Origin of the sequence: Streptomyces sp. NPDC020780 (genome assembly GCF_044334475.1) — a bacterium.
In the GTDB taxonomy this organism is placed as follows: domain Bacteria; phylum Actinomycetota; class Actinomycetes; order Streptomycetales; family Streptomycetaceae; genus Streptomyces.
In genome coordinates, this window is the sequence record NZ_JBIRTB010000015.1 from 113,801 (window position 1) to 197,551 (window position 83,751).

General features: G+C 71.2%; 79 protein-coding genes and 1 riboswitch (1 of these 80 running past the window's edge). Of the genes, 43 read left to right on the plus strand and 36 right to left on the minus strand.

Going from position 1 to position 83,751, the window contains the following annotated elements; translation table 11 throughout:
- The 6 genes from ACH4VO_RS26235 to ACH4VO_RS26260 form a co-directional block, all read right to left on the minus strand.
- Positions 1-496 carry the beginning of a VOC family protein gene (locus ACH4VO_RS26235; protein WP_360993979.1) on the minus strand. 512 nt of this gene lie to the left of the window's left edge, so only the first 496 of its 1,008 coding nucleotides appear in the window; its start codon is at positions 494-496; the stop codon falls past the left edge of the window.
- 250 nt (positions 497-746) lie between these two features.
- Complete coding sequence (gene thpD, locus ACH4VO_RS26240; RefSeq protein ID WP_360993981.1) at positions 747-1,640, minus strand: ectoine hydroxylase; 894 nt, start codon at positions 1,638-1,640, stop codon at positions 747-749.
- A gap of 3 nt (positions 1,641-1,643) precedes the next feature.
- Positions 1,644-2,042, minus strand: a complete 399-nt coding sequence (locus tag ACH4VO_RS26245) for an ectoine synthase (protein ID WP_069172225.1) — start codon at positions 2,040-2,042, stop codon at positions 1,644-1,646.
- A 60-nt stretch (positions 2,043-2,102) separates the two neighbouring features.
- Positions 2,103-3,365: a diaminobutyrate--2-oxoglutarate transaminase gene (gene ectB / locus ACH4VO_RS26250; RefSeq protein ID WP_360993984.1), complete on the minus strand. Its 1,263-nt coding sequence runs from the start codon at positions 3,363-3,365 to the stop codon at positions 2,103-2,105.
- Positions 3,366-3,522: 157 nt separating this feature from the next.
- The gene (ectA, locus tag ACH4VO_RS26255; RefSeq protein WP_398441489.1) at positions 3,523-3,987 is read right to left on the minus strand and encodes a diaminobutyrate acetyltransferase; all 465 of its coding nucleotides are present in this window, start codon (positions 3,985-3,987) and stop codon (positions 3,523-3,525) included.
- 426 nt (positions 3,988-4,413) lie between these two features.
- Entirely contained in the window at positions 4,414-5,520 is a 1,107-nt protein-coding gene (locus ACH4VO_RS26260) for an aminotransferase class V-fold PLP-dependent enzyme (RefSeq protein WP_360993990.1), read from the minus strand.
- A gap of 213 nt (positions 5,521-5,733) precedes the next feature.
- Between ACH4VO_RS26260 and ACH4VO_RS26265 the strand changes: the two genes are divergently transcribed.
- Together ACH4VO_RS26265 and ACH4VO_RS26270 are read left to right on the plus strand one after the other, a co-directional pair.
- On the plus strand, positions 5,734-6,834 hold the full coding sequence (locus ACH4VO_RS26265) for an amidohydrolase family protein (protein WP_360993992.1): 1,101 nt from the start codon (positions 5,734-5,736) through the stop codon (positions 6,832-6,834).
- A 316-nt stretch (positions 6,835-7,150) separates the two neighbouring features.
- A complete protein-coding gene (locus tag ACH4VO_RS26270) occupies positions 7,151-8,284 on the plus strand; it encodes an SCO1860 family LAETG-anchored protein (RefSeq protein WP_360993995.1) in 1,134 nt (377 codons plus the stop codon).
- Positions 8,285-8,394: 110 nt separating this feature from the next.
- On the opposite strand, the gene cobC is transcribed toward ACH4VO_RS26270, so the two are convergent.
- Complete coding sequence (gene cobC, locus ACH4VO_RS26275; protein WP_360993998.1) at positions 8,395-9,906, minus strand: Rv2231c family pyridoxal phosphate-dependent protein CobC; 1,512 nt, start codon at positions 9,904-9,906, stop codon at positions 8,395-8,397.
- A 98-nt stretch (positions 9,907-10,004) separates the two neighbouring features.
- Here cobC and ACH4VO_RS26280 point away from each other — a divergent pair, with 98 nt between their 5' ends.
- Entirely contained in the window at positions 10,005-10,727 is a 723-nt protein-coding gene (locus ACH4VO_RS26280) for a ZIP family metal transporter (RefSeq protein WP_360994001.1), read from the plus strand.
- A 2-nt stretch (positions 10,728-10,729) separates the two neighbouring features.
- On the opposite strand, the gene ACH4VO_RS26285 is transcribed toward ACH4VO_RS26280, so the two are convergent.
- From ACH4VO_RS26285 to ACH4VO_RS26315, 7 genes are all read right to left on the minus strand, one after another.
- Positions 10,730-12,076, minus strand: coding sequence for a cobyrinate a,c-diamide synthase (locus tag ACH4VO_RS26285; protein WP_360994004.1), 1,347 nt, complete (start codon positions 12,074-12,076; stop codon positions 10,730-10,732).
- Positions 12,070-12,684 (minus strand): cob(I)yrinic acid a,c-diamide adenosyltransferase, encoded by a 615-nt coding sequence (gene cobO / locus ACH4VO_RS26290; RefSeq protein ID WP_360994007.1) that lies wholly within the window; start codon positions 12,682-12,684, stop codon positions 12,070-12,072. The genes ACH4VO_RS26285 and cobO overlap by 7 nt, the downstream gene beginning before the upstream one ends.
- Positions 12,684-14,723, minus strand: coding sequence for a putative cobaltochelatase (locus tag ACH4VO_RS26295; protein ID WP_360994010.1), 2,040 nt, complete (start codon positions 14,721-14,723; stop codon positions 12,684-12,686). The genes cobO and ACH4VO_RS26295 overlap by 1 nt, the downstream gene beginning before the upstream one ends.
- Positions 14,720-16,603 carry a cobyric acid synthase gene (locus tag ACH4VO_RS26300; RefSeq protein ID WP_360994013.1) on the minus strand — a complete coding sequence of 628 codons (1,884 nt, stop codon included), beginning with the start codon at positions 16,601-16,603 and terminating at the stop codon, positions 14,720-14,722. Before ACH4VO_RS26300 ends, ACH4VO_RS26295 begins: the two co-directional genes overlap by 4 nt.
- Positions 16,600-17,547 (minus strand): cobalamin biosynthesis protein, encoded by a 948-nt coding sequence (locus tag ACH4VO_RS26305; RefSeq protein WP_360994016.1) that lies wholly within the window; start codon positions 17,545-17,547, stop codon positions 16,600-16,602. The genes ACH4VO_RS26300 and ACH4VO_RS26305 overlap by 4 nt, the downstream gene beginning before the upstream one ends.
- A 134-nt stretch (positions 17,548-17,681) precedes the next feature.
- Positions 17,682-17,812, minus strand: a riboswitch (cobalamin riboswitch).
- A gap of 151 nt (positions 17,813-17,963) precedes the next feature.
- Positions 17,964-18,188 carry a hypothetical protein gene (locus ACH4VO_RS26310; RefSeq protein WP_360994019.1) on the minus strand — a complete coding sequence of 75 codons (225 nt, stop codon included), beginning with the start codon at positions 18,186-18,188 and terminating at the stop codon, positions 17,964-17,966.
- 12 nt (positions 18,189-18,200) lie between these two features.
- Positions 18,201-19,460 carry an inorganic phosphate transporter gene (locus ACH4VO_RS26315; protein ID WP_360994022.1) on the minus strand — a complete coding sequence of 420 codons (1,260 nt, stop codon included), beginning with the start codon at positions 19,458-19,460 and terminating at the stop codon, positions 18,201-18,203.
- A gap of 777 nt (positions 19,461-20,237) precedes the next feature.
- Between ACH4VO_RS26315 and ACH4VO_RS26320 the strand changes: the two genes are divergently transcribed.
- From ACH4VO_RS26320 to ACH4VO_RS26330, 3 genes are all read left to right on the plus strand, one after another.
- Positions 20,238-20,897: a class II aldolase/adducin family protein gene (locus ACH4VO_RS26320; RefSeq protein ID WP_360994024.1), complete on the plus strand. Its 660-nt coding sequence runs from the start codon at positions 20,238-20,240 to the stop codon at positions 20,895-20,897.
- Between the two features lie 69 nt (positions 20,898-20,966).
- The gene (locus ACH4VO_RS26325; RefSeq protein ID WP_360994027.1) at positions 20,967-22,094 is read left to right on the plus strand and encodes a hypothetical protein; all 1,128 of its coding nucleotides are present in this window, start codon (positions 20,967-20,969) and stop codon (positions 22,092-22,094) included.
- A 185-nt stretch (positions 22,095-22,279) separates the two neighbouring features.
- On the plus strand, positions 22,280-23,581 hold the full coding sequence (locus tag ACH4VO_RS26330; protein WP_360994177.1) for a hypothetical protein: 1,302 nt from the start codon (positions 22,280-22,282) through the stop codon (positions 23,579-23,581).
- Between the two features lie 92 nt (positions 23,582-23,673).
- On the opposite strand, the gene ACH4VO_RS26335 is transcribed toward ACH4VO_RS26330, so the two are convergent.
- Positions 23,674-24,084: a VOC family protein gene (locus tag ACH4VO_RS26335; RefSeq protein WP_360994030.1), complete on the minus strand. Its 411-nt coding sequence runs from the start codon at positions 24,082-24,084 to the stop codon at positions 23,674-23,676.
- A 266-nt stretch (positions 24,085-24,350) separates the two neighbouring features.
- Between ACH4VO_RS26335 and ACH4VO_RS26340 the strand changes: the two genes are divergently transcribed.
- The 3 genes from ACH4VO_RS26340 to ACH4VO_RS26350 all read left to right on the plus strand — a co-directional run bounded on the left by ACH4VO_RS26340 (position 24,351) and on the right by ACH4VO_RS26350 (position 27,449).
- On the plus strand, positions 24,351-25,949 hold the full coding sequence (locus tag ACH4VO_RS26340) for an ABC-F family ATP-binding cassette domain-containing protein (RefSeq protein ID WP_069172240.1): 1,599 nt from the start codon (positions 24,351-24,353) through the stop codon (positions 25,947-25,949).
- Positions 25,950-26,289: 340 nt separating this feature from the next.
- Positions 26,290-26,511, plus strand: coding sequence for a helix-turn-helix domain-containing protein (locus ACH4VO_RS26345; RefSeq protein WP_006123601.1), 222 nt, complete (start codon positions 26,290-26,292; stop codon positions 26,509-26,511).
- 146 nt (positions 26,512-26,657) lie between these two features.
- On the plus strand, positions 26,658-27,449 hold the full coding sequence (locus tag ACH4VO_RS26350; protein WP_360994033.1) for an enoyl-CoA hydratase/isomerase family protein: 792 nt from the start codon (positions 26,658-26,660) through the stop codon (positions 27,447-27,449).
- Positions 27,450-27,504: 55 nt separating this feature from the next.
- On the opposite strand, the gene ACH4VO_RS26355 is transcribed toward ACH4VO_RS26350, so the two are convergent.
- Positions 27,505-28,209 (minus strand): hypothetical protein, encoded by a 705-nt coding sequence (locus ACH4VO_RS26355; protein ID WP_360994036.1) that lies wholly within the window; start codon positions 28,207-28,209, stop codon positions 27,505-27,507.
- Positions 28,210-28,305: 96 nt separating this feature from the next.
- Here ACH4VO_RS26355 and ACH4VO_RS26360 point away from each other — a divergent pair, with 96 nt between their 5' ends.
- Genes ACH4VO_RS26360 through amaP form a run of 5 tightly spaced genes read left to right on the plus strand, consistent with a single transcriptional unit; the run spans position 28,306 to position 30,643 of the window.
- Complete coding sequence (locus ACH4VO_RS26360; RefSeq protein WP_360994039.1) at positions 28,306-28,800, plus strand: Asp23/Gls24 family envelope stress response protein; 495 nt, start codon at positions 28,306-28,308, stop codon at positions 28,798-28,800.
- Between the two features lie 31 nt (positions 28,801-28,831).
- Positions 28,832-29,023 carry a hypothetical protein gene (locus tag ACH4VO_RS26365; protein ID WP_307127690.1) on the plus strand — a complete coding sequence of 64 codons (192 nt, stop codon included), beginning with the start codon at positions 28,832-28,834 and terminating at the stop codon, positions 29,021-29,023.
- The gene (locus ACH4VO_RS26370; RefSeq protein ID WP_360994041.1) at positions 29,020-29,373 is read left to right on the plus strand and encodes an iron-sulfur cluster assembly protein; all 354 of its coding nucleotides are present in this window, start codon (positions 29,020-29,022) and stop codon (positions 29,371-29,373) included. Before ACH4VO_RS26365 ends, ACH4VO_RS26370 begins: the two co-directional genes overlap by 4 nt.
- Positions 29,370-30,059, plus strand: a complete 690-nt coding sequence (locus tag ACH4VO_RS26375) for a DUF6286 domain-containing protein (protein ID WP_360994044.1) — start codon at positions 29,370-29,372, stop codon at positions 30,057-30,059. The genes ACH4VO_RS26370 and ACH4VO_RS26375 overlap by 4 nt, the downstream gene beginning before the upstream one ends.
- Before the next feature lie 5 nt (positions 30,060-30,064).
- On the plus strand, positions 30,065-30,643 hold the full coding sequence (gene amaP / locus ACH4VO_RS26380) for an alkaline shock response membrane anchor protein AmaP (protein WP_360994047.1): 579 nt from the start codon (positions 30,065-30,067) through the stop codon (positions 30,641-30,643).
- Positions 30,644-30,655: 12 nt separating this feature from the next.
- Here amaP and ACH4VO_RS26385 read toward each other — a convergent pair whose 3' ends face one another.
- The 5 genes from ACH4VO_RS26385 to ACH4VO_RS26405 form a co-directional block, all read right to left on the minus strand.
- Entirely contained in the window at positions 30,656-31,411 is a 756-nt protein-coding gene (locus ACH4VO_RS26385; RefSeq protein WP_360994049.1) for an SDR family oxidoreductase, read from the minus strand.
- A gap of 4 nt (positions 31,412-31,415) precedes the next feature.
- Positions 31,416-33,209 (minus strand): glycoside hydrolase family 15 protein, encoded by a 1,794-nt coding sequence (locus ACH4VO_RS26390; protein ID WP_360994052.1) that lies wholly within the window; start codon positions 33,207-33,209, stop codon positions 31,416-31,418.
- Positions 33,210-33,278: 69 nt separating this feature from the next.
- Positions 33,279-34,073 (minus strand): SURF1 family protein, encoded by a 795-nt coding sequence (locus ACH4VO_RS26395; RefSeq protein ID WP_360994055.1) that lies wholly within the window; start codon positions 34,071-34,073, stop codon positions 33,279-33,281.
- A 59-nt stretch (positions 34,074-34,132) separates the two neighbouring features.
- Positions 34,133-34,366 (minus strand): hypothetical protein, encoded by a 234-nt coding sequence (locus ACH4VO_RS26400; RefSeq protein ID WP_078492597.1) that lies wholly within the window; start codon positions 34,364-34,366, stop codon positions 34,133-34,135.
- A 63-nt stretch (positions 34,367-34,429) separates the two neighbouring features.
- Entirely contained in the window at positions 34,430-35,437 is a 1,008-nt protein-coding gene (locus ACH4VO_RS26405; protein WP_360994058.1) for a DEDDh family exonuclease, read from the minus strand.
- A 153-nt stretch (positions 35,438-35,590) separates the two neighbouring features.
- On the opposite strand from ACH4VO_RS26405, the gene ACH4VO_RS26410 reads away from it, so the two are divergent.
- The 3 genes from ACH4VO_RS26410 (at position 35,591) to ACH4VO_RS26420 (ending at position 38,108) form a co-directional block, all read left to right on the plus strand.
- Positions 35,591-36,310: a VIT family protein gene (locus ACH4VO_RS26410; RefSeq protein ID WP_360994061.1), complete on the plus strand. Its 720-nt coding sequence runs from the start codon at positions 35,591-35,593 to the stop codon at positions 36,308-36,310.
- Between the two features lie 224 nt (positions 36,311-36,534).
- Positions 36,535-37,428 carry a sterol desaturase family protein gene (locus ACH4VO_RS26415; protein ID WP_360994064.1) on the plus strand — a complete coding sequence of 298 codons (894 nt, stop codon included), beginning with the start codon at positions 36,535-36,537 and terminating at the stop codon, positions 37,426-37,428.
- Positions 37,425-38,108 (plus strand): lysoplasmalogenase, encoded by a 684-nt coding sequence (locus tag ACH4VO_RS26420; protein WP_360994067.1) that lies wholly within the window; start codon positions 37,425-37,427, stop codon positions 38,106-38,108. The genes ACH4VO_RS26415 and ACH4VO_RS26420 overlap by 4 nt, the downstream gene beginning before the upstream one ends.
- 101 nt (positions 38,109-38,209) lie before the next feature.
- Here the strand turns inward: ACH4VO_RS26420 and ACH4VO_RS26425 are convergent, their stop codons facing one another.
- On the minus strand, positions 38,210-39,742 hold the full coding sequence (locus ACH4VO_RS26425; protein ID WP_360994069.1) for a S8 family serine peptidase: 1,533 nt from the start codon (positions 39,740-39,742) through the stop codon (positions 38,210-38,212).
- A 306-nt stretch (positions 39,743-40,048) separates the two neighbouring features.
- On the opposite strand from ACH4VO_RS26425, the gene ACH4VO_RS26430 reads away from it, so the two are divergent.
- The 3 genes from ACH4VO_RS26430 to moaA all read left to right on the plus strand — a co-directional run bounded on the left by ACH4VO_RS26430 (position 40,049) and on the right by moaA (position 43,198).
- On the plus strand, positions 40,049-40,414 hold the full coding sequence (locus ACH4VO_RS26430) for a DUF485 domain-containing protein (protein ID WP_360994071.1): 366 nt from the start codon (positions 40,049-40,051) through the stop codon (positions 40,412-40,414).
- On the plus strand, positions 40,411-42,048 hold the full coding sequence (locus ACH4VO_RS26435) for a cation acetate symporter (protein WP_360994073.1): 1,638 nt from the start codon (positions 40,411-40,413) through the stop codon (positions 42,046-42,048). The genes ACH4VO_RS26430 and ACH4VO_RS26435 overlap by 4 nt, the downstream gene beginning before the upstream one ends.
- A gap of 160 nt (positions 42,049-42,208) precedes the next feature.
- Complete coding sequence (gene moaA, locus ACH4VO_RS26440) at positions 42,209-43,198, plus strand: GTP 3',8-cyclase MoaA (protein WP_360994076.1); 990 nt, start codon at positions 42,209-42,211, stop codon at positions 43,196-43,198.
- On the opposite strand, the gene ACH4VO_RS26445 is transcribed toward moaA, so the two are convergent.
- Both ACH4VO_RS26445 and ACH4VO_RS26450 read right to left on the minus strand, forming a co-directional pair.
- On the minus strand, positions 43,181-43,429 hold the full coding sequence (locus ACH4VO_RS26445; protein WP_360994079.1) for a hypothetical protein: 249 nt from the start codon (positions 43,427-43,429) through the stop codon (positions 43,181-43,183). The two genes, moaA and ACH4VO_RS26445, sit on opposite strands and share 18 nt — an antisense overlap.
- Before the next feature lie 222 nt (positions 43,430-43,651).
- Positions 43,652-44,029, minus strand: a complete 378-nt coding sequence (locus ACH4VO_RS26450; RefSeq protein WP_360994082.1) for a DUF3099 domain-containing protein — start codon at positions 44,027-44,029, stop codon at positions 43,652-43,654.
- A 207-nt stretch (positions 44,030-44,236) separates the two neighbouring features.
- On the opposite strand from ACH4VO_RS26450, the gene ACH4VO_RS26455 reads away from it, so the two are divergent.
- Positions 44,237-44,521, plus strand: coding sequence for a GlsB/YeaQ/YmgE family stress response membrane protein (locus ACH4VO_RS26455; protein WP_360994084.1), 285 nt, complete (start codon positions 44,237-44,239; stop codon positions 44,519-44,521).
- Between the two features lie 116 nt (positions 44,522-44,637).
- Here ACH4VO_RS26455 and tyrS read toward each other — a convergent pair whose 3' ends face one another.
- From tyrS to ACH4VO_RS26470, 3 genes are all read right to left on the minus strand, one after another.
- Positions 44,638-45,906: a tyrosine--tRNA ligase gene (tyrS, locus tag ACH4VO_RS26460; RefSeq protein WP_360994087.1), complete on the minus strand. Its 1,269-nt coding sequence runs from the start codon at positions 45,904-45,906 to the stop codon at positions 44,638-44,640.
- A 65-nt stretch (positions 45,907-45,971) separates the two neighbouring features.
- A complete protein-coding gene (locus ACH4VO_RS26465; RefSeq protein WP_360994090.1) occupies positions 45,972-47,366 on the minus strand; it encodes a metallopeptidase TldD-related protein in 1,395 nt (464 codons plus the stop codon).
- An 82-nt stretch (positions 47,367-47,448) separates the two neighbouring features.
- The gene (locus ACH4VO_RS26470; RefSeq protein ID WP_360994092.1) at positions 47,449-48,972 is read right to left on the minus strand and encodes a TldD/PmbA family protein; all 1,524 of its coding nucleotides are present in this window, start codon (positions 48,970-48,972) and stop codon (positions 47,449-47,451) included.
- A 220-nt stretch (positions 48,973-49,192) separates the two neighbouring features.
- Between ACH4VO_RS26470 and ACH4VO_RS26475 the strand changes: the two genes are divergently transcribed.
- The 3 genes from ACH4VO_RS26475 to ACH4VO_RS26485 are packed head-to-tail and all read left to right on the plus strand — an operon-like array spanning position 49,193 to position 56,060.
- Positions 49,193-52,885 (plus strand): DEAD/DEAH box helicase family protein, encoded by a 3,693-nt coding sequence (locus tag ACH4VO_RS26475; protein WP_360994095.1) that lies wholly within the window; start codon positions 49,193-49,195, stop codon positions 52,883-52,885.
- The gene (locus tag ACH4VO_RS26480) at positions 52,882-54,438 is read left to right on the plus strand and encodes a restriction endonuclease subunit S (RefSeq protein WP_360994098.1); all 1,557 of its coding nucleotides are present in this window, start codon (positions 52,882-52,884) and stop codon (positions 54,436-54,438) included. The genes ACH4VO_RS26475 and ACH4VO_RS26480 overlap by 4 nt, the downstream gene beginning before the upstream one ends.
- Positions 54,439-54,446: 8 nt before the next feature.
- Positions 54,447-56,060: a class I SAM-dependent DNA methyltransferase gene (locus tag ACH4VO_RS26485; protein WP_360994100.1), complete on the plus strand. Its 1,614-nt coding sequence runs from the start codon at positions 54,447-54,449 to the stop codon at positions 56,058-56,060.
- Positions 56,061-56,126: 66 nt separating this feature from the next.
- On the opposite strand, the gene ACH4VO_RS26490 is transcribed toward ACH4VO_RS26485, so the two are convergent.
- Both ACH4VO_RS26490 and ACH4VO_RS26495 read right to left on the minus strand, forming a co-directional pair.
- Positions 56,127-56,348, minus strand: a complete 222-nt coding sequence (locus tag ACH4VO_RS26490; RefSeq protein WP_360994103.1) for a DUF397 domain-containing protein — start codon at positions 56,346-56,348, stop codon at positions 56,127-56,129.
- Positions 56,345-57,211 (minus strand): helix-turn-helix transcriptional regulator, encoded by an 867-nt coding sequence (locus tag ACH4VO_RS26495; RefSeq protein WP_360994106.1) that lies wholly within the window; start codon positions 57,209-57,211, stop codon positions 56,345-56,347. The genes ACH4VO_RS26490 and ACH4VO_RS26495 overlap by 4 nt, the downstream gene beginning before the upstream one ends.
- A 151-nt stretch (positions 57,212-57,362) precedes the next feature.
- Here ACH4VO_RS26495 and ACH4VO_RS26500 point away from each other — a divergent pair, with 151 nt between their 5' ends.
- The 6 genes from ACH4VO_RS26500 (at position 57,363) to ACH4VO_RS26525 (ending at position 64,162) form a co-directional block, all read left to right on the plus strand.
- The gene (locus ACH4VO_RS26500) at positions 57,363-57,830 is read left to right on the plus strand and encodes an ATP-binding protein (protein WP_360994109.1); all 468 of its coding nucleotides are present in this window, start codon (positions 57,363-57,365) and stop codon (positions 57,828-57,830) included.
- 220 nt (positions 57,831-58,050) lie between these two features.
- Entirely contained in the window at positions 58,051-59,556 is a 1,506-nt protein-coding gene (locus ACH4VO_RS26505) for an N-6 DNA methylase (protein ID WP_360994112.1), read from the plus strand.
- A 56-nt stretch (positions 59,557-59,612) separates the two neighbouring features.
- A complete protein-coding gene (locus tag ACH4VO_RS26510; RefSeq protein ID WP_360994115.1) occupies positions 59,613-61,772 on the plus strand; it encodes an AIPR family protein in 2,160 nt (719 codons plus the stop codon).
- A 273-nt stretch (positions 61,773-62,045) separates the two neighbouring features.
- Entirely contained in the window at positions 62,046-62,765 is a 720-nt protein-coding gene (fabG, locus tag ACH4VO_RS26515; protein WP_360994118.1) for a 3-oxoacyl-[acyl-carrier-protein] reductase, read from the plus strand.
- 5 nt (positions 62,766-62,770) lie between these two features.
- The gene (gene fabI, locus ACH4VO_RS26520; protein WP_360994121.1) at positions 62,771-63,538 is read left to right on the plus strand and encodes an enoyl-ACP reductase FabI; all 768 of its coding nucleotides are present in this window, start codon (positions 62,771-62,773) and stop codon (positions 63,536-63,538) included.
- Between the two features lie 222 nt (positions 63,539-63,760).
- The gene (locus ACH4VO_RS26525) at positions 63,761-64,162 is read left to right on the plus strand and encodes a hypothetical protein (RefSeq protein ID WP_360994124.1); all 402 of its coding nucleotides are present in this window, start codon (positions 63,761-63,763) and stop codon (positions 64,160-64,162) included.
- Between the two features lie 55 nt (positions 64,163-64,217).
- Here the strand turns inward: ACH4VO_RS26525 and ACH4VO_RS26530 are convergent, their stop codons facing one another.
- Positions 64,218-64,892: a FadR/GntR family transcriptional regulator gene (locus ACH4VO_RS26530; RefSeq protein ID WP_360994127.1), complete on the minus strand. Its 675-nt coding sequence runs from the start codon at positions 64,890-64,892 to the stop codon at positions 64,218-64,220.
- 101 nt (positions 64,893-64,993) lie between these two features.
- On the opposite strand from ACH4VO_RS26530, the gene ACH4VO_RS26535 reads away from it, so the two are divergent.
- The 4 genes from ACH4VO_RS26535 (at position 64,994) to ACH4VO_RS26550 (ending at position 67,486) form a co-directional block, all read left to right on the plus strand.
- Positions 64,994-66,256 (plus strand): MFS transporter, encoded by a 1,263-nt coding sequence (locus ACH4VO_RS26535; protein ID WP_360994130.1) that lies wholly within the window; start codon positions 64,994-64,996, stop codon positions 66,254-66,256.
- Positions 66,257-66,273: 17 nt separating this feature from the next.
- Positions 66,274-66,390 (plus strand): SGM_5486 family transporter-associated protein, encoded by a 117-nt coding sequence (locus ACH4VO_RS26540; RefSeq protein ID WP_307127715.1) that lies wholly within the window; start codon positions 66,274-66,276, stop codon positions 66,388-66,390.
- A gap of 177 nt (positions 66,391-66,567) precedes the next feature.
- Positions 66,568-66,774 (plus strand): hypothetical protein, encoded by a 207-nt coding sequence (locus ACH4VO_RS26545; protein WP_360994133.1) that lies wholly within the window; start codon positions 66,568-66,570, stop codon positions 66,772-66,774.
- A gap of 193 nt (positions 66,775-66,967) precedes the next feature.
- Positions 66,968-67,486, plus strand: a complete 519-nt coding sequence (locus ACH4VO_RS26550; protein WP_360994136.1) for a histidine phosphatase family protein — start codon at positions 66,968-66,970, stop codon at positions 67,484-67,486.
- A 143-nt stretch (positions 67,487-67,629) separates the two neighbouring features.
- Here ACH4VO_RS26550 and serB read toward each other — a convergent pair whose 3' ends face one another.
- Entirely contained in the window at positions 67,630-68,886 is a 1,257-nt protein-coding gene (serB, locus tag ACH4VO_RS26555) for a phosphoserine phosphatase SerB (RefSeq protein WP_360994138.1), read from the minus strand.
- Between the two features lie 282 nt (positions 68,887-69,168).
- Between serB and ACH4VO_RS26560 the strand changes: the two genes are divergently transcribed.
- On the plus strand, positions 69,169-71,790 hold the full coding sequence (locus ACH4VO_RS26560) for an FHA domain-containing protein (RefSeq protein ID WP_360994141.1): 2,622 nt from the start codon (positions 69,169-69,171) through the stop codon (positions 71,788-71,790).
- A 123-nt stretch (positions 71,791-71,913) separates the two neighbouring features.
- Here the strand turns inward: ACH4VO_RS26560 and ACH4VO_RS26565 are convergent, their stop codons facing one another.
- Positions 71,914-72,660: a transglycosylase SLT domain-containing protein gene (locus tag ACH4VO_RS26565; RefSeq protein ID WP_360994143.1), complete on the minus strand. Its 747-nt coding sequence runs from the start codon at positions 72,658-72,660 to the stop codon at positions 71,914-71,916.
- 701 nt (positions 72,661-73,361) lie between these two features.
- Between ACH4VO_RS26565 and ACH4VO_RS26570 the strand changes: the two genes are divergently transcribed.
- Both ACH4VO_RS26570 and ACH4VO_RS26575 read left to right on the plus strand, forming a co-directional pair.
- The gene (locus ACH4VO_RS26570) at positions 73,362-74,507 is read left to right on the plus strand and encodes a GAF domain-containing sensor histidine kinase (protein WP_360994146.1); all 1,146 of its coding nucleotides are present in this window, start codon (positions 73,362-73,364) and stop codon (positions 74,505-74,507) included.
- Positions 74,500-75,144, plus strand: coding sequence for a response regulator transcription factor (locus ACH4VO_RS26575; RefSeq protein WP_360994148.1), 645 nt, complete (start codon positions 74,500-74,502; stop codon positions 75,142-75,144). The genes ACH4VO_RS26570 and ACH4VO_RS26575 overlap by 8 nt, the downstream gene beginning before the upstream one ends.
- Positions 75,145-75,317: 173 nt before the next feature.
- Here the strand turns inward: ACH4VO_RS26575 and ACH4VO_RS26580 are convergent, their stop codons facing one another.
- A complete protein-coding gene (locus tag ACH4VO_RS26580; RefSeq protein WP_360994150.1) occupies positions 75,318-76,097 on the minus strand; it encodes a hypothetical protein in 780 nt (259 codons plus the stop codon).
- 285 nt (positions 76,098-76,382) lie between these two features.
- Here ACH4VO_RS26580 and ACH4VO_RS26585 point away from each other — a divergent pair, with 285 nt between their 5' ends.
- From ACH4VO_RS26585 to ACH4VO_RS26600, 4 genes are all read left to right on the plus strand, one after another.
- Positions 76,383-77,180 (plus strand): ABC transporter ATP-binding protein, encoded by a 798-nt coding sequence (locus ACH4VO_RS26585; protein ID WP_360994152.1) that lies wholly within the window; start codon positions 76,383-76,385, stop codon positions 77,178-77,180.
- 69 nt (positions 77,181-77,249) lie between these two features.
- Positions 77,250-77,678 carry an NfeD family protein gene (locus tag ACH4VO_RS26590; RefSeq protein ID WP_360994155.1) on the plus strand — a complete coding sequence of 143 codons (429 nt, stop codon included), beginning with the start codon at positions 77,250-77,252 and terminating at the stop codon, positions 77,676-77,678.
- A gap of 172 nt (positions 77,679-77,850) precedes the next feature.
- Positions 77,851-78,780, plus strand: a complete 930-nt coding sequence (locus ACH4VO_RS26595) for an SPFH domain-containing protein (RefSeq protein WP_069172278.1) — start codon at positions 77,851-77,853, stop codon at positions 78,778-78,780.
- 78 nt (positions 78,781-78,858) lie between these two features.
- The gene (locus tag ACH4VO_RS26600; RefSeq protein WP_360994157.1) at positions 78,859-79,632 is read left to right on the plus strand and encodes a sulfite exporter TauE/SafE family protein; all 774 of its coding nucleotides are present in this window, start codon (positions 78,859-78,861) and stop codon (positions 79,630-79,632) included.
- Positions 79,633-79,862: 230 nt separating this feature from the next.
- Here ACH4VO_RS26600 and ACH4VO_RS26605 read toward each other — a convergent pair whose 3' ends face one another.
- From ACH4VO_RS26605 to ACH4VO_RS26615, 3 genes are all read right to left on the minus strand, one after another.
- Positions 79,863-80,369: an HNH endonuclease gene (locus ACH4VO_RS26605; protein ID WP_069172280.1), complete on the minus strand. Its 507-nt coding sequence runs from the start codon at positions 80,367-80,369 to the stop codon at positions 79,863-79,865.
- Positions 80,370-80,510: 141 nt separating this feature from the next.
- A complete protein-coding gene (locus ACH4VO_RS26610) occupies positions 80,511-81,044 on the minus strand; it encodes a YbhB/YbcL family Raf kinase inhibitor-like protein (RefSeq protein ID WP_360994161.1) in 534 nt (177 codons plus the stop codon).
- A gap of 144 nt (positions 81,045-81,188) precedes the next feature.
- Complete coding sequence (locus tag ACH4VO_RS26615; protein WP_360994179.1) at positions 81,189-81,971, minus strand: sporulation protein; 783 nt, start codon at positions 81,969-81,971, stop codon at positions 81,189-81,191.
- Positions 81,972-82,059: 88 nt separating this feature from the next.
- Here ACH4VO_RS26615 and ACH4VO_RS26620 point away from each other — a divergent pair, with 88 nt between their 5' ends.
- Positions 82,060-82,335, plus strand: a complete 276-nt coding sequence (locus tag ACH4VO_RS26620; RefSeq protein WP_360994164.1) for a DNA-3-methyladenine glycosylase — start codon at positions 82,060-82,062, stop codon at positions 82,333-82,335.
- Positions 82,332-82,943 (plus strand): DNA-3-methyladenine glycosylase, encoded by a 612-nt coding sequence (locus ACH4VO_RS26625; protein WP_360994167.1) that lies wholly within the window; start codon positions 82,332-82,334, stop codon positions 82,941-82,943. The genes ACH4VO_RS26620 and ACH4VO_RS26625 overlap by 4 nt, the downstream gene beginning before the upstream one ends.
- Positions 82,944-83,751 lie beyond the last annotated feature (808 nt).

Genomic DNA, 83,751 nt, shown 5'->3' on the forward strand with positions numbered 1-83,751 from the left:
TCCACTCGAGCGAACCGGCGGGCGTGTGCCACCGGTCCGCGGGGAACGCCGCGAGCGCGTCGGCCGCGAGGCGGACAGCGAAGTCCACGTCGTCCGCGGTCACCGGCAGCCGGGTGCCGGACAGCGCCGCGCGTTCCGCCGCACCGCACTCCACGCAGAACTCGTTGCCCTCGGGGTCGGCCATCGTCGCCCAGCCCCGCCCGTCCGGCTTGCGGTGGTCGGCGACCAGGGTGGCACCGAGGCCGAGCAGCCGCTCGACCTCCTCGTCACGGGTGCGGTCCTCCGGCAGCAGGTCGAGGTGGATCCGGTTCTTGGCCCTCTTCGATTCGGGCACCGAGATGAAGAGCAGCGCCGCACGGGGCGTCTCGACGAGTGCCTCGGGGTCGCCGGGCCGGTCGTCGTCGGACACGGCGGAACCGAGCACCCCGGCCCAGAAGCCGGCCAGTCCGTAGGCGTCGGCGCAGTCGACGGTGATGTGCTGTACGAGAGACGTCATGGCCTCACTGTCCCTGCCGGTCCGGGGCCGGGTCCAGCGAGTTCGGACGGCGCGCGGGCCGTCGAGGCGTCCCCCGCGCGGTGGGGCGGCGGAGGACCGGGCCCTTCTTCCCCGCCCGGCGGATCCGGCCGGACTCGTGGGGCGACGTGCCGTCCGGCGGGCCCCGCGCACCCGGTGCGGGCACGCGGCCCCCGCACGGATGGGGCGGGACGCCCTCGCGTCCCGCCCCATCCGCACCACCGTGCGCGCCCTACCTCACCGGGGTGAAGTCCCGCGCCCCGATGAACTCCGGGCGGCGGATCGGAGCCGCGAAGGGCTCCTGGGCCGTGTTCTCCACGCTGTTGAACACGATGAAGACGTTGCTGCGCGGATACGGGGTGATGTTGTCGCCCGAACCGTGCATGCAGTTGCAGTCGAACCAGGTCGCCGAACCGGCCTTGCCGGTGAAGAGCTTGATGCCGTGGCGGTCTGCCATCTTCGTCAGCGCCTCGTCGGACGGGGTGCCGGCGTCCTGCATCTGCAGGGACTTCTTGTAGTTGTCCTTCGGCGTCTCACCCGCGCAGCCGAGGAACGTCCTGTGCGAGCCGGGCATGATCATCAGCCCGCCGTTGGTGTCGTAGTTCTCGGTCAGCGCGATCGAGACGGACACGGTCCGCATGTTCGGCAGACCGTCCTCGGCGTGCCAGGTCTCGAAGTCCGAGTGCCAGTAGAAGCCCGAGGCGCCGAAGCCCGGCTTGACGTTGATCCGGGACTGGTGGACGTACACGTCCGAACCGAGGATCTGGCGGGCCCGGCCGACGACGCGCTCGTCGCTGACCAGCCGGGCGAAGACCTCGCTGAGCTTGTGGACCTCGAACACGGACCGTACGCTCTGCGACTTCGGCTCGATGATCGAACGCTCGTCTGCCCGGACCACGGGATCGGCGATCAGCCGGTCGAGCTCGGCGTGGTAGACGGCCACCTCGTCCGGCGTGATGATCTGGTCGACGGTGAGGAAGCCGTTCTCCTCGAAGCCCTGGAGATCCTTGGCGGACACCGGCCCGGGCGCGCCCGGCGCGGACCAGATGACCGGGTCCTGGCGGGGAGTGGTCATCTCGGCGGCGCCGCGCGAGGGGTACAGGTCGACGCGTACTTCGGTGGCCATGGTTCAGCCCTCCTCTGTCAGCAGTGGGTAGACACCGTTCTCGTCGTGGTCCTCCCGTCCGGTGACGGGGGGGTTGAAGACGCAGACGCAGCGGAAGTCGGTCTTGGGGCGCAGCGTGTGGTGCTCGTGCCCGTCCAGCAGGTACATCGTCCCCGGCGAGATCCAGTGCGTCTCGCCGGTGTCGTCGTTGGTGAGCTCGGCCTCGCCCTCGGTGCACAGCACGGCCTCGATGTGGTTCGCGTACCACATCGACGTCTCCGTGCCCGCGTAGAGCACGGTCTCGTGGAGCGAGAAGCCCACCTTCTCCTTGGCGAGCACGATGCGCTTGCTCTCCCAGGTGCCGGAGGCCGACTTCACATGCCGGTCGGTGTTCTCGATGTCACTGAACGATCGGACGATCACGGTGGGATGGTGCCTTTCTCTTCCGTACTGCTCGGATGCTGCCTGCCGCGGGGTACCCGGTCAGGCGGTCTCGCGGACGGAGCGGGCCACGGTGCGCAGCCCCTCGTCCAGCTCCTCGGGGGTGATGGTCAGCGGCGGGAGCAGCTTGACGACCTCGCTCTGCGGGCCGGAGGTCTCCAGCAGCAGGCCCAGCTGGAAGGCGCGGGCGCAGACGGCCGAGGCGCGCGCCGGGTCGGCGAACTCCAGGCCCCAGACCAGGCCGCGCCCGCGGAACTGCGCGGTCGGCTCCTCGGCGCAGATGGCCAGCAGGGTCTGCTCGACCTGCTCGCCCCGGGCCAGGGTCTGCTTCTCCATCTGGCCGTCCGCCCAGTAGGCGTCGAGTGCGGCGGCGGCGGTGACGAAGGCCGGGTTGTTGCCGCGGAAGGTGCCGTTGTGCTCGCCCGGCTCCCAGATGTCGAGCTCGCCCTTGAAGAGGCAGAGCGACATCGGCAGGCCGTATCCGCTGATGGACTTCGACAGCGTCACGATGTCCGGGACGATGCCCGCCTCCTCGAAGGAGAAGAAGCCGCCGGTGCGGCCGCAGCCCATCTGGATGTCGTCGACGATCAGCAGCATGTCCTGGCGGTGGCACAGCTCCTGGAGCGCGCGCAGCCACTCGGCACGGGCGACGTTGATGCCGCCCTCGCCCTGGACCGTCTCCACGATCACCGCGGCCGGCTTGTTGAGGCCGGAGCCCTGGTCCTCCAGGAGACGCTCGAACCAGAGGAAGTCGGGGACCTTGCCGTCGAAGTAGTTGTCGAACGGCATCGGGGTGCCGTGCACCAGCGGGATGCCGGCACCGGCCCGCTTGAAGGCGTTGCCGGTCACGGCGAGCGAGCCGAGCGACATGCCGTGGAAGGCGTTGGTGAACGAGACGACGGACTCGCGGCCCTTGACCTTGCGGGCGAGCTTCAGCGCCGACTCGACGGCGTTGGTGCCGGTCGGGCCGGGGAACATCACCTTGTACGGCAGGTCACGGGGGCGCAGGATCACGTTCTCGAAGGTCTCGAGGAACGCGCGTTTGGCCGTGGTCGCCATGTCCAGGCCGTGGGTGATGCCGTCGCGTTCGATGTAGTCGATCAGCGCGCGTTTCAGCACCGGGTTGTTGTGGCCGTAGTTGAGTGAGCCGGCGCCGGCGAAGAAGTCGAGGTACGAGTGGCCGTCCTCGTCCGTGAGCCGGGCGCCTTGCGCGCGGTCGAAGACGGCGGGCCAGCCGCGGCAGTAGCTCCGTACTTCCGATTCCAGGGTCTCGAACACGCTCAGGGCGGGCGGGGTGATGGTCACGGCGAATCTCCTGGTCGAGGCGGGTGGGGCGGGCGGCGGTGCGCGAGGCTTCCGTGGCGGGGAAGCGGGGTCTCGGGCGGGCGGTCCCGCGGGTCGGGCGGGCCGCCGGTCTGCGGACGGGCGGTGCGCGGAGGTGCCGAGGCACCCCCTGGACCGTTCAGGAGGGGAACGGGCCGATGCGGTACAGCACCTCCGGCAGGTGCGTGTCCTCGGGGAACAGGTCTCCCGCGAAGAGCACCTCGCGCTCCAGGGCGACGTCGTGGCGCTGCGCGTAGGAGGTGAAGAGCCGCTCGGACGCCGTGTTGTCCGGGGTGATGGTCGTCTCGACCGAGGCCAGTCCCTGGTCGGCGGCGACGCGGGCGGTCAGCGCGTCCAGCAGGGTGGCGGCCAGGCCCTTGCCGCGGTGGCCGCGGTCGACGGCCACCTGCCAGACGACGAGTGTCTGCGGGCGGTCCGGGCGTACGTAGCCGGTGACGAAGGCGACCGGCTCGCCGTGCTCGTCGCGGGCCACCACGGAGGTCGCCGCGAAGTCACGGCACCACAGCAGGTAGCTGTACGAGGAGTTGAGGTCCAGGACCTCGGAGTCGCGGGCGATGCGCCAGATGGCGGCTCCGTCCTCCACCCGAGGCGTGTCGATTCTGAGGAATTCGTTTCGGGCACTTGCAAGGTCTGCTGGTGCGGCGGTCATGTGAATTGAATTTACCGAGCAAATTTCAAAATTGCATCGCCGCGAGGGGTTGGGTGGGAGGCCTCGATGTGCTATCACGCGGGCGCGTGCTCGCGCACAGCTCTCGCCGGAACGTCCGGTTTTGGGTGGGATTCATCCGGCAAAATGACCTCCCTGTGGAGTCGGTCACAGGGTTGTAACTCTCTCTCGGTGCCCGCCTGAATCCCGTGGAGTACCCCCCTGGGAGGCGCTGAGAGCCGGGGTGTTTACACAGGGGGGATGGGGGCAAAAGAATGCGGGGAACTACTCTCGGTGGAGTGGTTCCCCGCATTCTTTTGAATTATCCGTTCATCGGTGACCCATTCGGGTGAACCGTGAATTTCAGAGGCCGGGCCAGGTTTCGGCGACGGCCTTTCGGGAAGACTCGCGGTCGGTCGTGCGGCCGGCGGCCGTCAGCGCCGCCCCGAGCGCGTCGAGCGACGCCCGCACCGCGCCGGGCGTGGCGTCGGGGCCGTAGTGGTTGACGCGGACCATCTCCCGCGCCAGCGCTCCGCCGCCGGCGACCAGGGGCAGGCCGGGGTCGGCCGCGAGCGCCGCGGCGACCAGCGAGGCCGCGTCGGTGTCCGCGGGCACGCGCAGCGTCGTGGCGACGGGCGCCGCGTCCCGGGCGTCGTGGACGTACGGCTCCAGGCCGCCGCCGAGCGCCAGGGCTCCCGCCCTGGTCGCCGCCGCGGCCGCCGCGTGACGAGCCATGACCGCGTCCGGGCCGTCGGCCTCGATCCGCTCCAGACAGGCCTCCAGTGCCAGCATCTCCAGCTGGGCGGGGGCGTGCGGCAGCGCCCTGCGGCCGGCGTCGATCCAGCGGGCCTTCCAGTCCAGCAGCGAGAGGTACGACTGGCGCGGAGCCCGGGGGTTGGCCGCCATCCGCGCCCAGGCCCGCTCGCTGACCGACACCGCCGACACCCCGGCGGGCCCGCCCATGGCCTTCTGGGCGCCGATGACGCACAGATCGACCCCCCACGCGTCCGGCAGCAGCGGCTCGGCGCCCACGGACGCCACGGCGTCGAGCATGAACAGCGCACCGTGCTCCCGGACCACCTCGCCGATCTCCGCGACCGGATTGGTGTTGCCGGTGGCGGCCTCCGCGTGCACCAGCGACACGAAGCCGATCTCCGGGTGGTCCGCCAGGGCCTGGCCGACCTGCTCGGCGGTGACCGCCGTGTGGAAGGGCACCGTCAGGTCGACGACCTCCGCCCCGCAGTCCCGCAGCCAGTCGCCGAACGTCCGGCCGTACGGGCCGGTGACGACGTTCAGCGCGGTGGAACCGGGCCCGGCGCCGCCCCGGATGCACCCCTCCAGGGGCAACAGGGCCTCGCCCTGCATGATGACGACGTCCTGCTCGGTGGCGAGGAGGCCGGCGACCCGCCGCTCGATCTCCGCGAATCGGGCGGCGGTGAGCGGGGGGAGGTCGAGGAGGGGGTGGGTCACGGTGGTGCTCTCTTCGGGTCGGTCCGTGGCGGGCTGTCGCGTCGAGGGTAGTGGCCTCCCCGGCGGCGGGACGTCGCAGCCCGCTCCCCAGGGCTGGACAGCCGTCACGGCCGCCCCTCCGGGGAGCCGGGTGGGAGCCGGGTGGGAGCCGGGTGGGCCGGTGCGCCGCCGCCCCCCGGAGAGCCCGGCGGAGCGGCTCGTAGAGTGCTGTCCATGAGTGATCACGAGGTGGCGAGGGTGCTGCGGATCGAGGGGCGGGTGCTCGTCGGCCCGGACGACGTCAGGGACGGGCTCTGGGCCGTCGACGGCCGGATCACCTACGACCGGCCGCCGGGCGCGGACGACGCCCCGACGCTCACCGGCTGGGCGCTGCCCGGCCTCGTCGACGCCCACTGCCACGTCGGACTCGACCGTCACGGCCCCGTCGACGCGGCGACCGCCGAGAAGCAGGCCCTCGGTGACCGCGAGGCCGGAACCCTGCTCATCCGGGACGCCGGATCCCCCTCCGACACCCGGTGGATCGACGACCGGGAGGATCTGCCGAAGATCATCAGAGCGGGCCGTCACATCGCCAGGACCCGCCGCTACATCCGCAACTACGCCCACGAGATCGAGCCCGGTGATCTGGTCGCGTACGTCGCCCAGGAGGCACGGCGGGGTGACGGCTGGGTCAAGCTGGTGGGCGACTGGATCGACCGGGACGCCGGGGACCTGACCGCCTGCTGGCCCCGCGCCGAGGTCGAGGCGGCCATCGCCGAGGCTCACCGGCTGGGCGCCCGGGTCACCGCGCACTGCTTCGCCGAGGCCGCACTGCGGGATCTGGTGGAGGCCGGGATCGACTGCATCGAGCACGCGACGGGGCTGACCGAGGACACCGTTCCGCTCTTCGCGGAGCGGGGCGTCGCGATCGTCCCGACCCTGGTCAACATCGCCACCTTCCCCGGCCTCGCGGCCGGCGGCGAGGCCAGGTACCCGCGCTGGTCCGCCCACATGCGGCGGCTCCATGCCCGCCGGTACGACACCGTGCGGGCGGCGTACGACGCGGGCATCCCCGTCTTCGTCGGTACGGACGCCGGTGGCTCGCTGGCCCACGGCCTGGTGGCGGCTGAGGTCGCGGAACTGGCGAAGGCCGGTATCCCGCCCCTGGAGGCGCTCTCCGCGACCACCTGGGGGGCGCGGAAGTGGCTCGGCCGGCCGGTGCTGGAGGAGGGAGCTCCGGCGGACCTGGTGGTGTACGACGAGGACCCGCGGGCGGACGTACGGGTACTGGCGGCGCCCCGCAGGGTGGTCCTCAACGGCCGGGTGGTCGGCTGACCGGGCCGTTCAGGACGGCGCCGGGTTGACCGGCAGTGACGCGCGCCTGCTTCAGTCGTTGAACACTTCTGCGGCCGGTCCGGTGTCCGGGCATCCGCGCCGCCCGCGTGCGGTGAAACGGGTGACGGCGAGGAACTCCTGTGCTGGAAAATTCGAATACACGCGCGGAAAACCCCCTTTAGGGTGAACTCACGTCAGGTGTCCGCCCGTTCACCCTCTGTGCGTAAAGATTCACGGAGTCGAGGCCGCCGGTGCCCGCGATGTCCCCCTTGGACGGCGCCGGTGGCTCCATGTCTCTTGTGGGGGTTCCACCATCTTGAACAGCAACACCTTCCGTCCGGTCGCCCTGGCGTCCGTCGTGGCGTCCGTCGCCCTGCTGGTCGCCGTTCCCGCGCAGGCAGCCACCGCGACGGCTCCGGCCACCCCGGCCCACGGCCACGGAAAGGCGACCGCGGTCGTGCTCCGCACCGCGCTCGACGTCTCGCTCAGGAACAGGTCGGTCCAGGTTCCGCTCACGGCCGCGCTCAACGAGGTGAAGGCTCCGGCGAGCGCGCAGGAGACGGCGCTCAGCGTGGAACTCGACGATGTCGGGAAGGGCCGGCCGGTCCAGGTGCTGAAGGCCGACGTCGCCACGGCGAACGCCACCGTGGACGCGCACCGGGCCGAGGGCTACGCCAACCTCGCGAAGGCCCGTGTGCACGTGCCCGGCCTTCCCCTGCTCTCCCTGATCGAGGTCGAGAAGGTCACCTCGAAGGCGGTGTGCGAGGCCGGCGGGAAGCCGGTCGCGGAGTCGAACGTGCTGGGTCACGTCGCGGTGCTCGGCAAGCGGGTCAGGCTGACGTCGGGCGGCACGACGCGCGTCGAGGTGCCGGGTGTCGGCGAGGTCACTCTCGACCTGTCGAAGACCCGCACCACCACGCGCACGGCCGCCGCGACGGCGCTGCGGCTGCGGGTGTCGGTGAACCCGCTCAGCCTGAACGTCGCCGAGGTCGAGGGAGAGGTCACGCTGGCGGAAGCGATGTGCGAGACGCCGAAGGGCACGGGCGGGCCGGGCAACGGGGGTACGTCCGGCGGCGGTTCGCACAGCGGCGGTTCCGGCAACGGGGGTTCCTCCGGCGCCGGCGGTTCGGGCGACGGGGGCTCGTCCACCACCGGTTCCTCCACCGCCGGCTCGGCAGGCAGCGGCGGCACCTCGGGAAGCGGCGGATCCGGCGACACGCAGGGCACGGGCGGCACGGGCGGCTCCGGCGGCGCTCCCGCAGGCAAGGGCGACGACATCAGCGACGTGAAGCCCCAGACGGGTTCCGAGCAGACCCGGGCGTCCGGGACCGGTGACCTCGCCGAGACCGGTTCCAGCTCGTCGACCCCGTACATCGCGGGCGGTGCGGCCCTCCTGCTGGCGGCCGGTGGCGCGGCCACGGTTCTCGCCCGCAGGCGCGGCCGGAGCTGATCCGCCCGAGGGGAAAGGCCTGAGGGGAAGCCCTGAGGGGCAGGCCCGAGGGGGAGGGGCCGGTGGGGAGCGGGGCTCGCAGGGATGAGCACGGCTCCCCGCCGGGGCCGTCAGCCCGCCGCTCTCCGGGGCAGCCCCTGCAGCGCCAGGTCGAGGGCCTGCAGGAACCTGTTGGTCGTCACCCGGTCGCGTACGGCCAGCCGCAGCCACTCGCGCCCCAGCCCGGGGAACGTGTCCCCGCGCCGCGCCGCGAACCCCCGCGACCGCAGCCGTTCCCGTACCTCGTCCGCCCGGTCCAGCCTGATCAGGACGAACGGACCCGCGGCCGGCTCCACCACCCGTACTTCGCCGAACTCCGCGAGCCCGGCCAGCAGATGCGCACGGTCCACCGCGACCCGGTCCGCCGCGTCGGCTGCCTCGACCAGCGCGCGCGGCTCCATGCACGCCTCGGCCGCGGCCAGTGCCGGTGTGGACACCGGCCACAGGGGCTGCGCCTCCTGCAGCAGGGCCACCGTCTCCGGTTCGGCCAGGACGTAGCCGATCCGCAGACCCGCGAGCCCCCACGTCTTGGTCAGGCTCCGCACCACGACGAGCCCCGGGACGTCCTGCCGGCCGCACAGGGTTTCCCGTTCACCCGGCACGGCGTCCATGAACGCCTCGTCGACCACCAGGGTCCGCCCGGGACGCGCCAGTTGCTCCAGCACCTCGGCAGGATGAAGCACGGACGTCGGATTGGTCGGGTTGCCGACCACCACCAGATCCGCGTCCCCGGGAACCGCCGCCGGATCCAGCCGGAAGCCGTCCTCCGGGCGCAGCAGCACCCGCCCCACCTCGTGCCCGGCCGCACGCAACGCCGCCTCCGGCTCGGTGAACTGCGGGTGCACGACGACCGGCCGCCGCGTCTCCAGCGCCCGCGCCATCAGCACGAAGGCCTCGGCCGCCCCCGCGGTGAGCAGCACCCGCTCCTCGGGCAGTCCGTGCCGTGCGGCGACCGCCGCCCGCGCGGGCCGCCCGTCCGGGTAGGCGGCCAGCGAGCCCAGCGATCCGGCTATCCGCTCCCGCAGCCAGTCCGGAGGCGTTCCGGTTCGTACGTTCACGGCGAGGTCGGTGAGATCCAGGCCGCGTACTTCCGCGTCGCCGTGGTGCCGCAGATCGGGCCCGGCGCTCTCGGTGTGCTTCGTGGGGGGCAGCATGGCAGCCATGGTGAACGGCCCGGCGCCGTACGTCGACGGCGGGGTGCCGGTACGCGGATACCGGCGGGCCACCGCGCAGGTCGCCGACGCCGACTTCCTTTTGCGGACCAGGAGTTCGTCCGCCCCGGCCAGCGCGGCGGCCTCCGCGACCGACGGCGTCCCCACGGCGGCGCGCGCCGCCCGCGAAGGGCTGGGGACGCGTACGGCTGCCAGCGCCGAGGCCGTGTACGGGTGCACCGGCACCCCGAGCAGGGCCGCCGCCCCGACGATCCCCGGCTCCTCCGCCTTGGTGTCCAGCGTGGCCACCTCCGCCACCTCGTCCGTCCGCAGCCCGGCCGAGCCCAGCGCCTCGCGGACCAGCCCGGACACCTCCTCGGCCGCCACCCCCCGGCGGGCACCGACACCGACGACGAGGACGGCACGGGTCATGGGCGGAGTCCTTCCGGAAAAACGTGAGAACGGCCGGGGAGCGCGGGTGAGGGTGGCCTGGGATGCGCGTGCCTGGGTCAATCGGCTAGCAAGAGCCCATGGCGGTATTCGTCGCGCTCGGCGCGTTCCTGATGACCCTGGTGGGGGGCTGGGCCGCGCAGCGTGTCAGCGACCGCCGCCATCTCGTGCTCGGCCTCGCGGGCGGGCTGATGCTCGGCGTCGTCGGCCTCGATCTGCTGCCCGAGGCGATGAAGGCCGCGGGTGGCGAGGTGTTCGGGGTGCCCGCGGCCCTGCTGCTCTTCGTGGGCGGCTTCCTGGCGGCCCACCTCGTGGAGCGTTCGCTGGCCGTGCGCCAGGCGGCACACGGGGCGAGCGAGGAACGGGTGCCGCAGGTGGGGCTGACGGCGGCGGCCGCGATGGTGGGACACAGCCTGATGGACGGCGTCGCGCTCGGCGCCGCCTTCCAGGTAGGCGGCGGCATGGGAGCCGCCGTCGCACTCGCCGTCATCACCCACGACTTCGCCGACGGCTTCAACACCTACACGCTCACCAGCCTCTACGGAAACGCCCGCCGCAAGGCGCTCCTGATGCTGTACGCGGACGCGCTCGCCCCGATCCTGGGCGCGGCGACCACCTTGGTGGTCACCCTTCCGGAGGAACCGCTCGGCTGCTATCTCGGCTTCTTCGGCGGGGCACTGCTCTACCTCGCCGCTGCCGAGATCCTGCCCGAGGCGCACCATGAACACCCGGCCCGCTCCACCCTGCTGTGCACCGTCGCGGGAGTGGGCTTCATCTGGCTGGTGGTGGGCATCGCGGGGTGACCTCATCCCCGGCACCGCTCCACGAAACGACGCGCCACCGAGGGCGACGCCGCCCAGTGCGTGTGCACATAACTCGCGTGCACACCCCCCTGGACGAATCCCTCCACCCGCCGCTCCGGCTGATGCAGGCCCCACGCCGGGGTGGCGCCGGCCCCCGGCTCCAGCACCGTGCGGTGGAACTCGTGCCCGCGCAGCCGGGTGCCCGCCGCCGCGAGCACACTGTCGGTGAGCGCCACGGCCTGCCGGTAGCCCAGTGTCAGCCGCTCCGACATCCGGGCCGAGGCGTCCAGCACCCCGCACATCGGACGTCCGTCCAGCTCACGGGCCAGGTAGAGCAGCCCCGCGCACTCCGCGGCCACCGGGGCGCCCGCGCGGGCCAGCGCGGTCACGGCACCGCGCAGCGGCACGTTCTCCGACAGCTCCGGGGCGTACACCTCGGGGAACCCCCCGCCGATGACCAGCCCCGCCGTGCCGGCCGGCAGCTTCTCGTCCCGCAGCGGATCGAAGACGGCCACCTCCGCACCGGCGGCCGTCAGTAGCTCGGTGTGCTCCGCGTACGCGAACGTGAACGCCGCCCCGCCCGCCACGGCGACGACCGGCCGGGGCCCCGCGACGGCCACCCGCTCCGGCTCCCAGACCTCCTCCGGCAGCACGGGAGCCGACCTGGCCAGCGCCAGCAGGGCGTCGAGGTCGCAGCCCTCCCGCACCCGCTCACCCATGGCCCGCACGGCGTCCACGGCGTCCGCCTGCCGCTCAGCCACCGGCACCAGGCCCAGGTGACGCGACGGGGTCGCCACCTGCGGGACCCGCCGCAGCACCCCGAGGACCGGCAGCCCCGACTCGTCCAGGGCCTCCCGCAGCAGCGCCTCGTGACGGTCGGAGGCCACCTTGTTGAGGATCACCCCGCCGATCCGCACCTCCGGGTCCCAGGAGGCGAAGCCGTGCACCAGGGCCGCGACGGAACGGGACTGGGAGGAGGCGTCGACCACCAGGACGACCGGCGCCCGCAGCAGCTTCGACACCTGTGCCGTCGACGCCAGTTCACCCTGGCCCGAGGCGCCGTCGTACAGCCCCATCACGCCTTCGACGACCGCCAGTTCGCAGCCGGCCGACCCGTGGGCGAACAAGGGGGCGATCAGCTCCGGCCCGCACATGTACGCGTCGAGATTGCGCCCCGGACGGCCGGTGGCCAGCGCGTGGTACCCCGGATCGATGTAGTCGGGGCCCACCTTGTGGGGAGACACGGCGAGGCCGCGCCCCGCGAAGGCCGCCATCAGCCCGGTGGCGACCGTGGTCTTGCCGCTGCCCGAGGCCGGAGCGGCTATGACCAGACGGGGGACACTCACCACTCGATGCCCCTCTGGCCCTTCTGACCCGCGTCCATCGGGTGCTTGACCTTCGACATGTCGGTCACCAGATCCGCGGCCGCGATCAGCTTCGCGGGGGCGTTGCGCCCGGTGATCACCACATGCTGCGTCCCCGGCCGGTTCCGCATCACCTCGACGACCTCGTCGGTGTCGATCCAGCCCCAGTGCATCGGATACGCGAACTCGTCGAGCACGTACAGCTTGTACGTCTGCGCCGCCAGGTCGCGCTTGACCTGCTCCCAGCCCTCCCGGGCCTTCGCCTCGTTCTCCTCGTTGCCGGAGTCGCCGCGGACGCCCCGCTGCACCCACGACCAGCCCTCGCCCATCTTGTGCCAGGCGACGGTGCCACCCTCACCGCTCGCCCCGAGCACCTTCAGCGCGTTCTCCTCGCCGACCTTCCACTTCGCCGACTTCACGAACTGGAACACCCCGATCGGCCAGCCCTGGTTCCAGGCACGCAGCGCGAGGCCGAAGGCCGCCGTCGACTTGCCCTTGCCGACTCCCGTATGGACGAAAAGAAGCGGACGGTTGCGCCGCTGACGGGTGGTGAGCCCGTCGTCCGGCACCGACACCGGCTGTCCCTGTGGCATTACGCGGCCCTCCCGGCTGCAGTGACGTCCTTGACCAGCCCGGCGATCGAATCGGCCCGCAGCTCGTCGAGCGTGACGGCGGTACCTCCCAGATCCCGGGCGAGCTGTGCGGCGAGACCGAGGCGTACGTACCCCGACTCGCAGTCCACGACGACGGACGCCGTGCCCTCGGCGGCGTGCAGGCGCCCGGCCCGTGCCGCGAGCGCCACCGGATCGACGCCGCCGGTCGCCCGCCCGTCCGTCACCACCACCAGCAGGGGCCGCCGCGACGGGTCGCGCAGCCGCTCCACCCGCAGCACGTCGTGCGCCCTCAGCAGACCGGCGGCCAGCGGGGTGCGCCCCCCGGTCGGCAGCGACTCCAGGCGGGCCGCCGCGGCGTCCACCGACGACGTGGGCGGCAGCACCACCTCGGCGTCCCGGCCCCGGAAGGTCACCATGCCCACCTTGTCCCGCCGCTGGTAGGCGTCCAGGAGCAGCGACATGACCGCGCCCTTCACGGCACTCATCCGCTGCCGGGCGGCCATCGACCCGGACGCGTCCACGACGAACAGCACGAGATTGCCCTCGCGCCCCTCCCGCGTCGCCTGCCGCAGGTCGTCCCGCCGCACGACGAGCCCCCGCCCGGACCGCCCGCGCGCCCGCTGATGCGGCGCCGCGGCCCGCACGGTCGCCGCCAGGTGCAGCTTCGTCAGCGCACCCTCGGGCCGCCGCGATCCGGTGGTGCGCCCGTGCTCGGTGCGCGCCCGGGACCGCCGCCCTGCCGCGCCCTCGCCCAGCCCGGGCACGCTGAGCATCTTCGTACGGAACGGCTCCGATGCCGCTACGGGCCGCTGCTCCGCACCGGCGGGCGCGGGCGGGGCCGACCCGCTCTCCGTACCGCCCTGCCCGCCGCTCTCCGGCCCGTCCTGCGGCCCCTGACCGCCGGAATCGGGCTCACCCCCCTGCGGGGGCACCCCGCCGCCCGGCCCACCGGGATCCGGGTCGTCGTCGTCTTCCGCACCGCCCCCGTCTCCCGCGCCGCCCCCGTCGGGGTCCGCGTCCCTGAGGGTGTCGTCCAGCGTGTCCTCGTCCAGCCCCGGCGCGTCGAACGGGTTGCGGCGGCGCCGGTGCGGAAGCGCCAGGAGGGCGGCCTGCCGGACGTCCTCCACGGTGACCTCCTCGCGACCCGCCCACGCGGCGAGCGCGGTCGCCGTACGGGCCATGACGATGTCGGCCCGCATGCCGTCCACCTCGAACGCCGCGCACGTCGCCGCGATCTGCCGCAGCACGCCGTCACCCAGCGCCACACGGGGCAGCAGGGCCCGGGCGGCGACGATCCGCTCCCGCAGCGCGCCCTCCTCGTCGGCCCACCGGGCGGCGAAGGCGGCCGGATCGTCGTCGTAGGCGAGCCGCCGCCGCACGACCTCGACGCGCTGGTCGGTGTCGCGCGAGGCGGCGACCTCGACGGTCAGCCCGAAACGGTCGAGCAACTGCGGCCGCAGTTCCCCCTCTTCGGGATTCATCGTCCCGACCAGCAGGAAACGTGCCGCATGCCGTACGGAGACGCCTTCACGCTCGACGTACGAGGCACCCATGGCCGCCGCGTCGAGCAGCAGGTCCACCAGGTGGTCGTGAAGGAGGTTGACCTCGTCCACGTACAGGATCCCCCGGTGCGCGTCCGCGAGGAGCCCCGGCTCGAAGGCCTTCACACCCTCCGAGAGGGCCCGCTCGATGTCGAGGGCGCCCACCAGCCGGTCCTCCGACGCGCCCACCGGCAGCTCCACGGTCCGCGCGGCCCGCGACACGGCGGCGCCGGTGTCATGGGGCCCGTCCGGACACGCCGGGTCGGGCGCCGCCGGATCACAGGAGAACCGGCACCCGGCCACCACCGCGACCTCCGGCATGAGAGCGGCGAGGGCGCGCACGGCGGTCGACTTGGCCGTGCCCTTCTCCCCCCGCACGAGAACCCCGCCGACGGCCGGACTGACGGCGTTGAGCAACAGCCCGAGCCGTAGGTCGTCCTGCCCGACGATCGCGGTGAAGGGATACGGCGTACTCACGGGGCCTCCTCGTTCACGGATACATCAGTCCCCACCACTCCGGGCCCCAGGTCCCGGGTCACTCCTGGCCCGGCCACGGCGCCACCGACCTCCTGGGCGATCGCGGCCGTCACGCCCGCGTCCCGGGCCGATCCCGGACGGGCCAGGGGGCCGCCCGCGTCCCGGGCCGATCCCGGCCCGGGCACCGTCAGGCCCGCGTCCCGGGGCAATTCCAGCCCGTCCGGCGATTGAGGACCGGGGTCCGGGGCGGAGCCCCGGATACGGGAAGGGGCGGGGCGGGGAGAAAGGCCCGCCGCAGGCGTCACCGCACCCGCCGCAGTCGCGAGTCCGGCCCCCGCCCCCGCCCCCACAGGCGCGTCCGGCGCCCCTGGCGCCCCCGGCGCCCCCGGCGCCAAGAACGGCAGCCCCCCCGGCGCACCCCCCTCGATCAACCGCCACAAGGCATCCGTGTCCGCGAACTCCTCGATCAGGTCGCCCAGCCGGTCCAGCTGCTCCTCCCGCAACGCCCCGAAACTCGTGTCCGGGGCCGCCACGAACCGCCGCCCCGAAGCCCGCGCCACCTCCGCCAGGAACGCCCGCCGAAAGGCGTCGCTCTCCAGAGACCCGTGCCAGTGCGTCCCCCACACCGCGCCCACCCGGCACCCGTCCAGGAACGGCTCACCGCCGCGGACGTCGGCGACCCCGTGGTGGATCTCGTACCCCTCCACCGTCTCCCCGAGCGCCGAACCGACCGGCCGGGCCAGCACCTTCTCCCGTCCGAACCGGACCCTTACCGGCAGGAGTCCGAGCCCCTCGACCAGCCCCGCCCGCGACTCCACGTCGTCCTCGACGCTCTCGCCCAGCACCTGGAACCCGCCGCAGATGCCCAGCACCGGACGCCCCTCCGCGGCCCGCCGCCGCAGCGCCTCCGCCAGACCCCGTTCCCGCAGCCAGGCGAGGGCCTTCACCGTGCCCCGCGTACCGGGCACGATCACCAGGTCCGCGTCGGTGAGCTCCTCCGCCCGGTCCACGAAGCGGACCACCACACCCGGCTCCGCCGCCAGCGCGTCCACATCGGTGAAGTTCGACATCAGGGGCACGGCGCACACCGCCACCCGCAGCACGTCCCGGCCGTGCGGCGGCGCCACCACCGACTCCCGCACCGCGCCGCGCATCGACACGCGAAGCCCGTCCTCCTCGTCGATGCCCAGCCCGTGCGTGTACGGCAGCACCCCGTACGTCCGACGACCCGTCAGCCCGTACAGCATGTCCAGCCCCGGCTCCAGCAGCGAGACGTCACCCCGGAACTTGTTGACCAGGTACCCGGCGACCAGCGACTGGTCCTCGGCGCTCAGCAGGGCCGTCGTACCGAAGAACGACGCGAAGACGCCGCCGCGGTCGATGTCACCGACGACGAGGACGGGGAAGCGCGCGGCCCGTGCGACGCCCATGTTCACGATGTCGGTGCGCCGCAGGTTGATCTCCGCCGGGCTGCCCGCCCCCTCGCAGATCACGGCGTCGTACGTGCTCCGAAGCTGCTCCAGACAGTCCACGACCGTCCCGAACAGGGCCTCCTGCCGGCCTCCGTGGTAGCCGCGCGCACTCATCTCGCCGACCGGCTTCCCCATCAGGACGACCTGGCTCGACCGGTCGCCCCCGGGCTTGAGCAGCACCGGGTTCATCAGCGCGGCCGGCTCCACCCGGGCGGCCTGCGCCTGCATCGCCTGGGCCCGGCCGATCTCCGCGCCCTCGCGGGTGACGAACGAGTTCAGCGACATGTTCTGCGCCTTGAACGGCGCGACCTTCACCCCGCGGCGCACCAGCCACCGGCAGATCCCGGCCGTGACGACGCTCTTGCCCGCGTCCGAGGTGGTTCCCGCGACCAGCAGTCCGCCGCTCATGCCCGACCCCTCCGTCCTGCGGCCAGCCGCCCGGCCACGCACACGCCGAGGGCCAGCAGACTCACCCGGCGCGACAGCCGCACCGCGCGCTCGATGTCCGCGACCCGCACGTCCCGGCCGTTCTCCCCGTTGAGCACGGGCCGGTGCTCGACCCGTCCCCCGTACGCGAGGGTCCCGCCCAGCCGTACGCCGAGCGCGCCCGCGAACGCGGCCTCCACCGGCCCCGCGTTGGGGCTCGGGTGCCGGCCGGCGTCGGCCCGCCAGGCGTGCACGGCCTCGCGGGGCCGTCCCCCGGCCACCACGGCGAGCACGGCGGTGAGGCGGGCACCCGGCCAGCCGGCCAGGTCGTCCAGCCGGGCCGAGGCCCAGCCGTAGCGCCGGTGGCGCGGCGACCGGTGGCCGACCATGGCGTCGAGGGTGTTGACGGCCCGGAAACCGGCCAGTCCGGGCACGCCGCCCAGGGCGCCCCACACCAGGGCGCCCACCACGGCGTCGGAGGTGTTCTCGGCGACGGACTCCACCACGGCGCGGGCGATCTGCTGCCCGTCGAGCGCGTGCGGGTCGCGGCCGCACAGGTGCGGCAGCCGTTCCCGGGCCCGGCCGAGGTCACCGGCGGCGAGGGCGTCCCCGACGGCCCGGGCCTCGCGGCCCAGCGAGGTGCCCCCGACGACGCACCAGGTGGCGGCGGCGGTCAGCGCCACGGCGGCGGCCGGGCGGCCCCGTACGGCACGGGCGGCCAGCGCCGCGGCGCCCGCGGCGCCTCCGGCGCAGACGAGCGTGTGCAGGGCGCCCCAGCCGCGGTGATCGCGCCACAGCCGGCTCTCGACGGCCGCCGCGGCCCGCCCGAAGGCGGCGACGGGATGACCCCGGCGGGGATCACCGAGCAGCAGGTCGCCGATCAGGCCGGCGGTGGCGCCGTACGCGAAGATGTGGTCGGCTCGCACGGTTCAGCCGGCCGTCGCGCCTCGGAGGGCCGGGAACCGGGGGAAGGGTGGGGCAGCGACCGACGCACGGCAGCCGGGCATGGCATAGGTCCTCACTCAGGGTCCGCGCCCTGGTTCGACGTGACCGGCGACGAGAGTCTCCTGGCTCCCGGATCCGCAGTTCCCCCGGCCTTCCAGCCCGCGGTGGCGGACCGTGACTTCCGTGTGGGGGACTGCTCCCCGGTGACAGTGGCGGGACCGCGCCGGATTCGCACCGGCTTCCTCTGCTGTCGCCGTACATGGCCACGGCAGTCCACCATGTCCCGCGAACGCCCGTCAACCTGCCGCTGACCTGCGAGGCTGCTGTGCGCCCGGACGCACAGCCGGCCGGACACACAGGTGGTGTGTCCGGCCCGGGGGGATCAGGTGCGGAAAGGTCAGGCGACGATCAGATAGATCCCGTACGCCACCGCCGCCGCGCACAGCGCGAAGCAGGCGTACGCGCCGAAGCGCGCCGGAGCGCCGGAACCGCCGCTGCCCGCCGCCGAGGGCGCCTGCTTGGCGAGGCCCACGATGCCGAGGGTGAAGAGGCCCACCAAGGCGACGGTGACCACGAGGCTGACGCCGAAGACGGAGGCGAGGGCTGCCCAGTCGATGTTCATGCGGATCTGTCCTTACACCGTGGCCGGTCGGGCCGGGTCGGCCGGAATCTCGGCCGCCGGGGCCGGGGCCGGGATGGTGGTCTTGAGGTCAGGGACGATGCCGGCGGGCGGCGGGCTGACGGCCGCGATGGCGGTGGTGACGACGCCCGCGGGCTCGGCGTCCGGCATGTTGACGTTGGTGTGGTCGACCGGCTTGCGGCGCGACAGCAGCCAGATGGCACCGGAGCCCGCGACGAGGAGCACCGCCACGACGCCGACGCCCCAGCCGCCCTGCTTGGTGAGGAACTCGGCGCCCGCACCGACCAGGCCCGCGGCCGGCAGGGTCAGACCCCAGGCGACGAACATCCGGGTGGCGGTGGACCAGCGGACCACACCCCCCTTGCGTCCGAGGCCCGCGCCCATCACGGCGCCGGAGCAGGACTGAGTGGTGGAGAGGGAGAAGCCGAGGTGCGAGGAGGCCAGGATGACCGTGGCCGCACTGGTCTGGGCGGCGAAGCCCTGCGGCGGCCTGAGCTCGGTGAGGCCGCTTCCCATGGTGCGGATGATGCGCCAGCCGCCGAGGTAGGTGCCCAGAGCGATGGCGACACCGGCGGCGCAGATGACCCAGACCGGCGGATTGGAACCGGGGGACAGGACCCCGCCGGTGACCAGGGCCAGGGTGATGATGCCCATCGTCTTCTGCGCGTCGTTGGTGCCGTGGGCGAGCGAGACGAGACCGGCCGAGGCGATCTGGCCGGCCCGGTAGCCCTTGGCGGTCGACTTCAGCTGCGCCTCGTCGGTGATCTTCCGGTTGAGGCGGTACGTCAGCCTGGTGGCCAGAAGCGCGGCCAGACCGGCGACGAGCGGGGCGGCGATCGCGGGCAGCAGGACCTTGGTGACGACGGTCCCGCCGTTGATCGATGACCAGCCGGCCGACATCACCGCGGCGCCGATCAGGCCGCCGAAGAGCGCGTGGGAGGAACTGGAGGGCAGGCCGACCAGCCAGGTCAGCAGATTCCACAGGATGGCGCCGACGAGCGCCGCGAAGATGACCTCGGTTCTGAGGCCGTCCTCGTTGACGATCCCGCCCGAGATCGTCTTGGCGACCTCCACGGACAGGAACGCGCCGACCAGGTTGAGAGCGGCGGACATGGCCACCGCTGTCTTGGGCTTGAGGGCGCCGGTCGAGATGGTGGTGGCCATCGCGTTGGCGGTGTCGTGGAAACCGTTCGTGAAATCGAACACGAGAGCTGTCACGATCACGATCGCGAGCAGCAGCGTGATGTGTTCCATTTACCCAGGCAATCGTTCGACGTCATTGGCACGTGGAACGTAAGCAACCTGGATGAACGGAAGGTGAACTGAGCAGGGCGGCACGGTGACCCCAACCGTGCGCACCCGTTCCGCTTGTGTGCGCGCGAGGTGGCCGGGCCCTCCCGCTGCGGGGCGAGGGCCAAGGTTTACGGACTGTTGGCGAACACGTGACGTGACCGATTCGCACCCTTGAGGAGACTTCGGTCACTTCTTCCCCGTGGTGGCCGGACTCCGGCGCCCTCGCACGGTCCCGGCCGGCGGGTCCGCACTTGCTGCCTCGCGGTCCCTTCACCGGCCTCCCGGCCTCGCTCGTACGGGAATGCCCCCGGCGGCGCCTACCCCGCCCAGGAGGACCCCGGTGAGCACGGCACCGGACCCGACCCCCGGCCCGCCGCCCCGCATGGCCCGAGCGCCGTCCCGCGCCTCCCGGTGGATCGGCGCGTGGGGCCGGACACGGTGCCTCGCAAGGCGCAAGGGCGGCCACCCGCGGGATGCACGCGGACGTCCCGAGGCCACGGCGAGGTGCCGGAGCCGTCGTCACGCGTCCGCCGGGAAGTGCGGGACGGCCCCACGACCTTCGGTGAGTTCCGGGCCGGGCTCGCGACACCCTGCGACTCCGTCTCCGGCGGTGCCGTCGGCCGCGAGGGCTTCCGCCCTCGCTCCCTCCTCCGCCGTGCTCACGAAGCCGCAGGACACCGCTCCCCGAGCCGGCGCAGAACTCACTTCAGGCCCGGGGCCAGGCCTAGGATCACCCGCATGAGCGATCACGATCAGGACGCGATCGGACAGGCCTGGGAGGCCGTCCTCGCGACGGCCCGCAGGACGGCCGCCGAAGGCCTGGTCGTCGGTACCTCGGGCAACGTCTCCGCACGGGTCGGCGATCTCGTCCTGGTCACCCCCAGCGCAGTGCGCTACGAGCGGCTCGGCCCCGGGGACGCGGTCGGCGTCGACCTCGGCGGCCGACGGGTGCTCGGCGACCTTCCCCCGACCAGCGAGCTCCCGCTCCACCTGGCGGTGTACAACAGCACGTCCGCAGCCGCCGTGGTGCACACCCACGCCGTGCACGCCACGGCCGTCTCCACCCTCGTCACGGAAGTCCCCCCGGTGCACTACGCCGCCGCGATGCTCGGCGGCCCCGTCCGCACCGCGCCCTATGCCCGCTACGGCACCCAGGAACTCGCCGACGGCATGCTCGCCGCACTGCGCGACCGCACCGGCTGCCTCCTGCGCAACCACGGGACCGTCACCTACGGCGACACCCTCGACGAGGCCTACGACCGCACCGCCCAGCTCGAATGGATGTGCAAGCTCTGGCTCACCGCCAGCTCCGTGCCCGGACGCAGCCCCAGCCTGCTCTCCCCGGCCCAGCTCCACGAGGTGCGGGAGGCGCTGAAGGGGTACGGCACACACGGCTGAGACCCGCCGCCGTCACCGTACGGTCCCCGCCGGGTTGGCAGGCCGCCCCGCACCCAGGACACTGGAGCCGTGCGCCCGGCAACAGCGACGGCAGCGGCCGTCACCACGATCCTCGGCGCCGGCGCGGCAGCGGTCGCGGCCGGCCGGTACGCCAGCGACACCGCCCTCGGGGCGTCGTCGCGGGCCTTCCCCGCCGACCGCAGACTCACCGTGCACGCCGCGACGGCCGATCAGGTCACCCTGACCCGCTCCTTCGCCGCGCTGCGCCCCGGTACGTACGGGCTGGTGGGCCGCGGCGTGCACGCGGTCGTCGGCCCCGTCCTCGCCCAGGCGCCGCACGTCTCCGCCGACACCGTCGTCCGCAGCCTGGAACGTGTGACCGGCGGAATCCTGCGCCCCGGGACCAGGGTCCGCCTCACCCCGGAACTCCACACGGGGGACCCCCTCACCGCCCTGGGCCTCGCGTACAAGGAGGTCGAGATCCCGGGCGAGCTGGGCGGCCTCCCCGCCTGGTACCTGCCCGGCGCCCGCGACACCTGGGTGATCACCGTGCACGGCCTCGGCACCACGCGGGAACACTCCATGAACCTCCTGGGATTCCTGCGGGACCAGCAGCTCCCGGTACTCGACATCGCCTACCGCGGCGACGCCGGCGCGCCCCGCTCCCCGGACGGGCTCTCCCACCTCGGCGAGTCCGAATGGCGCGACCTCGACGCGGCCATCCGCCACGCCGTCCGCTACGGGGCCGAGAGCGTCATCGTCCACGGCTGGTCCTCCGGCGCGTCGATGGCGCTGCACGCGGCCGTCAACTCCGCGCTGCGCGACCGCATCAGCGGCCTCGTCCTCGACTCCCCGGTCCTGGACTGGCGGCTCACCCTGCGCGCGCTGGCCGTCGCCCGCGGCGTCCCCGCCGCCCTGCTGCCCCTCGCCGTCCGGGCGGCCCAGGGGCAGACCGGACTGTACGGCGCCCCGCTCCTGGACACCTCGCTGTCCACCGCCCTGCGGGCCCCGACGCTGATCTTCCACGGCCCCGGCGACACCCTTGCCCCCTGGCAGCCCTCCCGGGAGCTCGCCCGCCGACGCCCCGACCTGGTCACCCTGCACGCCGTACCGGAGGCTCCGCACGCCGCGATGTGGAACGCCGACCCGGAGCTCTACGAAGAGACCCTCCGGCGCTTCCTCACGCCCCTGATGTGAGGTGATGGGTGGGAACGGCCCGGTTGGTGACCGGGCCGGAGACCCTGCCGTACCCCGGCGATCCGGCTTCCGTTTGGGCTTTCGGGCCGTCAGAGGCAAGACTGCTCCCCGTGACGTCCCGTAACCCGCGCGACTCCAGGCTGCGACTTGTCCGCCCGCGACCCCTTGCCACCGCACGCAAGGCCGTGACCACCCGGCGCACCAGGCCGGCCCCCCGCCCACCCGAGGGCACCCCGCCCCCCGCGGAACTGGCACGCCAGGCCCGGGCCGTACTCGCCGATGCCGTACGGATCGCCCACTGGGCGGCGGACGGGGAGAGTCCGGGAACGATCCCCCTCGCCGCCCAGGCCCTCCGGCGGGCCGCGGCGGCCCTGGAGCTCTCCCCGGCCCAGGTCCAGACCGGCTGGGACCGGGCGCGGCTCGCCGGGCTCATCGAGCTGCACGGCGACACCGCCCGCCCCGGCTGGCGGCTGCGTGCCTGGGACCGCGACGACTCGGCCGTGCTCCGCGGCTGGGTCGCGCTCTTCGACGCCTGGTCGCTGGTCCACGCCGCCCCGGAGGGCATGGAGGCCACCGCCGTGGCCGAAGCCGTCGAGGCGGTGCCCCAGGTGCTCTCCCTGCTGCAGCTCTCGGCGGGCCCCGTCACCGTGCCCGCACTCCTCGACCTCCTCGGCCAGCGGGTCGCGGAACTCCGCGAGGAACGGTGCGAGGTGCCGTGCGGGCCGCCCCAGCCGCCGACGGGCGCGCCGCCCGGCCGCTCCGAGGACCTGAACGCCGTCCTCCTCGACTGGGCGCTCGAGGGACTCGCCGCCGTCGGGGCCCTCACGCTCGGCGCCGGACACGCCACCCTCACCCCCCTGGGCAACTGGGCGGTCTGGGTCAAGCTGGAACAGATCTGTGTCGCGGCACAGAGCCCGGCCGGCAACATCGAGCAGTCCGCCGCCGACATGCTGCTCGGCTGCGCGCGGCTCACCCCCGGCCCCGCCCGCGCCGAGTACCGGGCCTGGCTGGCGGCCCGGCCCGTCGGCAGCGCGGTCGCCGAACTCCTGGCCGTCGCCCGGGGCGAGGACGCCCTCCTGCGCGGACTCGCCTTCGAGGCGCTCCGCGTCGTCGGCGCCCCTGCCGAGCCCGTCGTGCGCTCCGTCGTCACCGAGCCCTCGCTGCGCCCGTACGCGCTGCTCTGGCTCGCCGAGTACGAGGGCGCCGATCCGGACGACGCCCAGGACGTCCTCAGCCGCGAGGAGGCCACCTGGCTCTGGGTGGACACCGCGGCGGCCGTGGCCGACCACGGTGAGACGGGGCTGCTCGTACGCCACCTCGACTCCGCGGTGCAGGGCACCGTCCCGGCACTGCTGGACGAGGTCCGGGCCATCGGCCATCCGCGTACCGTCCAGGTGCTGGTGGCCCTGGCCGCCGCCCACCCGGACCCGGCGCTCGCCAAGGCGGTCCGCCGCGCCGCCTTCCAGGTGCACACCGGCGGCGTCTGAGGGCTGTCGTCCGGATCACGCCGCGCTCGCGCCGGCCCGATCCGGACGAAGGCCCCCCGAGAGCGGTCCCGCCGGACTCCCGGGGGACGCTGTCAGCCCGCGGAGCCCGGGGTGTACGTCCCGAACGTCCAGACGTTGCCCTCCGCGTCGCGCGCCATGAAGTCCCGCGACCCGTAGTCCTGGTCGGTGGGCGGCATCAGGATCTCCACGCCGTGCTCCACGGCCCGCGCGTGGTGGTCGTCCACCTCGTCCACGACGACGTACACCCCCGAGGGCCCCGCGTCGGCCATCGCCTTCGCGAAGACGCCCTCGTGCCCTTTGGAGCCGAGCATCACCCTGCCGTTCCCGCAGGACAGCTCGGCGTGCAGGACCTTGCCGTTCTCGCCCTCGTAGACCGCTTCCTCCGTGAAGCCCAGGCCCTGCGTCAGCGTCCTGATCGCCGCCCTCGCGTCGTCGTACAGAATCGTCGGGTAGATCGTCGGCACACCGCTCGCGCCTGTCATCACGCTCACCTCGTCCCGGCCGTAGTCGCCGTCTTGTAGTGATCTGCGTCTCAGTCTTCCACCGGGCATGCGCCCACGCGCTCCCGGACGGACGGCCGCCGGCCACGGACGACGGCACGGAGGCGGGCAGGAGAGCACGGGAAAAGCCGGTGGACACCGCCAGTAGACTGAGTCCCATGGCAATTCTCCTTGTGCATTGAGTAACGGCGTCGAGTCGTGCGTTCCCAGCTGTCCCTCCGCCGCCCCTACGCCCTGGAGTTTTACCCGTGATCACCGCTTCCGGCATCGAGCTGCGTGCCGGCGCCCGCATCCTCATCGAGTCCGCCTCCTTCCGCATCGCCAAGGGTGACCGCATCGGCCTCGTCGGCCGCAACGGCGCGGGCAAGACCACCCTCACCAAGTGCCTCGCCGGGGAGGGGACCCCGGCCGGCGGCACCATCACACGCAGCGGAGAGGTCGGCTACCTCCCGCAGGACCCCCGCACCGGCGACCTCGACGTCCTCGCCCGCGACCGCATCCTCTCGGCCCGCGGGCTCGACGAGACGCTGCGGAAGATGCGCGAGAACGAGGAGCGCATGGCGAACGGCAAGGGCGCCACCCGCGAGAAGGCGATGAAGAAGTACGAGCGCCTGGAGACGGAGTTCCTCACCAAGGGCGGATACGCCGCCGAGGCAGAGGCCGCCACCATCGCCGCCGCGCTCAGCCTGCCCGACCGGGTGCTCGGCCAGCCCCTGCACACCCTCTCCGGCGGTCAGCGCCGCCGCGTCGAGCTGGCCCGCATCCTGTTCTCGGACGCCGACACCCTGCTCCTGGACGAGCCCACCAACCACCTGGACGCGGACTCCATCGTCTGGCTGCGCGACTACCTCAAGTCCTACCGCGGCGGCTTCGTCGTGATCTCCCACGACGTCGAACTCGTCGAGACGGTCGTCAACAAGGTCTTCTACCTCGACGCCAACCGCGCCCAGATCGACATCTACAACATGGGCTGGAAGCTCTACCAGCAGCAGCGCGAGGCCGACGAGAAGCGCCGCAAGCGCGAGCGCCAGAACGCCGAGAAGAAGGCCGCGGCCCTCAACTCGCAGGCCGACAAGATGCGCGCCAAGGCCACCAAGACCGTCGCCGCCCAGAACATGGCCAAGCGGGCCGAGCGCCTGCTCTCCGGCCTGGAGGCCGTCCGGGTCTCCGACAAGGTGGCCAAGCTGCGCTTCCCCGAGCCCTCCCCGTGCGGCAAGACGCCGCTGATGGCCGAGGGTCTCTCCAAGTCCTACGGTTCGCTCGAGATTTTCACCGATGTGGACCTGGCCATCGACAAGGGCTCGCGCGTGGTCATCCTCGGCCTCAACGGCGCGGGCAAGACCACGCTGCTGCGCCTGCTCGGCGGCGCGGAGAAGCCCGACACCGGCCAGATCATCGAGGGCCACGGCCTCAAGCTCGGCTACTACGCCCAGGAGCACGAGACCCTGGACCCGGAGCGCACCGTCCTGGAGAACATGCGCTCCGCCGCACCCGACCTCGATCTCGTCGAGGTCCGCAAGACGCTGGGCTCGTTCCTCTTCTCCGGTGACGACGTCGACAAGCCCGCCGGGGTGCTCTCGGGCGGCGAGAAGACCCGGCTCGCCCTGGCGACCCTGGTGGTCTCCTCGGCCAACGTCCTGCTCCTGGACGAGCCGACGAACAACCTCGACCCGGCCAGCCGCGAGGAGATCCTCGGCGCGCTGCGCACCTACAAGGGCGCCGTCGTCCTCGTCACCCACGACGAAGGCGCGGTCGAGGCACTCCAGCCCGAGCGGATCATCCTGCTGCCCGACGGGGTCGAGGACCTCTGGGGTGCCGACTACCGCGACCTGGTGGCCCTCGCCTGACCCGCCCGCCGACGCCGGTGATCCCCCGCCCATGGATCATTCGGCCCATGCGTGATCCTTCATCTGGGTGAGTGGCTCTCGTACCCCGGCGCGGCGCCCGGCAGATGTCTGCCGGGCGCACTCCTGTGCGGCCCGCCGCGCGGGTACGGCTCTGACCTGGGCGTTCTCTCCCGCCACGGCTCCCAGCACCCGCTCAAGCCCGCGGAGGACGGTGTTCCGTTTGTGTCGGCCCCCTCCATGACGGTGAAACCGCTCGTGCGGACCTTGCCGAATGGGTGGCCAGGAAGCCCGGTAGGGGTGATCATGAGAGTCCAGAGCGCACTTCCTTGAGGAGGCACGGGTGGCCGAGACTCTGAAGAAGGGCAGCCGGGTTACCGGCGCCGCGCGTGACAAGCTCGCGGCAGACCTGAAGAAGAAGTACGACTCCGGTGCGAGTATCCGGGCGCTGGCCGAGGAAACGGGCCGCTCCTACGGATTCGTCCACCGGATGCTCAGCGAGTCCGGAGTCACGCTACGGGGACGCGGCGGGGCGACTCGAGGCAAGAAGGCCGCTTCGGCCTGACTGCGGGCATGGTCGCCCGCCGTTCACCGGCCCCGGGGCTCACCGGAACACCGGGTGGCCACCCGGCCGACCGACAGGTCGTCCGGGTGGTTACTGTTCAGTTACTTGCCAGTAAGTGCTGACTGCACCCGATCCGGAGGCGTTCCATGACCTCACTCGACCCTGTGCTCGACAAGGACGGCGTACGGCTCACCGTCGACGACGCGGTGGCCACGGTGACGCTCACCAACCCGGCCAAGCGCAACGCTCAGTCTCCCGCTCTGTGGCGGGCGTTGGCAGAGGCCGGACGGGCGCTCCCCGGCACCGTGCGGGTCGTGGTGCTGCGCGGTGAGGGCAAGTCCTTCTCCGCCGGCCTCGACCGGCAGGCGTTCACCCCCGAGGGGTTCGACGGTGAGCCGTCCTTCCTCGAGATGGCGCGCGGTTCGGAGACCGAACTCGACGCGACCATCGCCGAGTACCAGGAGGGATTCACCTGGTGGCGGCGCAACGACATCGTGTCGATCGCGGCTGTCCAGGGACACGCGATCGGTGCGGGCTTCCAGCTCGCCCTCGCCTGCGACCTGCGGATCGCGGCCGACGACGTGCAGTTCGCGATGCGCGAGACCAGCCTCGGCCTCGTTCCCGACCTCACGGGTACCCACCCCCTGGTGGGCCTCGTGGGCTACGCCCGCGCGCTCGAGATCTGCGCCACCGGCCGCTTCGTACACGCCGAGGAGGCCGAGCGCACCGGCCTGGCCAACCTGGTGGTCCCCGCCGACCAGCTCGACGCGGCCGTCCGTGACCTGGCCGCCGCCCTGCTGGCCGCCCCGCGCGACGCGGTGGTGGAGACCAAGGCCCTGCTCGGCGGCGCCCACGCGCGTACGTACGAGGAGCAGCGCGCCGCCGAGCGCGCCGCCCAGGGCCGGCGGCTGCGGGACCTCGCCGGGGTCACCGACTGAGCCCGCCGTGACCGGCTGAGCCCGCCGTGACCCGACCCGCTCGGGGCGGGCCCGGTCACTCCCGGGCGGGACCCACCACGGCCGTGACGAGCACGGCGACCGCCGGACGGCCTTCCACCGCCCCGGACACGGCCTCGCGTACCGCGCGGGCCACGTCCAGCGCCCTGCGGTCCCCTGCCGTGGCCAGCTCCACCCGGACGTGGCCGGGGGCGGAGTGCACCGCGTTGCCCAGCTCCCGGGTCAGGGAGACGACCCCGGGGACCCGGGCGGCGACCCTTGCCGCCGGCCCGTCCGGTTCGGCGGCCCGCACCTCGGCCGACTCCGGCGGCCCGGCCGGCCCGGGCTCCTCGTCCAGCAGGTCCGTCACCCGCAGGTTCACCTCGTCGACCACCAGGCCGAGCCGTTCGGCCGCCGCCGCCAGCAGCGCCGCCCGCAGCGCGGCGGCGGTGGCGGGCAGCGGCCGCGCCGCCGTCGCCGCGAAACCGGCCTCGATCCGCAGCGGCCCCGGCGGCAGCGCGCTCGGCGGCCCCGGCACCACCGGCTCGGTCGCCCCGGCGGGGTCCGCCGGGGCGATCCTCAGCGGCCCCAGAAGCGCTCCCGCACCGGCCGTGGCGTCCCGCAGTACCGCCGTCGCCGCCCGTTCCGCGATCCAGGACCCGTCGGCGGGCCCGCCCAGGGGGAGCAGCCTGCCCAGGCCGAGCCGTTGGCGTACCGCGGCGGTCCATCCGTCGGCCCGGTGAGGGCCCTCAGCCGTTGTCATTGCCCCAGCCTGCCGTATCCCTGGCGCGTAACGGGGCAAGCGCACTTAATGTGGGCATCGGAAGTCCAACCCTGCCCCCCGAAGGGAAGAGCGGCGATGACGGAGAGCCCCCAGCGGAACAGGCCTGACAACCCCGGCAGCGTGTCCGGCGGGGAGGACGGCCGTCAGCACCAGCTCGCCAAGCGAGGCGGGGGAGCTCCCGCCACCCGCGGCCGCACCACCGTCGCCGATGGTGTGGTCGAGAAGATCGCTGGAATGGCGGCCCGTGACGTCGGCGGTGTCCACGCGATGGGCAGCGGCATGTCCCGTACGTTCGGCGCCGTACGCGACCGTGTCCCGGGCGGCGGCAAGTCCGTGACCCGCGGTGTCAAGGCCGAGGTCGGCGAATCGCAGACCGCCCTCGACCTCGAGATCGTCGTCGAGTACGGCGTGTCGATCTCGGATGTGGCCGGCGAGGTCCGGGAGAACGTCATCGCGGCGGTCGAGCGCATGACCGGTCTCGAGGTCGTCGAGGTCAACATCGCCGTCAGCGACGTCAAGCTCCCCGACGAGGAGGACGACGAGGACCAGTCCGGGTCACGCGTGCAGTAGTCCTCGTCCCCGAGGCAGTTGAGGAGCACAGATGAGCATGGCTGTGGTCGGCCTGATCGCCGGCATGGCGCTAGGTTTCGCCGGGTACTTCGGCGGGTTCGGCGCGTTCCTGCTGGTCGCCGCACTGGGGGCCGTCGGCTTCATCGCCGGCCGCTTCCTGGACGGCGACCTGGAGCCCGGCGACTTCTTCCGGAGTCGCGAGCGCGGCGACCGGCGACGGTGAGGGCGGTGACGGACCGGGTCGCCGCCGCGGACCGCGGGGAGACCCGGATCGCCGACCGGGTCGTGGCCAAGATCGCGGCACAGGCGGCCAGGGAGGCGGTCGCCGAGCCGCCCGGAGGCGGCAGGCCTCCGCGTGCCACGGTCACCGTGCACCGTGAGTCCGCCCGGGTGCGCGTCAGCCTCGAACTCGGCTATCCGGGTGATGTCGGCGGCCAGTGCGGGGCGGTGCGTCACCGTGTCGCCGAGCGGGTAAGAGCACTGGCGGGAATGGAGGTGCCCGAAGTCTCGGTGCGGGTCGAGCGGTTGCACTTCACGGAAACGGGCGCTGTCCCGGAGGGGAGCACGAGATGAGCAGCGAACCCCAGGAGCCGCCGGACAGCACGCAGCGCCTGCCCACGATCGGCCCGGCGGCGTCCGGCGCCGTACTCGACACGGTCCGGACCGGATCGGGTTCCACCCACGAACCCGTGACCGCGAGCGGGCGAACCGGCGGCCGGGCGCGCCGCTTCTGGTCCGCACGGCGCGTTCCCGCCGCCCTGGTCGCCCTGCTGGTCTTCGCGGGCGCCGGCCTCCTGCTCTACGACATCGCGGCGGTGCGGACCGGCCACCCGGGCATGCGGTGGCGGCGTTCGCTCGCCGACGACCTGGCGAGCCGTCACCTCGACGACGTATGGGTGCTGGCGGGCTCCGCGGCGGCGGCGGCCATCGGCCTGTGGCTGCTCCTCCTGGCCCTGACCCCCGGCCTGCGCGCGCTGCTGCCGATGCGACGCGACCACCCCGGCGTACGGGCCGGACTCGACCGCACCGCGGCCGCCATGGTCCTGCGCGACCGGGCCGCCGAGGTGCCCGGGGTGGAGTCCGTACGGGTGCGGATGCGGCGGCGCAGGGCGACCGTGCGCGCCGTCTCCCACTTCCGTGAACTCGACGACGTGCGGGACGACCTGGACACCGCCGTGGGCACGGGCATCAGGGATCTGGGCCTGGCGCGGCCGCCGGGACTGTCCGTCCATGTCCGCCGCTCGGCGAAGAAGAGGTGAGGCGCGTGATCGCGACCGTCAACCGGGTCCTGCTCGGCCTGGCCGGACTGATCCTCCTGGTCGTCGGAGGCTCCGTCCTCGCCACGGGGCTCGGTGTGTCCGTGCCCTCCTGGTGGCCCTTCGACGGCCGGGACGATGTGCTGCTCAGCAGGGGGGACCGCTACCGCTGGCGGGACGAGGGCTGGTGGTGGCCGACCGTCATCGCGGTCCTCGCCGTCCTGGTGCTCCTCGCCCTGTGGTGGCTGCTGGCCCAGTTGCGGCGCGCGCGCCTCGCCGAGGTGCTGGTGGACAGCGGGGACGGCGAGGGTGCCCTGCTCAGGGGCAGGGCCCTGGAGGGTGCGCTCGGGGACGAGGCCGGCGCGATGGACGGGGTGTCCGACGCCAAGGTCTCGCTGACCGGCCGTCGCACCGCCCCGCGGGCCCGCGTCCGGCTGCTGATGGAGCCGCACGCCGCCCCGGAGCAGGCGTTGCGCGGCCTGTCCGAGCGGGCGCTGTACCACGCGCGTACCTCGGCGGGCCTGGCCGAGCTGCCGGCCGAGGTCCGCCTCCGGGCCGTCAAGCACCGCGCCCAGCGGGTGAACTGACGGTCCGGCGGGTCAGAACCCGTGCCGGGCGCCGCCGTCGACCGGCACCATGATGCCCGTCAGGTAGGAGGCGGCAGGGGAGAGCAGGAAGGCCGAGGTCTTCCCGAACTCCTCGGGGGTGCCGTAGCGGCGCAGCGGGATGCGCGCCTCGTTGGCCGTGCGGGAGGCCTCCGCGTCACCGGACAGGGCGTCCAGTTCGCGCACCCGGTCGGTGTCGATCCTGGACGGCAGCACCCCGACGACCCGGATGCCGCGCGGACCCAGCTCGTCGGCGAGGGACTTGGCGAAGCCGGCGAGGCCGGGCCGCAGACCGTTGGAGATGGTCAGACCGGCGATCGGCTCGTGCACCGACCCGGACAGCACGAAGCCGATGACGCCGCCCTCGCCCAATGCGGCGGCGGCCGTACGGGCCAGGCGTACGGCGCCGAGGAAGACGGACTCGAAGGCGGCCTGCCACTGCTCGTCGGTGTTGTCGGCGACCAAGCCGGGTGCCGGACCGCCGACGCTGATGAGGATGCCGTCCAGCCGGCCGAACCGTTCCTTCGCGGCGTCGACGAGACGCCGGGCCGCCTCCGGGTCGCCGTTGTCGGCGGCGAGCCCGGCCGCGTCCGGCCCGAGTTCGCCGGCGGCCGCCGAGACGCTCTTCTCGTCCCGTCCGGAAATGATCACCTTCGCGCCGTCGGCGACGAGGGCGCGCGCGGTGGCGTTGCCCAGCCCACGGGTCGCGCCGGTGACGATGTACACGCGGTCCTTCAGTCCAAGATCCATGGCTCTATACTGCCGGGTCCCCGGCGCTGAGGTCGACCGCGCTGTTGACCAGCCCGATGTGGCTGAACGCCTGCGGGTAGTTGCCCAGCTGGCGCCGGTTCACCGGGTCGTACTCCTCCGCCAGCAGTCCCACGTCGTTGCGCAGGGTGAGGAGCCGCTCGAAGAGCTCCTCGGCCTCCTGGGCCCGGCCCGTTCGCTGCAACGCGTCGACCAGCCAGAACGAGCAGACGATGAAGGCGCCCTCGGTGCCGGGCAGACCGTCCACGGACGCGCCTTCGGTGCTGTAGCGGCGGATCAGCCCGTCGTGGGCGAGCTCGTCGCGGACCGCGTCGACCGTGCCGACGACCCGGGGATCGTCCGGTGGCAGGAATCCGGTCCGCACGATGAGCAGCGTCGCCGCGTCCAACTCACGGGAGCCGTAGTACTGGGTGAAGGTGTTGCGCTCCGGGTCGTAGCCCTTCTCGCAGACCTCGGCGTGCACCGCGTCCCGCATCGCCCGCCAGCGGTCGGCGTCGCCGGGCAGTCGGGGGTACTGCTCCAGGGTGCGTACCGCGCGGTCGGCCGCGACCCAGGCCATGACCTTCGAGTGGACGAAGTGCCGGCGCTGTCCCCGGATCTCCCACAGCCCCTCGTCCGGCTCCCGCCAGGTCGACTCCAGGAAGCCGAGCAGGCTGAGCTGTAGGTTCCAGGCGTGCGGTTTGTCGTCGAGCCCGGCCTCGCGCGCCACCCTGAGCGAGTCGATGACCTCGCCGTACACGTCGAGCTGCCGCTGTCGCACGGCCGCGTTGCCCGTGCGGACCGGCCGGGAGTTCTCGTACCCGTTCAGCCACGGCAGTTCCGTCTCGGGCAGCCGGCGTTCGCCGCCGAGCCCGTACATGATCTGCAGGTCCGCCGGGTCACCGGCGACCGCCCGCAGCAGCCAGTCCCGCCAGGCCGCCGCCTCCTCGACGTAGCCGGCCGAGATCATGGCGCCGAGTGTGAGGGTGGAGTCCCGCAGCCAGCAGTAGCGGTAGTCCCAGTTCCGTACGCCGCCGATCTCCTCCGGCAGGGAGGTGGTCAGGGCGGCCACGATTCCGCCGGTGGGGGCGTAGGTGAGTGCCTTCAGGGTGATGAGGGAGCGGAGCACCGCCTGCCGGTGCCTGCCCCGGTACGTGCACTGCGCGGACCACTTCGCCCAGTCGGTCAGGGTGTGCTTCAGCGCCTTGTGCGGATCGATCAGCTTCGGGCGCGGGGAGTGCGAGGGATGCCAGGTGAGGACGAAGGCCACGCTCTCGCCCTCGCTGACCGTGAAGGAGGAGCAGGTGCTGAACTGCTGTCCCCAGGTCTTGACCGGCGGCTCACTGCGCAGCCAGACGGAGTCGGGACCGGCCACCGCGACCCGGTGGCCGTGGGAGCGGCGCATCCACGGCACCACGGAACCGAAGTCGAAGCGCAGCCGCAGGACCGAGCTCATGTCGACGCTGCCGCTGACGCCCTCGACGATCCGCATGACGTCGGGCGCCTTGTCGCGCTGCGGCATGAAGTCGATGACCTTGACCGTCCCGGTCCTGGTCTCCCAGTAGGTCTCCAGGACCAGGCTGTCGTCCACGTAGGCGCGCCGGGTGCAGGTGTCGTCGCTGCTCGTGCCCTGGGGGGCGATGCGCCAGTGGCCGTTGTCCTCGTCACCGAGGAGGGCGGCGAAGCAGGCACCGGAGTCGAAGCGCGGCAGGCACAGCCAGTCCACGGAACCGTTCCTGCCGACCAGGGCGGCGGTCTGGAGATCGCCGATGAGGGCGTAGTCCTCGATGCGTGGGGTCACGCTCTGGCGTCTTCCCGAAGCCGGGCTCTGTTAAGCAGGGCGGCCGGGCCGAAAACGGCACGGGAGGGTTTACGCGTTCGCCGGCTCCGGCTCGGCGGCCGTCGCGCCGTCCCGGGCGGCCTGTTCGAGGTCCCTCTTCTCCCGGCGCACGAGAATCACCCAGCCGACGGGGACCCCGGCCGCGAAGAGCCACCACTGGACCGCGTACGCCATGTGCGGGCCGATGGAACCGTCGTCGGGGGCCGCGATCGTCTCGGGACTGCCGTCGGCAGGTTCGGGGGCGGTCAGCTCGATGTAGCCGCCCAGGACCGGGCGGCCGAGCAGCTGTGCCTGCTGGGCGCTGTTGATGAGCATCACCTGGCGGTCCGGCAGACCCGCCAGGTCCTTGATGCCGCTGGCGCCCGTCGTCTCGTCGGCCTTGAGCCGGCCGGTGACGGTGACCTCGCCGCGCGGCGGTGGCGGAACCTCCGGGAATGCCTCCTGGGTGGCAGCGGCGGGGACCCAGCCGCGGTTGACCAGGACCGTGCCGCCGCCCTTGAGGTTCAGGGGGGTCAGTACGAGGACACCGATGCGCTCGTCCCGCGAGGTACGGCGCCGCACGACCACCTCGTGCGCGGTGTCGAACGTCCCGGTGGCCGTCACGGTCCGCCAGTAGTCGGAGCGGGGAACCGTGTGCCCCGGTGACGTGAGACGTGTGACCGGGGCCGGGGCGGCCTCGAGGTTCCGGGTGATCAGCGCGTTCTGGGCGACGCGGTGCTCATGCCGGTGCAACTGCCAGAAACCCAGCTCGACCATCGTGGGGATCAGGACGAGGACGAGGAGGGTGACGATCACCCACTGCCGGGTCAACAGGAAGCGGTACACCCCATGACCGTACAACCGGGGCCATGGGGTGCGGCACGGAGGGGTCCCCGTGGGGCCCGTCATACTTTGTCCACGATGCCCGTCCTTCCTTCGGCCCGGGCGCAGTGGCCGCCGCAGTACCAGTGGCCGTCGACCTCGACGCCCTGGCCGATGACCTGCACCCGGCAGTGCTCACAGATGGGTGCCATGCGGTGGATGGCGCAGGAGAAGCAGTCGAAGACGTGTACCGCCCCCTGCGCGTGCACCTCGAAGGACATCCCGTAGTCGTTTCCGCAAACCTCACAACGTGCCATGCGCCACAGGGTGGGATGCCGGGCGGCGGCGGGCGAGCGGTTGACGGGCGAGTCGTGGCCGGTTCACTCCGATGACGGTGACGGCGGGGGAACCGCCACCGTGCGGGCCGGGGCGACGTCCCGCAGCAGATGGGTGAAGGCGCTCTCCTCCACGATCGGGGTACCGAACGACTTCGCCTTGACGGTCTTGGACGTCGGCGAGTCCGGATCGTTGGTGACGAGCAGGCTCGTCAGCCGGGAGACGCTGGTCGCCACGTGCAGCCCGGCCTCCACCGCCCGGTCCTCCAGGAGCTCGCGGTCGACGGAGGTGTCCCCGGAGAACGCCACCCGCATGCCCTGCATCAGAGGCCGGTCCGGCCGGTACCTGCCCGGGTTCGGGTACGGGCACGCGGGGCGCTTGCGGGAGGGGCGCCAGCTGCCCTGGGCGCGTGACGGCTGATAGCCCACGCGCGCTACGACGGGGGAGTCCTGCCACTCGGTCAGCGGGCGGCACTCCAGCAGCGGCAGGCGCACGCCGTCCTGGGCCGCCGCGTGCAGGCTCGGCCGGAACGCCTCGGCCAGCACCCGGGCGTCGTCCAGCGCGTGGTGTGCGCGCTGCTGGACCACACCGAAGTGCGCGGCCAGCGACTCCAGCTTGTGGTTGGGCAGGGGCAGCCGGAGCTCCTTGGAGAGCGCGATGGTGCACAGGCGCTGCTCGACGGGCGCGGTGACCGCCGCCCGCGCGTACTCCCTGGCCAGCATCGACCAGTCGAACGCCGCGTTGTGCGCGACGAGCACCCGCCCGGCGAGACGCTCGGACAACTGCGCGACCACCTCCGGGAAGAGGGGAGCGCCCTCCAGGACGTCGCTGGTCAGCCCGTGGATCCAGACCGGGCCCGGATCCCTCTCGGGATTCACCAGCGTGTACCAGTGGTCCTCGACGTTGCCCAGGGCGTCCAGGCGGTAGACGGCAGCGGAGACTATCCGGTCGTCGCGGGCGAGTCCGGTGGTCTCCACGTCGACGACCGCGTACCCCCGGGGGTAGGCGGTCGGCCACGGCGCTGCGGTCTGACGGTCGTCGAGCATGGTCACAGAGAATACGGGCCGGTACCGACAGCCTCCTATCCGGTCGGCCGGGAAAAGGGAGGGAGCGTGAACCCCTGAAGTGCACGGAGGAGTTGGCGGCCAAGCCCGGCAGGGCGGGTCGAGGTGCGCCGGGCGCGGGTGCGGTGAGACGCTTCCGGAGTGACGGAGACACAGGCGCAGGACCACGACGAACCGCACGAAAAGGGACTCGGCGCCCGGCTCAACTGGCTGCGGGCCGCCGTGCTCGGGGCCAACGACGGCGTGGTCTCCACCGCCGGCCTCGTGGTCGGCGTGGCCGGGGCCACCCAGGACCGCGGCACCCTGCTGACCGCCGGGCTGGCCGGGCTGCTCGCGGGCTCCATGTCGATGGCGGCGGGGGAGTACGTGTCGGTGTCCACCCAGCGCGACTCGGAGAGGGCGGCGCTCGTCACGGAGAAGCGCGAGCTGGAGGAGACCCCCGAGGCCGAACTCGCCGAACTGGCGGGCCTGCTGGAGGACAAGGGGCTGAGCGCCGAGGTCGCCCGGGAGGCCGCCGCTCAGCTCACCCGCCGGGACGCGCTGCGCGCACACGCCGAGGTCGAGCTGGGCATCGACCCCGACGCCCTGACCAACCCCTGGCACGCGGCGGGCGCGAGCTTCCTGGCCTTCACGGTCGGCGCGCTGCTGCCGTTGCTGGCCATCGTGCTGCCGCCGGTCGCGGTGCGGCTGCCCGTCACGGTCTTCTCGGTGCTCGCCGCGCTGGCCCTCACGGGCTGGTGGAGCGCCAGGCTGGGCGAGGCGCCGGCGGGGCGTGCGGTGCTGCGCAACACGGCCGGCGGTGCGGTGGCGATGGCGGTGACGTACGCGGCGGGGGTGCTGCTGGGCGCGGCGGGGGTGTGAGGCGGGGGGCGGTCGCCGAGTCCGGGGGCGTCCGCGGGTCCGGCGCCCACGGTCCGGGGTGCTCAAGGGGCCGGGATGCCCACGGTCCCGTGGGGCGTGGCGCCCACGGACCGTGATGCGGGGGGCCCTTGGCGGAATCCGTCAACCACTCCTGACGCCAGGTCTCACATACTTGTCGGTAACAACATCTATGCGCAGCCCGCCGGTGGCTCTACGGTGCTCGGATGGAGCCGAACCTGCCCGATGTCGTGCTGTGGTCCATCCCCGCCTTCGTGCTGCTCACCGTCCTGGAAATGGCGGTCCACCGGCTCCACCCGGACGAGGAAGCCGCCGGGTACGACGCCCGGGACGCCGCCACCAGCGTCACCATGGGGCTGGGCAGCCTGGTCTTCGACCTTCTGTGGAAGATACCCATCGTGGCGGTCTACACCGCGGTGTACGAACTGACCCCGCTGCGCGTCCCCGTCCTGTGGTGGACCGTCCTGCTGATGCTGCTCGCCCAGGATTTCCTCTACTACTGGTCCCACCGGGGACACCACGTCGTCCGGATCCTCTGGGCCTGCCACGTCGTCCACCACTCCAGCAGGAAGTTCAACCTCACCACCGCCCTGCGCCAGCCGTGGACCTCACTGACCGTCTGGCCGTTCTACGTCCCCCTCGTCGCCTGCGGGGTCCATCCGGCCGCGCTCGCCTTCTGCTCCTCGGTCAACCTCGTCTACCAGTTCTGGGTGCACACCGAGCGGATCGGCACGCTGCCCCGCCCCGTCGAGTACGTACTCAACACGCCCTCGCACCACCGGGTGCACCACGCCTCCCAGGGCGGCTACCTCGACCGGAACTTCGGAGGCATCCTGATCGTCTGGGACCGGCTCTTCGGCTCCTTCGCCCCCGAGACCGAGCGGCCCGTCTTCGGCCTCACCAAGAACATCGCCACCCACAACCCCGTCCGGGTCGCCACACACGAGTACGCCGCCATCGCACGCGACGTACGCGCGGCCGGCAGCTGGAGCGAGAGGGCGGGCCGGATCTTCCGCGGGCCCGGCTGGCAGCCCTCCGGAAGGGTGCCGCAGGACCGGGTGCCCGCACAGCCGCGCGTCACCGGCGAGCGTGCCGGATGAGGCCCGCCACCGGTGTCCCTCGCCGAGCCGCGCGCCCGCTGCTCGTCGCCTTCCTCGCGGTGGCCGTACTGGACCTGGCAGGCCTGCTGGCCGGCGTGTCCGCCGCCCACCTCGTCGCCAAGCCGCTGCTGATGCCGCTGCTGGCCGCCTACGCGGCCGCCCGGAAAGGCCCCCGGCTCCTCGTCGCCGCTCTGCTGGCCGGCTGGGGCGGTGACGTGCTGCTGCTGTCCGGCGAGGACGCCGCCTTCCTCGCCGGAATGGCCTGCTTCGCCGCCGGGCACCTCTGCTACCTGTTGCTCTTCGGCCGCGTCCGCGCCCGGACCGCCGCCGGACTCGCGTACGCCGCCGTCCTCGTGGCCTTCGTCGCGTTCCTTTGGCCCGGCCTGCCGGGTGAGCTGCGCGTCCCGCTGACCGGCTACGCCCTGCTGCTCACCGCCATGGCCTGGCGGGCCGGCGCCCTCGGTCCTCGCGCCGCGCTCGGCGGCGCGCTGTTCCTGCTCTCCGACGGGCTCATCGCCACCGGCATCGCGGACCGGCCGCAGCCGCCCGCCCACGACTTCTGGATCATGCTGACGTACCTGGCCGCGCAGTACCTGCTCACCGAGGGGGTGCTCGCCGCCCGCGGGCGCCCCGCCGGCGCGGACCCCGGGGCGTACCGCGCGGCGGACGTCAGGAACTGAGCCGGGCGTGCCGGCGGGCTCGTCCGGGGCCGTACGGCGGAGGGGCCGAGGGCGATCGCCGCCCCCGGCCCCTCCTCAGGTCGTTCCCGTGGACCGCGTGCCTACTTGCGGACCGCGTCCAGCGCGTCCACCACACCGGCTCCGTAGAAGCCGTTGTAGTCGGTGCCGCCCTCGCAGACCGCGTCGACGGTGCCGTCACCGTTGATGTCGTACGGGGCGCCGCACGCCGTGGCGTCGGCCTGGTGGGTCAGCAGCGCCTTCACCGTGCGCGGCGAGGCGTGCGGGTGGGTCGACTTGATCAGGGCGACGACGCCCGCGACGTGCGGGGACGCCATGGACGTACCGGCCTTGTAGCCGAACCCGCCACCGGGGAGGGTGGAGAGGATCAGGCCGCTGGTGGCCGGCGGTGCCGGGGTCTGGTATGCCGTGCGGTCGCCGCCCGGGGCCGCGACGTCGATGACGCCGAGACCGTAGTTGGAGTACGAGGCCTTCAGGCCCTTCGCGCCGGTCGAGGAGACCGTCACGACACCCGGCAGCATGGTCGGGATGTCCGGGCACTCGCTCGGGTCGACCGTGCGGGTGACCGTCGTCGTGTCGTTCGGGCTCGTCGTGTCCTCGATGGCGTCGAGGGCCAGGTCGTGGTCCGAGTTACCGGCCGCGGCGACGTTGACGACGCCCTTGCCCTCCGCGTAGCGGGTGGCACGGGTGACCGCCTCGACCAGCGCACCCTGGTCCGGGTCGTTCTTGCAGTTGAACAGCCACGGGTCGGTGTAGTAGCTGTTGTTCGTCACGTCGACGCCGTGCTCGGCTGCCCAGACGAAGCCGCAGACGACGGCCTCGGTGTAGAAGAAGCCGTCCGGGTTGGACACCTTGATGCCGGAGACCTTCACGCCGGGCGCGACACCGGTGATGCCGGTGCCGTTCTTCGCCGCGGCTATGGTGCCGGCGACGTGCGTGCCGTGGTCGCTCTCACCGGCGGCGGGGCGCCAGGCGCCGTCCGTCGTGTCCGGCGCGCCGGACACGCAGTTCACCGAGGCCCGGCGGTCGAAGTTCGGCGCCAGGTCCGGGTGCGTGTCGTCCACACCCGTGTCGATGACGGCGACCGTGACCTTGCTGCTGCCGAGCGACTTCTCGTGCGCCTTGTCCGCCTTGATGGCGGGCAGGTCCCACTGCAGGGGCTCCATCGGGTCCTGGCCCGCCGTCGCCTCCGCGGCCGCGGCCTCCGCCTGCGCCGCGGTGAGGGGCTGCTCGACCCCGATGTCCTTGGTCGCCTGCGGAACGATCGGGTTGGTGCGGGTGGCACCCGCCGAGACCACTCCCCGGACCTTGCGGACCGACGCGGCGAAACCGGGATCCTTCGAGTGGACGACGATGACGCCGATCTTGTCGTACGACGTGATGACGGTGCCGCCCGCCCGGGCTATCGCCTTCTTCACCTGCTTGACGGTCCCCTGACCGCCCCGCGTGTTCACCACGTACGACAACTCGGGGCCGTCGGCCCGGACCGCCGCGGCCGGCTCGTCCGCGGGTGCCGCCGCGGCGATCCCCGTCGGGAGGAAACCGAGCGAGGCCGTGAGGGCGAGTCCGACGGCCGGCGCGAGTACGCGGGTCCGTCCGGATGCCAGATGAGCCATGGGTTCTCCACATCATCCGTGCTTGATGACCGGACACAAGTCTGTATCCGGTCACGTACATGACGAGTGAAGTTATCGCTGATCAGTGCGATACATCAATGAATATGGGCAAGTGAGTTCGAGGTGTGATCTGAGGGGGTGACACCTGACACCCGCAGACGTCAGTCCGAGAAGGACGACCCCCCGGTGAACCGCTTCGCCGCGCTCTCCGTGCCGTTGTCAGGGAGTCGTACCGCACCCCCACCCCGAGGACTTCCTGTGAAGAGCACCGTCCCGACCACCGCACCCGCGTCGCGAGGAGAATCCGTGGCTACCGATGCACCGCCGCCCCAGGCCAGTACGGACAAGCGTCCCGCCCAACCCACCGCCGAGGCGTTCCTCGAGGCGCAGAACAGTGCGGAGTTCACCGAACTGCGCCGGTCCCACCGGTCCTTCGCCTTCCCGCTGACCGTCGGCTTCGTCGCCTGGTACCTGCTCTACGTGCTGCTGTCCAGCTACGCCGGGGACTTCATGGGCACCAAGGTCGTCGCCAACTTCAACGTGGCCTTCGTGTTCGGCCTGGCCCAGTTCGCCACCACGTTCCTGATCGCCTGGTTCTACTCGCGCCACGCCACGAGGAAGCTCGACCCCCAGGCGGCGGCCATCAAGTCCCGTATGGAGGCCGACGCATGAGCGCCGCGTACCACCCGCACCCCGTGATCCAGCTCGCCGCCTCCTCGACGGCCGAGCACCGCCCGCTGATCATCAGCCTCTTCGCCGTCTTCGTCGCCGCGACCCTCGCCATCACCGTCTGGGCCGGCCGCCAGACGAAGAACGCGTCCGACTTCTACGCGGGCGGCCGCCAGTTCACCGCCTTCCAGAACGGCCTCGCGGTCTCCGGCGACTACATGTCCGCCGCGTCCTTCCTCGGCATCGCCGGCGCCATCGCCCTCTTCGGATACGACGGCTTCCTCTACTCCATCGGCTTCCTCGTCGCCTGGCTCGTGGCCCTCCTGCTCGTGGCCGAACCGCTGCGCAACTCCGGCCGCTACACCATGGGCGACGTCCTCGCCTACCGGATGCGCCAGCGGCCGGTCCGTACCGCCGCGGGCGTCTCGACCATCGTCGTGTCGATCTTCTACCTGCTGGCCCAGATGGCCGGAGCGGGCGTCCTCGTCTCGCTGCTGCTCGGCATCACCAGCGACGCCGGCAAGGTCCTCATCGTGGCCCTGGTCGGCGTACTCATGATCGTCTACGTCACCATCGGCGGCATGAAGGGCACCACCTGGGTCCAGATGGTCAAGGCCGTGCTCCTCATCGCGGGCGCGCTGCTGATGACCTTCATGGTGCTGTGGAAGTTCGACTTCAACGTCTCCGACCTGCTGGGCACCGCCGCCGAGAAGAGCGGCCACGGAGCGGCGTTCCTGGAGCCGGGACTCAAGTACGGCGTCACCGGCGTCTCGAAGCTGGACTTCATCTCGCTCGGGCTCGCCCTCGTCCTCGGCACCGCCGGCCTGCCGCACATCCTGATCCGCTTCTACACCGTGCCCACCGCCAAGGCGGCCCGCAAGTCCGTCAACTGGGCCATCGGCATCATCGGCGCCTTCTACCTGATGACCATCGCCCTCGGATTCGGTGCCGCCGCGCTCATCGGCCCCGAGGAGATCAAGGCGAAGAACCCGGCGGGCAACGCGGCGGCGCCGCAGCTCGCGGAGTACCTCGGCGGGGTCGGCACCACCGGGGGCGCCGTCCTGCTCGCCGTGATCTCGGCCGTCGCCTTCGCCACCATCCTCGCGGTCGTCGCGGGTCTCACCCTCGCCTCCTCGTCCTCCTTCGCCCACGACATCTACGCCAACGTCATCCGCAGGGGGCAGGCGACCGAGAAGGAGGAGATGCGTGCCGCCCGGTGGGCCACCGTCGCGATCGGCATCGTCTCGATCGCCCTCGGCGCCATGGCCCGCGACCTGAACGTCGCCGGCCTCGTCGCCCTGGCCTTCGCCGTCGCCGCGTCGGCCAACCTGCCGACCATCCTCTACAGCCTCTTCTGGAAGCGCTTCACCACGCAGGGCGCCCTCTGGTCCATCTACGGCGGTCTCGCCTCCTCGGTCCTGCTGGTGCTCTTCTCCCCGGTCGTCTCCGGCAAGGCCAGTTCGATGTTCCCGGACGTCGACTTCGCCTGGTTCCCGCTGGAGAACCCCGGCCTCATCTCCATCCCGCTGGGCTTCCTGCTCGGCTGGGCCGGCTCGGCCCTCTCCAAGGAGGAGCCCGACGCCGCCAAGTACGCCGAACTCGAGGTCAAGTCCCTCACCGGCACGGGAGCCCACTGACCGCGCCGGCCGACGGCCCCCCGGGGCCCCGTCGTAGAGTCCTACGACGGGGCCCCGCCGCACCTCGTGACAAACGGGCACCCCCGATGTCACAGGTCTCGCGTACTCTCGGGAGAAGTCAGACCACATCGGCGGACATCACCGGGGGAGGGGGCCCACAGTGCTCATCGACACCTACGGCCGGGTCGCCACCGACCTGCGTGTTTCACTGACCGACAAGTGCAATCTGCGCTGCACCTACTGCATGCCCGAGGAAGGCCTGCAGTGGCTCGCCAAGCCCGACCTCCTGACCGACGACGAGATCGTCACACTCGTCCGCATCGCCGTCACGGAGCTCGGCGTCACGGAGGTCCGCTTCACCGGCGGGGAGCCGCTGCTGCGCCCCGGGCTGGTCTCCATCGTCGAGCGCTGCGCAGCTCTGGACCCCCGACCCCGGATGTCGCTCACCACCAACGGCATCGGGCTCCAGCGCACCGCCGCCGCCCTGAAGGCGGCAGGCCTGGACCGGGTCAACGTATCGCTGGACACCCTGCGCCCCGACGTCTTCAAGACGCTCACCCGCCGCGACCGCCACAAGGACGTCCTGGCCGGACTCGAGGCAGCCCGTGAGGCCGGTCTCACCCCGGTCAAGGTGAATGCCGTCCTCATGCCGGGACTCAACGACGACGAGGCCCCCGAGCTGCTCGCCTGGGCCCTGGAGCACGACTACGAGCTCCGGTTCATCGAGCAGATGCCGCTCGACGCCCAGCACGGCTGGAAGCGCGACGGAATGATCACGGCGGGAGACATCCTCGCCTCGCTGCGTACCCGTTTCACCCTGACCGCCGAAGGGGAGGACGAGCGCGGCTCGGCCCCCGCCGAGCGCTGGACCGTGGACGGCGGTCCTCACCGCGTCGGCGTCATCGCCTCCGTGACCAGGCCCTTCTGCCGGGCCTGCGACCGCACTCGGCTCACCGCGGACGGCCAGGTCCGCACCTGTCTGTTCGCCCGCGAGGAGACGGACCTGAGAGGCGCCCTGCGCTCGGACGCTCCGGACGAGGAGATCGCCAGGATCTGGCGGCTCGCGATGTGGGGCAAGAAGGCGGGCTCCGGCCTCGACGACCCCGCCTTCCTGCAGCCCGACCGCCCGATGTCAGCGATCGGTGGCTGAGGACTCCCACTCCACCAGGGGCACGACGTCCTTCAGGAAGCCGCGTACCCCGAGGAACGAGGCCAGGTGCTCCCGGTGTTCCTCGCAGGCCAGCCAGGTCTTGCGGCGCTCCGGGGTGTGCAGCTTCGGATTGTTCCAGGCGAGCACCCACACGGCATCGGCGCGGCAGCCCTTGGCGGAACAGACCGGTGCGCCCAAGGCGCTCTCGGCAGAGGATTCGGGGAGGTTCACGGCCTCAACCCTAAGTGAGGTCCCGCACCGGGCTCCGTACGCATCCCCGCCGGAGAAAGGGCGACGCCGAGCAGCCACGGGGGGAGCTGCCCGGCGTCAGTCCGTCACTCCGACGGGGGATGCGGAGCGCGTTACGCAGTATGTCACGGGGACCTGGGTGCGGTGCACCGCAACGTCACGATTGATCTGAGCTCTTCTTGAGCTTTCCAGGTCCTCGGGCGGTCAGCCCGTGGCCTGCGTATCTCCGGCGCGGCCGGCCGGACCGGGTTCCGCGGCGGGTTCCGGGGCGCCTGCCGCAGGCGCGGCGCCGACGGCCGCCCGCATCGGCGCGGGCACGAACGTCGACGGCAGTGAAGGAGCGTTCTCCCGGCCCGCGTTGGCGATGACCACCGCGACATACGGGAGCAGAACGCCCAACGCGAGCGCCACGACCGCCACATGCCGCTCGACGTTCCACAGGGTCGCGGCCAGCACCACGGAGACGGTCCGCACGGACATCGAGATGATGTAACGCCGCTGTCTGCCGCGCACGTCGTCGGCGAGACCCTGCCGCGCGCCCGTGATCCGGAAGACCTCCGCGCCGCTTCGCTTCCGCACCATGCTCCACCACCAGATCGCTCTGCCGGACTCCCCGGACCGGTCCGCATATACGGTACGCCCGGGTTCCGCCGTGTTCGAGACCGGGGCGCGCGTCGCCCGGGCGGGCCGCCACCGCCGTACGCGTACGGACCTGTCCGGCATGCGCCGTACGTCCCCCGGGCCGAGACTGGGTGGACGTGCGCACACCGCGCCGCGCGAGGAGGCGACATGGGTTGGTTGTGGGCGATCATCGTGGGTCTCGTGCTGGGTGTGATCGCCCGGGCGATCCTCCCGGGGAAGCAGAACATCCCCCTCTGGCTGACGGTGGTGTTCGGTATCCTCGGCAGCGTCCTCGGCAACGCGGTCGCGACCTGGATCGGTGTCAACGAGACCAAGGGCATCGACTGGATCCGCCACCTGCTGCAGCTGATCGGCGCCGTGGTGGTCGTCGGGCTCGGTGACATGCTCTGGCAGTCCATCCGCGGGAACCGGGGCACCCGCGAGAGAACCTGAAACCACCCCACGCGCCACTGCGGCCGGCCACGCGTCTCGCGTGACCGGCCGCAGCGCCGTGTTCGGTGCCCGCCCGGCACACCAATGGTGATCCGGGCCGGCCGACTCCGGATGGATCAGCCCGCGGTGACCTCGACGGCGGCGAGGTTCTTCTTGCCCCGGCGCAGGACCAGCCAGCGCCCGTGCAGCAGCTCCTCGGGGGCCGGTGCGCTCTCACCGTCCGTGACCTTCGCGTTGTTCACGTAGGCCCCACCCTCCTTGACCGTACGGCGGGCGGCCGACTTACTGGCCGACAGACCCACCTCCACCAGGAGGTCCACCACCGGCCCGAGCTCGGTGACCCGGGCGTGCGGTACCTCGGACAGGGCGGCGCCCAGCGTCGCCTCGTCCAGCTCACCGAGCTCCCCCTGCCCGAACAGGGCCTTCGACGCGGCGATGACCGCCGCGCACTGCGCGCCGCCGTGCACCAGCGTCGTCAGCTCCTCGGCCAGCGACCGCTGCGCCGACCTGGCCTGCGGGCGCTCCTCGGTGAGCCGCTCCAGCTCCTCGAGCTCCTCCCGGCTCTTGAAGCTGAGGATGCGCATGTAGGTGGAGATGTCCCGGTCGTCCACGTTCAGCCAGAACTGGTAGAACGCGTACGGCGTCGTCATCTCCGGATCGAGCCAGACGGCCCCGCTCTCGGACTTGCCGAACTTGGTGCCGTCCGCCTTGACCATCAGCGGTGTCGCCAGCGCGTGCACGACGGCCCCGGGCTCCAGGCGGTGGATCAGGTCGATGCCCGCCGTGAGGTTGCCCCACTGGTCGCTGCCGCCCTGCTGAAGGGTGCAGCCGTAACGCCGGTACAGCTCCAGGAAGTCCATGCCCTGCAGCAGCTGGTAGCTGAACTCCGTGTAGCTGATGCCCTCCTGGGACTCCAGCCGGCGGGCGACCGAGTCCTTGGTGAGCATCTTGTTGACCCGGAAGTGCTTGCCGATGTCCCGGAGGAACTCGATCGCGGAGAGGCCCGCGGTCCAGTCGAGGTTGTTCACCAGCGTGGCGGCGTTCGGGCCCTCGAAGGTGAGGAAGGGCTCGATCTGCCCGCGCAGCCGCTGGACCCACGCGGCGATGGTCTCCGGGTCGTTCAGCGTGCGCTCCGCGGTGGGCCGCGGGTCGCCGATCTGACCGGTGGCCCCGCCGACCAGGGCGAGAGGCCGGAGCCCGGCCAGCTGGAGGCGGCGCATGGTGAGCACCTGCACCAGATGGCCGACGTGGAGACTCGCCGCGGTCGGGTCGAAGCCGCAATAGAACGTGACCGGGCCGTCCGCGAGAGCCTTGCGCAGCGCGTCCTCGTCAGTGGACTGGGCGAACAGCCCGCGCCACTTCAGCTCGTCGACGATGTCCGTCACGGTCGTTTCTCTCCTCTGAGGGTTCGGACTGGGTCCGAGGGGTCGTACCGGCCAGTCTATGGGGGTCACACGCCCCGGCTGACCGAGCTCATATGGAAATCGGGGATGCGCAGCGCGGGCATCGCGGCCCGGGTGAAGTAGTCGCCCCACTCGCGCGGCAGCGTCTTCTCCGTACGGCCCGCCTCCGACGCCCGGGACAGCAGCCCGACCGGTGACTCGTTGAACCGGAAGTTGTTCACCTCGCCGACGACCTCGCCGTCCTCCACCAGGTAGACGCCGTCCCGGGTCAGCCCGGTCAGCAGCAGCGTCGCCGGATCCACCTCGCGGATGTACCAGAGGCACGTCAGCAGCAGCGCCCGCCCGCTCGTCGCGGCCACCATCTCCTCCAGGGACCGCTCACCGCCTCCGTCCAGGACCAGGTTGTCCATGGCGGGGGCCACCGGCAGGCCCGTCAGCCCGGCGGAGTGCCGGGTGGTGGTCAGCCGCTCCAGCCGGCCGTCCCTGATCCAGTCGGTGGGGGCCAGCGGCAGCCCGTTGTCGAAGACCGAGGCCCCGTCGCCCGAAGCGTGGGCGATCACGAAGGGGGCGGACTCCAGCCCCGGCTCGTGCGGGTCGCTGCGCAGGGTCAGCGGGAGCGGGGAGAGCGTCTCGCCGATCCGCGTCCCACCGCCGGGCCGGGAGAACACCGTGCGGCCCTCCGCCGCGTCCCGGGCACCGGCCGACCAGTACTGGTAGATCAGCAGGTCGGCCACCGCGGTGGGTGGCAGCAGCGTCTCGTACCGCCCGGCCGGCAGCTCGATCCGGCGCTCCGCCCAGCCGAGGCGCCGCGCGAGCTCCGCGTCCAGGGCGGCCGGGTCCACGTCCTTGAAGTCCCGGGTCGCCCGGCCCGCCCAGGCGGACCGGGTCCGGTCGGGCGACTTGGCGTTCAGCTCCAGCGTCCCGTTCGGCTGGTCGTGGCGCAGCCGCAGCCCCGTCGACGTACCCACGTACGTCGAGCTCAGCTCGTGATGGGCGAAGCCGTACAGCTCACGGCCGCCGGCCCGGGCACGGGCGAAGGCCTCGCCGAGCGCCGGAGCGAAGTCGGCGAACACGTCGGAACCGGTCTCGGCCGGGGCCTCCGTGAAGTCGGCGGAGACCGGCACCCCGGAGACCAGCGGCTGCGCGTCCTCGGCCGGACCCGCACCGCGTGCGGCGGCCTCCGCGGCCCGCACGAGCGGCTCCAGGTCCTCGGTGGTCACGGCCGAGCGTGACACCACGCCGGACGCGGTCCCCTGTGCGCCGTCCACGGTCGCGATCACGGTCAGGCTCCGGCCCCGCGTCACCCCGTTCGTGGTGAGGGCGTTGCCGGCCCACCGCAGGTTGGCGGAGGAGTTCTCGTCCGCGATGACCACGCAGCCGTCCGCGGTGGACAGCTCCAGTGCGCGCTCCACGATCTCGTACGGCTTGCTGACGCGGCTCATCGCCCGCCCTCCTGCGTCGTGGTGAGACTGTGCCTGCCCGGGGGCCGACCCCCGGACCCCCGGCCGGTTCCGCGGTGACCGCTCATCGCCCGCCCTCCTGCGTCGTGTTGAGGATGTTCACGCCCCGGAAGAGGGCGGAGGGGCAGCCGTGCGAGACTGCCGCGACCTGACCCGGCTGCGCCTTGCCGCAGTTGAAGGCGCCGCCCAGGACGTAGGTCTGCGGACCGCCGACCTTCTCCATCGAGCCCCAGAAGTCCGTGGTCGTCGCCTGGTAGGCGACGTCCCGCAACTGGCCCGCCAGCCTGCCGTTCTCGATCCGGAAGAACCGCTGCCCGGTGAACTGGAAGTTGTACCTCTGCATGTCGATCGACCAGGACCGGTCGCCGACCACGTAGATCCCGCGTTCCACCCCGCCGATCAGGTCCTCCGTGGAGAGCCCGCCGGGATCCGGCCGCAGCGACACGTTCGCCATGCGCTGTACGGGGACGTGGCCCGGGGAGTCCGCGTAGGCGCAGCCGTTGGAGCGGCCGAGGCCCGTCAGCTTCGCGATCCGGCGGTCCGTCTGGTAGCCCACCAGCGTGCCGTCCTTCACCAGGTCCCACGACTGGGCCTCGACGCCCTCGTCGTCGTACCCGACGGTCGCCAGCCCGTGCTCGGCGGTGCGGTCGCCGGTCACGTTCATCACGGGGGAGCCGTACGTCAGTTTCCCGAGCTGGTCGAAGGTGGCGAAGGACGTCCCGGCGTACGCCGCCTCGTAACCCAGCGCCCGGTCCAGCTCGGTGGCGTGGCCGATCGACTCGTGGATGGTCAGCCACAGGTTGGACGGGTCGACGACCAGGTCGTACCTCCCCGCCTCGACGCCCGGCGCCCGCATCTTCTCGGCCAGCAGACCGGGGATCCGCTCCAGCTCGGCGTCCCAGTCCCATCCGGTGCCGGTCAGGTACTCCCAGCCCCGGCCCACCGGCGGTGCGATGGTCCGCATCGAGTCGAACTCACCGGTCGCGGAGTCCACGGCCACGGCGGTCAGCTGCGGATGGACCCGCACCCGCTGCTGGGTGGTGACGGTACCGGCCGTGTCCGCGTAGAACTTGTTCTCGTGGACGGTCATCAGTGAGGCGTCCACGTGGGCCACCCCGTCCGCCGCCAACAGCCGCGAACTCCACTCGGCGAGCAGCCCCGCCTTCTCCTCGTCCGGTACGGAGAAGGGGTCGACCTCGTACGCCGACACCCAGGTCCGCTCACCGTGCACCGGCTCGTCCGCCAGCTCGACGCGCTCGTCGGAACCCGCCGCCGCGATCACCTTCGCCGACAGCTTCGCCATGGCGACCGCCTGGGAGGCCACCTTCGCCGCGGCGTCCATCGTCAGGTCCACCCCGGAGGCGAACCCCCAGGCCCCGCCGTGCACCACCCGGACGGCGAAACCGAGATCGGTGGTGTCGGAGGAGCCGGCGGGTTTGGCGTCACGCAGCCGCCACGCCGCGCTGCGTACGCGCTCGAGACGGAAGTCGGCGTGCTCGGCGCCGAGCGCGCGGGCCCGGGCGAGTGCCGCGTCGGCGAGCGCCCTCAGCGGCAGCGCGAGGAACGCTTGATCGATCTCATGGGCCATGTGGGGCCTCCCCTTCGGTCATGGCGCGGTCCGGTTGAGTGAACCACGGTGCCAAGCGCGCTGGCGTGGCAATTCGGCGGTGGCGGGACCTAGGCCGCGCCGGTCGGACCTCTCGTGCCGAAGGCCGGCGAGGAAGACCGGGCGCCCGTTAGGCTCCATGGGTGGTCACGCCGCACGAGCAGCGTCGACGTTTGCACTCCCGGAGAGGCGGTACCACCCCATGAGCAGCTCAGGCGGGGCGTCCCAGCCACCAGACCCCCGACTTGTACGCCTGGCGGGCCAGTCCCGCAACTTCGGTTTCCTGCTGCCGCATCTTCCGCTGCTCGTCGCCTACGGAACCGCCGCCGAGAGTCATGTCTTCAGCGACTCGAACACGTCCCTGATCAAATCCCGCCAGTTCGCGGAGGCCATGGCGGCCGACCTCGTCAGCCGGGCCCGGGTCCCAGTGGAGGGCAGCACCCAGTTCGACCGGCTGCGGGCCCTGGACCGGGAAGGCTACCTCCACGGCGACGTGGGCACCGCCTTCCACGAGGTGCGCACCCTCGGCAACGAGGCGAGCCACGCGGGACTCGACAGGGCCGACGACGCCTTCCGCGCCCTGCGCACCTGCTTCCGCCTCGGCACCTGGTACCACCGGCTGCTCACCGGCTCACGCGAGCAACTGCCGTTCGTGCCGCCCAGCCCCGACCGCACCCCGGCCGCCGAGAACGAGCGCCTGCTCCAGGATGTCGCCCAGGCTCGCAGAGAACTGGAAGAAGCCCGCCTCAGCTACCAGGACCGGGCTTCCCAGGCCCAGGCCGAGCAGACCGCCCGGAACGCCGTCGAGCGCGAGCTGGCCCAGACCCAGGCCGAGCGTGAGGAACTGGCCCGCGCGGTAGAGGCCATGCGGCACCAACTCGAGGACTTCCAGGCCGCCGCCGAAGCCACACAGCTCGACCGCCGCCACACCACCGCCACCGACCGCGCCGCCGCGTCGGCCGCCGTCGCCGAGCGTGCCCGCCTCCTCGACAACGCCGAGCAGGCGTCCCGCGAACCGCTCACCGAGGTGCAGGTCCGCAAGCGACTCGACGCCATGCTCACGACGGCGGGCTGGGACGTCCAGGACGGCGGCGCGGACCTCAACCTCCACGTCCAAGGCGACCGCCGGGGCAACGGCGTCGCCGTCCGCGAGGTCACCACCGCCCGGGGCCGCGCCGACTACGCCCTCTACGTCGACCGCAGACTCGTGGGCGTCATCGAGGCCAAGCGCGAGGGCGCCGACCTGTCCGCGGCGGAGGCCCAAGCCGACCGCTACGCCGACCATCCCACCGACGCCCAGCAGCGCCTCAGCGCCTGGCGCACCCCGCTCCCGTTCCGCTACGTGAGCGACGGCGGCGAGACCCGTTTCCGGTCCGTCCTCGACCCGGACTCCCGTACCCGCCGCGTCTTCTCCTTCCACCAGCCGCGCACCCTGGCCCGCTGGATCCGCCAGGCGGAGGAGGACGAGCAGGCCCCCAGCTACCGGGCCCGGCTGCGCCACCGCATGCCCGAACTCGACGAGCGCCCCCTGCGTCCCGCACAGGTCGACGCGGTACGCGAGGTGGAGAACTCGCTGGCCCTCGGCAAGGGCCAGCAGGGGATGGGCCAGTCCCGCGCCCTCGTCCAGATGGCCACCGGCGCCGGCAAGACGTTCACGGCCGTCACGTTCTCGTACCGGATCCTCAAGCACGCCCGCGCGGAGCGCGTCCTGTTCCTCGTCGACCGCAACAACCTCGGCGCACAGGCCTTCGCCGAGTTCGAGAACTTCAGGACCCCCGACACCGACCGCAAGTTCGCCGACCTCTACAACGTCCAGCGTCTCGGCGCGGAGGGCATGTTCGTCTCCTCCAAGGTCGTCATCTCCACCGTGCAGCGCCTCTACATGGAGCTCACCGGCGCGAGCCTGCCGAGTAACGGACGGGAGGACCAGGAGGACGGGGACATCGGCTACGACGTCGAGGTGCCCGGCGGCATCGAGGTCGGCTACAACGCGGACATCCCCCCGGAGGCCTTCGACCTGATCGTCGTCGACGAGTGCCACCGCTCCATCTACGGCAAGTGGCGCTCCGTCCTCGAGTACTTCGACGCCCCCATCGTCGGCCTCACCGCCACCCCCGTCGCCCAGACCTTCGGCTACTTCAACGGCAACCTGGTCAGCGAGTACTCGTACCAGGAGGCGGTGGCCGACCGTGTCAACGTCGACTTCTCCGTCTACGAGATCGAGACGCGGATAACCGCCGCGGGCGGTGTCATCGCGCAGGGCACCATCCCGATCCGTGACCGCCGCACACGCCGCCAGCGCTACGAGGACATCGACGAGGACATCGAGTACGGCGCGAACCAGGTCGGTGTCGGAGTCATCAGCAAGGACCAGCTCCGTACGGTCGTCCAGACCTTCCACGACCGGCTGTTCACGGAGATCTTCCCTGAGCGGGGGAAGCACGACCCGGCCACGGGCACCTTGCGCTGGGACGAGATGTACGTGCCCAAGACGCTGGTCTTCGCCAAGAACGACAACCACGCGGAGGAGATCGTCGAGGTCGTCCGCGACGTCTTCGGCAAGGGCAACGACTTCTGCGCAAAGATCACCAGCGCGGCCCGCAACGCCGCCGAGCGCCTCGCGGCCTTCCGCAACCTTCCCGACCTGCGCATCGCGGTCACGGTCGACATGATCGCCACCGGCACGGACGTCAAGCCGCTGGAATGCCTGCTGTTCCTCAGAGACGTCAAGAGCTGGGCCTACTTCGAGCAGATGAAGGGGCGTGGCGCACGCACCCTGTCCCTCACGGACTTCGAGAAGGTCACCCCCGGCGTCGGTCCCAAGACCCGTTTCGTGATCGTCGACGCGGTCGGTGTGACGAAGAAGCCGAAGGTCGACGCGGCACCGTTGGAACGCCACACCGACAAACAGATCAGCCTGGAGAAGCTGCTCCGCAAGACTGCCGCGAACACGATCGAGGAGGAAGAGGTCTCCACCCTCGCGGCCCGCCTCTCCAAGCTCGACATCCAGATGACGGACGAGGAGCGCACCGAGATCCAGCGCCTGAGCGGCGGACTGGAACTGACGAAGATCGTTCACGGAATGGTCGAGGCCGTCTCGGCGGACCGGCAACTGGAAGTCCGGGAGGCCGCCGAGCGCGCGGGCCGCGACCCCGAGCGCGCGGTCCGCGACCTCATCGAGCGGGCGGTGCAGCCCCTCGCCGCCCAGCCGCCGCTGCGCGCCCGGCTGCTGGAGATGCGCCGCGCGAAGGACATCCTCTACGACGAGAACGGCGCCGACGAACTGCTCCGCGCGGGCGCGGTCGTCGACGACGAGGACACGGCGGCACGGACGGTCCGCGACTGGCGCCGGTACATCGACGACCACCGCGACGAGATCGCAGCGATGTCCATCGCGTTCAGCGCCGGCTCCGAGGTGCCGCCGGGTGTCGCGATGAACAGGCTCAACGACGTGGCCCGCAGCATCGCCCGCCCACCGCGCGCGTGGACTCCGGACCGGCTCTGGCAGGCGTACGAGAAGCTGGGCGAGGCGGTGACTGACGGGACCCGCCGCACGCACGCAGCCCCTGACCTTCTGGCCTTGCTCCGCTACGAACTCGCGGGCGGCGCGGAGCGGGGTGCACCGGCTCCGCGCCCGTACGAGGAGGTGGTGCGGAAGCGCTATCAGGCATGGATCGCCCGCCAGGAACAGATGGGCAACCGGTTCACGGAAGGCCAGCGCTGGTGGCTCGACCGCATCGCAGAAGCGACCGGCAAAGGTGTACGCTTCGACACCGCTGACCTCGATTACGCCCCTTTCACCTCACGTAATGGCACGGACGGGTTCATCGCCGAATTCGGGGGGACGCGGGCGGAACACATCATCACCGAACTGGACAGGGAGCTGAGCGCGTGACCACCGACTCGGGAACGGGGTCGGAGCCGGAAGGCTCGGGGGCCGAGGAGGGTGTTGCGGGGGGGCTGCCTGCGGGGTGGGTTCGGGCGAAGATTGGCGAACTGTGCGACGTAAATCCTCGGAGTTTTGACGAGGAACCGAGCGACGATGATCTGATTTCGCAGGTTCCGATGGCTGCTGTCGAGGCCGCATCGGGACGCATGGATGCATCGATGCAGGTGCGATATGGAGACCTGAAGAAGAAATCGCTCACCAGGTTCCAGGAGAATGACGTACTTTTCGCAAAGATCACGCCTTGCATGGAGAACGGGAAGATCGCGAAAGCTCAAGGGTTGACCGGCGGGCGCGCTCTGGGAAGTACGGAGTTTCATGTGCTGCGGAGCCGTGGAGCTGTGCTCCCCGAATATTTGATGCACTTCTTGCTTCAGTCGCACGTCAGAAGGACTGCGGAACGGCATATGACTGGTGCTGTGGGTCAGCGTCGTGTTCCGCGCCCGTACCTGGCGGAGCTGGAGATCCCTGTGCCGCCTCTCGCCGAGCAGCATCGTATCGTCGCCAAGTTGGACGATCTGCTGGCGCATGTCGAAGCGGGCGAGGCGGCAGTTGAGGCGGCTTCTGAGAAGCAGCAACCTCTCATGGACAGCATACTTGACAGGTGTATTCTCGGTTTGAGGCACGAGTCGAGTAATGAATCCCTAGCAGATATTCAGGCCAGGTCAAGCAGGAAGATTAATTACCGAACTCTACGCGCGCTACCTGTGGGATGGGTATGGCGTGTAGCGCAGGATGTGTGCTCATCAATCGTCTGTGGGTCGACGCCGCAAGCTTCGCTCATGCATGCAGATGCTGGAGAGATTCCCTTCCTGAAGGTCTATAACATTTCGAAGCGTGGTTTTGTTGACTTCACCGTACGTCCAACTTTTGTCGACCGTGAAACTCATGAAAAGAACCTAAAGCGTTCCAAGGTTCTACCGGGTGATGTCCTAACTAACATTGTCGGTCCGCCCTTGGGTAAAACGGCCGTAGTCCCTCTAGATCATCCCGAGTGGAATATAAATCAGGCTATTGTCGCCTTCCGTGCGGGTCCGGACATCACGCCCGAGTGGCTGCGGTTCGTGCTTCAGTCCCCGTATGTCATCGGGCTCTTGACGAGAACGGCTCGTGCGACTGCTGGACAGTTCAATATCGCCCTTTCGACGTGCAGAGAACTCCCCATTCCAGTTCCTCCGAGGAATGTTCAAGATGCACTGTGTGAGGAACTGGAAATTTCCGCGGAGCAACTTGCTGGGCTCCACGAGAATGTTCGCAGTCTGAACGGCGAGGCGCTTGAACTCCGTAACGCTCTCATGCATGCAGCCTTCACCGGCACCCTTGTCCCGCAGGACCCCGACGACGAGCCCGCCTCTGTCCTCCTCGACCGGATCCGCGCTCAGCGAGCGTTCGGCGCCAAGCCGGACAGGCGTAAGCGCGCACCCCGTAAGACATCCCAGGCCGCTCCCCAGACCTCCGGCCGACCGGTTCCTTCCGGCACCCAGGAAGCACTTCCCCTGTGAGTACGACCATGAGCAGCAGCACCGAGAACCAGACCCCCGCGAGCCCCGCCGATGTGGTGAGCTCGTCGGTACCCGGTGCGGCCACCACCACCCACCCGACCGAAGCCAAGGTGAAGGCCACCCCCGCCGCCCCGGTCTCGACCTCCACCCTCGTCAACCGCCTCTGGTCGTACTGCGAACTGCTCCGCCACTCCGGCGTCTCCACTCTCGACTACGTCGAGCAGCTCACCTACCTCCTCTTCCTGAAGATGGCCGACGAGCGCGCCAACCGTCCGGCCATCTTCCGGCGTAGTACCCCCGAAAAGCCCCTGGTACCCGAGGGCCGGGACTGGCAGAGCCTGATGACCCGGTCCGCAGAAGCACTGCTCGACCACTACGAGTTCATTCTCAAGGACCTCGGCCAGCGCGGCGGCACCATGCTCGGAGAGGTCTTCACCAAGGCGCAGAACAAGATCCAGGAACCTGCCGTCCTGGAACGCCTGATCAAGGACCTGATCAATCCCCACACCTGGACCACCGAGAACCAGGACCTCAAGGGCGACGCCTACGAAGGTCTCCTCCAGCGCGGCGCCGAGGACCGCAAGACCGGCGCGGGCCAGTACTTCACGCCCCGCCCGCTCATCGACGCTATGGTCGACTGCGTCCAGCCGAAGCCCGGCGAGACCCTCACCGACCCGGCCTGCGGCACCGGCGGCTTCCTCATCGCGGCGCACGCCCACCTCGTCCAGAACTACGAGAACGAGCTCTACGGCGACAAGGGTCGAGCCCTTCAGACCGGCGCGATCACCGGCTACGAACTCGTCCGGGAGACCGGCCGCCTCGCTCTGATGAACATGCTGCTGCACGGCATCGGAAGCTCCGCAGCCAAGCCGCTCATCACCATCCAGGACTCCCTGGCCCGCCCCCCGAAGCGGCACTACGACATCGTGCTGGCCAACCCACCCTTCGGCGTCGGCTCGGTGACCGGCGAGTCCTACACCTCCCGCACCGACTTCTGGGCGCCGACCACCAACAAGCAGCTCAACTTCGTCCAGCACATCTACAACCTGCTGAAGACCAACGGTCGAGCCGCTCTCGTCCTGCCCGACAACGTCCTCTTCGAGGGCGGCGCCGGCGAGACCATCCGCAGGAACCTCCTCAACCTCTGCGACGTCCACACCCTCCTGCGCCTGCCCACCGGCATCTTCTACGCCAACGGCGTCAAGGCCAACGTCCTGTTCTTCGACAAGACGGGCCAGCGCACCGGAGGCCGTCCGGGCACCCGCAAACTCTGGGTCTACGACTTCCGCACCGACCAGCGCTTCACGCTCAAGCAGCGCCAGCTGGGCCGTCAGCACCTGGACGACTTTGTCACCGCCTACCACTCCGGCGGCGCTGACATCACCAAGCGCACCCCGAGCGAACGCTTCCGCCCGTACGACTACGACGAGCTGATCGCCCGGGACAAGGTCAACCTCGACCTCACGGTACTCGGGGCCGACACCACCGCGACCACGAAGTACGCGTCGCCGGACCTGATCGCGCAGGAGATCGTCGATGAACTCGAAGTGGCACTGGCCGAGTTCACGGCCGTGGCACAATCCCTGAAGAAGGACGCGTCGCCGTCGGCCGACGACAAGTAGACGCGGACGACGGGCCGGCGGTTCTCCGAGAACCTCCGGCCCATCGCCGCACCCTCCTCTACAAGCTCACAGCTCGCCCGCTATCACACCGGTCCGGAAAGCGGCCCACTCTGAGGCGGTGAACCGCAGCGGTTCCCGCTCCGGCTTCTTCGAGTCCCGTACGGCCCGTGCGCCGTGCGGCAGTTCGGCGACCTCGACGCAGTCGTTCTCGGCTCCACTGGCTGTCGCCTTGCGCCAGGTGGCGCCACCGAGGTCTTGTTCGTACAGCTCAGTCTTGCGGTCGGTCACTTCCGGAAGCCTTCTTCCAGCTCGGAGATGCGTACGAGGGAGTCCTCAACGGGCAAGGCCGTGGCGCGAATGCGCTCGTACGCTCGCTCGAAGGGGATCGCGTCTTCGCCTTCAACGTACGTGGCTCCGCCAGGGTTCTCCAAGAGGACGACACTCGGCAGCGGTGCCCGGAACTTGGTGAGAGAGAAGCCGCCCTCAAGCCCGGGGTGAGGTGTCGCGCTGAGAGGCATCAACTGCACTGTCACATTTGGAAGGTCTGCGGTCTCACGCAGCCTGCGCAACTGTTCCTGCATGGTGCCGGGCCGGCTGGCAAACCTCAGGTGCAGGGCTGCCTCATAGATGATCGCCCAGAATTCCAGAGGGGTGCCAGGCCGACTGAGTACGGACTGGCGAGCCATGCGCACCTCCGCCAGCGCGGTGACATCTTCTGCGCTTCGGGTGGTGGTGATCCCGGCGATCGTCTCGCGTGCGTAGGCGGCGCTCTGTAGTAGTCCCGGAACCAGAAGCGGCGACCAGGAGCACACCACATCGGCGTCTGTCTCCAACGAGATGTAGTCCGCGTAAAGAGGGCTGACAACCTGCGAATACGCCTGCCACCAGCCCTTCTTTGCGGCATCGCTCCTCAGTTGCTCCAAGACGTCACGGACCTCGTGATCACCCACTCCGTAAACAGTGAGCAACTGGTCGAGGTCGGCGGGGCGGATCGCCTGCACGGCATTCTCGATCTTCGACATCTTCGGGCTCTGCCATCCCATTGCGGAGGCAGCGCGGTCCAGGCTCAGTCCGGCTTCGTTCCGGAGCCTTCGCAGTGCGCCTCCGAGGCGGCGACGCCTGACGGTGGGGGCCAAAGGGGCGTTCGGCATGAAGACATGGTGTCACTCAAGCGGTATTGAGGGACGCAAAATCGAAAATATCACTCATTAGGGTAGAAAGGTTGCGACCTGAGGTTGTGGAAGGGCACTCTCAAGTCAGCGCAAAGCGAGCAGAGTTCGTTCTCGACGTAGGAGCTCCCCCATGCCCCACTCCCTCGGCTGGTACCACACCCCCACCCCCACCGGCTTCGTCCTCCACCTCTCCGCCACGCCCGACCACCTTCGAGCCACCCGGGCCCTGATCGGCAAGACGCTCGCCGACGCAGGCGTGTGTGAAGGGCAGTCGCACGCCGTGCAGTTGGTGATGTCCGAGCTGTTCGGGAACGCGGTCCGCGCCTGCGGCGACTTCGTGCCGCTCGTCGCCGAGGTGGCCGTGGAGCCGCCGCAGGGGAGCGGCGGTGCGGAGCGAGGCGTCCGGGTCAGGCTGCACGACCCGTACCGGTTGACGTTTCCCGTGTTCAGCGGTGTACGGCTGGACGACCCCGAGGCGGAGTCGGGGCGTGGGCTGCCCCTGATTGATCTGCTCGCCCCGGGGTGGCGGGTCGCGGGCACGCCGGTCGGCAAGCAGGTGCGCTGCCGGATTCCCGCTGAGCGTGAAGCCGGACTCTGACCGGATCCACCGTCACCGAAAACCAATCTTGTAGTACTGGCCGTGAAGTTGTGCCTACGATGGAAGGGAGTTGATCGCCTGCGGCCCGATCGGCCGGTCTGATGTGCTCCCGGTCCGATGCGCTCTCGGAGCCTTCGTCGCCGCGTTCGGCGCCTGCCTGGGGAGAGGCGGCCCCGTCGGCGCGTCCACTCGGGCCGGAACGTACGAGAGCGGGTGGGGTATGGCGGTGGAGCGCGACGGTGTCGGGGCGAGAGGGCCGGAGAAGCGCTGGACGGCGAAGGGGATCTTCGAGCGCTGGCAGCGCTTCTACGAACTCAAGACCAGTGCCAAGGCGCTGACCCGGCTGGAGTTCACCGAGCACATCGCCTACCTGCTCTTCCTCAAGCTCGATCATGAACGCGCACAGCGGTCAGGGATGTTCGCGAGCCAGCCGATCGCCCCGGCGGACACCTGGCCGCACCTCGTACTCGCCAGCGGTGAGGACCTGCATGCCGCCCTCACCCGGCTAATGGTGGAACTCGGCAGGCCGAACCCGCAGGATCCCCGCCGGGCCATCGCCAGTGTCCTCTTCCAGGACTCCCGCCCCTGGCCCGTGGACCGAATGGCGGAACTCGGGCTGCTGATCATCGACGAGTTCGGCCCGTACCGCTGGTCGGACGTGAACCGTGACGCACTCGGATCCGCCTTCTCCCTGATGATCGCCGACTGCCGCGAAGACATCCTGGCCAAGCGGGAAACGGGCCAGTTCCTCACCCCGCCGTACCTGCTGAAGGTGATAGCCAAGGCGCTCGCCCTCACCCCGCAGGACCGGGTGATCGATGCCGCGGTCGGGGTCGGCACCAGTCTCATCGCCGCGCACCGTGAGATGGCCGCGCACGGGGAGCGCGTCGACGCCTCCGCCATCGCCGGGGCTGACATCGACGTACAGATGTGCCGCCTGGCGACGATGAATGTGCTCCTCAACACCGGGCGACAGTTCCACGACGTCCCGCCGATACTGCGCGGCGACTCGCTCAGGGTGAAGGAGCGCCTGGTGCGCCGGCACGAGCGGGACGTGGCCGCCACCGTCGCCATCTGCAACCCGCCGTTCAAGAGTGTCGAGACGAACACCGAGCAGCGCGACGACTTCTGGGCGCAGAACGCCACACTCCCGGCGAACTTCCTCCAGCACCTGGCCATCACCCTGCCGCAGGGGGCCAGAGCGGCCGTCTTCGTCCCCGACGGTGTGCTGTTCCACCGGGGCGCGGCGGCCACCATCCGCAGGGAGCTGCTGAAGAACTGCACCGTCCACACCCTGCTGCGCCTGCCGACCGGCATGTTCCACGACACCGGTTCCAAGACGAACGTCCTCTTCTTCACCAAGTCCGTGCGCCGCCCGACCGGCGAGCCGAACACCGAGGAGCTGTGGGTGTACGACGCCCGCGACCTCCACCACACCGACACCGAGAACCCGCTCACCGAGGACGACTTCGCGGATTTCCTGGAGGCGTTCCGGCACGGAGAGGAAGGACTCGCCGACCGTACCGAGTCGTCGCGCTTCAAACGCTACGACCGTGAGGCCGTGCGGAAGATACTGGACAGCCCCGACGTCAGCCTCAATCTGAGGGCAGCTCCCGCCGACGCGCCGGACGACCTCGGGGACCCGCGCGACATCGCGCGCTCCATCATTGACCACCTCAGTGACGCGCAGCGGAGCTTCGAGCGGGTTCTGGAATCCCTCGGCTGAGACCGCCGCCGTATTCGCCCTTCCGCCATCACACGCAGTCGGCCCGACAGGAAACCGTGAACGCCGCACCCCAGCAGCCCGACGTCCCCACCCAGGTCCGCCAGACCGCACGCGCCTTCGACGAAACGTACACCGGCCTCATCGACATGAGCGACTTCGGTAACCGGCCGCCGGAGCAGACCACGCCAGCCTTCCGCTCCCGGGCTCTGGCCGCGCACGCCGTACGGATCATGACCGGGTGGACCCCCGAACAGGCGGCCGACTGCGTCATCGACGGCGGCCAGGACCAGGGGATCGACGCCATCGCCATCGACGAGGCGGCGGCGCACATCCACCTGGTGCAGGCCAAGTGGAGCCCGACCGGGAACGCCAGGGCCGACGAGACAGCGGTGCAGAAACTCTTCGCTGGACTGACCCTCATCGACTCCGGAGAGTCCGCCCAGTTCAACCCGCGTGGTCAGATCCTCGCCAAGCGGGCGCACGAACTCATCGGCGAGAAGGCGACCCGGATCACGCAGGTGATCGTCCTCATGGGAACCGAGCCGCCCGCGCCGGGCGTACGGCAGGCCATCAAGAACGGTGAGAGCGAGTTCAACTCCCACGGCGACTACGTCGATCATAAGTTGCTGCACGCCTCGGAGATCCACGCGCTGGTGCGCGAGGACCAGCAGAGCGAACCCGTCACCCTGGAAGTGACGCTGAGCCCCTGGTTCAGCGTGTCCTCGCCCTACCTCTCCTACGAGGGGATCGTGCAGGCGGAGGAGATCGCGACCTGGAGCGAACACGGCAACGAACTGTTCGCCCGCAACATCCGCAACCCGCTGGGGCTGACCCCCATCAACAAGGAACTGGTGGACACCCTCACCGAGGAGCCGTCCCACTTCTGGTACTTCAACAACGGCGTCACGGTCCTGTGCGACTCCATGGACGCGGTGCCCGTGTCGCAGAAGTTCCCCGAGCGTCATCCCGTCCGCCTCACCGCCCACGGCGCCAGCGTGGTGAACGGCGCACAGACCGTACGCTCCGTCATCGACGCCGCCCAGCAGGTCGAGGACGCCGAACTCGCCCAGGTCACCGTCCGCTTCATCGTCACCGGCGGTGACGTCGACTTCGCTAACCGCACCACCCAGGCCACCAATCGGCAGAACCACATCACCGAGCGTGACCGCATCGCCCTCGAACCGGTCCAGGCGCAGCTCATCGCCGACTTCCGCGCCGAACTCGGCCTTGTCTACAGCGTGCGCCGCAGCGAACTCGAACCGCAGGACGATGAGGGCTGCTCCGTCGTGGAAGCGACCTGTGCGCTCGCCTGCGCCCACACCGGCAGCCGGTTCGCTGCCCGGCTCGTCGCGTCCGGCTCCACCGATGTGCTGTGGGAAAGGGGGAGCAGCGGTATCTACGATCCCCTCTTCCGGTCCGTGCCCAGCGTGTACGAGACCTGGAATGCCGTGAACGTCCTGCGGGCGGTGCGGACGGCGCTGCGTACGGAACGCGAACAGTACGAAGGACGCGCGGCCGCCGTCATCGACGACGGCACATTCCTCATCACCCACCTGGTGTTCCGGCAGTTGCTCGCCCAGGACGCCGGTATGGGGGAACCGGACCAGTCACTGGCCTGGGCCGAGGCGGCCGTGGCGCAGGTACCCGAACTCGTCAAGCGCGTCGTCCCGGTGCTCGTGCAGGTTCTGGACGACGAGGTGGGCACCCGGTCGAGCCTCCAGCGCGTGTGCGCCGACCCCGGGCAGGCCGCCGACCTCGTGACGGCGGTCCTGGCGTCCCTCGACGGAGAAGGCGGCACCGGGGACGCCGCAGCGAAGTACCGGCGACAGGACAACAAGCCGCGCAAGCGCCGCAGGCCCAACGCGGTACATGTGATCGTCAACAGCGGCGCCCTGGACGAGGGCGCGCCCCTTCACCTGGCCCTGTACCTCCAGCCGGAGAAGGACGCGCTGGCCGAGTGGCTCGCCGCGAACCCCCGCCGGGCACTCGCGAAGTGGACCAACACCAACCGGGCACGCCCGATCGTCTGGGCCGCCGACGGACTCTCGTACTCACCCAGTGGTCTCGTCGCACGGATGTGGGAGCTGGCCGAATGGGAAGGACGCCCCGTCTCGAATCAGGGCACTGCCCGTTGGGCCACCCAGGAGGGGGAGACACTCGCCATCCTCGCCCGGCGGCTCCTTGACAGCATGGAGGAGGAGAAGAATGGAGAGTGAGAGTACGGGTGCACCCGGTGGCGCAGCTTGCCAGCTGAGCGCGTGTGGGGACATCCGGGGACCTCGCGGACGCGCCTGCAGGGATTGCGCGGATAGCCCAACGTAGTAACAGGGCGCGTTGGACGTCTTCCTCCCGAGTGAGGCCAGGGCGCCTTCCTTCTGTAGGGATCCAACAGTCGCGGCCCGGCGGCGCTGTCAGGGCCCGATTCCCCGGAAGCGGTGCGGTACCGATAGGTTTTCGAGGTATCAGACCGTCAAGGAAAGGGTGATCCGTTGAGCCGCTCGGTTCTCGTCACCGGAGGAAACCGGGGCATCGGCCTCGCCATCGCCCGCGCCTTCGCCGACAACGGCGACAAGGTCGCGATCACCTACCGGTCCGGCGAGCCGCCCCAGGCGCTCACCGAGGCCGGGGTTCTCGCGGTCCGGTGCGACATCACCGACACCGAGCAGGTGGAGCAGGCCTACAAGGAGATCGAGGAGAAGCACGGTCCGGTGGAGGTGCTGGTCGCCAACGCCGGTATCACCAAGGACCAGTTGCTGATGCGGATGTCGGAGGAGGACTTCACCTCCGTACTCGACACCAACCTCACCGGCACCTTCCGCGTCGTCAAGCGCGCCAACCGTGCGATGCTCCGTGCCAAGAAGGGCCGCGTCGTCCTGATCTCCTCCGTCGTGGGCCTCCTCGGCTCGGCGGGCCAGGCCAACTACGCCGCGTCCAAGGCGGGCCTGGTCGGCTTCGCCCGGTCGCTGGCCCGCGAACTGGGCTCGCGGAACATCACGTTCAACGTCGTCGCACCCGGGTTCGTCGACACCGACATGACCCAGGCGCTCACCGACGAGCAGCGCAAGGGCATCGTGTCGCAGGTGCCGCTCGGCCGCTACGCGCAGCCCGCCGAGATCGCCGCCGCGGTGCGCTTCCTCGCGTCCGACGACGCGTCGTACATCACTGGAGCCGTCATTCCCGTTGACGGCGGATTGGGCATGGGTCACTGATCACCATGAGCGGAATCCTCGACGGCAAGCGCATCCTCATCACGGGTGTGCTGATGGAGTCGTCCATCGCTTTCCACACCGCCAAGGTGGCCCAGGAGCAGGGCGCCGAGGTCATCCTCACGGCCTTCCCCCGGCCGACGCTGACCGAGCGCATCGCCAAGAAGCTTCCGAAGCCCGCCAAGGTCATCGAACTCGACGTGACCAACGACGAGCACCTGGGCCGGCTGGCCGGCCTCGTCAAGGACGAGCTCGGCTCGCTCGACGGCGTCGTGCACTCCATCGGCTTCGCGCCGCAGGACGCGCTCGGCGGGAACTTCCTGAACACGCCCTTCGAGTCGGTCGCCACCGCGATGCACGTCTCGGCGTTCTCGCTGAAGTCGCTCGCCATGGCCTGCAAGCCGCTGATGGCGGACGGCGGCTCGATCGTCGGCCTCACCTTCGACGCGCAGTTCGCCTGGCCCCAGTACGACTGGATGGGCCCGGCCAAGGCCGCGCTGGAGGCGACCTCCCGCTACCTCGCCCGCGACCTGGGCGGCGACAGCATCCGCTGCAACCTGATCTCGGCAGGCCCCATCGGCTCGATGGCCGCCAAGTCCATTCCGGGCTTCGGCGATCTCGCGGAGGTCTGGAACACCCGGTCCCCGCTGGCCTGGGACATGGCCGACCCGGAACCGGCCGGCCGCGGTGTGGTCGCGCTGCTCTCCGACTTCTTCCCGAAGACGACGGGCGAGATCATCCACGTCGACGGTGGCGTGCACATGATGGGCGCCTGACTCCCCCGCACGGACGTACGGCCGCGTACCGCCTCCCACCGGGGCGGTACGCGGCCGTCCTGCGTGCGGCGCGGTTTCGGTGGGACCCCGTGGGAGGGGACCCCGTGCCTGTGGCGTCCACGGGGTCCCGGTGTCTGCGCGTCCCGAGTCGAAAAGGGAGCCGTTCCCCCGCAGAATGTGGGGGAACCGGACTTCTGGTCAGGCCGTGGGGAGGAGATCGCCGTGCGCTCCACAGGTCGCCGAGCCAGTGCCCCGCGCTCCGCGCGCCGCCGGACCTGGGCCCTGCTGGCCACGGCGGCGGTCGCCGCCGGTCTCCTCGCGCCGGTGGCCGTGAGCGCGGCGAACCGGGCCGGGAGCGGCACGGTGGCCGGGCCCCCCGCACCGGCCCCCGAACCCTCGGGCTCCGAATGCCGTACGTCGGTGGCGGGCTCCCGGGTCGTCGCCTACTGCCACAACCCGTACCCCACCACCGATCTCGTCCAGCTCCACACCGAGTGCGCCCGCTGGTGGGACGTGGACGCGGACGGCAGTCCGGTCGCCGTGCGGCCGGGCGCGACCGTCAAGCTCCAGGACCGCTGCTGGAAAGAGGTCGGCTCGGCCTGGGTCAGCCACCGCCCCGGCTGATCTGTCCCCGTTCCCCTCTTGTCCGGATCCCGGTCCTCCCCCGGGGGCCGTCCGCTTACGCGCGCTCCCGCAGGCAGTTCAGGGCGTGGCTCGCGGCCTCGGTGGCCGCCGTCCCCGCGTCACCCGCCCGGATCGCCTCGACCAGCCGCGCGTGGTCCATGTACTGCTCGGGCCGCAGCTCCGGCCCGACGTCCTCGCGCAGGTAGTCACGGAGCAGGTCGTTCAGGTCGGCGTAGAGCTCGGTGAGCACGTCGTTGTGGGAGGCCGCGACCACCGCCAGGTGCAGCGTCGCGTCGGCGGCCACGAACGCCTCGGCGTCCCCGGCGGCCCAGGTGGCCTCCCGCTGCGCCATCAGCGCGTCCAGCTGCCGCATGTCCCGGTCCGTGCGCCGCAGGGCGGCGAGCCGGGCCGCCGACGACTCCAGGGTGGAACGCAGCTCGGCGACGTGAAGCGGGTCGGCGTCCGCGAACCGGCGCTGCATCACGCCGGCCAGCTCGCTCGTCGCGACGACGTACGTGCCGGAGCCCTGGCGGATGTCCAGCAGTCCGTTGTGCGCCAGCGCGCGTACGGCCTCGCGGACCGTGTTGCGGGCGACCCCCAGCTGTTCCACCAGTTCGGGTTCGGTCGGGATACGGGAACCCACGGGCCACTCGCCCGAGGTGATCTGGTTCCTCAGCTGGGCAATCACCTGGTCGGCGAGAGCCGAACGCCGTGGGGACGTCAGCGCCATGGTGCTCCTTGTTCGGATCCGTGAAGCGTGTGCCGGATTCTCTCAGCCGGGAGGGACCGGGAGTGGACAATGAATCATCCCATGATTCTATGATGGGCCTCATGTCCCATGACGAGACCCCGACGCTGAATCCCGCGCCCGCCCGCGACGCCCACGCGCCCGCCCCCGCCGCCGGCCCCGCTCCCTGGCTGCTGGGCACGGTCACCGTCGGTCTCGTCCTGGCCGCGCTCAACCTGCGGCCCGCCATCACCAGCCTGGGCCCCCTCCTCGAAGAGGTGCGGGACGGGCTCCACATGAGCGGCAGCGTCGCCGGGGTCCTCACGTCCGTACCGCCGTTCTGCTTCGCGCTCTTCGGCTTCATGGCCCCGCGGCTCGCCCGCCGGTTCGGCCCGGGCGCCGTCGTCTGCGCGGGCATGACCGCCATCGCGGCGGGACTGCTGATCCGGCCCTTCGCCGGAAGCACGGCGGCCTTCCTCGCGGCCAGCGCCCTCGCCCTGATGGGCATCGCCGTCAGCAACGTCCTGATGCCCGTCATCGTCAAGCGCTGGTTCCCCGACCGGGTCGGCACCATGACCGGTCTCTACTCGATGGCCCTGGCCCTCGGCACCGCGCTCGCGGCCGCCCTGACCGTCCCCATGACGCACGCGCTGGGCGGCAGCTGGCAGACCGGCCTCGTCGTCTGGGCGGTACCGGCCGCCGCGGCGGTCGTCCCCTGGCTCTTCCTCGTACGGGACCGCACCACCGCCTCCGGCAAGCCCGCCGGGCAGCCCCGGCAGGCGCCGGCGCTCAGGATCACCCGCAGCCGGACCTCCTGGGCCCTGGCCTGCTTCTTCGGCCTCCAGGCCACGGCCGCCTACATCACCATGGGCTGGATGCCCCAGATCTTCCGCGACGCGGGCCTGTCGGCCGGGACCGCCGGCATCCTGCTGGCCGTGACCATGGCCATGGGGGTGCCCCTCGCCTTCGTCATTCCCCGGGCCGCCGCCCGGCTGCGCAACCAGGGCCCGATCGTCCTCGTCCTCGGGGGATGCGGCCTCCTCGGCTACGCGGGTCTCTACCTCGCCCCCGCCGGCGGCGCCTGGCTCTGGGCCCTGCTGCTGGGCGTCGCGAACTGCGCCTTCCCGCTCGCCCTCACCATGATCGGCATGCGGTCACGTACCGGTGCCGGTGTGGTCAGGCTCTCGGCCTTCGCCCAGTCCACCGGCTATCTCCTCTCGATTCCCGGCCCGCTCCTCGTCGGCGTGCTGTACCAGCACAGCGGCGGCTGGGGCCTGCCGATCGCGCTCATGGCGGCCCTCATGGTCCCGCAGATGGCGGCGGGTGTACTCGCGGGGCGGGACCGGACGATCGAGGACGAATGCTGAGATGCGAGACTGGGCCCATGCCAGTGCTCGATCCGCATCCCCAGAACGGCCAGAAGAAGCTGCTCCTCGTGTTCGGGGCGATGCTTCTCATCTCGGTGATCATCGGCGTGATCGCCACGATCGCCTCCCCGTGACCACTCGACGGAGTATTCGGCCGCTCGGACGGCTCCCCGGCACCCTCGGTGGTAGGGCTGGCCCCACCCTCCCCTAGGGGGCAAGGTTCAGGGTCGACCGGGTGGGTCACCGGATGGGACCACCGCAGGCCGGTCCGTAGGTTTTCGGTACCACAACCGAGGACCCTGGAGACGGACATGCCGGCCCGTACAGAGAACCGCACCCACCGTGACGCCTCGGACACCGTCGAGGTGCGGCTGCCGTGGTGGGCCGTAGCGCTCCCCGCGCTCGCCTTCGCCGCGCTCCTCCTCCTGATCTCGGGGCCCGGCCGGGCGCAGGCCGCGTCCGGCGACCCCGCGGTCGGACAACTGCTGGGGCGCGTCCTGGAACTGCTGGCCCCGTGAGCGGAGCCCCTGGCCGCGGGCTGTCCCGCCCTCCCGGCCGGAGCCACGGCCGCGTGCCCCGATCCGCCGTCCGCCCCGGCGCAGCCGGCGGTCCGGACGGGACGCGGGTGTGTCGTACGGCTTCCGTCACCCGCCCGGGCTAGCACGCCGACACCCTGCGCCCGGACGCTCGATCCGTGCGAAGCTGAGGTGTATGAGCGCCGATACACCTCGCAGGATCGTCCTTCTCCGGCACGCGAAGGCGGAATGGTCGCAGCAGTCCGACCATGAGCGGCCACTGGCCGAGAGGGGCCGGAAAGACGCCCCCGTCGCCGGCCGCAAGCTCGCCGATTCCGGCATCGTCTTCGATCTGGCCCTGTGTTCGACCGCCGTCCGGACCCGCGAGACCTGGAAGCTCGCGGTCCACGAGTTCGCGCAGCGTCCCAAGACCGTGTACGAGGAGAGGCTGTACGACGCCTCCCTCGGTGAACTGATCGCCCTGTTCAACGAGACCCCCGACGACGTGCGCAACCTCGTGGTCGTCGGCCATAACCCCGGCATGCACGGGGCGGCCGACGCTCTCTCCGGCCAGGGTGACGGGGACACGCTCGCCCGGATGACCAGGGACGGGTTCCCCACCGCCGCCTATGCCGTCGTCGAGTTCCCGGGCTCCTGGAAGGGCCTGGAACACGGCGTCGGCACACTCGTCGAATACTGGACACCGAACGGCTGAGGCGTCACCGGGCCCGTCCCGCACCCCACACCGGGGCTGCCTCCACCTGCCGACAGGCGGGCCCTACGTGCGACGGCCGCCGTATGCACGTACGACGGGACCCCGGCACGGCGAACGTGCCGGGGTCCCGTCCTGCCACGTGCTCAGTCGACCAGGCCGTCGGCGGCCTCGACCTCCTCGCGGGTGATCCCGAGCAGATACAGCACGGTGTCCAGGAAGGGGACGTTCACCGCCGTGTGGGCGGCCTCGCGGACGACCGGCTTGGCGTTGAACGCGACGCCCAGGCCGGCCGTGTTCAGCATGTCCAGATCGTTCGCCCCGTCACCGATCGCCACCGTCTGTGCCAGCGGCACCCCGGCCTGCTCCGCGAAGCTCCGCAGCAGACGGGCCTTGCCGGCCCGGTCCACGATGTCACCCACGACCCGGCCGGTCAGCCTGCCGTCGACGACCTCCAGGGTGTTGGCCGAGGCGAAGTCCAGCCCCAGACGCTCCTTGAGGTCGTCCGTGACCTGGGTGAAGCCACCCGAGACCACGCCCACCTGGTAACCCAGCCGCTTCAGCGTACGGATCAGGGTCCGCGCCCCCGGAGTGAGCCGGACCTCCGCTCGCACCTTGTCGACCACCGACGCGTCGAGCCCCGCCAGCAGCGCCACGCGTGCGTGCAGCGACTGCTCGAAGTCCAGCTCTCCGCGCATCGCCTGCTCGGTCACCTCGGCGACCTTGTCCTGGCAGCCGGCGTGGGCCGCGAAGAGCTCGATGACCTCGTCCTGGATGAGCGTGGAATCCACGTCCATCACGACCAGCCGCTGCGCCCGGCGGCTCAGTCCGGCCGACACGACGGCGATGTCGACGCCGATCCCGGCGGCCTCGACGGCCAGGGCGGTCCGCAGCTCCTCGGTCCCGGTGCCGGAGACCGCGAACTCCACTGCGGTGACGGGGTACTTGGCCAGGCGGAAGATACGGTCGATGTTGCCGCCGGTCGAGGTGATCCTGGCCGCTATGGCCGCCGTGGTCTCCGCGGTCAGCGGGTGGCCCAGCACGGTCACATGGGAACGGCCGACGCCGCGGGGCCGGTTGTCGCCCGTACCGGAGATGATCTCGGCCTGGAGTTTCAGTGACTCCGCCCAACTGTGCACGGTCGCCCGCAGGTCGCCCTCGGTCGTGCCGCCCGCGGCCGGAGGGGTCACCAGGGCGCACAGGACGATACGGCCCCGGGTGACGACCTGCTCGATGTCCACGACGTCGACGGCGTAGGCGGCCAGGGTGTCGAAGAGTCCGGCGGTGATTCCCGGCCGGTCCTTCCCGAAGATCTTGACGAGAAGCGTGGGCGTGTCCGGGCCCTGAGGAGGCTCAGGAAGCTCAGGGGACCGGGGAGGCTGAGGGGGCTGAGGTGCGCTCATGGTGAGTCCCACCGTATAGGTCGGGTACGGGCCCGCCGAAGCCCGTCCCGAGTGGCGGACAGACCGTGACAGGACTGCGACCAGGTGCGCCGGCCCGGGTGCCGGCCGCCCCGGTTGCGGCACTGCGCACCGTTATCTCCCGGGCGGTGCGGGGAGCCGAGAGCACTCCGCGCGGTCTTCGCACCGCCCGGCTTTCCGTTCCGGGGCCGGTCCTGGAATAGTTCCCCACGATGTTCAGCATCCCTAGGCTCCCTGTGACGGGGGCGACACGGGGGACAACTAGTGGGGCGCGGAGTGCCGGAACTCGTACTGGAATTGAATGGCAGGACCTGGACGCTCGACCCGTCCAGGCCGTACACCCTCGGACGTGATCCGCAGGGCGACCTCGTGATCGACGACGCCAGGGTGTCGTGGCGCCATGCCACGATCAGCTGGAACGGCCGGAACTGGTCCATAGAGGACCACGGCAGCACCAACGGCACCTATCTGCAGGGCAGGCGGGTCCAGCAGACGGAGATCGGCGCGGGGACGTCGGTGCACCTGGGCAACGCCACCGACGGACCGCGGCTGAACCTCACCGCCGCGGCCGGCGCGGGGACCGCGGGAGTGCCGGGCGCCCAGGCGGTGGCGGCCCAGCAGGCTCCCGTACCACCGCTGGGGCAGCCGCAGCCGCAGCCGGGGAGCGCCCCGGGGGGCTGGCAGCAGCCCCCGCAGCAGCAGGCGCCCTGGCAGCAGGCGCACCAGCCCCCGGTACCGCACCAGCAGGCGCACCAGCCCCCCGTACCGCATCAGCAGGCGCACCAGCCCTCCGCCCCGCATCAGCAGGGCGGCCCCTCCCCGGTGGCGGGAGCGGGCGGGCCCGGCGGCGCGGCGGGAGTGGCCCCCGTCTACGGCGACCGCAGCCCGACCACCTTCCACCAGCTGGACCTCGGCCGGATCATGCGTATCGGCCGCGCCCTGGAGAACGAGCTGGTCGTCTCCGACCTGCAGGTCTCGCGCCTGCACGCGGAATTCTGCGCGACGCCCGACGGCCGCTTCGAGATCCGCGACCTCGGGTCCCACAACGGCACCTACGTCAACGGCCAACCGCTCAGCAAGTCCGGTAACGCGCTCATCGGCCCGAACGACATCGTCGGTGTCGGTCACTCGACGTTCCGGCTGGTCGGGGACCGGCTGGAAGAGTTCGTCGACACCGGTGAGGTCTCCTTCTCGGCCCGCCACCTCACGGTGACGGTCGACGGGGGCAAGGACATCCTCAAGGACGTCTCCTTCGGCGTCCCCGAGAAGTCGCTGATCGCGGTCATCGGCCCGTCGGGCTCCGGCAAGTCCACGCTGCTCAAGGCGCTCACCGGTTACCGGCCCGCCAACCGCGGCGACGTGCTCTACGACAACCGTGACCTGTACAAGCAGTTCGCCGAGCTGCGGCAGCGCATCGGTCTCGTCCCGCAGGACGACATCCTGCACAAGGAACTCACGGTCACCAAGGCCCTCCGGTACGCGGCCAAGCTCCGCTTCCCGGCGGACACCACGGAGGCCGAGCGCACCGCCCGGATCCACGAGGTCCTCGCCGAGCTCAAGCTCGACATCCACAAGGACAAGAAGGTCACCTCCCTCTCCGGCGGCCAGCGCAAGCGCGTCTCCGTCGCCCTCGAACTGCTGACCAAGCCGTCACTGATCTTCCTGGACGAGCCGACCTCCGGCCTCGACCCGGGCATGGACCGCGACGTCATGCAGCTGCTGCGCGGGCTCGCCGACGACGGCCGGACCGTCCTCGTCGTCACGCACTCCGTCGCCGAGCTGGCGATCTGCGACAAGCTCCTGGTCATGGCGCCCGGCGGGTCCGTCGCCTACTTCGGTCCTCCCGAGGAGGCGCTGAACTTCTTCGGGTACACGAGCTGGGCCGACGTCTTCTCCGCGTTCGAGAACTACCGCGACTACGACTGGGCGGGCCGCTGGCGCGGCTCCCAGCACTACCAGATGTACGCCGCGGACATCGACGCCGTGGCCGCACAGCCCGTCCACATGCCCTCGCGGCAGCAGATCCGCCCGCCGAAGCCGCAGGGCTGGACCGCCCAGCTGTGGACCCTGATGAGCCGGTACGTCTCGGTGATCGCCTCCGACCGCGGGTTCCTCGGCCTCATGGTGATCCTGCCGGCGGTCCTCGGCATCGTCAGCGTGGTCATCCCGTCGGACTTCGGACTGGCGGAGCCCACTCCGCCCGCCAGGTTCAACAGCAAGGCGGGGACGATCATGCTGATCCTCGCCGTCGGCATGTGCTTCTCCGGCGCCGCCAACTCGGTACGGGAACTGATCAAGGAGCGGGTCATCTACGAGCGGGAACGGGCCACCGGCCTCTCCCGCTCCGCGTACCTCGTCTCCAAGGTGCTCGTCCTCGGCGTGATCACCGCCCTCCAGGGAGTGATCATCTGCGGAATCGGCTTCTCCACCCGCGACCTGCCGGAGGAGGGTCTGTTCATGAACCCGGCCGCGGAGATCTGCCTCTCGATCATCGCGCTCGGCTTCACGTCGATGATGGTCGGCCTGATGATCTCCTCGCTGGTGAGGACGGCCGAGAAGACCATGCCCCTGCTGGTCATGTTCGCGATCGTCCAGGTGGTCTTCACCGGCGTGCTCTTCCAGCTGTACGGCTCGCCCGGCCTGGAGCAGTTCGCCTGGCTGATGCCGTCCCGCTGGGCGATGGCGGCGGCCGGCACCACACTCGACCTCGCCCACCTCATGCCGCCGTGGGACCCGCAGAACCCGACCGACCTGGACCCGCTCTGGGAGCACTCGGCCGGTCAGTGGGGGATCAACATCGCGGTGCTGCTCTTCCTCGGCGCGATCTGCTTCGTCGCCGTCGCGCGGCTGCTGCGCCGGCACGAGCCGGAGGTCATGCGCAAGTAACGCGCGCCGCTCCCGCACCCGGAAACGCCCGAGGGCGGCACCCCGTGGGGTGCCGCCCTTCGGCATGCCCGCCGGCCGTCACGCGGTCCGGCCGGACCGGTGCCCCGGCTCTGCCGGGCCGGCTCAGTACGCGCTGTCGACGTTGTCGATCGAGCCGTACTTGTCCGCCGCGTAGTTGGCGGCAGCGGTGATGTTGGCGACCGGGTCGTACTGGTCGTGCTTCGTGCCCTTGACGTGGTAGAAGTCGAAGGTCGGCTTGATGACCTGCAGCAGGCCCTTGGACGGGATGCCGTTGATCGCGTTGATGTCCCAGTTGTTGATGGCGCGCGGGTTGCCGCTGGACTCACGCATGATGTTGCGGTGCAGGCCCTCGTACGTGCCGGGGATCTTCTTCTCGTGCATGATCGAGAGGGCCTCGCGGATCCAGCCGTCGAGGTTGTCGGCGAAGACCGGCTTGCGGTCGGCCGAGCGGCCGGCCTTCTTGGCGGAACGCTTCTTCGCGTCGGCGGCGGCCTTCGCCTTCTTCTCGGCGGCGGCCTTGCTCTTGGCCTTCGCCACGGCCTTGGCCTTCTCCTCCGCCTTCTTCGCGTCGGCGGCGGCCTTGGCCTTGGCCGAATCGGCGGCCTTCACCAGCTGGGTGGCGGTGGAGTGCTGCTCGAGGATGCTGTTCTGGACGGACTTCGTCTGCGCCGCACCGGCGAAGACGACCGGCGCTGCGGCGGCGGCCTGCGGCTCGGTCGTCGCCGAGGCGTCGTCCGGGACGAGCGAGAACGCGAGAGCGGCGGCGGCCAGGGTGGACACACCCGCGACGGAGAGCTTCTGCGCCTTGTTCAGGCGACGGTTACGGCTGGTGATGCGGGAGACAGACATGCAGTCGTACCTCTTCGAATAGCAGGAGTCCTCGGCGAGGACGCGGACGGAAGCGCCGGGGCGCATCTCCGTCGGGGACAGATGCAATTCTTAGCGGCAGCAAAATGCCGTGGCAAAGGTGTGACGTACGAAGCCAGATAGTGGAACAGGGAGCTGTTCATGCCCCTCTGTCCGTTTTGAGGCCTGCCGTATTGACCGTTTTGGGTCAACTATCCGTCTTCGTAAGTGACGTGCGTCCTATGCCTGGGCTCACATGCGGAGCCCCTTCGCTTCACGAAATGTTGCTTGTGTAATGCGGAGAGTGAGGGCCTTCGCCGACAGGAACCGGGAGAGAACACCACCCTCGTGACCAGGGCGGACGGCCGGCCGCCGGGACGGTCCCCGGTGGCCGGCGGTTGCGCGACGAGGTGCGGTGCCAGGGGCCGCGAGCCCGGCCCGAACCGGACGGGAGGCCTGGACCGTGTTGCGAAAGCCCCGTCTGCCTGGCGGCGCCTGGCACGCGCACTCGCCGCGTTGTCGGGATCGTCCTGATACGCCCAGTACCAGGACGACCCTCCGCCTTGCGATTGCACGCACCAGACGCCGGGCCTGCCCTCCGGGCGGACGAGGCCACTTCGCACCACGGCTTAGGCCTGCGGCCCTAGCTCGCGGCCGCCCTCAGGCGGATACGGCCCCCGGGTGCCCGCCGGTACGGTGAGGGCATGAGCCATCGCCCCCCGTCGGGCCTCGCCGCGGTCAGCGCCGCGCTGCTCGCCATGAGCCGGCACCTGGAGATGCGGGACGTCCTCAAGACGATCGTCCAGTCCGCCCGGGAACTGCTCGACGCCGAGTACGCGGCCCTGGGCGTGCCGGACGACCACGGGGGCTTCGCCCAGTTCGTCGTGGACGGGGTCAGCGACGAGGAGTGGAAGGCCATCGGTCCACTGCCCCGGCAGCACGGCATCCTCGCCGCGATGCTCCACGAGGCGAAGCCCGAGCGGCTCGCCGACGTCCGCGCGGACCCGCGCTTCGGCGGCTGGCCCGAGGCCCACCCCGACATGTCCGACTTCCTCGGCCTGCCCATCCAGGACGGCGACGAGACCATCGGCGCGCTCTTCCTCGCGAACAAGCGCTGCCCCAAGCCGCAGGGCGGCTGCGGGTTCACGGAGGAGGACGAGGAACTGCTGGGCATCCTCGCCCAGCACGCGGCCATCGCCCTCACCAACGCCCGGCTGTACGAGCGCAGCCGCGAGCTCACGATCGCGCAGGAGCGCACGAGGCTCGCCCACGAGCTGCACGACGCCGTCAGCCAGAAGCTCTTCTCCCTCCGGCTGACCGCCCAGGCCGCCGCCGCCCTCGTCGACCGCGACCCGGTCCGCGCCAAGGGAGAACTCCAGCAGGTGGCGGTCCTGGCCGCGGAAGCCGTGGACGAACTACGCGCCGCCGTCGTCGAGCTGCGCCCCGCAGCCCTGGACGAGGACGGCCTGGTCGCCACGCTCCGTACCCAGATCCGGGTCATGGACCGCGCCCACGCCGCCCGGGTCACCTTCGAGAGCGGCGGCGTACGCGCCCTGCCCTCGGCCCAGGAGGAGGCGCTGCTCCGGGTCGCCCAGGAAGCCCTCCACAACGCCCTGCGCCACTCCGGCGCCGAGCGGGTCTCCGTCTCGCTCGGCCGGCGGGCCTCCGCCACGGTGCTGCGGATCGCCGACGACGGCAGCGGTTTCGACGTCCACGCGGTCCGGCGGGCGGGCCGTCATCTGGGCCTCGTCTCGATGCGGCACCGGGCGAGCAGCGTCGGCGGCCGGCTCACCGTTGCCTCGGAGCCCGGCAAGGGCACCACGATCCGGATGGAGATCCCCAGTGGCTGACAAGATCATCAGGGTGTTGCTGGTCGACGACCACCAGGTGGTCAGACGCGGACTCCGTACCTTCCTGGAGATCCAGGACGACGTGGAGGTCGTCGGGGAGGCGGCGGACGGGGCCGAGGGTGTCGCCAGGACGGAGGAGCTGCGGCCCGACGTCGTCCTGATGGACATCAAGATGCCCGGTACGGACGGCATCGAGGCCCTGCGCAGGCTCAGGGAGCTGGAGAACCCCGCCAAGGTCCTGATCGTCACGAGCTTCACCGAGCAGCGCACGGTCGTCCCCGCCCTGCGCGCGGGCGCGTCGGGGTACGTGTACAAGGACGTCGACCCGGACGCCCTGGCGGGCGCCATCCGTTCGGTCCACGCCGGGCACGTCCTGCTCCAGCCGGAGGTCGCCGACGCACTCCTCGCCCAGGAGGACTCCGGGAGCGGTACGGGGCGGGGGAACACCCTGACGGAAAGGGAGCGAGAGGTACTCGGGCTGATCGCCGACGGCCGCTCCAACCGGGAGATCGCCCGGGCGCTGGTGCTGTCGGAGAAGACCGTCAAGACCCACGTCTCGAACATCCTGATGAAGCTCGACCTGTCGGACAGGACGCAGGCCGCGCTCTGGGCGGTCAGGCACGGGGCGGCGGGCTGAGGGGGAGCGGCCTGCCGGGCTGACCGGCGACCGGCGGGCTCCCTTCCTGCGGCCGCCCCGCAGACCGCCCGCCGGGCGGGCTCTCCGGGGCCGCCCGGCGGGCAGGGCGGATGTGGCCGCCGTCGAGCGGGCCGATGTGAAGCCCCCCGGACCGCCCGGCGGGCGGGGCGGACTCACCGCCCCCGCTCCTCCACGTACGCGTTGTACGCCGCGACCTGCGCCCGCCGGGCCACCCGCTCCACCGGCCGCAGGGCCTCACCCCGGGCCGCGATCTCCGAAGCGCTCACCGCGCCCCCGTGGCCGTTCTCGTGGGCCACCGAGACCAGCAGCCCCACCCGCTGGGCCAGCTCCAGGACCCGCACCGCCCGCGCGGGATAGCCCGGAGCCAGCACCTCCCGGCCCCGCTCCGCCCGCGCCCGGTACGCGTCCACCGCCGCCTCCGCGACCGGCCCGGAACCGGCGACGTCCAGCCGCGACAGCACCGCCGTCGCATCCCTCAGCGCCTCGGCGAGCTCCCGCTCCGCCTCACCCAGCGACGGCACGTCGGCCGGGGGTGCCTCCCGCACCGGAAGGCAGTGCCACACCACCTCCACGTGCAGGTCCCCGGCGGGCCCCGCCTCCGTCACCTCCGGTACGAGCCCGTACGGGGCCCCGTATGTGACCACCGCCTCCTCGGCCTCCAGCGCCCGCGCGTTGAATTCCGGCGGCCCGCTCAGCCCCAGCGGATGCCCGGGCACCGGGAGCGCGACCCGGAAACCGGTCGCGCCGAGCCCCCTCAGCCGCCCGAGCGCCAGCGTGAGCCCGACCGGCCCCGCCTCACCCGGCAGTCCCAGGACACGGTGCACCGCGTCCTCACCGACGATCGCGAGCGCTGCGTCGTCCGGCGACACAAGCCCCGACAGAAGTGCGTTACCCCATGCGGCGAGCCGCCCTGAGCGTGGTTCCGAAAGCATGGGAACAGCCTAAGGACTGTCCTGTACTTCCCGGCGGGTGTGCGACGACAGCTACGGCACCTCGCCGCTTTGTCGGAAACATCCCCATGCGTCCATTATGTGGACGCTCCTCCGCCGTGCGATGCACCGCATCCGACGCCGCGCGCCGATCCACCGGGAAGTGCGGGACAACCCTCAGGCAACGGCCCCAGGGCCTGAGCACTCCGCGGGTGGCGTAGGTTTTCCCTGGGAGCCGTGCCCACCGGCACGCGACGATCTCGACACTGCATGGGGAGACAACGCGCCATGAGCGATGTACTGGAGCTGGTGGACGTATCCGTGGTCCGCGACGGACGCGCTCTGGTGGACGACGTCTCCTGGTCGGTCAAGGAGGGGGAGCGCTGGGTCATCGTCGGCCCGAACGGCGCCGGCAAGACCACCCTCCTCAACATCGCGTCCAGCTACCTCTTCCCGACCGCCGGCACGGCCAGGATCCTCGGCGAACAGCTCGGCGGCGTCGGCACCGACGTCTTCGAGCTCCGCCCCCGCATCGGTATCGCCGGGATCGCCATGGCCGAAAAGCTGCCCAAGCGCCAGACGGTGCTGCAGACGGTCCTCACCGCCGCGTACGGCATGACCGCCACCTGGCACGAGAACTACGAGGCCGTCGACGAGGAGCGCGCCCGCGCCTTCCTCGACCGGCTCGGCATGACCGCGTACCTCGACCGGCGGTTCGGCACCCTCTCGGAGGGGGAGCGCAAGCGCACCCTCATCGCCCGCGCCATGATGACCGACCCCGAACTCCTCCTCCTCGACGAGCCCGCCGCGGGCCTCGACCTCGGCGGACGCGAGGACCTCGTCCGCCGTCTGGGGCGCCTCGCCCGCGACCCGTACGCCCCCTCGATGGTGATGGTGACCCACCACGTCGAGGAGATCCCGCCCGGCTTCACCCACGTCCTGATGATCCGCCAGGGCAAGATCCTCGCCGCCGGTCCCATGGAGACCGAGCTCAGCTCCCGCAACCTCTCCCTCTGCTTCGGTCTGCCGCTCGTCGTCGAGCACCACGGCGACCGCTACACGGCCCGCGGACTCCCGCTCTCCTGAGCGCCCTTCCCGGCAACCACCCCTCCGGCGCCCTGTCGGCGGAGGTGACCCGCGTCCTACGATGAGCGGGTGGACATCGACGCGTGGGTGTGGTGGCTGATCGGCGCGGTGGGACTGGGCATCCCCCTCGTCCTGACCGCCATGCCCGAATTCGGGATGTTCGCCGTCGGGGCGGTGGCCGCAGCGGTCGTCGCGGCCCTCGGCGGTGGCATCGTCGCCCAAGTACTCGTCTTCGTCGGGGTGTCGGTGGCGCTCATCGCTGTCGTACGCCCGATCGCCGCCCGGCACCGGTCCGGCCAGGCCACCCACGCCACCGGCATCGACGCCCTGAAAGGCCGTCAGGCCGTCGTCCTGGAGCGGGTCGACGGCAGCGGGGGCCGCATCAAACTCGCCGGCGAGATCTGGTCCGCCCGCTCCCTCGACAGCGACCAGAGCTTCGAACCGGGCCGCCAGGTCGATGTCGTGGACATCGACGGCGCGACGGCCGTGGTCATGTGAGCGAACTCGCCCCATGGCAGGCCGTGTTCTGCCACACTCGAAGTCGATCATCATGAGACCGCGACTGTCATAAGAAAGCACGAGACGTGACCGTCACAGGAACCGTGACCGTCACGACCGTTCGAACTCGAACACCGCGATCCGTCGGCAACCGAAGGGCACGAGGCACACGATGCAACCGATCATCATCGTCCTGATCATTCTGGTGGTGCTCGTCTTCATCGCCCTGATCAAGACGATCCAGGTCATCCCGCAGGCCAGTGCCGCCATCGTGGAGCGCTTCGGCCGCTACACCCGCACACTCAACGCCGGGCTGAACATCGTCGTCCCGTTCATCGACTCGATCCGCAACCGGATCGACCTCCGCGAACAGGTCGTGCCCTTCCCGCCGCAGCCGGTGATCACGCAGGACAACCTCGTCGTCAACATCGACACCGTCATCTACTACCAGGTGACCGACGCCCGCGCCGCGACCTACGAGGTCGCCAGCTACATCCAGGCGATCGAGCAGCTCACCGTCACCACCCTGCGCAACATCATCGGCGGCATGGACCTCGAGCGGACCCTGACCTCCCGTGAGGAGATCAACGCGGCGCTGCGCGGCGTCCTCGACGAGGCCACCGGCAAGTGGGGCATCCGCGTCAACCGCGTCGAGCTCAAGGCCATCGAACCGCCCACCTCCATCCAGGACTCGATGGAGAAGCAGATGCGCGCCGACCGCGACAAGCGCGCCGCCATCCTCACCGCCGAGGGCATCAGGCAGTCCGCCATCCTCACCGCCGAAGGTGAGAAGCAGTCCGCCATCCTGCGCGCCGAGGGCGAGGCCAAGGCATCCGCCCTGCGCGCCGAGGGCGAGGCCCAGGCCATCCGCACGGTCTTCGAGTCCATCCACGCAGGGGACCCGGACCAGAAGCTCCTCTCGTACCAGTACCTCCAGATGCTCCCCAAGATCGCCGAGGGCGACGCCAACAAGCTGTGGATCGTCCCCAGCGAGATCGGCGACGCCCTGAAGGGCCTCAGCGGCGCCTTCGGCAACCTCGGCGGGGGCGTCCCCGGCTTCAACACCGGTACGGAGCGCCGGGAGCAGCCCCCGGTCGACTGACCGGACAACCCCTTCGTGCATGATCGGTGAAGCCCCTCGACCTCCATGGCGGGGAGGCATCACTGACCATCGAAGGAGATGGCCTTGTCCGTCTGGGAAATGCTCGCGGTGTTCACGGCCGGGGTCGGCGCCGGCACGATCAACACCATCGTCGGGTCAGGCACGTTGATCACCTTCCCCGTCCTGCTCGCCACCGGGCTGCCCCCGGTCACCGCCACGGTCTCCAACGCCCTCGGACTGATCCCGGGGTCCATCAGCGGCGCCATCGGCTACCGCAGGGAACTCGCGGGCCAGCGGCGCCGGATACTCAAACTGAGCGCCGGAGCACTCGTCGGCGGTCTCACCGGCGCCACCCTCCTGCTGGCTCTGCCCTCCACGGCCTTCGAGACGATCGTCCCCGTCCTGGTGGCCCTCGCACTCGTCCTGGTCGTCCTGCAGCCTTGGATCGGCAGGGCGGTCCAGCGGCGCCGCGCCCGCACCGGCACGGCCGCCCGCCCCGACGGCGGGCCGCTCCTGTTCACCGGACTGATGCTCGCCAGCGTCTACGGCGGCTACTTCACGGCGGCCCAGGGGATCATCTACCTCTCCCTCATGGGCATGCTGCTCGACGACACCATGCAGCGGCTCAACGCCGTCAAGAACGTCCTCGCCGCTGTCGTCAACAGCGTCGCCGCACTCTTCTTCCTCTTCGTCGCGGACTTCGACTGGACGGCCGTCGTGCTCATCGCCGTGGGCTCCGCGATCGGCGGACAGATCGGAGCGAAGGTGGGCCGCCGGCTCAGCCCCCGCCTGCTGCGCGCCCTCATCGTCGTCGTCGGCACTGCCGCCATCGTCCAGCTGCTACTGCGCTGACGCCGAAGGGCTGTCCCGCGATTCCCGGCGGGCGTGCGACGACCGCTACGGCACCTCGCCGCCTTGTCGGAACGTCCCCACACATCCAGTAGGCGGACGCTCCTCCGCCGTGCGATGCACCCGCATCCGCCGCCGCGCGCCGATCCACCGGGACCTGCGGGACCACCCTGAGGTGACCCGGTCCCGGTAGCCCTGGGGACGGGTCTCCCACCACCGGCCGCGTACGGCGGTCACGCCGCGGACCGAGCCAGCCACTCCGGCAGCGCGGACCGGTCCCCTGCCCCCAGCGCGAGCAGCATGGCGTCCGCCGGCGAGGGGACGAACGGCTGCCGCAGCAGCGGCATGCCCGCCTGCTCGGGCGTCCGGGCCGCCTTGCGGTGGTTGTCCTCCGCGCACGAGGCCACGGTGTTCAGCCAGGTGTCCTGGCCGCCCTGGGCGCGAGGCACCACGTGGTCCACGGTGCTCGCCCGCCGCCCGCAGTACGCGCACCGGTGCTGGTCCCGTATGAGGACCCCCCTTCTGGACCACGGGGCGTGTCTTCGGAACGGCACCCGTACGTACCGGCAGAGCCTGATCACCCGCGGCACCGGGATGTCGACGGCGGCACCCCGCATACGGAGGCCGGGATCCGCCTGCTCGACGACGGCCTTGTCCTGCAGGATGAGCACCACCGCACGGTTGAGCGTCACCGTCGACAGCGGCTCGAAGCTCGCGTTGAGGACCAGTGTGTCCCGCATCCTGCCCACCTCCCGTGTGCCGCCCGCCCCCCGGCGGGCCCGGATCAACTCTGTCCGGACGAGCCGTGATGGACAACGCAATAAAAAGTGCCCTGCCCTGGTCTCTCCAAGACCAGGGCAGGGCAAACAGGAGGAGAACTGTCAGCTGTCGGGCGAGGCGTACTCACCGATCAGCTGGGCCCGGGCCAGGGTGTGGAACCTGAGGTTGAAACCGATCGCGGCGGGCGTGGCGTCGCCGTCCGGCCCGAGCTTCTCGGTGTCCACCGCGTACACGGTGAAGACGTACCGGTGGTTCTCACCGGCCGGCGGCGCTGCGCCGCCGAACTCCTTCGCCCCGTAGTCGTTGCGCACGTGGACCGCGCCCCGGGGGAGACCTTCGAACCTGCCGGAGCCCGCGCCCGCCGGGAGCTCCGTCACCGTCGCCGGGATGTCGAAGAGCACCCAGTGCCAGAACCCGCTGCCCGTGGGGGCGTCCGGGTCGAAGCACGTCACCGCGAAACTCTTCGCCCCGGCGGGGACCCCCTCCCACCGCAGGTGCGGTGAGGTGTTCCCCGCCGAGTACACCTGCGCGTCCGCGAGGACGCCCCCCGGTGCGAGATCGTCGCTCACCACGGTGAACGAGGGGACCTCGGGATGGAAGTCGTGCGGCAGCGGCGCCCTCTTCGACTCGGTCACGTCAGCACCTCTCCTGTTCGGCTGCGATGTCTCTCCCACCGACCCTAAGGGCTGTGCGGCCGATTCCCGGGGGGCGCGCGACGGCTGCGGCACTTCGCCGCAGTGTCGGAACGCCCCCCGCTCGTCCGGTACGCGCAGAGGCTCTCAGAGCCAGTTGCGCTGTCCGCCGACCTGGGCGAGCCACTGGTTGAGGTAGGCGGCCCAGTCCGTGTTCCGGAAGTCGTCCAGCCCGACCTTGAACGCGCGGTAGGAGTCGCTTCCCTCGCTGAAGAGGCCGGGCTTCTTGTCCATCTCCAGGACGACGTCCATCTCACGGTCGTCCGCGACGAACGTCAGCTCGACCTGGTTCAGCCCGCGGTACTGCTGCGGCGGGAAGAACTCGATCTCCTGGTAGAACGGCAGGCGCTGGCGCGTACCGCGGATGTGGCCGCGCTCCATGTCCGCGCTGCGGAAACCGAAGCCGAGCTGCCCGAAGGCGTCCAGGATGGCCTGCTGGGCCGGCAGCGGGTGCACGTTGATCGCGTCCAGGTCACCGGAGTCCACCGCCCGGGCGATCTCCAGCTCCGTGGTCACGCCGATGTTCATGCCACGCAGGTGCTGCCCCGCGAACATCGTGATCGGCGTCTCCCAGGGGATCTCCAGCCCGAACGGCACGACGTGCACGGCGCCAGCCTTCACCTCGAAGGCACCACCGAGGCGCAGCTTGGTGAACTCGATGTCCTGCTTGGTCTCCTGGTCCCCGCCCTCCACCTCGACGCGCGCCTGGAGACCGACCGAGAGCCCTTCGATCTGCTGGTCCACGGATCCGCCCTGGACCCGTACCTCGCCCTGGACGACCCCGCCGGGGACGACGTTGAGTTCGGTCAGCTCGGTCTCCACCGAAGCACCGCCGGCACCCATGCTCGCGAGCAGCCGCTTGAAGCCCATGATGTTCTCCTCCTTGGTCCTGACCTCTACATACGCGCGACGACCGTAGCCGGTTCCCGGTGCGGCCTTCCCAGTACCCTCGGACGCCATGAACGAGGGTATGGACCGTACGCCGCTCACGCGGGACTTCTCCGACCGGCCCGTGGTGGACGTGGCCCCCGTACCGCCGGGACGCAGCCTGGCCCGGATCACCGACGAAGGGCTCATCGGGCCGAAGCTGACGGGAGTGGGGGCGTACGCCGGGGAGATCCATCCCGGCTTCCGCGCCTTTCCCGGCGGAACGGCATGCAGCAGCGTCACATCCGGTCCGCCGGGCCACTCGTACGTGTACGTCACCTCCGGCACGTCACGGCGGGCCTCATGAAGGTCGACCGCCTCGCCCGTCCTGCGGAGGAGGTCGCCCCCGAGCTGCTCGGGACCGTCCTCACCTGCAGCACCGCCGAGGGGACGGTGAGCATCGCCGTCACGGAGACCGAGGCGTACTCCGGTACGGCTGACCCGGCTTCTCATGCCTACCGGGGCCGGACGTCCCGTAACGCCGTGATGTTCGGACCCGCGGGACACCTGTACGTCTACAGGTCCCACGGTCTCCACTGGTGCGCCAACGTCGTCACGGGGACGGACGGCATCGCCTCGGCCGTCCTCATCCGGGCAGGCAGGGTCATCGAGGGAGAGGCCCTGGCACGCAAGCGGCGAGGGGAGGCGGTCGAGTACCGCCGTCTCGCCCGGGGCCCGGGGAACTTCTGCCAGGCACTCGGCATCACGGCGGAGCACAACGGCGCGGACCTCCTGACAGGCGCCTCGGTCATGCTGACCGATGGGGAGCCGGTACCTGCCGCGCTCATCCAGGCCGGTCCTCGGGTAGGCGTGAGCAAGGCCCACGACTGGCAGCACCGGTTCTTCCTCGCCGGTGAACCGACGGTCTCGGCGTACCGACTGAGCCCGAGGGCGAAGCCGTCCGCCGGAGCCTGAGCCGCTGTGCGCCTCGCGGGGATCACCGGCGACGTGCGTACCTCACAGGAAGGGACGGCCGACCGTGGGACGTGGCCCGTTTCCTGACGGCGTACATGCTGGGCGAGTCAGCCGGGGATGCGGCACTGCCGGCTTCCGGTGCCGGGGGCCCGGGGCGACGGGGTCCTGCTGGGGGCCGGCGAGCTCCGGCCGGGGCGGGCATCGCCCGCGCCCGCCGGTTCCCGCCCCCCCCCAACGACCGGGAACGCGCCGAAGGGCCGGCCCGTCCTGCCACCGCCTTCCATTCCGTCCGGGCGCGGAAGGCGTCGACCTGCTCGACTGCACCGACGGGCTCTGTCCGCGCCGCAAGGCACGCCGCCACCGCGGACCAGGTGCGGAACAGGCCACACACACCGGGGTGGGCGGTGACGACTTCCACCGACCGTGGCGCTTGTGGTTCGACAGGGACGCGGCGGTGCGTCCGGACCGCGCGCAGTGGCCCCCGTCGTCGCCGCGCGACTTGACGGACCCCCGTCTCTTCCTTAATGTAGTCCGAGCCGCTTGAACGGATGCAGTCGTTGTTGGCGCGGTCCATCGGACCGGGCCGGAGCATCGTGAGAGGGCCAACCACTACCTACGATTCGCCCTGGCGGGCGCAATTTCGGCATGCCGGAATTCGCCTGACGGCTCGATTATGAGTCACCGAGGAAATCGACTAACGTAGTGGACGCGCCGAAAGGGAAACGCGAAAGCGAAGAACTGGAAAGCACACCCGCTTCGACCGGGAATCGGACACGAAAGAGTCTGATAGAGTCGGAAACGCAAGAAC

Coding starts and splice junctions, on each gene's coding strand:
- fabI (WP_360994121.1), top strand. CDS start 62,771: ATGAGCGGAATCCTCGACGGCAAGCGCATCCTCATCACGGGTGTGCTG.
- ACH4VO_RS26450 (WP_360994082.1), bottom strand. CDS start 44,029: ATGGTGCGGAAGCGAAGCGGCGCGGAGGTCTTCCGGATCACGGGCGCG.
- ACH4VO_RS26350 (WP_360994033.1), top strand. CDS start 26,658: ATGACCTCACTCGACCCTGTGCTCGACAAGGACGGCGTACGGCTCACC.
- ACH4VO_RS26415 (WP_360994064.1), top strand. CDS start 36,535: ATGGAGCCGAACCTGCCCGATGTCGTGCTGTGGTCCATCCCCGCCTTC.
- ACH4VO_RS26280 (WP_360994001.1), top strand. CDS start 10,005: ATGGCGGTATTCGTCGCGCTCGGCGCGTTCCTGATGACCCTGGTGGGG.
- ACH4VO_RS26620 (WP_360994164.1), top strand. CDS start 82,060: ATGAACGAGGGTATGGACCGTACGCCGCTCACGCGGGACTTCTCCGAC.
- ACH4VO_RS26400 (WP_078492597.1), bottom strand. CDS start 34,366: ATGGCACGTTGTGAGGTTTGCGGAAACGACTACGGGATGTCCTTCGAG.
- ACH4VO_RS26465 (WP_360994090.1), bottom strand. CDS start 47,366: ATGAGCCGCGTCAGCAAGCCGTACGAGATCGTGGAGCGCGCACTGGAG.
- thpD (WP_360993981.1), bottom strand. CDS start 1,640: ATGGCCACCGAAGTACGCGTCGACCTGTACCCCTCGCGCGGCGCCGCC.
- ACH4VO_RS26625 (WP_360994167.1), top strand. CDS start 82,332: ATGAAGGTCGACCGCCTCGCCCGTCCTGCGGAGGAGGTCGCCCCCGAG.
- ACH4VO_RS26355 (WP_360994036.1), bottom strand. CDS start 28,209: ATGACAACGGCTGAGGGCCCTCACCGGGCCGACGGATGGACCGCCGCG.
- ACH4VO_RS26375 (WP_360994044.1), top strand. CDS start 29,370: ATGAGCAGCGAACCCCAGGAGCCGCCGGACAGCACGCAGCGCCTGCCC.
- ACH4VO_RS26550 (WP_360994136.1), top strand. CDS start 66,968: ATGAGCGCCGATACACCTCGCAGGATCGTCCTTCTCCGGCACGCGAAG.
- ACH4VO_RS26385 (WP_360994049.1), bottom strand. CDS start 31,411: ATGGATCTTGGACTGAAGGACCGCGTGTACATCGTCACCGGCGCGACC.
- ACH4VO_RS26425 (WP_360994069.1), bottom strand. CDS start 39,742: ATGGCTCATCTGGCATCCGGACGGACCCGCGTACTCGCGCCGGCCGTC.
- ACH4VO_RS26420 (WP_360994067.1), top strand. CDS start 37,425: ATGAGGCCCGCCACCGGTGTCCCTCGCCGAGCCGCGCGCCCGCTGCTC.
- ACH4VO_RS26485 (WP_360994100.1), top strand. CDS start 54,447: ATGAGCAGCAGCACCGAGAACCAGACCCCCGCGAGCCCCGCCGATGTG.
- ACH4VO_RS26365 (WP_307127690.1), top strand. CDS start 28,832: ATGAGCATGGCTGTGGTCGGCCTGATCGCCGGCATGGCGCTAGGTTTC.
- ACH4VO_RS26265 (WP_360993992.1), top strand. CDS start 5,734: ATGAGTGATCACGAGGTGGCGAGGGTGCTGCGGATCGAGGGGCGGGTG.
- ACH4VO_RS26500 (WP_360994109.1), top strand. CDS start 57,363: ATGCCCCACTCCCTCGGCTGGTACCACACCCCCACCCCCACCGGCTTC.
- ACH4VO_RS26315 (WP_360994022.1), bottom strand. CDS start 19,460: ATGGAACACATCACGCTGCTGCTCGCGATCGTGATCGTGACAGCTCTC.
- ACH4VO_RS26470 (WP_360994092.1), bottom strand. CDS start 48,972: ATGGCCCATGAGATCGATCAAGCGTTCCTCGCGCTGCCGCTGAGGGCG.
- ACH4VO_RS26565 (WP_360994143.1), bottom strand. CDS start 72,660: ATGTCTGTCTCCCGCATCACCAGCCGTAACCGTCGCCTGAACAAGGCG.
- ACH4VO_RS26535 (WP_360994130.1), top strand. CDS start 64,994: ATGTCCCATGACGAGACCCCGACGCTGAATCCCGCGCCCGCCCGCGAC.
- ACH4VO_RS26570 (WP_360994146.1), top strand. CDS start 73,362: ATGAGCCATCGCCCCCCGTCGGGCCTCGCCGCGGTCAGCGCCGCGCTG.
- ACH4VO_RS26320 (WP_360994024.1), top strand. CDS start 20,238: ATGAGCGATCACGATCAGGACGCGATCGGACAGGCCTGGGAGGCCGTC.
- ACH4VO_RS26435 (WP_360994073.1), top strand. CDS start 40,411: ATGAGCGCCGCGTACCACCCGCACCCCGTGATCCAGCTCGCCGCCTCC.
- ACH4VO_RS26585 (WP_360994152.1), top strand. CDS start 76,383: ATGAGCGATGTACTGGAGCTGGTGGACGTATCCGTGGTCCGCGACGGA.
- ACH4VO_RS26300 (WP_360994013.1), bottom strand. CDS start 16,603: ATGAGCGGCGGACTGCTGGTCGCGGGAACCACCTCGGACGCGGGCAAG.
- ACH4VO_RS26530 (WP_360994127.1), bottom strand. CDS start 64,892: ATGGCGCTGACGTCCCCACGGCGTTCGGCTCTCGCCGACCAGGTGATT.
- ACH4VO_RS26600 (WP_360994157.1), top strand. CDS start 78,859: ATGGCCTTGTCCGTCTGGGAAATGCTCGCGGTGTTCACGGCCGGGGTC.
- ACH4VO_RS26615 (WP_360994179.1), bottom strand. CDS start 81,971: ATGGGCTTCAAGCGGCTGCTCGCGAGCATGGGTGCCGGCGGTGCTTCG.
- ACH4VO_RS26360 (WP_360994039.1), top strand. CDS start 28,306: ATGACGGAGAGCCCCCAGCGGAACAGGCCTGACAACCCCGGCAGCGTG.
- cobC (WP_360993998.1), bottom strand. CDS start 9,906: ATGACCCGTGCCGTCCTCGTCGTCGGTGTCGGTGCCCGCCGGGGGGTG.
- ACH4VO_RS26495 (WP_360994106.1), bottom strand. CDS start 57,211: ATGCCGAACGCCCCTTTGGCCCCCACCGTCAGGCGTCGCCGCCTCGGA.
- ACH4VO_RS26595 (WP_069172278.1), top strand. CDS start 77,851: ATGCAACCGATCATCATCGTCCTGATCATTCTGGTGGTGCTCGTCTTC.
- ACH4VO_RS26580 (WP_360994150.1), bottom strand. CDS start 76,097: ATGCTTTCGGAACCACGCTCAGGGCGGCTCGCCGCATGGGGTAACGCA.
- cobO (WP_360994007.1), bottom strand. CDS start 12,684: ATGCCACAGGGACAGCCGGTGTCGGTGCCGGACGACGGGCTCACCACC.
- ACH4VO_RS26505 (WP_360994112.1), top strand. CDS start 58,051: ATGGCGGTGGAGCGCGACGGTGTCGGGGCGAGAGGGCCGGAGAAGCGC.
- ACH4VO_RS26455 (WP_360994084.1), top strand. CDS start 44,237: ATGGGTTGGTTGTGGGCGATCATCGTGGGTCTCGTGCTGGGTGTGATC.
- ACH4VO_RS26545 (WP_360994133.1), top strand. CDS start 66,568: ATGCCGGCCCGTACAGAGAACCGCACCCACCGTGACGCCTCGGACACC.
- ACH4VO_RS26310 (WP_360994019.1), bottom strand. CDS start 18,188: ATGAACATCGACTGGGCAGCCCTCGCCTCCGTCTTCGGCGTCAGCCTC.
- ACH4VO_RS26475 (WP_360994095.1), top strand. CDS start 49,193: ATGAGCAGCTCAGGCGGGGCGTCCCAGCCACCAGACCCCCGACTTGTA.
- ACH4VO_RS26540 (WP_307127715.1), top strand. CDS start 66,274: ATGCCAGTGCTCGATCCGCATCCCCAGAACGGCCAGAAGAAGCTGCTC.
- ACH4VO_RS26335 (WP_360994030.1), bottom strand. CDS start 24,084: ATGACAGGCGCGAGCGGTGTGCCGACGATCTACCCGACGATTCTGTAC.
- ACH4VO_RS26605 (WP_069172280.1), bottom strand. CDS start 80,369: ATGCGGGACACACTGGTCCTCAACGCGAGCTTCGAGCCGCTGTCGACG.
- serB (WP_360994138.1), bottom strand. CDS start 68,886: ATGAGCGCACCTCAGCCCCCTCAGCCTCCCCGGTCCCCTGAGCTTCCT.